This is a genomic window from Tolypothrix sp. PCC 7601 (genome assembly GCF_025677855.1).
In the GTDB taxonomy this organism is placed as follows: domain Bacteria; phylum Cyanobacteriota; class Cyanobacteriia; order Cyanobacteriales; family Nostocaceae; genus Aulosira; species Aulosira diplosiphon.
This window is the reverse complement of the sequence record NZ_CP064879.1, coordinates 1-115343: the sequence shown is the minus strand read 5'-3', so window position 1 is coordinate 115343 and position 115343 is coordinate 1. Positions and strand designations below refer to the sequence as shown.

Here is a 115343-nt window from a genome sequence, read left to right as displayed (position 1 = left end):
TTACAGCAGAAAAAACCTGTGATTCATGTTGCGATCGCATTTTTTCTCTCATCTGCTAACAAAGACAATTATCAGTATATTTACTAATTTTAATTTATTAATATTGTTATTTTTGCAATTTATATTATTGCTGTAACAAGGAGCGCGATCGCGTGATGCAGACAATCTGAGCGTCAGCAATATAATGTATAATCCCGGACAGTTGAACTCCGCTCACGGGGATAAGTATGGATAGAGCGCTCATAGATAGGCTGATAGAGACTGTTCACCAAGAGTTAATTCCTAAATTACAGATTGAAAGTATAGCTCCCCACGATCCAGTAAAAATCAGCTATCTTCCCTATCCTTGGGAAAAAGTGGGAGCAGGAAATTACGCTGCGGTAGTCTATCACCCAGATTACCCCAACTGGGTTGTCAAAATTTATGCACCTGGACGGCCTGGTTTTGAAGAAGAGGTAGAAGTTTACCACCGTTTAGGTTCTCATCCAGCTTACTCGGAATGTTTATATGCTAAAGATGGTCTTTTAATTTTGAAGCGGTTATATGGGGTGACTCTTTATGATGCTATTCAACGCGGATTGCGTATCCCTAAGCAAGTAATCCAAGATATCGATGAAGCTTTAGAGTATGCGCGGATGCGGGGATTATATCCCCATGATGTACATGGGCGAAACGTGATGATGTATGAAGGAAGAGGATTAGTTGTAGATATTTCCGACTTTCTTCATGAAGATAAATGTGCCAAATGGGATAACCTCAAAAGAGCATACTATTGGTTATATCGCCCCATCCTCGCCCCATTACGGCTGAAAATTCCCTATTTTTTACTAGATGCTGTTCGTAAGGTTTATCGCTTCTTCTCTAAATTAAAAAAATCTGCTGAGGGTATTTTGTCTAAAACTTCGAGAAAAAACAACAAAACAACATATCTATAAATCCCCCAGTCCCCAATCCCCATTACCCCTTATCCCCAGAGGGGGCCCCGAGTTCCCCAATCCCCAATCCCCAATTCAGTGATACCTTGAAACAAGAGGAGAACTGAGGCTTTTCCATGCCAATTTACGTTTACTGGGGTGAAGATGATTTTGCCATAGAAAAGGCGGTGGCTGCATTATGCGATCGCATCCTCGATCCCCTATGGACAAGTTTTAACTACAGTTCCTTGCTTCCAGATCAAGCTGATGCGGTGATTCAGGGATTAAATGAAGTGATGACACCCAGTTTTGGCGCTGGTGGAAGGTTAGTCTGGCTAGTAAATACTACTCTGTGTCAGCATTGTCCAGATAATGTGTTGGCTGAACTAACGCGCACCTTACCTGTGATTCCCGAAAATTCATTTTTATTGCTCACCAGTCGCAACAAACCCGATGAACGTTTAAAATCGACGAAATTTTTAAAACAACAAGCTACTGAGTTTCGAGAATTTCCCCTGATTCCCCCCTGGAAAACAGAGTTACTCGTACAAGCAGTACATCAAGCTGCTCATAGCACAGGTGTTAAACTCACAGCTAAGGCGATGGAAGTGATTGCAGAATCCGTAGGCAACGATACCCGCCTCCTCTACAATGAAATGGAGAAATTGCGGCTCTATGGTGCGGCTAGCAATCAGCCTCTAGATGTAGATAGTGTTACCAAGTTAGTCAGAAATACTACGCAAAATAGTTTACAATTAGCAGCAGCCATCAGAAATGGCGATACAGCTCAAGCCTTAGCCACCTTAAGCGATTTAATCAATGCTTCCGAGCCTGGTTTACGCATAGTAGCTACCTTGATTGGTCAATTTCGCACCTGGCTATGGGTAAAAATTATGATGGAAAGCGGTGAGCGCAATCCCCAAGAGATTGCGAAAGCTGCAGAAATCGGTAACCCCAAACGTATTTACTTTTTACAACAGGAAGTCAAATTCCTTTCTGTACAGCAACTCATCTCGATTTTACCTCTGCTCCTAGACTTAGAAGTTAGTCTCAAGCAAGGATATTCAGATATTACAACACTGCAGACAAAGGTGATAGAACTTTGTCAAGTGGCTAGAGGAAGTAGAGCATAAATATAAAAATTTAATGGATTAAGAACTTTCTGGAACTTCTTACTTCTAAAATAATTCACAGTCATTATCGTATTGCTACTCTAGTTCTGTGTCATACACCGTATGAAAAACATTGCTGATTTCTGTTTCCCAGTAAGCTGGCAAAAAATGCTTTCTCAAAGTCTGTCTTACAGTGCGATCGCCACTGCTAGTTTAGTCGCCAGCGTTTTAATAGTAAGTGGTAAAGTTAATGCTCAAAGTCCTCAACCAGTAAATAATGATGAGGTTAATAATTATGCTCAAGCCGTACTAGCAATGGAACCGGCTCGTCAACAAGCCTTTGACGAAATTAAAAAAATTATCGGTGGAAGTGAAATTCCTAAGATAATTTGTAATGACTCCAAAACTATCAGTGGTCTGCCAAAAAAAGCGCAAGATGTTGCAGTAAATTACTGTACTCGCTCTCAAAAAATAGTTGAAGATAATGGGTTGACTATTACACGTTTCAACCAAATTACTGTCAATATCCAAAGCGACGAAAACTTAAAACTGAAAATTTACAATCGATTATTAACTATCCAAAATTCTGCCAAACCTCGCTAAAGACAAATTCATTAATCCTCAACAATAGCAAATGCCAAATTCATAATTATGCAAAATATTAGTTAGGATTAATTATATGTTTAGCCTCCAAAAATATTGATATTTTGAATTACTGACTAACTGCTAATTCAGGGTTCAATATCCTAATTTATTAGTGGCATCAATGCAACATCCTCATTTCTAAATTGCTAAACAAGCGGATTGATCCTTAGGGTCAATCCAAAATTTCAACTTTTATAACTAATGTTGCATTTCCAAAAATGCCTGTCTTTTAGCATGGATATTCTTCATGTGCTTCTTGACAGTATTCACAGTGATATACAACTTCGTAGCAATATCTTTATAGCTATATTTTCCTCGATAAAGAGACCAAATTTCTGCTTCTCTCGGTGTCAAATCATATTTTTTCACTTCTGCGATCGCAATATTTTTAAGAGATTGATATTGATTCTCAATCGTAACTAAGAAATAAGGCATCTGCATACTATTTAAATTTAACCATCTCACCCGAATCCGAAAAACTGTAGTTTGATTAAATACAATTTCATCTGACAGTATCAGCCCTTGATTATCTGTAAAACTGCGACTGTCAATTAAAGATTGGCACAAATGCTGGATGACTGGATGAATAAATTTTTCGTGGCAATTTTCTAGATTCAACTGCAAACAAATTTGGTCGGCAGATGCGTTGGCGTGTAATAGTTCACCCGTCTCATTTAAAATTAAAATTCCATCTTCTAAGTTCTCAATTACTGCTTGAAAAAAATAAACTTGCATTAAGTCAGGATAATTCAGAATCTCTGAATTTTGTACTTTAATGTTTGGTGTAGTAGCAGTTTGAGTGAGAGTAGTCATATAGTAATGAATCTTAAAAGGATATTTTCTGTAATAAATTCCATGACATAGATGCATATTGCTAAAAGCCCTATGCATCTATAGCCAAATATGGAGTTTTATTGATAGCAGCAAAAGTAATAGTGCTACTGGCTAAAAAATGCTAATTGCTGAGTTTAGATTAAAAATACTATTTTCAGTAATTAGTTAGCAATACACTTATCTGCAATATAATTTACATACAACACTTTAATTATGTATTTCGGATGAAGTTGATATTGCGTCGAGTGTTGGGTGTTTGGTACTTGTGATTTCTCGGCTGACTCATCTATGTTTGTAGGATGCGTTAGCAGTGAGAGTACGGCATCCGCCAACGCTGCTGATCTACCATTGAACGTAAAATCATACCCATAGAATCACCCTAGGGATGATTAATAGCGATAGATAATACTACTAGACTGGCAAGGAAAAACTCATTTTTGATACATATTATCTATGGTAGACACTTATATTCTTGACCTATTGGTCATTGGTCTACTTTTGCTCATAGTTACATTAGGTTCTGGCTGGATTTCGCGTCTACCTCTTTCCTTTGCTCTCATCTATCTAGTGGTTGGTATTTTCTTAGGGCCTTATGGCTTTGGACTGATTCAATTGCGGCGAGATGATGTATTTAATGCGGAATTTCTAGAACGCATCACAGAACTTGTAGTGATTATTTCTGTATTTAGTTGCGGATTAAAAATAATCCGACCACTAAAATTAGGAATTTGGGATATTACAGCCCGCCTAATTGGATTTTTGATGCCAATTTCTATTTTTGCTTTGGCTGCTGTGAGCAAATTTTTTTTGGGGATGAATTGGGGAGAAGCGATTTTATTAGCAGCAATTCTCGCACCAACTGACCCAGTATTAGCCTCAGAAGTTCAGCTAACAGATGTCAATGACCAAGATGAGTTACGCTTTGGTTTAACTTCCGAAGGTGGGTTAAATGATGCTTTAGCCTTTCCCTTCGTTTATTTTGGCATTTATGCCATCAAAGATAGTAATTGGGATAACTGGTTAAAGAGTTGGTTATTAGTCGATGTCATTTGGGCGATCGCATCTGGTATATTCATGGGAATTATTGTTGCCAAAGCAGTAGTTTGGATTGATAAAAAAGTCCAAACCCGCCGCCGCGCCGATGAATTGATGGAAGACTTTATCGCTATTAGTATAATTTTTCTGACTTATTCTTTAACAGAAATTGTTAATGGCTATGGATTTTTAGCAGTATTTGTGGCTGGTTTAGTTGCTCAACGCAGTTACCAAGATCCAGAAAAACCTCTAGCCCAATTGGGATTTATAGAAAAATTAGAAAAGCTCTTAGAAGTAGGCACGATTTTAATATTGGGAACGATATTGCTGGTACAACCAATGCTCAATTATGCGTTCCAATCTTTAATGGTAATAGTGTTATTATTTTTCGTCATCCGACCCATAGGAGTTTGGATTAGTACCATAGGTAAACGTCCTTTAGATTCCCCTCGCCGCACTTTACATTCTGGAACTCGCTGGTTATTGGGTTGGTTTGGTATTCGTGGAGTTGGTTCTTTATATTATCTTGCCTATGCATTTGGTAATGGCGTAAAAGGTGAACCTGCTGAACAAATTTCTTGGATAACTTACACCACAATTGTTGTCTCTGTAATTTTGCATGGAATTACCTCCACTCCCTTAATGAAGTGGTATGAAAAACATATCGCTAGCCGACAAAAACCTCATATCCCTGCCACAATTGATGAATTTGAATAATTTTGGGTTTGGTGTTTGGTCATTTGGGTAATGGGTAATTGGTATTTGGTATTTGGTATTTGGTATTTGTTATTTTTCCCCCCTGCTTTTTCCCAGTCCCCAGTCCCCATTACCCCTTATCCCCAGAGGGGGCCCCGAGTTCCCCAATCCCCATTACCCCTTATCCCCAGAGGGGGCCCCGAGTTCCCCAATCCCCAATCCCCAATCCCCAATCCCCATTACCCAATTTCCAACATTACCTCATGCAAAGTATTCAATAAAACCTGCGCTGTAAAAGGTTTGGCTAAGAATTCTCGGATACCAAGGAGCTGTTTTTGCTCATGTGGCTCATAGGCCATTAGTCCACTCATAGCAATAATTTGCACATCTGGATTCATGCGCTGTAACATCTGTATCGTTTGTGAACCATCCATGACGGGCATCATCATATCTATTAACACCACGCTGATGTCATCTATATACTGGGCATAAAGTGCTAAAGCTCCAATGCCATCGCTAGCGGTTAAAACTCTGTAATTATGGGTTTCTAAGGTAGTTTTAGCAATCTCGCAAATGGAAACTTCGTCATCTACTACCAAAATTAATTCGTTATTTCCACTTGGTAGGTTTGTATTGGTGACTGTATTGGTTTCTGTGGCTTCTCTACTAGGTAAGTAAACTTTAAAACTGCTTCCCTGTCCTACTTCACTGTGTACACTGACAAAACCATTGTGGCTTTTAATAATGCTCATGACCGTAGAAAGCCCTAAACCTGTGCCTTTTCCGACTTCTTTGGTAGTAAAAAATGGCTCAAAGATGTGGTTAATAATTTCTGAGGGAATACCTGTTCCTGTATCAGCAATAGTGATGACAACATAAAAACCCGCTTCGGAATTCCCATACATTTGAGCATAATTTTCATCAATCCACAGGTTTTCGGCAGTAATGCTGAGAATACCACCATCGGGCATGGCATCACGGGCATTCACGCATAGATTCATCAGTACTTGATGCAGTTGTGTGGCATCGGCAAAAACTGTCCACAGATTAGGATTGATATCAGTTTTGGTTTCAATAGATTTGGGAAAGGTTCTGTGAGCAACCTGCGCGATATCTGAGAGCAAATGTCTGACTTGCACCAGTGTGCGGCTTCCTTCCACTCCGCGAGTAAAGGAGAGAATTTGCTGCACTAAATCAGCACCTCGCCTTGCACTACTTTCCAATATCTCTAGTAGTTGCTGACTATTTTCATCTAAATCGGGAAATTTTGCGGGTAATAGTTGAGCAGTTGCCAAGATGGGCGTGAGAATGTTGTTGAAATCATGAGCAATACCGCTAGCGAGGCTACCCAAGCTTTCAAGGCGTTGAGTGCGGAGAAATTGCGCCTCTAGTTGCTTTTTTTGGGTGATATCGGTACTGACTTTGAGAATAGACTTGGGGTTACCAGCTTCATCACGCATCAGCGTCCAGCGACTTTCTACGATGATGTCTTTGCCATCTTTGGTGACTTGCTGCAGTTCACCTTGCCATTTACCTTCTGTGGCTAAGATTGCCTGGATTTCTGAGAATGATAATGAAGGCTCAGGATTTTTCCTTAAAAGGAAAGTAGCATTTGTGCCGAGAATTTCTGCTGTCGTCCATCCGTAAAGCCTTTCTGCACCTTTATTCCAGAAGAGGATATGATTGTTCAGGTTACAAACTGCGATCGCATCTATGGATATATCCAATAAAGCTGCTTGTTCATAGATCTTTTGTGCTGATTGTTTGCGATCGGTAATATCTTCAAATGTACCGACATGGCCTAAGAATCGTCTTTCTGTAGAATACATTGGGCTAGCTAACGCCCGCACCCAGCGAATTTCATCTTGGGGGGTAAGTAGCCTATACTCGTCAACCCAAGTACTTTGTTCTAAGACTGTTCTTTGCCAATCCTGAGAAACTTCAGCTCTATCTTCTGGGTGAACGGCTTGAATCCAGCCATAGCCTACGCTCTGCTGTTCGCTGAAGCCGGAAATGTCATACCATAACGGATTGCTATATATCAGGTGCCCTTGGGCATCAGTTTGAAAGATAGCCAGAGGAGCCGAAGCACAAAGCGTGCGGAAGCGGTCTTCACTTTCTCGAAAAGCCTGTTCTGCACTATGCCTTTTATATCTTTCCTGTGCCTCTCGCAACTCTCGCTCTACCGCAGGCACTAGGCGGGCCATATTACCCTTGATTATATAGTCGTGCGCCCCAGCTTTCATGGCCGCAACCGCAATATCCTCGCCAATTGTGCCGGACACAATAATAAATGGTAAATCTAGCTTTTGGCTTTGTAGGAGTTCTAGGGCTGCTAAACCACTAAAGGCAGGTAGGCTGTAATCTGCAATGATGATATCCCATAATTTTTGATTAAGGGCGGCCAGCATAGAGGCTGCGGTATCAACACGCACATATTCAACATGGTATCCACCCCGACGCAACTCTCTTAAAACTAGGAGAGTATCATCTTCAGAATCTTCAACAATTAGAACACGCAGGTGGGGTTTCATTGTCACTGACTTCCTAAACAGGCGGTGTCTCGTTCATTAGGAGCCAGTACATTCCAAGTTGCCGGACTGCTTCTGTAAACTGGAGAAAATCTACAGGTTTGCGAATATAACTGTTGCAACCCAAACTATAACTTTTCACTAAATCTTGTTCTTCGCTAGAAGTGGTGAGAATTACTACAGGTAATAAGCTAGTGCGTTTGTCTTCTCGCAAGCGACGCAATACTTCCATACCATCAACGCGGGGTAGCTTGAGATCTAACAAAATCACAGTCGGTTTAATGTTAATATTTCGACCAGCATGAATTCCAGTCCCAAATAGATAATCTAGCGCTTCTACTCCATCACGAGCTACTACTATCTCATTGCTGATGTGATTGCGCCTGAGTGCCCGAATAGCTAAAGCTTCGTCATCAGGATTATCTTCCACCAACAGAATCATCTTATTGCTTATGCTCATCCACCCACCTCCTCTGCTACTAATGTAAAGTAAAAAGTAGCGCCCTGTTCGACAATTCCTTCTGCCCACACCCGGCCACCATGCCGATGTACAATGCGTTGCACTATGGCCAGCCCAATGCCTGTGCCAGGAAATTCATCTATTCTGTGTAGCCGTTGAAAGGGGCTAAATAATTTGTTGGCGTAAGCCATATCAAAGCCAGCACCATCATCGCGAATAAAGTAAACGGGAATGCCACTTGCTTGAGTGATAGCGCCAACCTCAATTTTGGCTTGAGTGTGCTTGCTAGTGAATTTCCATGCATTATCTAGTAAGTTTGTCAATAACATCTGCAACAGTCGGCTATCTCCTCGAGCCATCAGCCCCGGTTGAATGATGTACTCAACCTGTTGTCTTGGATGCCTTTCTTGCATTTCTGTGCAGATTTGCCTAGCTAATGCACTTAAATCCACAAATTCCAACTGCATCTCACTACGCATCAACCGGGATAAGTTCAGCAAATCATCAATTAATTGCCCCATGCGCTGAGTAGCTGACCGAATGCGCCGGAGGTAGTCTTGGGCTGTATCATCCAATTCTCCTTCGTAGTCTTCCAATAGGGCTTGGCTGAAGCCATCAATACTACGTAATGGGGCACGTAGGTCATGGGAAACTGAGTAACTAAAAGCCTCTAATTCCCTATTTACTGCTTGTAGTTCAATAATTGCTCGTTGCAATCCTTGGTTGAGGCTACGAACTGCTTGTTCAGCTTGCTGGCGTTCTTCGACTTCTGCTTGGACATCGGCTAATAGTTCGGCGTGCTGTAAAGCCACTGCTAGATGATTGGCAATTTGGGTAGCAAACTCAATTTCTGTATTGTGCCATGTTCGGGAAGTACGACATTGATGTACACACAGTAATCCCCAGAGGTTATTACCTTGTAACAGAGGTACTACTAAGTTAGCTTTGATGTGAAATTGCGCCAGTACCTGAATATGGCAATCACTTAGCCCACAATTGTAAATATCCGCAACTGCTTGCACCCTTCCCTGCTGATATTGAACTGCAAACTGCTCCCCAAAGCAATGGTCATGGATTCTTTGCGCCATCGCTGACGGAAAAGCTGGGTCTACATCCTCCGAAACAAATTCTCCATCATCCCAACCAGAATCGGGATAGAAACGAAACATCCCCACTCTATCTGCTAGCAACAGTTGACGCACCTCTGTGGCTGTAGCTTGAAAAATTGTTTCTAAGTCGATTGGTTCCCGCAGGCGAGTAATTACACGAAATAATGCTTTTTGCTGCTCAATCAGAAAATTGGCTTGATTAATTTCTTGGTGTAAGGATTGGACTTCTTCTGTGAAAATCTGCTGGATATTTTGAAATAAAGCTTCATCTCGGCATAAATCCTGCAGTCTTGCCAATCTCTCTGGGTTCATTCTTTTTTTTCGGGTGCTGGTAGTGGTTTGTGGAGAAAGGGAATAGGAAGAGTTAGTAGTAATGAGAGTATTGTAGGCGATCGCATAACACTCAGTGCTGAGTCCTGAATCAACCCATTACCCATTACCCAATCCCCATTACCCCTTATCCCCAGAGGGGGCCCCGAGTTCCCCAATCCCCAATCCCTACTTGGATACCGAATTAGCCGCCTGTGACGCTTTCACACTGGCTGGCGCACCACCCATGCGAATCTCAGATGAGAAGGAAGCCATACTAAAGCCGTCTTTGGCTTTGACAACACTTACCCGCATCCGTAAGTTAGGGCTAGCAAACCATAGGCGTTCTTCAGACCACATGGTTTCAGACTCAGTAGTTAAGGTTAGGGCTTCATCACTGCCTAGCTTATAACGTCCAGTGACTAAGGATTTGTCCCCATTACTCATTTTGTGGAGTAACTTACCTTCATTCGATTTATCTTCATCTGGTACTAAAACCAACACTGAAGAGCCACTATATTTTTCTCCCTTAATTTCCTTAGTACCGTTCCAAGTAACTTTAGCACCACAAGAAACTTTGCTAGAGTTAACTTCGTGCTGTTCGCACAGTTTTATTACCTCTGGATGGTCTGCGGGCAAAAACTCAAAGATAATATCTGATTTATTACCTTCAGATTTTTGCATACTTACAAAGTGACTAGTACGATGAGAAAACCATTTACCAGCACTCAACTCCAAAAACTCTTCTATATTCATCATTAAAACTGCCCTGCATCAAAATGCCGAAAATCCCACTTATTAAAAGGTAGCAGGAGGCGTTACTAAACAAGTCTGAAGTCTATCAATTTTGGATTTTGGATTTTGGATTTTGGATTTTGGATTTTTACAATCCTTCATCCTTCTCCTGCGGAGACGCTACGCGTAACTTGCTTCCCCGCAGGGGTAAACCTTTCACCTTTCACCCTTTACCTTTCACCCTTCACCCTTCATTGGCTTCAAGTCGTTTTAGGGAATAGCTTGCCGCCGCAGCAACGTTGGGATTGCTATCTTTTTCGAGGTATTTCAAGGCGGAAATACTCTTGGGAGTGGGAAGATTACCTAAAGCTTCTGCTAGACGTTGCCGCACTAACCAATCATCGGATTGAGCAAAGCGTAAGATGAGATCTACAGATTCAATATCTTTAATTTCTCCTAATGCCGCGATCGCAGCTTGATGTAATATCACTTCATCACTGTCTAAGGCTTTAATTAAGATCTCATGGGCGCGGGGGTCTTTAATATTACCCAAGGCAACAGCTACGCTAAAACGTACTAACCAATCTGTATCCTCATAAAAAGCTCGTGACAGCACCTCAAAGGCTCTCGCATCACCCAAATAGCCTAAAGCGCCTGCAGCATCAGCACGAATGCCATAATCTGGGTCATTTTCTAGAATTTTTACCAAAAGTGGGTAAGATTCTGGGGTTTGCTTAATTCCTAAAGCAAATATTGCCATTGAGCGCAATTGCAGCGATTGATCATCCAAGACCTTTTTAATTAAAGGTAAAGCATCCTCTGCTGGAACATCGCGCAGATTAGCCAAGGCTACCATGCGATCGCGCAGATTGGGGCTTTCTAACTGGTCAGAAATTTCTTTTAAGGTGAGAGCAACCATTTAGATTAAAAAAATTTGTTTACTTATCTTTACTTTACAAAATAAATTCTCATAAAGCCCATTTTCCCATTGGCGGTTATCCGAAGAGGATGGGGGATGGGGATTGGGGATTGGGGATTGGGGACTGGGGACTAGGGACTGGGGATTGGGGAACTCGGGGCCCCCTCTGGGGATAAGGGGTAATGGGGATTGGGGATTGGGGAACTCGGGGCCCCCTCTGGGGATAAGGGGTAATGGGGATTGGGGACTGGGATTTTTACTCAGAATTCAGAACTCAGCACTCAGAACTCAGCACTCATAACTTCACTCAAGGACTGGTTTTCTGGTTAATTTAATTAGTTTTCGCTTAGTTTTACTTTCCAGGCGTTTTTTTTGAGAACTGCGCGTTGGTTTAGTAGGTCGGCGTTTTTTCTTGATGACAACTACACTGTTAATCAGTTCTTGAAGTCGATTCAAAGCTTCTTCTCGGTTCTGCTCTTGGCTGCGGTGTTCTTGAGCTTTGATGACAACGACTCCCTCTTGGTTAATGCGTTTGTCGTTGAGTTTGAGTAGTTGCTCTTTATAGTAAGTCGGTAATGATGAAGCCTCAATATCAAAGCGTAAGTGAATAGCCGTTGCAACCTTGTTAACGTTTTGACCGCCTGCTCCTTGTGAGCGAATCGCGCTAATTTCGATTTCGCTATCGGGGATGATGATATTGTGAGAAATTTGTAGCATAAGTTAATATATAGCATCCAAATTGCGTAGGGGTAGCCTGTTGTGAGCATCGCCCTACACGAATTCATTGAAAGCGGCGGGAAACTCCATCCCCTTGTAGGTGGAGAGGGATAGCAGCCCCGCCGCTTGGGGCATAGGGCATAGGTAGTTTCTTCCCCATGCCCTATGCCTGATTTAAATATTTAAATCGCGCAAAGCTAGACGAATTTGCTCTACACGCCTGCGGTTGACACCCAAATCTGAATCGCCCAAACGGGACGCTGAACGCACATGAATTACTGGCTCATTGGGAGGTAGATAAAACTCTACATCATCAACAAATTTAAAAATGCGGCTTTTAGAAAGAGCATGGATGTAATTGTCTGTCTGTTCGACAATTTCTGTGCGGGGAACAACACCGAGAACCTTGATTAAGACTTCTCGCGCTTTATCCCGTTCTAAATGATAGGGAATTGGGTCAATGGCGTGTTTTGTATCAGCATTTTGGCTGACAACACAGTTAGGGGAAGCTGGACAAGAACTCAGAAGACCATTATTTACTCCCAAACCGGAAACAGCAGCCCAAGAAATGGTAGGAAGGATAAAACTCATCATCAGAGTTAAGAATATTGCCAAAGTAATACTCCGCAAGCGTTGCGGCGTGAAAGCTCTTAGCAGACGATGCATGATGAATTTATTCCTCAAGGATTGAATAGCACTCAATTATTGTCCCTCATTTAGTGCGATCGCCCCTTGACCGCGATTAATCGCGTCTCTACAAACACTGGGAAATTATCGCTTGCAAAATAGGTTCATTTCAGTTCTGAAATACCCTAATTATCATGTAGCTGATTCTGGTTTACCGAACATATAAATTCGAGTATACCGTACTTATTTAAGATGTTTTATTGAGTGTGGTAATCATCAAATATTGAGTGATAAAAACCGAATTTACAGTTATGGTCACTATTCATAATATGAATATGTAAGCGAAAAGCGAACCGCAAAATAAACCAATAAAGAGAAACTATTCAAGAGGAAAAGTTATGACAGTAGTTCGTTGGAATCCCTGGAGAGAAATTGACACCCTACAACGTCAACTCAATGAACTTTTTGAAGAAACTAGAGTTCCATCTGCTGGAGTTGAAAGAGGCGGAGTTAGAATTCCTGCGGCTGAATTACAAGAAACTGAAAATGCGATTCTGCTGAAGCTAGAACTTCCAGGCATGGAAGCTAAAGACCTGGATGTGCAAGTAACAGAAAAAGCTGTTTACATTAGCGGTGAACGCAAGCAAGAAACTAAAACTGAAGAAAAAGGCACTACCAGAAGTGAATTTTACTATGGTAAATTCCAACGTTTAATTCCTCTACCTGCAAGAGTGCAAAACACCAGCGTTACCGCAGATTATAAAAATGGAATTTTGCATTTAACACTGCCCAAAGTAGAAGCAGAAAAAACTAAAGTCGTCAAAATCAACTTAGACCAAGTATCTGCGTAAATCTAATTCCAACGAATGCACAGTTTTAATGTCTTTGCGCGGTTAGTGATGTAATTTAAATCTAAGCTCAGTTGTATTTAGACAACTGAGCTTTTTTTATAGGCGATGTTTAGTGTTTGGTGTTTGGTGTTTGTTCTCCATTCCCCATTACCCATTACCCATTCCCCAGTCCCCAGTCCCCAGTCCCCATTCCCCCTTATCCCCAGAGGGGGCCCCGAGTTCCCCATTCCCCATTCCCCCTTATCCCCAGAGGGGGCCCCGAGTTCCCCATTCCAATGTCTAACTTGTTGCGGATGACAAGCATGGCTGAAAATTGTTGCAATAAAGCTAGTTTTGCCCAGCAGTAATCATGACAAACCGCGTTTTAATTTTGGGAGGGAGGGGGAGAATTGGTAGCAGTGTTGCTCAAGATATCGCCACCCACACCCAAGCAAAAATTACAATTACCGGACGTTCGCCAGGAAATGAGGGGGATGTAGACGCGAGGTGGCTAACTACCAAACAGGACTGGAATCTGGGGACAGAGGTAGAGTTTTTGGTGTTGGACTTAGCGGAAGTTGATAGACTGCAAGAAGCGATCGCAAATTCCGATTTAGTTATCCATTGTGCTGGCCCCTTTCACTACCGAGATACTCAGGTTCTGGAAATTTGCATAGAAAAAGGTGTCAACTATTTAGATGTCAGCGACCATCGGTCTTATACTAGTAAAGCTTTAAATTTGGATAAACAGGCTGCGGCTGCTAATGTCACAGCGATTATTAATACGGGGATTTTTCCTGGTATTTCTAACAGCATGGTGCGTCAGTGTGTCGAGCAGTTGGATCAACCAGAAAAAATTCACTTAAGTTATTTAGTATCTGGTTCTGGTGGTGCTGGTATCACTGTAATGCGAACAACTTTTTTAGGGTTACAGCATCAGTTTGAAGCGTGGATTGATGGCAATTGGCAATTAGTTAAACCATACAGTGAAAGAGAAACTGTTAATTTTGCATCACCCTATGGACGTACTGGAGTTTACTGGTTTGATATGCCAGAAACTTTTACGATGCCCCATTCTTTCCCTTCTGTGAAAACTGTAATTACAAAATTTGGTTCAGTCCCCGATTTTTATAATCACATGACTTGGATAACGGCACATATTTTCCCGAAATGGTTGATGCAGCGTCGCGCCATGATTGAATTCCTATCTCATGTCAGTCATTTTATGACAGATGTGACTAATCCTTTTACTGGGATTGGGGTAGCAGTACGCGCTGAAGTTACAGGGCAAAAAGATGGGAAAACAGCCGTTTATTTTGCAGATTTAGTCCATGAAAATACTGCTTTAGCTTCTGGTTGTGGTACAGGTAGTATCGCGCAATTGCTACTAGAAGGTAAATTGAAAAAGCCAGGAGTTTCACCTGTAGAAGAGGCATTACCTACAGATTTGTTTTTGGAAATTATGAAAAGTCGGGGGATTGAAATTTATTGTAATTGGTAGGGGATTGGGGACTGGGGACTGGGTAATGGGTAATGGTTAATGGGTAATGGTTAATGGGTAATGGGTAATTGTTTATCAGAAAAAAAAACAAATGACAAATGACAAATGACAAATGACAAACACCCAAATCTGTTTTAAGTAAGTCAGTGGGAAAAAACAAAACTAAGTTAAGAAAGGTAAACAAAGCTATAATCCTCTTCCCTCCTGCCTCCTGCCTCCTGCCTTGTCATAGCGATAATTTTTAACCCTGAGCTACTTAGTCTTTTACTTCTAACAATTTTTGAATTCTGGTTGTTAGTTGATTGAGTTTGATGGGTTTGGGGATATAGTCGTTTGCGCCGGCGGCTAGACATTTTTCTCTATCGCCTGGCATGGCTAAAGCTGTGAGGGCAATGATGGGAATATTGACGAAGTTTTGCTCTAGTCGGATTTGCTTGATTGCATCTATGCCATCCATTCCTGGCATTTGAATATCCATCAAAATTAAGTCAGGAAGTCTGGTTTTAGTGAGAGCGATCGCATCTTGACCATTATTCGCCAAAATTATCTTGTATCCTTTTGCCTGTAAATAACTAGAAATTGTCAAAACATTAGCTTCGTTATCTTCTACTAATAAAATTAGGGGTGAATCTACTACAGTTTCTTCACAGGTGGAATTTAGCTCAGGTGATGAGTTTACTGGCTCAAAAGAAGATTCCCAGAGATTGCTACAGGGTAAATCAACAGTAAAGCAACTTCCTACACCTAGTTCACTACTCACCCCTACTTTACCGCTATGTAATTCTACAATCCGCTTGGCGAGCGCTAGTCCTAATCCTGTACCAGTGTATTGACGGTTTAAAGCACTATCAATTTGGATGAAGGGTTTAAATAATTTTTTGATATTTTCTGGGGCAATCCCAATACCTGTATCAATGATGGCAATGCGAATGAAACTTGTGAGGGATATATTTTCTACTTCTGGGATGAGTTGTTGACGACTCACTTCTAAGGTAATTCGCCCGCCTTCTGGTGTGAATTTTACAGCATTATTGAGGAGGTTAATCAAAACTTGGCGGATGCGTCGTTCATCGAGCAACAGTTTTGGTAGTTGTGGCGGAATTTTTACTTCTAACTGAATGCGTTTTTGTCCGGCTTGTTGTTTAATGAACGCTAAACTGGATTCGCAAAGTTTACGCATAGCTATGGGAGCATATTCTAATTGTAGCTGCCCTGCTTCAATTTTAGATAAGTCTAAGATGTCGTTAATTAATTCTAATAGATGTTCTCCACTGCGTTCAATGGTTTGCAAACTCTGCCTTTGCCTATCATTAATTGTGCCTAATATCTCGTCTTGCAACACTTCCGACATACCCAAAATGGCATTGAGGGGGGTGCGTAGCTCATGACTCATGTTGGCCAGAAATTCATCTTTGAGGCGGGTAGCACGGGCGAGTTCGGTATTGGAAGTAGCAAGTTGTTCGTTTGTGAGGTAGAGTTGAGCTTCTGCTAGTTTGCGTGCAGTGACATCGCGATCCATGCCGCGATAACCGCGAAATTCTTTGTTGGCATCAAAAATAGGAACTCCGCTCGTTTCTAAAGTCACTAAGCGTCCATCTTTATGGTAATTAGTGTTTTCTAAACATTGAAAAGGAACTTGTAGAGAGATAAATTTTATTAACTCCTGGGATACTCTTTGTGCTTCTGCTTGTGGCATTAAATCAAATGGAGTTTTGCCGATAAATTCCTCTGGAGAATATCCTAAAAGATTGATAATTTGCGGACTCACATAGGTGTAATAACCAAACTCATTTGTTTCCCATACACAATCACTAGATGTCTCTACAAGGTTCTGAAAGCGTTCTTTGCTGTGCTGAAGTTCCAATTCTAATTGTTTGATGGCAGTAATATTTCTGGCTGTACCTACCAGGGCATACACTTCTCCATTGTCACGTTTTAAGGGAACTTTAATAGTATCAAAAGTATTAATTCTACCTAAAAAATTCAGAGTTTCTTGGATGCGTAACAATTTTCCCGAGTTAAATACTTGCTGATTTTTCTGGACAAAATATTCTAATTTTTGGTCTGGAAACAGTTCAAATAAAGTTTTTCCTTCTATTTGCTCATGAGGTTGCTGAAATAATTCTTGAGCAAAACTATCGTTACAATAAATAATTCGCATGTCCTGACGATCTATGACAAATAAATAGTCGGGAATCGCATCAATAATAGCTCGTAATTCGGCGGTACGCTGGGTAACTTCTTCTTCTAAAGTTTGATTTTGTTGTTCTAAAATTTCTAGCAGGCGATCGCGCTCTTGTTCTGTTTGTTTACGCTCTGTAATATCTTCCCCAATGGCTCCAATACGATAAATATTCCCAGCCATATCTTTGATGGGAAAGCATCTGCCCCAAACCCACCGAATTGAGCCATCCGGGCGAATGATGCGGTACTCTTCACTAAAGAATCCCTTGCCTCTTGCGGTTTCATAGGCAGCAGCAATGCGCGGTACATCATCTGGGTGCATTGCAGCCATCCAGGAGTCAGGATTTGCATACAAGCTTTCTCTGGGTCGCCCCCAGACTTGCTCATAAGTCAGGTTGGCATAAAGTAACTCTCCCGAGTCAACCTGACGTAATAACATGACTTGGCGGCTGTTTTCGGCAAACTGACGGAATTTCTCTTCACTATCCCGCAGTGCATTCTCAGATTTTTTGCGTTCGGTGATGTTTTGCGTCATGACGATACCCGCAATGACATTACCCTGTTCATCTCGCACCGGAATATGATGTATGAGGTAAAATTTATCTTGATCGGGAACTTCTGCGATCGCAGATTCCCCAGCTAGTGCTTTTTGAAATAGCGGCACAAATGTTTCACATACTTCCGGAGGAAAGATTTCCCAAATTGTTTTTCCTTCCATTGTTGCTTTGCTCAAACCTGATCTAGCAAGTTCTAAGCCTCCTATTAGTAAGTAGCGCAGGTCATGATCAAATAGCGCCACTGTACCATTAGGAAAGTTATCTACTAGGGTGCGATAAAGTTGTTGGCTGCGGCGCAAAGCTACTTCTGCTTGTTTGCTGGGAGTGATATTAGTAATTGTGCCGAGATAACCAATCACCTTTCCCTCTGGATCTGTTTCGGGTACAGCTTGCCCAAATACCCAAGTTTCACTGCCATCAAGTTGCACAAACCGATATTCTAAACACAACCTTTCGCCTGTTTGAATCAGGCGATGCCATTGGGACTCAACTAATTCTCTATCTTCTGGGTGCAAAGCTACTAGCCATCCGCACCCTAAAGCTTCTTGGCGAGTTAAGCCTGTTTCCTGACACCAGCGTTCATTGACATACAAACAATTTCCTTGAGCATCTGCACGGTAAATGCCAACGGGGGCGGATGCGGCTAGGGTGGCGTAGCGTCGTTCGCTTTCTTGTAATGCTTGCTCAATTTCCTTGCGTTCTGTAATGTCTTCATAGCTGGCGACAACGCCAATAATTTCACCCTCAGCGTTGTGTAATGGTATTTTATTAGTGCGTAACCATCTGTGAAGATTACCAACTTTGGTTAATGGTTCTTCAATATTAAATTTAGGCTGACCAGATTCCATGACGAGGCGATCATCTGCTTGATAAAGTGCTGCTTGCTCTCGCCATACCATCTCAAAGTCTGTTTTGCCAATAATTTCTTGAATAGATGAATGTCCGCTATCTAAAAGTAATTGGCGGTTGCATCCCATGTAGCGGCAGTTTCTATCTTTCCAAAAGATAGCTATGGGTAGGCTATCCATGACGACTTGCAAGAGAATTTGGTTTTCTTGGAGTGCCTTTTGTGCTTTTTTGTGTTCGCTAATATCTCGTCCTTCAGGAATTAACATAATTACTTTTCCTGATTCATCTTTCACCGGACGAATAGAAAAGTCTATGGTGACTATTTGATTATCTGCATTCAAAATTTCTACTTCGTAGCGGATAAATTCACCTTGGGCGGCAAGTGCGATCGCTTGCTTTAAATTGTTCTCTTCTGTAGGAGCAACTGTCAACCAGTTGATTTCCCACAAGGGGCGATTGATCACATCTTCTAATTGCAATCCCCGAAAATCTAAAGCTGTTTGGTTGACCTCAAGTACAATTCCTGCAGTTGTTAATAGCCCTGCAAATTGAAAACTATGATTGAAAATAGCCCGAAATCTTTGTTCGCTCGCTTGCAATTGCTCTGTTCGCTCTTTTACCTTTTGTTCTAAAGATTTGTTGAGATTTTGCAGTTTTTCATACAGTTCTGCTTGTTGGATGCCTACAGCTAGCTGCACAGCCAGTTGCTGAAGTAAATCTAGTTCATTTGTTTGCCACTGGCGAGTATTACTACACTGATGAGCAATTAGTAACCCCCAAAGTTGATTTGTCGGATCTCCCTGGTTTTGTGCTTCTGTATTCAGCAAAATGGGTACAACCAGATTAGCTTTAACTGCTAATTGCTCTAATAATTCGATATGGCAAGCTGTGAATTCAGCATCATGAATATCAGAAATTGCTCTAATTTTGCCATCACCATAGGCTAGTATCTGACTTTCTCGAAAGCAAGGGTCGTTGATATGGTGGTTGAGAGCACTTTTCCACGGGGGTAGTACTGATTCAGCAGAGATTTTGCCATTGTTCTCACAGTCAAACTGGTAGACAATTACCCGATCTGCTCCCAGAAATTCTCGCACCTCTTGCACGGCTGTTGCTAAAATTTTCTCTAAGCGTAAAAACTGACGGATGCGGAGTAGCATTTGTGCTAACAACAGTTTTTGTTGCTCCTGCATCTGAATCTGCCGCTTGAGTTGAGTTTTCTCTAATACGGTATGAATGGCACGGCAGAATCCAGTTTGGGTAAGTTTTTCCTTGATTAAATAGTCACAAGCACCACTTTTGATGGCTTGGGCTGCGATCGCACTATCTAAGAGCCCTGTTAACATCATTGCTGGTAGTTGGAAAATATCAAATTTTAGCCGTAACTTGTTGAGCAATTCTAAGCCATCTATATCTGGCAATCGATAGTCTATTAGTATTAAATCTGGCTGGTTCTGCCCTAGGTAGCTCCATGCTTCTAATCCTGTCTCCACCTCAACTACATCATAGGTGGCAGTTGTATCCTGTTTTAAGTAACTACGGTATAAAGCCCTATCTTCTGGAGAATCTTCCAGAATCAAAATTGAGTAGTGGGAGATTAACATGGATAATTTTATTTATGTAATTACACTTAATTGGATTAGTTAAAAACGTGGAACACAATGTGTATGTCGGTAATCTTATCTGCAATTAGAGGTTATTTGATAGATAAAAAGCTAAGAATTTATTGAGTTAAATTTTTGTGCGAAATTTTACAATTATTCAATAAATATATTGCATATTGTTGAGAATAAAAACCACAGTAAATAAAAAACTCCACCCACAAGGGGATGGAGTTTTTGGGCATGGGGAATAGGGCATAGGGCATAGCAAAGAGTTACCAATGCCCAATGACGGCAGTTGCTTTAAGCCGGGAAACCCGTCCAACGCACTGCCTCCCCAATGCCCCAAGTCGGCGGGGCGCGCACCCTACGCACCCACAAAGGATGGAGTTTCCCGCCGACTTCTGATGAATTGAGCGATGGCTGCGCCAACGCCAAGGGCGAACGCATATCTCCTTTGTCATCTAAATTCTCTTGTTGAAAATAGATGTAAACATAGGGGTTTGCAATTATTCTCTACCGAAGGTAACAAAAGAAGAATTGCAGATGCGTGCCTCTCCAAAGAATTTATCGGTTGCAAATATGATTTGACTATAAGTGATATTTTTTATACAAAATGAGGGCAGGCAAGATGCATTGGTGTCAACTGAACGTGAAACCCGCTCTTGTGCAAGGTTTCGCCCTCACCCCCAGCCCCTCTCCCACAGGGAGAGGGGAGCAAGAGATTTAGTTCCCCTTCTCCTCGGGGAGAAGGGGTTAGGGGATGAGGGCGCGAGGTATTTGTACAACGCCCGCCCTTTTCCCCAAAACCGATTTTGAGTGCAAAACAGCTTAATTTTTCGCTGCTGGTGTTTTGCCATTGCCGTTGTTATTCACACTCGCAATCAATGACGTAGGCTGAGAATTAGTAGCTGAAGACTCACTTTTTGTTAGCCGGCGGCGCTGGTTTTTCGGTACTCCTCCAGCTTGGCCATACTCGACACTGCTTTTGCCAAATTTTGTGGCTACTCCCAATAGTATCAGCTCTGTCATGTCTCCTAATTCTTGCTCGATTTGTAGCATTTCCCGGTATAACCCATCCAAGTTAGAAAGGGCTGTGTTGTATGCATATTCTTGAGTTTGCATTCTCTCAATGAGACTGCGAAAGCCAGGTAAAGTCAGTCCATTGCCGACATCTAAATTTGGATCGATGGAGTTCATGCTAGCCGCACGACGCACAGCTCTTTCTAATACTTTCGAGCTTCTTTTTTGACGAGCCATATTCTACACTTTGTTTTTCAGTATGGTTACTAACCTTTACCTTAAAAAACTTATGTATCAATTAGCCTGAGAAAATTTCGGCAAATCTGCAATAATTTTTGCTACAATAAAATTTCTGTAATAAGTAAGTGAATTCCTAATATCAGATGGCAAATAAGTAAATTAAGAATGTAATTTGCCGATAACTTGCGGAAAACACCAAAATGAGTGCGCGATTTACCGAAATGAGCAGGCTTTAAGGCTTTTTGAGAACTTATTAAGGCTTTTTAGCTGCTTAAAACAATAAAACGAGTGCGCGATTTACTACAATGAGTAGGCGTTAAGGCTTTTTGAGAACTTGTTCAGGCTTAACGCTTGCGTAAAATACCAAAAGGAGCAGGCGTTAAGGCTTTTTAAGCACTCGTTAAGGCTTTTTGAGTAGGGAAAATGGCTTTTTGCCTACTAAAATCAGCTTGATGTATTTTTTAATTGAAGAATCGCCCTCAATACTTCTCCATTAAGGATTTTCAACTCTTAATTTGGTTTGGGGAAAGGGTTAAAGGGAAAGGGTTCAAGGGGAAGGGGAAAATACAAAACCTTTCCCCCTTCCCCCTTCCCCTTTCCCCCATTTTTTTCACCCCCTCCCCACCAAGCTAGCGACGACTGTGGCTAACTCTGCTGGTTCGATGGGTTTGGGTAAATGTAACTGATAACCTTCTTGAATGGCGCGCCTTCTATCCTCAGCCCTGGCGTAGGCGGTGAGGGCGGCGGCGGGGATATTTCCGCCTTGTTCTGGGGGGAGCGATCGCACTTTGCGGATGAAGGAGTAGCCGTCTTCCTTTGGCATCCCAATATCGCTGACAATCACATCGGGTTGCCATTGGCTAATTAGCTGCATTGCTTCTGGGGCGGATGCGGCGGTTTGGACTTCGGCTTGCACTTGTTGCAGTACGGTGGCAATAAATTCGCGGCTATCTTCTTCGTCGTCTACAATCAGGACGCGTATACCAGCTAGGGAGGCGTTGAGGAGTAAGCTGGAATCGGCTTCGCTGCTGGGAGGTAAACAAATATCTCCTTTAGCTGTTGACAAAAGTGGCAATTTAACAGTAAAAGTTGCCCCTTGCTGTTCCCCTGGGCTATCAACTTGGACTGTACCACCATGCAGCTCGACTAAATGACGGACGATGGCTAATCCTAGCCCTAATCCGCCATGCATTCTGGTACTGGAACTGTCAGCTTGGCGGAAGCGATCGAATACGTAGGGGAGAAATTCAGCACTAATGCCTATTCCGGTGTCAATTACCTGAATTTGGGCGTAACTAGTGAAATTACCTTGGAATTTCTCCTCAATTTTACCTAGCTTGATGTCTACCTGACCGCCAGGAGCGGTAAATTTGATGGCGTTGGAGAGCAAATTCCAGATAATTTGTTGTAAACGTTCCGCATCCCCAGATACTAAAAATTCTGCATCCAGCTTTGGCACTGCGCTCAATTCGCTGAGGCTATAGGTTTTGCTGCTATTTTCTTGGATGGTAAAGTGCAAATTGATGTCTTTGGCTTGGGCGGCGAGGCTGAGAGTTTCTAAGCCTGATTTAATGATGGTAATCAGATTGCAAGTCGCAACTGTGAGGCGCAATTTACCTCTAATCATGCGGGAAATATCCAGCAAGTCTTCAATTAGCTGGGTTTGCGCCTTGGCGTTGCGTTCGATGGTTTCTAAGGCTTTGGCTGTTTGCGTGGGGTTGAGGTTGCGGGAACGCAGCAATTGTGCCCAACCGAGGATAGCATTGAGGGGCGATCGCAATTCGTGGGACAATATCGCCAAGAATTCATCCTTCATGCGGTTGGCTTCTTGTAATTGCTCGGTTTGTTGCTGTAAGGAACTAATTAACCTGGCGCGTTCCATAGCGATCGCAATTTGATCGCATACTGCTTGCATCATGCCTTTTTGATTTTCTGTGAAGCGGGTGCGGGTACGGGAACCAAAGGATAGGGTTCCTAAAGGTTGTCCTTGAGCCATTAAGGGGTAACTAAAGTAAGCTTTAATCCCGAGGGCGCGAATTAATTCTGTTTTGGGATCGGTTGATGCTTGGACGTTCTCTAATGCTGTTTGACAACGGGTTTGGGCGGTAGTGCCGCATACGGCTGCACCTATGGCTAGATATTCTATTTCCTTGGTTAGTTCTGGGGAAATGCCTGTGGATGAAGCGAGACGCATGACCCCAGAGTTATCTTCAATTAAATAATTCAGGTATAAATCTAAGTTAATTTGCTCGGCAATTTTGCGGAATAAACTATCTACCAAAGCTACAGGGTTTTGGCTAGATAGCAATTCATTGGCGGTATGAAATAGTAACTTCAGCCGTTGATTATTAATCGATAAGGCTTTTTCTACATCCTTAATATTGGTAATATCTTGGAAAACTAATAAACAGGTGGCAGGATAACCATGCATTGCTGGCATAGTATCGGCATATACTAGTAGGGAACGCACACCTTGGCTGGTATGCCAGTCTACTTCCAAACCATGCAAACGTTCGCCCCTAGCAACGCGTACCCCTGGCATTTGCTCATTAGGAATGCGATCGCCATTGGCATCGGTAAAATGGTAATATTGATCGTATTCTGATACTGGGATACCCTTGGGAAATTCGCCCCCAGCTAGTTCATCAGCCGCACGATTGGCGAAGGTAACTTTTGCTGTCCCCGGTTCAATAAATAGCAATGGCCTGGGCATGAGGTTGAGTACATCTTCTAGCCATCTTTGCTGATTTCGCAGCACCTGGGCGTTTTGCTTGCGTTCTGTAATATCTAAAAATGCCCCAATGCAGCCTCTAGTATTACCATCTTCGTCAAATAGAGGTGCTACATACTCCACTAACGTCAAACTTGTACCATCTTCCTGGACAATATCAAATTCATAATCCAGTACTTCTACACCGTGAATTGTGCAGTACTGCATCGGCAGTTCTTCGATGGGAACTTCTTTACCTTCGCGGTAAATTTTAAAACCCGGTTTTTCGCCTATTGGGGCAATTAAGGAGGCGTTGTTATCTGGGGAAATTCCCAATTTTTTGGCGAAAGCTGGGTTAGCTTTGATGTTGCGGCACTCTGAATCTTCAGCAATGCCAATACCTATGGGAATGACATCAAGTAACGTCTGTAACTCAGTGACGCGGCGCTGAAGATTTTTATTGAGTTCTACTATTTGTTCCCTAGCTTGTTGGCGTTCGCTTAAATTAATAATAAATGCCACAGCTTCTTCACGGTTTTCTCCTGTGAGTACAAAACCGACAAATACCGGAATCAAACTCCCATCTTTGCGGATATATGCTTTTTCGTATGGCGTACAAGCACCGTTAGCATTGGCTTTGGCTTCGGCGATACTTTGCTCATCTAAATGCAGATATTCTGGGGGTGTGATCTGACTCCAACTAATTCTCCCAGCTAATAAATCTGCTCGCGTGTAACCAACCATCGCCAAAAATTCGTCGTTCGCCTGTTGGATACCGCCATAAATATCGCCAAACAAAATCCCAATGACATTTGCGTCGAAAAAGCTTTTGAGTTTTTCTTCGTAAAATTTGAGTTCACCTTGAACGCGATCGCGCTGACGACTGAGGCGTTCCACAACAATTGCACTTTGCCAGATTAAAATCACAAAAATTACCATAATAATTATGGCAAACAGCGATATAGCAAAGGCCGTATCATAACCGCCAGCTTTTTGTCCCTGAACAATTAACCACCCCAGTAAAAAAGGTACTGCGATCGCCGCCAATAATAACCGCCGGGACAATAAACCACTGTCGGTATTGCTTGTGATTACTCGCATTAATCCTTGGTTTGGATGTGTCCACATTATTCCCAGACACAGCACCAGAAATGTCAGTGCTGTGTGTATCGCCATTGAGGTTGTGTAACGGGTTCCATATAAAATGTTGACTTGATAGGCATAGCCAATTACCGCCTGGAGAGAAATTAAACCGGCTATGAGGGCGAGAATTTGGGCATACCAATAGCTACGATGGGTTTTTTGATGCACCAACAACTCTAATGCTCTCCCAATGAGCATAAAGTCGAGTGCAGTGTTAAACCCCATTCTCCCTGGATGCAATGTCAATACAGCATGGGGTGAATCACGGAATAAAAACTCGTCAATTCCCAGATTTCCCCCAAATACATATTCCAAAACTGTTAAGAAACCAATTAACGTGACTGCTACCGTACACAGCCGAAAACACCAGTGGTAGAAGGTGCGATGCTGAACACCTTGATTGAGATTTAATTTCTGGGCTAACCACAGCGACACACCAGATAGGATTAAACCTAAGGCTGTATTAGCCTTCATCGTGACTATATTGCCATGACAGCCACATTTGAGAAATTCAATGTCAAAACTCCAACCAACGAGTACAAATACACCTACCAAAATGGCGATCGCACTGCTTACTTGTACTATTAAAGAGTTAAGGGCATCTGGAGTGAGAACTTGCAAACGCAAGCGGTTTACTTGTAACACGTAATTCGTAATTCGTAATTCGTAATTCGGAGTTCGTAATTAAGAAACTATTTAGAGTTTTTACTCTATCCCTGTGTGGAATGCAATTACGAATTTTTCATGTTGTCTTGGGGTTAACATTACTAGTGATACATGCTATAGGTAGTTGACGCATTTTTTCATCTACCTATATGCATATTTTATTATTTCAGAGGTAGGACAAAAGAATTTTAAATTTTAAGAAATCTATACTGAGATAGATTTTAGGAAATAATTTGAAAATGGGCATGGGGCATTGGGGAGGCAGTGCGTTGAACGGGTTTCCCGGCTTAAAGCAACTGCCGTCATTGGGCATAGAGAGAGAAAGATAGTCTTAAGTAGGGTGTGTTACAGCTATGAAAGAATTTGGGACACAGCGACAATGAAATTTAGCCGTAACGCACGCCGCATTGATGGTGCGTTAGGCTTGCTTGATCAATCTTCTCTAAGCACCAATCTCTGAGAATTCCCAGCGATAACTTCCCCCATCATCAGTAAAGTATTTCTCGCCCACTCCCACTAGTTCCACAATCACTTCTCGCTGTGGTTGTGCCCAATTTCCTTCGCGTTGATTAATTTCGACAACTATTTGATTTGCTTGTGTAGATACAGTTATCCTTCTTAAGGAAAAATTCTGATTTTCCCCATCGTTTTTACCATCATCTTCAAACAAAATATATTCATTATTTCCAGGCCAAATACGTAAATGTAATTCGTTAATTGGCTGTTCATCTACATATTGCGTTACTGGTTGCATCGGAATAATTGCACCACCCCGGACAAACAGTGGCATTTTTTCCCAAGGTGCATGGGTAAGAATATGGGTAGGGCCTTGATAACGCTCATTACTCCACCAGTCATACCAAGTACCAGCAGGTAAATAAACAGCGCGATATTCCACACCCGGTCGATAAATTGGTGCCGCCATTAAAGAAGCACCCAGCAAAACCTGATCGTAAAGCTTGTAGGTTGTGCGATCGCACGCAAAATGATAAAGTAAGGGTCTTAGAATCGGAGCGCCTGTCTGTGCCGCTTCCCAAAAAAGATTGTAGATATAAGGCAATAGTTGATAACGCAGATTAATATATTCTCGACAAATATTTTCTGTGCGATCGCCAAATACCCAAGGCTCATGACGCGCCGTAGACATCGCCGAATGTCCCCGCATCAGGGGGTACAACATCCCCACCTGCATCCACCGCGCGAACAACTCCGCCGTCGCATTCCCCGCAAACCCCCCAATATCGCAACCCACAAACCCCACACCCGAAAGCCCCATATTACAGAGCATCGGTAGCGACATTTCCAAATGTTCCCACAACGATTGGTTATCCCCCATCCACACCGCAGACCAACGCTGCACACCCGCATAACCCGAACGCGTCAACACAAACGAACGCTCATTTTGCCGATGACGCTGCAACCCCTCAGCACAAGCCCTCGCCATCATCAACCCATACAAATTATGCACCTCTAAATGAGTTACATCAATTTTAGATTGTGGATTTTGGATTTTGGATTGAAAATTCTCCCTTTTATCCCCTTGTCCCCTTGTCCCCTCATCCCCCTCATCTCCCTCATCCCCCTCATCCCCCTCATCCCCAGTCCCCAATCCCCCCTGCGGCGCATCCAACGGAAACCAAATCTTCTCCCCCCCCATCCCCAAAGGGACGATTATCGATAGCAGGTTCATTCATATCATTCCAAATCCCTGCTATGCCGATATCAGTCAGACTTTTTTGTAAATCCCCCCACCACTGACGCACATCGGAACGTAAAAAATCGGGAAAAACTGCTTTCTCCGGCCAAACATAGCCGTGAAACAACCTACCATCAGCTTTACGGACAAAATAATCGTGATTTATCCCCTGATCGAAAACATGATAATTCGCTTCCGGTTCATACTTCACACCCGGATCGATAATTGTCACAGTTTTAAAACCATCTTGAGCCAAATCCCTAACTAACTTTGCGGGATTGGGGAAACGTTGGGGACTCCAGGTAAAGACACGATAACCCCGCATATAGTCGATATCTAAATGGATGACATCGCAAGGAATTTGACGCTGGCGAAATTCTCGCGCCAGTTCGCGCACCACAGTTTCCGATTCATAACTCCAGCGACATTGATGATAACCCAGCGCCCATTTTGGCGGTAATGGCATTCTCCCCGTTAGCTGCGTATATGTACGCAAAATATTAGCAGGTTCCGGGCCATAAATCATATAGTAATCTAGCTCCCCCCCGCGAGTTTCCATCTTCCAAACACCGGGTTTTTCTGCGCCAATATCAAACTGACTCCAAAAAGTTGTGTTAAAAAATATGCCATAGCCGACATCTGGACGCAAAGCCATAAAAAACGGAATGGCTTGGTACATTTCATCAGTCAGCGCATCGTAATCTAAAGCATCCGTCGTCCAATTAGTTTTAACTTCACTCAGTTTATCGAGAAACCCCGTGCGTTCGCCAAAGCCATAAAAATGCTCATCAGCAGCGATTTGCTTCCAAGCTGCAACCGCACCCAAACGCCAACCCATCCCCATATCTAAATTATCTTGAGCAAAGGGACGATTAGCTTTGTCAAAACAGACGATGCAACTCTCCTGCTTTTGTACGCAGACACGAATTTGCTCAGTGGTAATTTCTACTGCTGCTTCCGTATCTTGCACCTCAAAAGGAAATATCGGCCATTGCGAATCATCCAACACCACCGCCCAAGAACGGCGAGGTATAAATTCTCCTGTAGGTGCAAGCCGAACCCGCAATAAATTTGGTGCAAGTATACTGATTCTCAACCGTGAATTACCACAGTCAAAATCAATATTGCGATTGCTCCAATTTACACCTTGCACGTTACCAATAGCTGTCCAAGGTTGGTTAGTTGTGGGTAATTTTCCAAAATATTGTGGCATGAGGGTTGGGGATGAAGGAGACAAGGAGGACAAATGACAAATAACAAATCACTTGTGTACATCTCTCTAATGAAAGATTTCAGAAATATGTATTCAGTAAAAATTAACTATTGTAAAATTTTATATTTATTGCTAGAGTTTTTTCATAAAAACAATCCTCGATTTATTCAAAAAATCGGGGATGTAAGCCATTCAATGGTTGGATGAAAAAAGGTTTTTGATGATTGAATAATATTTTGTTAAAATAACCTATCAAATAATAATAGTTGACTAATGCTGATATACTCAGCGAAACAAATTTATAAATTTAATTTTATTTTATTTCTAGACTAAATTAATGCCAAATTTTGAAAAATTACTTACGTTATAATAATTGTTATTTTTGACAAATACATCCCCATAAAAGTAGATTTGCGCTTCTATCGCAGTGTAGATACATGATAAATAAATAAAAGTTTACACTCTTAATCAAGAATGTGCTGGAAGTAACTTTTCAAGTGAGTTCTGGTAAAGGTCGAAGATACACGAAGGCCTAGGAAGACAAGGAAAAATTACTAACTCGATTTTTCCTTGTACCTTTTCTTAGAATTCATTGTAAAAATACACTTCCCACAGCGATTAATTATTTTATTTGGAAGTCCCTACTCTTGTGTAGTGCTAATCGGCGTTCGGCGGGAGGTGCCAATATTGTATAGGCGGCATAAGAAGCGATCGCAAATATTGCCATCACACCAGACATAGCGATGACTTTGTCAACACCTTCGGTGAACGCACTGTGTCCATCATCAAGGAAAGCCACTAACCCACTCGCCAGGGAACCGCCTAGCATTTGCAGAAATCCCACCACGGTTTAGTACTATGCATGGCATTGGCTGAAATTATACCACGACAAATTGTAGGGGCAAGGCAATGCCCACCTGTGTCAACTTAACGTGAAACCCGCTTTGTAGCTAGGTTTTCGCCCTCACCCCCAACCCCTCTCCCGCCGGGATAGGGGAGCAAGAGATTTAATTCCCCTTCTCCTCGGGGAGAAGGGGTTAGGGGATGAGGGTGCGAGGTATTTGTACAACGCCCGCCCTATATCGCTTTTAGCTGAAGTTGACACCACTGGGCATTGCCTTGCCCTCTAAAATATATTAATGCGTCGTAGCGGCTACTCTACGAGTTCTCCGTTGGGCGTAGCCCTTCTCGCAGAGTAGGAGTACCCGCAGAATAGGACAAATGACAGCCTCAGCCAGTTATCTTTAATTTCGCCAACCTGAATTGAAAAAGCAGAGGAGCAGGGAGCAGGGAGCAAGGGGGATTAATGAATTTTTCATGTGTTCTGGTGTACGCAGTTCATAATGGCTAATTAATGCACCAAACCGCCACGCAAAGCCCTAACAGCCGCTTGCGTTCTATCAGAAACACAGAGTTTACTCAAAATTCCCCGCACATGAGTTTTTACAGTACCGATAGTCAAATACAATTTTTGAGCAATTTCTGCGTTATCACAGCCAGCAACAATCAACTCTAAAACTTCCATTTCACGTTGAGTTAAAGAAGAAGTTTCGATAGTTTTCTCAATTTCTGAGTCAAGACCATCAATTAATACTCTTTTGCCACTGCTGCTACCAGAAAGATCATCTTGGCGTACCTGCTTGAGTACAATATCTGCTATTGTCGGGTCAATCCACGGACTACCTGTATAAGTGGTTTTGACTGCATCTACTAGCCTATCTCTGTCAATATCCTTCATACAGTAAGAATCTGCCCCCGCCCCAAAAGCTGCTAACACAGCTTCCTCACTGTTTTGCATTGTGAGAATGAGAATTTTGGTAGTCAAGTCTGGATTCTGCTGTTGAAATTGCCTGTACTTGCGAGTTAATTCAATCCCATCCATATCAGGCAAACCGATATCGATAGTGGCAACATCTGGCTTCAGCGTCAACAAAAGTTGCAATCCATCCGTAGCGTTGGCAGCCTCACCAACAATTTTGATATCTGCCTCGGCTTGTAAAGCAGCCTGTAAGCCTATTCTGGTAAGGTTGTGGTCTTCAATCACAACGACCTTAATCTCACTCATGGCTGTTACCTCTACCCGGATCTATCTAAAGTACAGAATAAAATATCTTCGCTATTTTACTGTGAAGTTTATACCAAAAGGAAGATGATGACAAACCCATGAAGAAATACATCTACCATAAGGTATAAAAAATTATTTCTTTTCTAAGGCTGCAAAATGTTTATCTAAATCTTTTGGAAATCACACTTTGATGCACCTATCAATAGACTGATGCTTGAATTGAAAATAAATTAATTCTCAAATAAAGTCTGGAGATAGATGACAAAAAAAATTAATTAATTCACAAGAATTGTATCCCAAAAAGAGTTAATTTAATAAAACTAATTAGTTTATTGTCTAAACAGCCATGTCAATACCTCAATCTGTAAAAAAAGATAAAATTTTAGTTGTTGATGACGTTTATGACAATTTAGTACTACTAGAAACAGTTTTACAAGAAGATAGCTATGAAGTTATCTTGGCGCAAGATAGCACAAATGCTTTGGCGATAGTTGAGCAGTCACCACCAGACTTAATACTTCTGGATATTATGATGCCAGAACTCGATGGTTATGAATTTACGCGCCGCATTCGACACAATAAAAATTTGCCCTACATTCCCATATTATTGATTACCGCTCACATCTACTCTAGCGTTGTCGAAGGACTGGATGCAGGAGCCGATGATTTTATTCGTAAACCATTTGATCCCGATGAACTAAATGCGCGGGTTCGTTGTCTTTTACGTCTCAAACACACTATAGATGAACGCGATCACATGGCAAGTTTACGAGAAGATTTTGCCTCACGATTTACTCACGATTTACGCACACCTCTTGCGGCTGCGAATAGAGTCTTAAAATTAACCAGAGAAGGAATGTTTTGTACTGTCACATCAGATTTTGCCAAAATTATTGATACGATGATTGGGAGCAATGAAGATTTGCTAACAATGGTCAATAACTTACTAGAAGTTTATAGACATGAAGCAGGTTCTAAGACCTTGAGATTATCTGCCTTTGATATTCAACAATTAGTGAGTGAAGTGGCACAAGAATTGAAGCCACTAGCAGAAGAAAAAAACTTAGTTTTAAAAGCTGAAATTCCAGAAAATCTGAATGCAGAACCAGAAGCATTAATTACAGTAATAGCTGACCGGATAGAAATCAGAAGAGTATTAACTAATATTATTGGCAATGCGATTAAATTTACTGCGACAGGTTATATATATGTGCGGTTAAATGTAGAGAAAAATTATGTCATAGTCCAAATTCAAGATACAGGGCCCGGAATTTCGCAAAAGAACCAAACAATTTTATTCGAGCGATTTCGTCCAGGTAAACATTTAGGTTCAGGTAGTGGTTTAGGACTGTATCTCTCTCGCTGCATTATCGAATCTCATCAAGGCTCGCTAACTGTGGAATCTGAACCTGGTAATGGCAGTATATTTACTATTAGTTTGCCTCTTGGCCAAGCCAGTAAGTTAGAAGTAGAAGCATAAAAATATTTATCTTAATTGTATAAAGCAGAATTACTGGATGCTGAATAGTAACAATCAAGCCTGGCGGAGATATGGCATTTGAAGTTATTAGTGTTTTTGGCGCTAATTGTAAAGTCAATCACAATCAGAAATAAACTGCCAAATTATTGATTTTTATAGTATGTTGCCAAAACGGTGACCGAGCCACAAGTAATAAAACTAATTAAATTACCGTACATCAAAATCAAATCTTTTTGATAGTATCCGTAGATGATACCATCGAGCTGAATCAGATTAAAACCTGCGAAAGTAATTAAAGAAATATCCCTAGCACTTTTCTTTTTTAAAATCCGCAGAGCTTGTGGAATAAACAGACTAGCATTAAATATAAAACCTAAGCCAAAAAATAAAGTTACTAATTCTCTCATGTTGAGTATAGAAAAGGTAAATAGTATTATGAGGATTTAACTGCTCAATAAACCACAGCCGTTGTTGAGCAAAATAATGGCTGTTTTATATTTCATTCAGCCAATTTAAAATACTGGCTTTGCTATCTACCAATCCCTTGTAAAATAGTGACTCTGGTGACATAGACTCAATTGCAGCACATAGCTTAACTCGTAATAGGGAATCTTTTTTGATTAAACTGCAATCTCTGAAATAAGTCCGAATAGTAAATAATGCTGCTTCATACTCCGGTAGTCCCCAAATTACTTGTCGCTCAATTCGTAAGTAAAGCTGAGGATTTTGGGCATCAAAGTCTCTACCTTGCCATTGACTAACCGATAAATTAGGCGGTGGTTCGGGATGGTGATTAAGGCGGGTGTCAGTACTCAAACCCCAAGCAAAACGCACCATAGGTTTACAGCTAATCATAGTATTAGCGATCGCATCTGCCCGGCGATTAATTTTTTCCATACCTGCTACAGGCTGATGTATTTCTGCAAAGTTTTTACCGATTTTTTCCTCAGCTGACCAATGATTGGGATAGCACAAGTGAACTGCACTCAGCCAATTGCAACCATCCCTACCACGACAGATGACTGTCAAGTCTTCTTGCATTTGGGATGCTAGAGCATCAAGGGTAGAACTGTAAGTGGGAAACACTGAACTATTCTCGACTCGCTGTAATTGCCAGTCTGCATCTAGATAAAGTGTTTCTTGGGTGAGTTGGCTACGAAATATCAAGGTATTAGCTGTTGATTTTTGGTAATCAAAGTATTGTGGGTGATCTTGCGTGAGGCGCTCAACTATCAAACGAGCGATCGCACCTGCCACAGCCTTAGAATATTTATGAGTTTGGTAGTATTTACTTAACCGTTCGGCACGGGCTAAAAGTTTAGCCTGACGGTAATGTGCAAAATTTTCATCGATTTGAAACACTTGCCCATCAGCTTCAGCATTACCAAAACACGTGCCAAAGGCCATCATCCCTGGCTTGACTTCGTAGCGTCCATTCATCAACGGGAAGTAGCAAGCCGGACTATTGCAGGCTTTTAGTTTCTGCGTTTCCACAAGCCAGTGATGTAGAGGAGTGCCATGATAGATGGTTGCATAATAACTTGGGCATGAGTTGAGATTTTGTAGTGCGATCGCAAAACTTTAACTTTGTGCTTCTATCCCCAAAAATATATCAAGCAACTTTTCTAATTCTTGTAGAATTACCAATGTCTACATAATTTATAGGCTACATCTATTCAATAAGTAACCACGCAAAATTAATTACAGTCATTGCAAGCGCAGCGAAGCAATCTCAACCCTTGCGATTGCTTCATTTCGCTCCGCTCCATTCGCAATGACATTGTGTAATTAATTTTGTTTAACTACTTATCTACAAATCTTATACCAATTTGAGAAAAGAATGCGACAGATTTTAGGGGCAAGGCACTGCCCAGTGGTGTCAACTTAACGTGAAACCCTCTTGGTTGCAAGGTTTCGCCCACACGGAGAGGGGAGCAAGAGATTTATTTCCCCTTCTCCTGCGGGAGAAGGGGTTAGGGGATGAGGGCGCGAGGTATTTGTACAACGCCTGCCCTATATAGCTTTTAGCTTAAGTTGACACCAATGGGCACTGCTTTGTCCTCTAAAATATATTGATGTGTCGCCAACATTATTTGAATTGGTATTCTAGGGTAGAACGGCTCAACAAAAATTATATAATTTAAATATTTAATAGCTGATTTGGTTACTTATAGAAAATGACTTAAATTTTATTTATGCAAAAGGGAAAATGGTCAAAATATTACTTGATTCCATTTCCCTTTTACCCTTGTAAAAAAACTCTTATCTCATAAGACAACTTACAAACTGATAGTTTGTGCTACAAAATTTGCTTGACTATCCCAATAATCAACCTTATTAATCTGCACCTTCAGCAAAGCAATATCAGGTTCCTTTAATCCTTGCGGAAACCAAGCTTGAAGTTCTGGCTTCCATAATTCTTGCATCTTGTTGCGGTCTTGAACTAATTCTGCGCTACCCGATACTGAAACATATCGCTTTTGGTTAGGTGAAGAGAAACTGAGATTGACTTGCTGACGATGCTCAATTTCAAAGACTTTATGGGAACTAGCATTGGTAAAAAACCACAGTGTACCATCAGGCTGAATATCACTACTCTTTTCCATCGGACGACTGTGCAAGCTACCATCCTCATCGACTGTAGTTAACATACTACAACCAATATCTTTAATCAGTTCCCGCAGTTGATCAATATGTTGATTTTTGTCGGTAGAGGTTGTCATTTACCGTACTCTTGTTTTGAGGTTTTTCATTGACATGGGAATTAGAATTAAACCCATTGTCCTTGCTTGGAAAATTCCTCTTTTAGTATCAACATTTTTGATTTTTAATTACCTGTGTCTACAGATAGAATTACTATGACATTTGGAAAGAGCGTAACATTGTTGCGCCCTTTCCAAAGATGTGAGAGCCTTCATTGTGATTATTTACCTGAAGGTTGCCAACCCCGACGCTCTAGCATTTGCCGTACTTCTGGGCTGGGATTATAGTTATAGCCGTAAGACGAACGCTCTGAGTCATCCATAATTTGAGGTGTCAACAATACAACCACCTCTCTACGTTCATTGCTTCTGTTAGTACTTCTAAATAGAGAACCAATTAAGGGAATATCACCCAAGATAGGAATCTTAGAGACTGTTGTCCGGTCTTGGTCTTGAATAATACCTGAGAGAATCAACGTCTGACCATCTCGTAGACGAATCATACCAGAAGTCAGAGACCGTTCAGATACTAAAACAATTTGACCATTTCCTGTATTTTGTGATGCTGTAGGTGCGCTAACAGTGGGAGCAACCGATAGAGAAACAAAACCATTGTCATCAATCCGCTCAATTTTCACATTCAGGGTTAAGCCAACTTTTTGTTTATCAATTTTTCTCTCAGTTCTAGAACCACCGGAAGTATCTGTTGTTTGTAGAGTAATGTTCCCTACGACTTCCTGAGTCAGGTTAACAAGAGCCTGCTGACCTTCTTGCACAATCAAAGTCGGATCAGTCAAAATCTTGGCATTGCCATTTGTGACTTGAGCTTGCAAACTAGCGAGTAAACGTTTGGGGAATTGATATAAAGAGGGTAAAGATGCCGTAGCCGTACCCAGAGTACCTTGTGTAACGCTGCTGGTACCATCAGCATTTCTTGTAACTATGTTATCCGTTGCCGGAGTGATCTGAGAAAAACCTGGTTGTAAAGGATTAGTATTACTAGGAGAAATAGGTTGGTAAAAATTTCCACTGCCTGCACTTTGACTTCTAGTGGTTGTACCATCTGGATTGACTATGATCGTACCTGGGGTAGTTCCAGAAATACTGACAGTGCTATTTGGATCATAGAAAGGTGAGCCTGTAATAGGATTAGTAATAACTGGTGTATCGTTTACACTAGTTGCCGCTTCGGAAGCAGTAGCAGGCCTAGAGCCACCAAAATTGAGAGATGCTGCACCATTATCAACAGCAAAAAAGTTATTCCCCACACCAAACGAGAAACTAGTATTGTAATCCTGGGTTCCCGTGAGGTTAACATCAATAATTTTGACATTGACTACTACTTGACGACGACGAATATCAAGCTGAGTCAATTGGGCCATAGCCATATCAATTAATCTAGCTGGCCCAATCAACGTAACAGAATTTGTACGCTCATCTCCTAATGCCTGTAAACCTCTAAGTAATGGGTTAGAGTCCTTAAAATCAGCTCGTTGAGTTTCTAGTTTAGTTTCCGTAGTGGTTTGAGTTTGGGTAACTGCGGCGGTGGAATTACCTACAGGGACAGCACTCACACTAGTAACAAGTCGTTCGCGGCTAATGGCACTTTCTGCACCTAAACCAACTAAAAAGTTGAGGGCGACTCCCACTGTTACCTGATTGAGTCGCACGTTCCGCATCACATTATCACGGGTAGAGTTGGGTAGTTTCGGCCCCACAAAAATCGTGCGACCACTACGATTAGCCTCTAAACCACTCAAACGCAAGACATAGTTAAAGACATCTTGTACTGGTTCGTTTTCTATATCTAAGGAAATAGTTTGTCCTCCAGCAGCCGCACTTGTTTGACCACCAGAAGACGCTCCCCCACTTGCTGCTCCTCCTACATAAGCTAAATTCAGACCAGCTGCACGAGATAGTAGTGATAAAACCTCACGCACGGGAGCATCTCGCAGTACTAACCTAGGTACGCGCTCCTGAGTACCTAAGTCAATATTTACGGGAGAAGCATCAATATTGGAGATAGCAATATCGCCTACTGGTGGAGCAACGGCTCTGGGTAAGAAAGGAGGCCCCTGATTCGGAGGTTGACCTGGGCCTGCTGGTTGTGCAGGTTTACCGTCAATACTGATTTCCGGGTTGGGGACTAAAACATCCGGTTTTTTACCCGTTTGAGGTGCAGTAGGATTAGATGGTGGTGTGGGCGTTGTTGGTATTGGTGCTGGTGTTGTTGGATTGGGCTTTGATGCTGTAGTATCTCCAGAGGGACTAAAGCCTAAAGTAATACGATTATCTTTTCTGCCTACAGGTTGGCTACTAGGGGCGTTGTTGCTTCCAGTTACCACCACCCGGATGCTGTTAGCATCTAGCTGAACAATTTCAACTGAGGCAATTCCTGAAGCGGGGTTGTCTTGGCGGAAATTATTGCCTTGTGGTAAACGTAGTTGAGTATTAATAATATCTGTAACTAAGGCATTTCCTCTTTTAGTTGTGAAAACTTGCGGACGCGAGCCAGAGGAAGTTTTCAAAATAACATTAATTCCACCATCAACTTGACTTAGCTGTACGTCAGTAATTTGGGTAGTATCTGCCCAAACCGGTTGAGCTGCTAGAAAGATAAAAGCAGCAGTACCTAATAATAAACTATTACCGTGAAGCTGTTTCACAGTTCATTCCTCACCTGATAAAACCTTGTTGACAAATAATTTTTGATCGGAACTTAAGTACTGAAGCTGTTAGCTCAAGCCTACTCAGGTAGACTTAAAACTAAGTTTGACCAGAATTCAGATCTCTGGAGATAACTTTAACTATAGACCCCTATATTGCACATCTATAGTGGTTGTTGTCTTGATACCCCATTCCTATTTCCTAGTTCAGTACTATTCGCTATTTCTTCTTAGGAGCAGCTTTAGCAGCAATCATTGCCCTTTCCTCAGGGGTAAGTGGCATCAATGCTTGTAGCTGGAAAGAGGTAGTGATTGATGCAGGCCCGCGCTTGGGTATAGGCGCTCCTTTTTCTGATGTGGCTTTAGGCGGTGGAATCAATATCGATTGATAATCTTTGAATATTAACAAAGGCTGTAAACGCTCAATGTTACGCAGAATCGATTGCGTTTGTTCGTAAGTACCCTCAATTTCAACTTGGATAACACTGCGTTTCAGCTTGCCATCCGCCTGTATGCCCAAACTACCATCCGTAATTGGTTCTGGTTGCTGCGTTACTGGCACAAATTTTTTCAGTTGAGCCTTGGCTGGATTACCAGGAATTTGAGCGTTACCAGTTTCAATTAAGCGATTCATATCCAGTAACAATGTATCCAAGGTTTTTTCGTTAGAAAACAAACTTAAAACCTGAATTTGTTGCTGTTTGGCTTGCTCTAGCTCTTGTTTGATTTCGTCAATCTTGTTGACACTAGCTTTCTTTTGATTGACTTGTCCTTGTAATTCGTTAACTTTTGTTTGCTGCTGTTGATAGCTATCCCAAGCTGGCATTAACAAATTGAAGGCTACATACAATGCACCCAAAAGTCCTACAGAACCAACCAAAATCCCGATGATTTTAGGTGTAAAGCTAATTCCAAACAGAACGGGAGAGGCTGGGGATTCTAGAGCAAACTCTCCGTTTTGTTCTGCAAAATTCAAATCGTCACTCAGCGTCATTTTGTAATGACTCCTGTTTTTTGGATACTGCGAATTCGAGTTACTAGTCCCACTGTGCCTTTTTGTTCTAACTCCCGAATTAACTCAGAAGCTGGAACATCGCTCAGACTTGATTGAATAGTGTATTTGACTACTTGAGGTGGCGGAAGTTTGACACCATTACTATCAGTGGCATCTGATGAAGATGGTGCATTGACTAACTCAGCAGTCTTAATTTTGCTTTCTGAGGCCTTTAAAAAGTGAGACTGTTGCAGAGTTAACAAAAAGTCGTTGACATCGTTAAAAGAACGAGCTACGCCGTTAATTTCTATGCCTCCAGCGGGGTTTCCAGGAGTAGTCCCTGCTGCTTGCCCCTGCCCTTGTACTGGACGAATCGGTGGGGTTTGCTTGATGTCCTCTATTTGTACGTTTGCTGGTATACGTTCGCGCAAATCTTGTAACATGGCTGACCAAGGACGAATTTGGTCAAAAACTGTGACTAAACCTTGCGTTTCGCCTTTAATTTTGGTTGTCTCTTCTTTAATTTTGTTAATACTTGCTAGTTCTGTGTCTAACCTCTTGCTTTCTTGATCTAGTTGTGCTAAATTTTGCTCTAACTCAGCGTTCTTGGCTTGCAACCACCACCACGCGCCTCCTACAAGGGTGGGTAAGCAAATGCCTACAGCTACCCCTATATATAATGGTGTCATGTTGCCAACAGGCATCTGAATTTTGACTCTTGGCTTTTTAGTAGCCGTATTCTGGTAATTTGGACGGTCTTTAAGGAAGTTAATATCCAAACTGTACATTCTGTTATACCTCCCGCATTCCTAAACCCAGTACTGTCGCTAAACCAGCGCGTTGTACTGCAGGGTATTTTTCCTCACTAACTTCTATGGACAAAGATGTTATCGGATCGATTTGTGCAGTTGGTAAGCTTAATCTTTGGGTGAAAAACTCATCTAGCTGTTGCAAGCCACCGCCTGGGCCTGCTAGAAAAATTTGTGCTACCTCCAAATTTTCACTTTGATTGAGGTAAAAATCGATAGAACGACGCAGTTCATCGGTGAGTTCTCCCAAAACTCTTAATAAAGCTGCCATACCTGGATTAATATCGGTTAGCCCAGTTTTTCCGCCATCGGCGTTTGTTGTCATAATCGTCATGCCGTACAACATTTCCATATCTCGGCTTGCAGGTAGACTCATAGCCTTTGAGAGGGCATATTGCATTTGATAAGTACCGATAGGTACAGTACGCGAAAATTGCGGCACTCCGTTGACAATAATGGCAATTTCTGAACTATCAAATTCGATATCAACTAATACTGCTGCTTCTTGGGGGCTGAATTGCCGCAATTGCTCGCGGATTGTCCGAATCATGGCAAAACTGTTGATTTCTAAAATATCGATTTGCAATCCAGCCTGCTCAAATGTATTAATATATGCTTCCGTTACCTCCTTACGTGTAGCTACTAAAAGTACTTGTACTTTTTCAATACCATCTTCATCTACAAAGTACCCAAGTTTTTGATAATCGACATCAGCTTCTTCACGCGGATAGGGTAAATACAACGCTGCTTCATGGTTTAGCACCATTTCTCGCAGTTCTTTATCATCTAACTCTGCTGGTACAGGTATTAAACGGACAATTGAATCTCGTCCTGTGACCCCAGTGGCAACCCGAGAAGCTTTAATTTTGCTTTCAGCCAAACCCTGCTGAATTAACTGCGCCATCGCTGGCGCATCAGCGATTTGACCGTCCATCATTACACCTTCGGGAACTGGTATTGATGTTAAGGCTTCTACTTTTAAGCCTTGACGTTGTTTGCGTAATTGAACTATATTCACCCTTTCTGGTGCTAGTTCAATACCGACCCCTTTATTAGATTTGCTAAACAGACTATTGAAGCTTTTCACCACTTTGATGCCCGTTGCACTGCTAAATTGATAAGTTAAATGATGCTAAAAAACGTTCTTGGTACTAGGTAATTGATTTAGCCTATAATCTCGACAATTCTGCATAAGCTTTTCACTCAAAGCAAGCGTAAATATACTAGTAAAATGTTTAAAACTTCAAAATTCAGACGATTGACTGTGTTTGTACTGCTCGGTTTATTGACTAGCTGGATAGTCAGTTGTAGTACAGGAAATGTAGGCACGCAAACAAAACAGGCCTCTGGGGGAGCAACAACGATTGAGTTTTGGACAATGCAACTCCAACCTCAATTTAATGGTTACTTTCAGAACCTGATTGCATCTTTTGAATCACAAAACAAAGGTATAAAGATTAACTGGGTCGATATACCTTGGGCAGCAATGGAGAACAAAATCTTAACAGCTGTCTCAGCAAAAACGCCACCTGATGTTGTCAACCTCAATCCGGATTTCGCATCTCAACTTGCAGGACGAAATGCCTGGTTAGATTTAGATACAAAAGTCTCAAATGAAGTAATTTCCTCCTATCTGCCAAATATTTGGAAAGCTAGCACACTCAATGGTAAAAGTTTTGGTATTCCCTGGTACCTCACTACCCGGCTAACTATTTATAACACTGATTTATTAAAACAGGCAGGTATCAACAAAACACCGAATACTTACGCAGAATTAGGGCAAGCGGCACAACAAATTAAAGATAAAACAGGGAAATATGCCTTTTTTGTAACTTTTGTTCCGCAAGATTCCGGAGAAGTTTTGGAATCATTTGTGCAAATGGGAGTCACCTTAGTAGATTCCGAAGGTAAAGCAGCTTTTAACTCACCGCAAGGCAAAGCAGCTTTTCAGTATTGGGTAGATTTATATAAAAAAGGGCTACTTCCCAAAGAGGTTTTAACTCAAGGACATCGCCATGCAATAGATTTATACCAAGCTGGTGAAACAGCATTTTTAGCTTCAGGCCCTGAATTTCTGAAAACGATCGCCAATAATGCCCCCAAAATTGCTCAAGCCTCTGCGATCGCACCTCAAATTACAGGTGATACTGGTAAAAAGAATGTTGCTGTTATGAACTTAGTTATCCCCAAAGATAGCAAGTACGCAGATGCTGCTGTGAAATTTGCTCTGTTTGTCACTAACGATCAAAACCAATTAGCTTTTGCTAAAGCTGCTAATGTTTTGCCATCTACCGTAAAATCACTGGCTGATAGCTATTTTAAAAATGTTCCTGCTAGTGCGACAACAGTAGACAAAGCCAGAGTAATTAGCGCTCAACAACTACAACAGGCAGAAATATTAACGCCGACTATGAAAGATTTCAATAAATTGCAAAAGGCAATTTATGAGAACTTGCAAGCAGCAATGTTAGACCAAAAAACAGTAGAAAAAGCTGTAGAAGATGCAGCACAACAGTGGAACAATCGCACATAGAAATGTGCATTAAAAGGTAAATAGTTGGTGTTTAAGGGATAGTAAAATCCACCAACCAATACCAATGTCAAACATTTTCAAAACATATTAATGATTTTTAGGGGCACAGAAATTTGCCCCTATTTTCTTTATTTGTTGTATTTTTTAGGATTAATTAGTGCAACATTGAAAAATTTCAAATAGCTTAATTATGCTTTTATTAAATCACTATTACTATTTACACTCAGCATTTTGATTAGCGTAAGGGCATGGCACCAGTAAGATAATTTGATATGCCAAAAGATTGTGGATGCTGTGCCCCTACCTATTCATCTGTCGTGTTCTTGTTTCACAATGGTAAACTATCAGATTTCTGCCTCTTATTTCTTTCAAAGAGCGCTCTCATTTCAGGCTGACATTAATTGCTGAAGGCGTTTTGGTTCATCTCCCAGCCAATCGGGATTTTTGGCAGTACCGTCGAAAATGGATGAAGTCTTGAAAGGTTCAAACTCGCCGCGAGATCCAGCATCTGCGGTTTTGGCTAACAATGTTTGCACCTGCTCCTCTGTCATCGGTTTAAATGTGTCTACGGCTTTGAATGCTTGCTCGAGAATCTCCATACTGTCGATTCCCGTAATTACCACCGAAGTAGGTAGATTCAGCGCATAGTGGAGACATTCAATTGGCGTTACCGTCTTGGACTTGAGCAGAATCCCATTTGCCATACTTTTCATTCCCAAAATACCGATATTTCGTTTGACTAGTTCTGGTACAACCAGCTTGGCGAAACTCCGATAGTGTGCGTCCATCACATTTAACGGCATCTGAGCTGTAGCAAATTTAAAGCCGTAATTGTCTGCAACCTGGAGCATATGCAGATGAATTTCGGGGTCTTTGTGCCCCGTAAAGCCAATGTAGCGTAGCTTTCCAGCTGCTTTTGCTGCAACTAGCGCCGCATTTGCGCCCTCTTCATCAAAAACCCGATGCGGATCATCAAATCGCAGGATTTCGTGATGTTGTACTAGGTCAATGCAATCGACTTTTAGGCGTTTTAAGGATTCATCGAGCTGTTTAGTAGCTTCTTTTTTAGAGCGTCCATCAATTTTGGTCATCAGGAAGACTTTGTCTCGATAGCCATCACGGAGTGCTTTCCCCATGCGAATTTCACTTTCACCTCCGTTATAGTCCCAACTGTTATCCATGAAGGTGATGCCTCGATCAATCGCTGTGCGAACAAGCCGTATTGCCAACTGCTCATCTACGTGTTTCAAGCTGAGATGCCATCCGCCCAATCCAATTGCAGAAACTCTCTCTCCAGTATTACCAAGTTCTCGATATAGCATCTTTGTTCCCTCTATTTTTGTTTTTACAAATATTTCTGAAAATGACTGAATAGGTCGATAATTTGTAGGGCTTCATTTTTGGTGTGTTCATTAACATATCGCTGCTCAGTCATAAAAATCCTAGTTTTTGATTGTATTTGATATAGTTCCTGGAACTCGTGCCCATTCAAAATAAATAAAGCCAGATTAAAACAGCCCTTGCAGTTTTAGCTTTGTGCTTCATACTTACTTATAATTGGGAAATTATTGTTTATTTTCAGACGATTTCAGCCAATGATTAGCCTTCACCATATTAAAAAATCAATTATAGAAGTGCTTCCCTCTATTGAAGGATGACACCTATGCATTGAGAGCTATTAGTCAAATATTTACTCTACGAAATAAGAGTTTATTCACCCATAAGATAGGTGATTTTTTTGTCTATGTCATCGCTTGATTTTTGGCTGATAATCAACGATTTGTTGTGACTTGCAAATAATTCACTGCTTGCCAAATAGATTATATAAATATAATTAGTGGAACTAATCAATAAAAATTGCGATCAATTGTCATACAATACTGGGAGAAAAGTAACACAACATGAGATTATTTAGGCTGAATTATTTTAAGCGGTTAGCGAAAGTATTTATACTAAGTATTGCTATTTTACTTGTACTCTGGTTGAGTTCACCACTTCTCCCTATATTCGCAAAACCAGAGACTCAACTTTTCGAGCAAGTTTGGCAAACAGTAAACGATAATTTTTACGATCCTCAGTTTAATGGAGTAGATTGGCCAGCCATCAAAAAACAATATCAACCTCAGCTAATTAAAGCTGAATCAAGCAAAGATGTTGCTTTTTTGATTAATCAAATGCTTGCTCAACTTAAATCTTCTCATACAAGGTTTTATACTCAAGATGAGCCTGCTTACTATCAGCTTTTAGGAATTTTTTTGGCTCACAGTCCAGAGTTAAAAAAGCAATTAAAACAGTTTTTGCCAACAGGTAAAGTAGAATACACTGATATTGGTTTATTTACCAAAGATATTAATGGCAAAATATTTATTAGTTCTATTTTGGATGATAGCCCTGCTGTGAAAGCAGGCTTAAAGGTAGGTGACCAAATTTTAAGTGTTGATGGTCATTCATATCAGCCAATCAAGTCTTTTGCTGGTAAAGCAGGTCAAGCTGTCAAAATGTTGATACAGCGATCGCCTGAAGCCAGCAGTCAGCAAGAAATTGCTGTTGTACCCAAAATTTATGATGCTAGCACGATGTTTTTGCAAGCGCAGACAGCCAGTGTGGAACTAATTGAAGTTGCAGGGAAGAAGGTTGGTTATATTCATATATGGTCAAATGCAGCTGACCCTTACCAACAACAACTCCAAGATGAACTAATTTATGGTCGCTTAAAAAATGCCGATGCTTTAGTTTTAGATTTGCGAGATGGCTGGGGTGGAGGTGATATTAGTTATCTCAACATCTTTAGCGCTAAACACAATCTCAGCCTCACCAGTATTCCGCGTTCTGGACGTAGTTATACTTATAACTATCAATGGAAGAAACCTGTAGTGATGTTAGTAAATGAGAACAGTCGTAGTAGTAAAGAAATTATTGCGTTTGGGTTTCAACAAAATAAGATGGGGTTAGTTCTTGGGACTCAAACGGCAAAAGCTGTACTTGGCGGTCGTCCTTATTTAATGCGCGATGGTAGCCTACTTTATGTTGCAGTTACGAATGTATTGGTTAATGGTAATCAAAGGCTGGAAGGTAAAGGTGTAGTACCAGATATTAATATTTCATTTCCTCTAGAATATGCCCAAGGAGTAGACCCGCAAAAACAAAAAGCTATAGAAACTGTGTTAGATCAAGTGCGGTGAATTACTGATGATATGGTTGGGAATGGGGAATGGGGAATGGGGAATGGGGAATGGGGAATGGGGAATGGGGAATGGGGAATGGGTAAACTGTATTTTTATTTCCCATTACTGACATTCACAGATATGATAAGTGTTCAACCGGAGATGATATTACAAGCAAGATTTCCCGTAATAGATACAGCAGATTTGATGTTTATGAGGTACAGCAACTAATTGAAAAAAGTAATGAGTAATAAGTAGTGAGTAATAAGTAAATTTCCTACTCATTACTCATTACTCATGATTGGGACTATTCCACCTCAAGATTCTTCAAAAAGGCGATCGCCTCGATGTAATCTTTCTGCAATTTGGTAAGTTTGACCTTGAGAGCGCATAGTGGGCGAATGGGCGGCTAAATACCGAGATGCAGCAACTAATATATGAATCCCCGTCGGAGTTTTACCAAACAGCGAGTATTGGCGAAAAGCAGCTTCTATTTCTTGAATGACATGAAAATCACGATTTTCACGCAACATCATTTTCCCTAGGATAGCCATCAGTTTTTCAGGAGAACCGCCGCTATATAAATAATTAGCTACTAATTTACCTGTTTGATTGACTTGCTGCTGACGGTTTAATAAATCTGGTAGCTGTTGGAGTAATTCTTCAGGATTTTCTGTGGTGTCTTTTGGTTCTGGTAGCCTTGCTGGTGGTACATTCAAAAAGCGATTTAAATACACACTCATCGCAGCATCAAAAACTCCTTTAAGGAGTTCAATTGTTGGTACTCTTCGCAATGCTTGATGTACAGCATTAGCAAAGGTAAATGGATGATGGGCGGAATTCCAATCGCCAAAATCATTATTGGTGTGGAAACGAGCTACTCGTAATGCTGCTGCATAAGTGACGATGCTGGCTAATTGTTCTGCGCTACAACCTACTTGCAGTGCATCTAATAGCGAATCAGCGATTGCTTGTGGGTCTTCACCCAATAAAATTGGTAATAATTCCTCTTGGTTTGTCCAAGTTCCTTGCCGAGATTTACCTACACTTAATGCTGTAGGTAATTGCTCAAAAGCCGATTCCAAGATGGCGATTAAATCTACAGGGTAGCGCCAAGAATTAGATTCTTCCATCCTATCGGCATTAGCTAAACCAGGGACTAAGCTAGCCAAAGTTGAGTCGGCTGCTTGCCAACCCACGGCATCAAGTGCTTCTAAGGCTTTGTTGATAAAATCAAGGGTATGCCCAACGTCAAGATAACGATGATCGCAAGCTGCACAGAACAGCATATCTGCTATTTGTTGTGAATTAGCTCCCGAAGCGAGCGCAGATACTAAACATCTCTGCGCTGCTTCCGTATCTCTTACCTGAATAAATTGGCGGAACCAGCTTTTGAGAGTTGCAACATCAACTGTCGAGTTAGGTAATGGATGAACAACAAACTCTGGTGGCGAACCTGCGCTATCATTCGCTACTGCTGACAATCCATGAAATAAAGCCCGGGGTTTATCTTCTGCATCTAGATATGGTAGGAGATTCATCATACAAGTATGGATAGTCAACCCTGTACTCCAACCTGCTTTGTTATAGCGAGTACCAAATTCTAGCCCCATGAGAAAAGGTTCAGCCGGATTGACTCCCAGATCTAAAAGTGCGATCGCACTTTTAGCAATCACTAAAGAAATGTTTTGCTCTAAACCATCTTGTAAACGTTGGCGGTGGTGGGTATGAAGGTTAGCTGGTGGCGCTAAATTTACCCACACTTCACCATCACGAATTTCTACAGGGAAACAAGGAACATCATCTGCCCAAGAGTCAAAAGTGCCACCACTAGCAAGGTCAAAACGGGCATAATGCCAAGGACAGGTAACAATACCATCCTTACAGTTGCTGCCTTTGAGAGGAAAGCCCATGTGGGGACAACGGTTGTCAATTGCATATACTTGATCGTTGGCGTAAAACAAAGCAAGAGTCTGCTTTTGTTGATGCACTAGCAAACTACCTGCTGCTTGAACATCTTTAAGTTGAGCAACGAGGATATAATCATCTGTTGTGGTTGTATCTGCAAATATTTCTGTCATTGAATTGCACATTGGTAAATGTCAAAACCCTTACTTCTACTGTGTCGAAGTTTTTCTCCTTTGAGCATTTCTGCAATTCTAATTTTTGTTAACTATCGCCAAATGACTTGATCATCAAGGCATTGGGCTGCCGCTGCTTATAGAGTCTTCCCGGCAACATGGATAAAGTAAAAGGCGTTGCACCCATTAATTATCTCGAATTGGAATTTGAATGACAAATTCTGTACCTACACATGGTTGTGAATAGCATTCTAATTTACCACCGTGCAGTTCATTAACAATTTGGTAACTAATTGATAAACCTAAACCTGTACCTTTGCCTACTGCTTTGGTGGTAAAAAATGGATCAAATACTTTATTTCGCACTTTATCTTCCATTCCTATACCATTATCAGCAATTCTAATCTCTATATAGGAATTATCAATATTTTTAGTAGTAATATGTAGCTTTAGCTGCTTACTTACTTCCTGTTTTAATAAGGAATCTTCTAAAGCATCAATTGCATTTGTCATCAAGTTCATAAATACTTGATTCATGTGCCCAGCGTAGCACTTAATTAGTGGCAATTTTCCGTAGTTTTTAATAACTTCAATACCTAAATAATTATCGGCTGATGCTTTGAGACGACTGTTTAAAATCACTAAGGTGCTGTCAATCCCCTCATGAATATCTACTGCTTTAAATTCTGCTTCATCTAAACGAGAAAATGTCCGTAGTGACTTCACTATTTCACGAATGCGCTCTGCTCCCACATTCATAGAACGAAATAATTTCTCTACGTCTTGCTTAAGAAAATCAAATTCAATAACTTGAATTTCTTGTTGAATTTCCACCTCGGGTTCAGGGTAATATTTTTGATAAAGTGAAATTAAATTCAATAAATTTTGAAAATATTCATAGGCATAAGTTAAATTCCCGTAAATAAAACTCACTGGGTTATTAATTTCGTGAGCAATTCCAGCCACCAGAACTCCGAGAGCAGACATTTTCTCTGATTCTACGAGTTTCATTTGTAAAGCTTCGAGATTTTTGAAAGCATTTTCTAGCTCATCACCTCTGTGCTTCAAAGCAGTTTGTGATTCTTCTAACTCGCGAATCATATTTTTGAGAACACTTTCTCTAACTTCAGTATTGTTCTCTAGTTGTTGTCTATCGGCTTCTGAGCGTTCTAACTTTTTTTTCAGAATCCGAACAGTTTTTTCTAACTCTTTAAGTCTGCTCTCATTGTCTGTGGTTTCCATAAGCCGCTACTTTGTTCCTAGAAGCAAAGTCACAAAAGTTTCTTGGTGATAGTAAGAGGAACCATGAGGTTCTAAGGGGGCAAATTCACCGTAGGTGTAGAATCCACAAATAGGTACTTCTGCACACAGTGCATTTTTGACTAGTTGATATTCTTCTTTGGCTCTTGTTCCTAAAAGCCAACGACGACAGCAACAAGAAAATAGTAAAACTGCTTCTGGTTGCGTTCCAGGATAATTTGCTAAAGCATTTTTAAATGATGTTTCTGATGCTGCAATGACATCATCTCTACTAATATCTGTAACTTGAACTATGGCTTGTTCTGGCACATTACCAAGAAAATTGATGCTACCAGTTTCTACATCGTAAGTATTAGGTACTCGCATATAATAGCGATCGCTATCTCCTTCATACACAGCTAAGGGATGCTCCGCAGTCGGAGGGCGATCGCCTAAATAGCGCTCATAATATGCTAGTGCTGTCATCCCTTCAATCTCGTAGAGGATGGTTCCTTGAGATTTGGTAACAATGCTTTTGAGTCCAATGGGTTCCCAGCCACAACCAATTCCATAGGAAAATTTGATATCTCCAGAAAAGATTAAAACTGGTAGGGAATCTGTTAGTACTTCGTTGCAGAAAAATTGATAGGTTTTGGTAAACCTAAATTGATCGCCTGCTGTACCACCTAAAATTGGCATTTCTGAACCTAAGGCTAGTTTTAATCCTTGTAGAATTAACTCGCCATTAGTTGTGGAACCATCTTCTATATAACTTGCGGGAACAGTAATACATAATTTCGCACTATTAGTACTTTTTTGAGTTGCTTGTTGTACAGCTTGTTTAGCCGCCTCTAAAGGGTTATTTTTTGCACCATACCCCACACCCGCACGAATTTCTACATTGTCAGAGTAAAAAAGCATGAGTGTTAAAGAATCTTGTTGAAATCCTAAGCCAGAAGACACTTCACCATCGGTAGTGCAACCAATCAATTCAATTTTGGGAAAGGCTTGGTTAATTTCTTTAACGATTAAATCATGCTCGAAATCAATAGCAGCAAATAAGATACCTGCTTGAGGAATCACACCATCTAAATCCCTGACACAATGTTCTAAAACTTCTGTAATAGCATCTTGAGAATCTGGATCTTCACTATGTCCAACAACAACTTTTAGCATTTTTAGCTCCTAGTTAAAAATATAGTTAAATTAATCAATCATCATCAATCATTAGATAATGACTCTATTGGCAGACTCATAATAAACTCGGCTCCTTCCCCTGGTGAAGAATTTACATTGATTGTGCCTCCATGTTTTTCGACAATAATTTGACGAGCAATTGCTAATCCTAAACCTGTACCTTTGCCCACAGGTTTAGTAGTAAATAATTGCGTAAAAATCTTTTGTTTTACTGCTGCTGTCATCCCCTGCCCATTATCTTGAATACTAATAATTACCTGCTGCAAATTTTCACTTAAACTAGTAGTAATAGTGATATAATTAGGATGAGCTTGAATCTCCGCAAAACTGCTGCCGCTATTTGCTTCTTCTAAAGCATCAATGGCATTAACTAACAAATTCATAAATACTTGGTTGAGTTGTCCCGGATAACATTTAATTTGGGGAATTTCACCATAGTTTTTAATCACTTCAATAGCTGGGCGAGATTTTGAGGCTTTGAGGCGATGTTTGAGAATCAAGAGAGTACTGTTGATGCCGTCATGTATATTAAAAGTGATGGGGCGATCGCTATCTGCACGGGAAAAAGTTCTCAGGCTATTACTGATATCACAAATGCGATTCACCGCATCTTGCATAGAAGCCAGCATCTTCGGTAAGTCTTTGCGGATATAGTTGAGGTCGATAGCTTTAATTTGATGTTCAATCGCAGTACTAGGATTGCTAGATTCCTGCTGATATAAATCAATCAAGCCAAACAAATCCTTGATATAGTCCAATGCATAATCGATATTGCCACCGAGGAATCCGATCGGGTTATTAATTTCATGGGCGACTCCAGCGACAAGATTACCCAATGCAGACATTTTCTCGCTTTGCACCAGTTGGGTTTGAGCCTGTTGGAGTTCGTAAAGGGCTTTCTCTAAATCTTCAGCTTTTTGGCGTAGTTGAATTTCCGATTGGCGTAATGCGGCTTCAGCGAATTTGTTGGCGCTAATATCTATCAACACTCCATCCCAAACAATCGCACCATCAGCTTGCAGTTCTGGGCGGGAAGCGGCTTGTGTCCATTTTTCTTTACCAGCTACTAAAAATCTGCCTTCCCATTGCCAAGGTGTTAAATTAGCGGCTGAATCTATAATCGATTGTTTAATGCTCTGACGTTCCTCTGGATATAACATCGCAAACAGCACATCTGCGTCTGTGATTTCCTCTGGGTGTAAGCCAAACAGTTCATAGCAACCAGAACTTACATAAGAAAACGATGCTAAACCATCCACAGCGAGACGGAATTGATAAATCATTCCTGGGGCGTTTTCCGCCAATTTTTGCAATTGATTTTGAGTATTCTGTAAGGCTTGGGTGCTGTGTAGCAATTCTTGTTGGGCTTGTTGCAATTGTTGCAGCGATCGCTCTAACTGTTGGGCGTAATTTTGTGATTCTTGATAGAGACGAGCATTTTCTAGGGAAATAGCGACTTGGGCGCACAGGAGATTGAGAAGTTCGACGCGTTCGCCCTTGGCGTTGGCGGAGCCATCGCCTGTAAATGCCCCAACTGTTAAGTTATTTTCTAGGTATAAAATCCCAATCAATTTGCCTTGATGGAGAATCGGAGTACACAAAATACTTTGGGGGCGGTGGTGGAGAATGTAGGGGTCAACCGCAAATGTGGGATGATCGATAGCACGATCAATAACTGCCGATTTCCGAGTATTTTTTACCGTGTTGATCAGGGAAATCGGCACAGTTGCACTGTTCTCTAGAGGTAGAGATTGCAAAACAGTTGTGTTTTGTTGCAGTTGAGAAACACCTGCTATTAACCATTGATCACCTTGTGGTAGTAACAATACAGCTTTATCAGCGCCAGCATTTTCAATCAAAATTTCCAGTAGCGCCGTTAATAATTTCTCCAGTTCAATTTGACTAGAAAGGGTTTGAGAAGCTTTGAGAATAGTTCTTAAATCTAATAAAGTTGCAGAATTATATGCTGTGAATGTGGCAACTTGCTTTCTGAAATCTGTGAAACTTGTCGGTGTGGCTGACTGTTGGCGGATCGGTTGCAATAGTTGGGGGTAGCGCTTTTCTAAATCATCGACTTTAGCCACTGCACCCCAACGGGAATAAGCGTAGTAAGCATCAATCATATAGACTTGGGCGACTTTGGCTTTACCCCAATTGAGATAAAATTTAGCCGCCAATTCACAGGCGATCGCTTCTTCGTGGAGAAATTGGTTTTCTTTTGCTAGGGCGATCGCGCGATCGTACATCTCCATTGCAGCAGACATTTTTCCTAAGACTCGATGTTTCTCGGCTGTGACTAAACACCATTTATGTAAATAAGTGATGGGTGCATGATCAGCCCATTTCTTCAGCCGTTTAAGGTTCTTCGCCACCTGCCGCAAAATTTGGAACTGAGCCGATTTCGATGCTGTAGGATAAATACTGAGTTTCGCTAGGGATTGATAAAAGCAAAATAGGGATGTTAGCAAGGTTCCCCGCGATCCAGCAATCCATTTTTCGGCTAATCTCGCATTCTCCACCGCCTGCTGTTCTTGCCCAAATAATACTCCTAGCCAAGTTTTCAAGGTATAAAGACGAGAAAGGGAATTGGCTTCTTGGGCTGCTAAATATTTCTGTTGCATGGCGATTTCATCATACACTTCACCCACCAAACAACAAGGATCTGCGGATTTTCCCATCAAGTTCAACACTAATTGTTGCGCTATCAGATGGTATGTCAGGGCTTTGTCTTGGTGCAGTTGTTGCAGTGATTGAGTGTATTTAGCAAATTCTGCTAAAACTCTATCCAACTGTTCACCAGAATGCAGCAACGCCGCACAGTAACCAGCCGCGTTATAACTCGCATACTCTAGTTTGCCTGTCTCTAGCCCTGTTTGATAACCTTGCAATGAAGTCTCTAGGGTTGCAGCTAATGGATCTTTCCAAATCCGAATCATATTAGAGAAGATAAATAATACTTCTGTGCGAAATTGCTTACCTAAACCGGTTTCCGTCAGCCTTAAACCCAGTTCGCCAAATTGATACCCAGTTTCTATATCACCTATCATACAGAGAATAAACCCATAGGCGGCATAGCCTGGGGCGAGAAAAGCGGAATTGCCATAGCGCAGTGACAGTTCCAGCTGTTTCAAAATAATTAGTGGGTGTAAATTGGGTTCGCACATATAGCTAGCTGTGGCGATACTGCTTAACAAAGACATCTTTGCTAAGGCGGTAGGGTTTTGCATGGGAGGTGATGCTAGCAAATCCTGGGGAGATTTACGCCCTAAAGTTAGCTTAATTTGCAGCAAAGCTAAAATTATCGTTAATTTTGTTGGTTTTCGGGGAAAATTGACTCCTAAATGTTTCAGCGCCTCTAACCCCATTGCGACTGATTTTGTTGGTTGATGATTGGTAGTAAAGCTATTGAGTCTAATTTCGTAAGCTTTGATTGTATCTAGTAAAGATTCAGCATTTTGGAAAATCCCATCGATCAGCTGTTCCATTTGGGGAATATCGCCACTGAGATAAGCAACTTCAGCTGCAGCATGATAAATATCTAAACTTAGATGATATTGCCTTTGCCAATGGTTAGCAGGTAACAAACTTTTGGCGATCGCAAAATAGTTAACAGCCGCCCCATAAGCAGTTGCAGTTCTGGCTTTGTTCCCAGCCATGAAGTTAAGCAGAATGAGTTCTTGACGTTGTGCGGTGGTGCTAATTACCTCGATACCACGATTGAGGTGATTGACAATATCAAAAATCCTGGCTTCCTGCTCTGAGGTAGGTATATGCTGTAGTAGTAATTGCCCGATTCTCAGGTGAGTAGACTGTTTGCGATCGTCAGGTATTAAGGAATAGGCAGCTTCATGGACGCGATCGTGCAAAAATTTATAAGTCGGGTTAGCCGCTGATGGGGTAACGGATGTTGGTAAATCATCAGCGTCAGTAAAGAACTTATAGATTTCACTAGTGGGAAGCAACAATCCATCCTGTAGCGCTTCCCACAAATCACCAGCCGTAGCTGCAGGCGATCGCGCAGATGCGATCGCTAATGTGTTTAAATCAAATTGAGTGCCAATGCAAGCCGCCAATTTCAGCACATCTTGAGTTGCTGGTGGTAATTTCTGCAATTGCAGTGCCATAAATTCCACTACATTATCAATCATGGCAACTGCTTTTACCTGAGCAATATCACACTGCCAATATTTCCCATCTCTATCAAATGTAATTAGCTTTTCTTGGTATAAAAATTTCAGAAATTGCGTTGCAAAAAATGGATTACCTTGAGTTTTTTGATAAATTAATTCAGTCAGTGGTTGAGCCACAATTTCAGCACAATTCAATGTATCAGCCACTAAATGATTAATATCTGCTTGAGAGAGATTATTTAATGTAATTGTGTTAACTATTGACCCTAGTTTTTTTATTTCTTGCACCGTTAACAGTAACGGATGAGCAGGTGAAATTTCCTGAGCGCGATAAGAGCCAATCACCAATAAACTGCCAGCATCATTCATCAATATTTCTAGGAGTTTTAATGATGCTAAATCTGACCATTGTAAATCATCTAAAAATATTACCAAAGGATGTGCTTGAGTGGTGAATACTTGCGTAAAGTTTTGGAATAATAAATTAAACCGATTTTGAGCAGAGTTACCAGATAATTCCGTCGCAGGTGGTTGTTTACCAATAATGTTTTCTAATTCCGGAATCACATCAATAATCACTTGCCCATTATCACCTAGAGCCGAGAGAATCTTGCTGCGCCAAAGTTTGATTTGGGCATCGCTTTCACTGAGAATTTGGCTAATCAAATCTTGGAAAGCTTGTACAAATGCCAAAAAAGGAATATCCCGTTGAAATTGGTCGTATTTACCTTTAATAAAATATCCCCGTTGCCGCACAATTGGTTTATGGACTTCATTAATCACAGCAGTTTTACCAATTCCCGAACAACCTGCAACGAGTAGCATTTCTGTAGTACCAGTACTCACTCTGTCAAATGCTTGTAGTAGCGTCTCAACTTCGCTAGTACGTCCATATAATTTTTCGGGAATCAAGAAATGCTCGTAAATATCTCGACTACCTAAGGAAAATTTAACTATATTTTGGGTTTTCTGATACTGAGCTAAACAATTTTCTAAATCATATTTTAATCCTGCCCCACTCTGATATCTATCTTCAGCATTTTTTGCCATTAATTTAGCAACAATCTCAGAGATAACCAGAGGTATGGATGGATTTATTGTATGAACATCAGGGGCAATTTTAGCAATATGTGAATGTACCAACTCCATCGGTTCAACAGATGAAAATGGTAATATTCCTGTTAGCAGTTCGTAAAAAGTCACACCCAAAGCATAAAAATCGCTGCGGTAATCTATGCCCCGATTCATTCTGCCAGTTTGTTCGGGAGAAATATATGCCAGAGTTCCTTCTAAAATCTGGGGATTTTGTAGTTGGGGAGTTTCTTTTGGTAAGAGAGAAGCAACACTAAAATCAATTAGTTTTACCTGATGGGTTTGGGGATTAATGAGAATATTGCTAGGTTTAATATCTTTGTGGATGACTCTGTGACGATGAATTGCTTCTAAATGAGTGGCAATTTGCATAGCAACAATGAGGAAATCATGGATAATATCGCCTTGTTTTTGTATGATCCAGTCTTTGAGAGAAATGCCCCCCATATCTTCCATGATCAGGACATAACCATTGCGATATGCTTCCAGACTGTAAATTTTGATAATTCCAGGTAAGTCTAAGTTTTTGGTGATGGTGTACTGGTTACGGAATTGAACAATTTCGTTAAAGCTGGGGTATTCACTCCGTATCAGTTTGATGACAACTGGCATTTTGTCTATGTTGCGGTTACCTTGATATACCAGTGTCCGCGTACCCGCATAAATTGGTTTTGTAATTGAGTAACCAGCGATCGCTACAGTGCCATCAACCACCATGTTCATCCGCAAAACCTAACTCTTTGATAACTTCTCTGTTAAGTTTGCCCATCAAACCAGTACGAATCACAGCAAGTAACTAAATTTACAGAGAGATTTCTCTACTTAGCTGATTTTCACGGGTCTGAAGTGATGACAAAAGTGATTCCTAAATTTTTACATTCCTTAACAAAGGTTGATGTATTCCCACTAATTTATTAATAAAACAGTGTTCTATAACTTAAATTGTAGAATAATTGAATGAAATAATATCCTCTGGATTGATATCAACTTTGAACATTAAAACTTTGGGTACTGTACTAATTTAAATTTGAGGTCTACTGTGTCTGAAGCTTTATTATTAGATTTAATTATCAAAAATGTGTGGGTAGTTCGTCCTCATAATAATAATGTCGAACTCCTAGATTTAGGAATTAAAGATGGCAAATTTATCGAGATTGCGCCAAATATTAGTCCCGATAAAAGTCAACAAGTATTTGATGCCCAAAATTTGCTAGGATTTCCTGGTGTTGTAGATGCTCATATGCACATAGGTATCTATCAACCTCTAGATCAAGATGCTGTCACTGAAAGCAAAGCTGCGGCAATGGGAGGTGTAACTACTAGCCTAAATTACATTCGCACAGGACAGTATTATCTCAATAAAGGTGGCGCTTACAAAGATTTTTTCCCGGAAGTATTGGCGTTATCTGCAGGTAATTTTTTTGTTGATTACAGTTATCATATTGCACCAATAGCTAGTCAGCATATCGAAGAAATTCCGCTACTATATGAAGAATATGGAGTATCTTCGTTTAAAATTTTTATGTTTTATGGCGGTTATGGTTTGCATGGTTTATCAGATCAGCAAAATCTCTTTTTAATGATTAATAAAGAGGAACGCTATGACTTTGCCCATTTTGAATTCATTATGCGTGGTCTCACTCGCCTAATGGCAGCACATCCAGCAGCACGAGATACTATTAGTTTGAGTTTGCATTGTGAAGTTGCAGAAATTCTCAACGCCTACACCAAAATAGTAGAAAATGATTCTAGCTTGAGTGGATTAAAAGCTTATAGTGCAGCCCGTCCACCGCATTCCGAAGGTTTAGCAATTTGCATTGCTGCTTATTTGGCACATGAAACCAACTGTGCAAATATCAATTTATTACATCTCAGTTCCCGTAAAGCAATGGAAGCAGCTTTGACTATGCAAACTGCTTTTCCTCATATTAATTTTCGCCGCGAAGTTACTGTAGGACATTTGCTCTTAGATGTTGATAGTCCTAATGGGACTTGGGCAAAAGTTAACCCGCCAATTCGTCCCCGCGCTGATGTGGAATATTTATGGCAAGCAGTACTAAATCATCAAGTAGATTGGATAGTTAGCGATCATGCTTGCTGTTCTGCTGAACAAAAACGCAGTGCAAAATACCCCAATAATATTTGGTTAGCTAAATCTGGTTTTGGCGGTACAGAATATTTACTTTCTGGTGTTTTAAGTGAAGGAAGTAAGCGAGGAATGTCTTACAACCACATGGCTAAGTTGCTATCTTGGAACCCATCAAGGCGTTTTGGCTTGTTAGAAAAAGGAGATATTGCTATTGGTTATGATGCTGATTTAGTATTAGTAAATCCCAATGAAACTTTTGTGGTAAGTGCGGCTGAGTCGGAGTCACAACAAGGTTACACACCTTTTGAAGGTGCAGAATTAACTGGTAAGGTGAAGAGTACCTTTTTACGAGGAAATTTGATTTACAACAATGGTCAAGTTTTAGGTTCGCCTACTGGACGTTATTTAAAACGTTCCCATAGTGGCTTAAATGCTTAGTTATATCGTCCTTAATTGGTAATGTAGGGAGTATAAAAAATGAGCCAACGTATCAAAAGAGCTTTTTTAGATACAGAGGATGGACAAATTCTTTACCGTATCGGTGGCGAAGGTGAAGCGATACTTTTACTGCACATGACTCCCCGCAGTAGTGATGAATTTAAAGAATTGATGCCGAGTTTGGCAGCTACTAACTTAGTAATTGCAATGGATTTAATGGGGTTGGGTGATTCTGACAAACCGCCTAGAGTGTATGCAGTTGCAGACTATGCTAAAAATGCGATCGCACTTTTGGACGAGTTAGGCATCAAAAAAGCCAGCATTTTCGGTAGTCTAACAGGGGGTTATATCGCGGGAGAAGTTGCAGCCGCCTACCCAGAACGAGTCCAAAAACTCATTCTCTGCAATGTAATTGGATTTGATGCAGCAGAACAAAACAACATTCTCCAGCGATATTCTCAGGGATATCAAGTGCAAGAAGATGGCTCGCATTTGATGGGAAGATGGCTATCTCGTGTTAATTATGTTGGCACAGGAGATTTAAATCACCGTTGTGTTTTAGATGATTTAAAATCTTTCGGTTCTACTATATATCCTGGTGTTGCAGTAGCAAATTATTGTCTTTCGGCTCCAGAAAGATTTCGTTTAATTAACTGTCCGACTTTGATTATGTCGGGAGACAAGGCATTAGAACCATTAGAAAAAGCTGGTTTAGCCAAAGCAGAAAATCAATCTTGGCTCAAAGAAGCGATTCCTCATAGTCAAAGTGTCGAATTAGAAGGCGGAACTCTTTGGATGGTAAATCAAATGCCAGAAGACATATTAAAATTGGTAGTCAATTTTCTGTAAAATTAGTCATCAGCTAATCAAGATCCGCATTACCCCACCCCAGTATTGTCTAAAGCCAAAATATCCAACAAACATCCCCGCCCTGCTTGCGGGGCTACGGTGTACATACAAGTTGCTTCATCAGCATTGTTAATGTATTGGTTAACATTGCTAATGTAACGACTGACATTGCTAATGTATCGGTTGACATTGTTAATGTAACCACCGACATTGTTAATTTATGGGTTAACATTGCTAATGTAACGACTGACATTGTTAATGTATCGGTTAACATTGCTAATGCAGCCACTGACATTGTTAATGTAACGACCTAAAATTATTTGCGATCGTCTATCATGACATCAAAGTGTTTAACTGTAGTTTCAGGTTTTATGAGATATTCGTTATCTCTAGGAAGAGGTCTAACTTTTTCAATGTCGTTACCAGCAAACTTACGAATTGCATCTCGTGATTCCCAATAAGAAATCACCGTAAATTCTGTATTATTGCCATTATTGCGGCGCAGGACTTGCGTCCCCAAATTACCAGGAATTGACTCGATTTTTTTAATTCCCGCTTCTACTAAATAAGTATAGTATTCATCTGCTTTCGATGTCGGAGTAGTACCATGCCAAATACGTGCCACAACTTTCTTGGATTGGGTAGTAGCAGAATTATTTTGGTATGGGTTCTGCTGATACTGCGATGGTTTCAATCTGTGTAAAAACAGCAAGTGGTACAATAACTGAAATCGCCAATCTACAAAGAATACTCACAAAATTACTTGGTCTTGTCATTAGGCATCTCCAGGTGTATCTGAAAATACTGTATATCTCTATAATAAATTTCTAATCAACTCGGATAATAAACTAGCAGCCATCATCCAGAACTGGCAATCAAATTTCCGAAGAAGTATTAAAAGTAGTTGATTTTTGGGAAAATTATGCAGTAATCATGCAAAATTGATTAAATATTTTTGCGTAGAGGGAGCGCAGAGAACCAAAAATATAACTGTCAATTAAATATGTAAATAAATTTGCCTACCTACTGAAAGGAAGACGATGAACAACGAATTACCATTGATTATCGAGTGTCGTTGTAACGAAATCACCAAGCGCGAGGACAATCCAGCTTTACCTTACTCTCCAAAAGAAATCATCCGCGAAGCAGTTCGTGCTTGGGAAGCAGGGGCTTCAATTTTCCATTGGCACGGACGAGATCCAGAGAGTGGGACACCACGTAACGATGTGGAACTTTATCTCGAAGTGATACAGGGAATTCGCGAACAGACGGATCTCCTCATCCATCCGACGCTAGGCTACATTACACAGAATCAGGTAGAGGATCGCGTCCGGCATATCTTGGCAGTGAATGATGATCCAGTGCTGCGGGTTGACATGGCACCTGTGGATTTTGGATCGCTCAACGTAGACTTTTGGAATCCCCAGGCAAAACAGTTTACCACCTACGATCAGGTGTATGTTAATACTCGTGAAAACCTCAAGGCGGTGCTGGAAGTATTCAAAAAACACAATATCTATGTGAGTTCAGTTTGTTGGGACGTAGGGCAAATGCGAACAGCGCGTTGCTTTCAGGAAATGGGACTGCTGCCCAAAGAAACGCTTTGGGAGTTTGTCTTTACTGGGGAAATAATGCCGGCTGGCGCTGCGCCGACTTTACCGGGTTTGCAGGCGTTTATAGCTGAGGTGCCTGCGGGTAACCAGTGGTTGGTACTTTGCTGGAATGGAGATGTGATGAGGGTAGCATCCTGGGCAATTACCCTTGGGGGACATGTTGCAATTGGACTGGGAGATTATGCTTACACTCGCTTTGGCAAGCCGCACCACGGCGAATTAGTCGAGATGGTTGCCAAGATGGCGCATACACTCGGTCGGGAAGTGGCAACACCAGCACAGGCGCGTGAGATTCTGAAGATGCCGCCGCGAGCTGCTGTTACTGAAAAGTTACAGGCAACTGTTAACTAATAGCACTTTTTTTAATATACAAGGGTGGGCGATGCCCACCTAAAGATAAATCTAATTGCGATCGCTCAAAAATCATGACACAAAAGATTAAACGAGCTTTTCTAGACACAGAAGACGGACAGATTCTTTATCGCATTGGTGGAGAAGGTGAACCCATTCTGCTACTGCACATGAACCCCCGCAGTAGTGATGAATATCGCGAACTGATGCCACTCTTGGCTGAACACAGACGAGTCATCGCAATGGATTTGATGGGGTTTGGTGATTCAGATAAACCACCCAGAATGTATACAATCGCTGACTATGCAAAAACAGCGATCGCACTTTTAGATGAATTAGGTATAGAAAAAACCAGCATTATGGGAAACCATACTGGCGCTTTTGTTTCCGGAGAAATAGCTGCGAGTTATGGCGATCGCGTTGACAAATTAATTTTAGGTAACGTAGCTGGTTTTGGTGAAGGAGGTCAAGCAGAGCTATTTAGAAGAGTTGAGGAAGGTTTTAAAATCCAAGAAGATGGCTCTCATCTCATGGAAAGATGGTTAGCCCGTTCTCGATACGTCGGCTCTGCTGAATTAAATCACCGTTGGGTTTTAGACGATTTAAAATGTTTTGGTCATCCTTTATATGCAGTTTGGGCTGTAGGTAATTACTGTCTGGATGCACCAGAAAGATTTCGTGCCATCAAGTGTCCAACTCTGATTATTTGGGGAATGGATGATGTCAAAGAATTTGAAAAATTGAATTTAGCCAAAGCAGGCGATCGCTATTTTCTGTCTCAAGCAATTCCTCATGGCAAAGTTGTGGAATTTGAACAAGGCACAATTTGCATGATGAATCAGATAGCAGAAGAAGTAGCGCAGGTAGTAATCCCATTTCTCAACGATTGAGAATAGTTCAGCCGCTAATTTTCGAGGACTGCTGTACACTTAATTTCTACAATTAGTCCGGGTGTAGATAAAGCTGTGATGCCAAATCCCGTCCAAGTCGGAAAGTTATTAGTAAAATAGCGGTCTTTCACTTGCATAAACAGTGACAGGTGGGGAATGGTAAATCGCTGTTCTGAACCATTAGCAGACGGAACTTGCAAATTACCGAGATTCGTCCCTGTCACATGGTAAGTAATCATCTCTACCACATCATCAAAAGTCGCTCCTGCTGCTGTTAGTACCTTTTTCACATTTTCAAAAGTCTGGACAAATTGGGCTTCTACTCCTTCTACTACCTGTAAATTTTCATCCCGTCCCACTTGTCCTGAAATATATAATGTATTGCCTACCTTAATGCCTGGGCAGTAGTGATACTTTTCATATAAAATTTCCATGCCTTTGGGAATAATGACTTCACGATTAATGGCCATGTAAGCAGCTCCATACTGTTTCAACTACAAATCAACCTGATCCAACTTGAGAACAGCAGTTTTTAACCTCTCATCCCAGTGACAACCGAACGCGCCGCATCAGACAGCATCCAGCCATCAGCAGCAGGTGTCACGAAATCATAGCCCTTAGCAAACAGTGCGCGACCCCCAGCTGCATTGAGACTGATGCCCCCAAGCCAACAATCGGAAGTGGAGAGGACTATCGCTTCAGCTTCCGCCATCAGCCGATTAAGTTCTGAATTATCTCCAAGCTTGGTCAGTGCAGGAAAATCATCCCCGATGTCTGCTGTCAGATCGCCTGGCCCTAAAAATACCATATCGATCCCGTCAACTGCGGCAATTTCCTTAACATTCTCGAAACCCCGACGAGTTTCGATGATAACGGCTATAAGTAGGTTCTCTCGATAATTGGCAGGATAATCTAGCGCTGCCAAACCCCAGTTAGCTGCTCGGCTTTCGAGATAACCAATACCTCGATGTCCGCCATGAGGTCGATAGCGGGTAGCGGCGACAATGGCCCGCGCTTCATCTGCTGATTCTACGGTCGGTACAAGTATACCTTCCACACCCATGTCCAAGGCTCGCTTGATATAGACTGGATCGTGTGAAGGTACACGCAAAATACAGGTCACATCTGTTGCCTGAGCGGCGCGGAGTTGCTCTACTAAGACGCTCATATCCATAGCGCCATGTTCGTGGTCGATAATAAAGGCATCGAAACCACACATAGAAAGCAGTTCGATTGAGTCACTATCTGAGAAAAAAATCCAGCAACCGATGGGTTGGGAACTGGTTTGGAGCATTTTCTTCAGTCTATTAGGTCTGAACATAAATCCTAATTACTTCTCAAGCATCAATACTACCCAATCTCATTCTGCAATGGGAATTACACTTCGTGGTCAGTAATTCGTCGCTGGCTAAAAATTAGACAATTATGTAGATAGTCGCATTACCGAGTAACAATCCGAGGATGCGATCGCTTTTTTTATTTTTATGTAAGCAAAGTTAAAATTTGATAATTTAGTGTCAAATATTGACCCATCATTAAAGATAAAAAATCAACTTATCTTTAAAAAACTTATTAAATTAATTGTTGTGTATTGGGAAAAAGACTTTTTCTAATTTTCTTTTCCCAATCGATTACATCACTACTGAAGTCTGCGTTTCACTTCTGCAGCTAAATCTGCTAACATCACTTCTATTTGTTCGCCTGTTTGCAAATCTTTCAGCGATGATTTTTGCGCTGCTGCTTCGTCAGCGCCAATAATTACACAAAATCTAATTCCTTGCTTGTCTGCTGCTTGGAATTGTTTACCTAAAGGGCGTTTTTCAAAGTTTGTAACTACATTAATTCCTGCTTGGCGCAACTGTTGCGAAACTTGCAAATAAGTCGGCATTAAATCTTCTTGCATATTTACTACTACTACCTGGGCAGGTGTTGCAGGTAGAGTCTTTAAAATATCAGCCTTTAGCAAGCGACTAATTAAGCGAGTTAAGCCAATGGAAATGCCGACACCAGGCATTTTCTCACCGATAAACATCCCCACTAATTCTTCATATCTGCCACCAGAACAGATACTACCTAAAGCTTCATGTCCAATGAGAGTTGTTTCGTAAACTGTGCCAGTATAGTAATTTAAACCGCGAGCTATCGATAAATCAATACAGAAACGCTTTTCGGGAACGCCTAAATTCCTTACCCCGGCAATTACTGTTTCGATTTCATTAACACCTAGACTTAATTGCTCGGCATCGGGGAGATTTTGTGAAAGGTGCTTGAGTTTATCTAATACCTCATACACACTACCTTTAATATTAATAAATTCAATAATTTTTTGGGTTTGCTCTGGTGAAATGCCTTCTTTGCCTAATTGTTGTTTGACTTTGGCTTCACCAATTTTCTCTAAATCATCGATAATACTAATACAAGTTTTAATTTGATTTTCAGCTATGCCTAAAGATTGAAAAAATCCTGTGAGAATTTTGCGGTTATTTATCCGAATGAGAAAATCACCAATATTAATAGCTTCAAATATCTCGGTGATAATTGCAGGCATCTGAGCATCATAAAGCAAGCTGAGTTGACTGCGAGCCACCACATCAATATCACATTGGCGAAATTGGCGGAAACGTCCATCTTTGGCGCGTTCACCCCGAAACACAACATCCATTTGGTAGCGCGCAAAGGGAAAGGTTAATTCGTTGAGGTGACGGGCAATGTATGCTGCTAAGGGAACTGTTTGATCGAATTTTAAAGCCCTAGCTTCGGAACCAGTTTCCCCGGCTTTGTCTCTTTCTGCTTGGCGGTTTGGTGGCAGGATGGGGTCGATACCATAAATAATGTTATCACCCTGATTACCTTTTGCTTGTAGTACTTCTAAGCGTTCTACAGCCGGGGTTTCGATGGGCGTGAACCCGTAACTTTCAAAAACTCTGCGGATGATATCTAGTAAATATACTTCCAGGCGTTTTTCGCTAGGAAGAAACTCTGGGAACCCGCTAGGGGTAGAAAAATTAATTCTGTCACCTTTTGCCATAACCTTACACTGCCAGTTTTAGACTTGAGATTTTGCGAAAAGTTGAGCCAGTGCGTTGGACGGGTTCCCCGGCTTGTTCGCGTAGCGTCTCCCCTTGGGAGAAGCAACTGGCGTTGTGTGCGGGGGTTCCCCCCGTTGAGCAAACTTTTCAAGCTAGATTTTAGATGAGAATGAGGTATGCCGCATATAAACTGCGATCGCTCCTTTATCGATGACTTTCTATTTATGTACTACGACTAAAGTCCCAACTTTTGCCCAGTTGTACAGTTGACGCGCCTGCTTAACTCTCAAATTTACACAACCGTGACTAACTGGAGTCCCGAAATTGTTATGCCAGTAAGCACCATGAATAGCATAGCCTTCATAAAAATACATAGCATAAGGGACATCAGGAATGTCGTAGTCTTCGCCCCGCATTCGGTTAAAGCGATACTTAGAATTAATTGTAAATTTACCTTTAGGTGTAGGAGTTGCGCGTTTACCTGTAGAAATACGGAATGAATAAACTAAATTTTTACCTTCCCAAGCCAATAAACGTTGCTCGGATAAGTCAATTTCAATCTTACGGGTGGGGGATTTTGGTTGAGGTTGAGATACCTTTGGCTGATTATCTATTGCAGCAGCGCTGGCTTGAGCAAATTTGGAGTCAATATTAACTGGCGACGACCAAGAGAATAAAGTTGCCAATATCAACAATAAACTTGTACAGCAATTACCTGAACGATTAAACAAACTCCTGTAAATTTTGGTTTGCATAAAGTCTCACCTTCTCTTCGTCTGCTAAATTTTGCTTCTTTAACCTTGAATCTTTCCGCATTTCTGGCACAATGTCCTTTCGGCAGAGATATATCGATTTTATATAGACCGATCAGAAGATTAAATATAGGTTAAAATGACAATTCTCAGATGGTTAATTTGATTCATCCGTCGGGAATTTTATTTTTCTAGAAAGAATTAATCGGTGACATATCATATTTGAATTAATTCATATATAGATATATCATGCAGATAATTTCACTACGGATAGAAAAATAGTTATTAATTCTGTTCGCTAGCTACAAATACTAATCTTGTTTAGCAGCGTCATTAAGCGTGTATTAACGCATGGTATAGCTAAACTCCATTAAATATTAATTAAGGAAGTACGCAATATACGCCCAGGGTATTGCTACACAAAATAATTGTATTTGTGCAGTTTCTAATAACTCTGAATTATGAAATTAAAAAGTATATTTTGTCAGGTTGGAATAATAGGCTTTAAACACCAGCAATTTTAGGAGAATCGACACTACTATATATTGCATTTACACCCTGATGTTCAACAGTACCTACCTGAAGATGTCATACAGAATTTTTTTAGATTTACATCCGGCTTGAGGAAGGAGTTTATTAGCCTTATCCTCTATATTTTACTTCAATATCATGTGGTTATATTCCAGAGATTCCCAGGGAATTTTGATATGAGAATCTCTTCAGAAGATTGTTTGGGAATGGTGTTTAATTGCCAGAAAATTCGCTATTTATGAATAAATACGGGAGTTCCTACAGATGCCCAATTAAATAACCACTTAGCATGATTGGGCGCAACATTTATACAGCCGTGGCTAACTGGAGTGCCAAACTTATTATGCCAGTAAGCACCGTGAATTCCGTAGCTACCTTGATAATACATGGTATAAGGTACATCTGGAACATCGTAATTTCTACCACGCATCCGCGTAGATTTATGTTTGGATTGAATTTTAAACGAACCAATACGAGTAGGAGTAGACTTTTTACCCGTAGAAATCACGATCGCATAAACAGGTGTTTTACCTTCCCAAGCTATTAGCCGTTGTGTAGAAAGATTAATTTGAATCCAGCGTTGATCTGATTGTTTTAGTGTCTCGATTGTTTGCGTAACGGTATCATCTTTAGCTTTGGCGGTAACTTCACAAATTCCAGGATTTGCCACAATCAAACTGAGTGCTACACCAGTCATAAATATGGGTAATCGGTGTATCCATCGATGATGATTTTTATTTTTCATCGTAAATATACTTAACTATGGTGTTTAGGGAAAATTATCTGCTTCTACCCTAAAGTACCCTAATTGCTGTATCAAAATTTGCACTTGCTGATAAATTACTGCCCAATTGTTTTGTGTAACTAAATGCTGAGGAAATAATTGACTACTTAAACCAACAGCGATCGCACCTGCTTGCAAAAATTCCTTGGCGTTGTCTAAAGTCACTCCTCCAGTAGGAATGAGGGGAATTTCCCCTAGAGGCCCTTGCAGGCTTTTAATATAACTCGCGCCTCCTACCGCATCTACCGGGAAAACTTTTACACAACTAGCACCATGATTCCAAGCGGTAACAATTTCTGTAGGTGACAAAGCCCCGGGAATAATCGGTATATTTTGCTCTAAAGCAGCTTGAATCATTGCTGAGTCAACATGAGGCGCAAAAAGAAACTCTGCTCCACAGGCGATCGCTTGTTGTAACTCCTGGACGTTAAATAGCGTACCAGTACCAATTGTACAGTTTGGTAATTCGGCACGAAGCTGGCTAATTAATTGCCCAGCGCGATCGCTATTCCAAGTAATCTCAATCAGCTGCATTCCCCCAGATGCGGCTGTCAAAGCCATTTGCTTTGCTAATTCCATCTTTGACGCACGAATAACTGCGATCGCGCGGTGTTGTCGCAATTTTGATAACCAAGCTTTATTTGTCATTTGTTATTTGTCATTTGTTATTTGTCATTGGGGTAATTGCTTTTCTCCCCTGCTCCCTGCTCCCTGCCTCATATCCTCTGCAACTACAAACATCAATGGCTAATGCCTAGCTTGCGTCTTCAACCAAGCTATGGCATATTTTTATAAAATGCTTTATTCCTATCGACTTACCGTAGTTTTTAGAGATCTGATTGATTTTAGGGTCTAGAGGAGTTATCAAAATGGCAATGTTGAGCAACAAGCCCTTGGGCATCTTAGAACAGCAAAACACAGTAACGTCCGAGGAAATCATAATTCACGCTTCTCAGCATATCAATCAAGGTAGCTTGTGGAGTCTTGTGAGAATAGCTGGTACAGCAGTACAAAAATTGTGGTGGCATACTAAAGCATACGGAACGATTTTTAGTGTGATGCTGCTGACCTTGGTGAGTATGATTTTCTTGGGTTTTCATTGGTATTCCCGCAAGCTATTTTCAGGTTTCAACATTGCTCAAGATACAGTAGAATCCACCAGTAAATAAGTTGAAAAAATTACAAGCTATTTCTTATTTAGCTCCCAATTGGTTTGGTTTCTACGAAGCAGTATTGGCTTATTTAGATAGGATTTTGGGAGCAGAAACGCAATTAAAGCAGGGTGAATGCGACCCTTTATTAGATCCTCTGATTTTAAAAGACCAACTAGACCTAGCTTTTATTTGTGGATTACCCCTGATTCGTTATTCTCAGATAGTTTTGGATCAGTTGCAGCCTGTTGTTGCACCCGTGATGCAAGCGCCGCGTTATCGCAACCGTCCGGTTTACTTTTCAGATGTCATAGTCAATGCTGATAGTGATGTCATCAAGTTTGATGATTTAGCTGGTAAAACGGTGTGTTATAACGATCCAGGTTCTAACAGCGGCTATAATCTGTTGCGTCATCGCTTGTTACAGGGAAAATATCCCCAACAATTTTTTAGCAAAGCTATACAATCAGGTTCTCACCAAAATTCTATTCGCTGGGTAGCACTAGGAAAGGTAGATTGTGCGGCTATTGATAGTGTGGTATTAGAACAAGAATTACAGGATTTTCCCGAGTTATATCAGTACTTGCGCGTAGTTGAGGCACTCGGCCCCTGTCCTATGCCACCTTTGGTTGCAGCTCTGCATCTGGGGAAATCAATAATTCAGCAGATACAGTTAGCTTTGCTTGAGCCGGATGCTGAACTACAGACAGCAATGCAACGAGTGGGAGTCAAGCAATTTGCGGCAGTGGAGCTAGCAGATTATAACGCGATCGCTGATATCTACAATGCCGCTCTCAAAGCAGGTTATGAGTCTTTGTGAGATTTATGACACCACAATGGAATTTCTTAATGATTTTTTAGTGCGTATATAGTACAATTGTATTGTATATTGTTCTCAAATCGCGTTCCAGAGTAAATCCCTCAGCACTCCACTGGGGGATTTTATTTGAGAATAGTTGCTTGATAGTTGCAGTTAGGGACTTCCAAATAAAAAAATATCCCAGTATTTATTGTGGGGTGGACATCTTGTCCGCCCAGCTTATGTGGCGGGCAAGATGCCCTACGCTGCGAAATTAACAGTGGACTCAAGCCTATACCGCCTCAACCTTATCCTCATTATTGTGAATATGATTGGGGAGGTGGGTTTTTACTATCTGAGTCTGGCAAACCCGAAATTCTCTGTATTAGTGACACTTTTGAGGCTAATTACAAATTATCTTACGGCAGTAGCTGGAAACAAGCAGGATTCAATTGTTTATCGCAGCGAACTGGGCTGACTTGTACTAATGCTAGCGGTAATGGTTTCTTTCTCAGTCGTGAAGGCTGGAAAATCATCAGCGGTGATCAATGAATAATCTGAGTAATACATTTTGAAAAAAGAACGCGACAGATGGGTAGGGGCACGGCATCCAAAATCTTTTGGCATATCAAATATCTTATTGGTGCCCATTGGTGTCAACTTAACGTGAAACTCTCTTGGTTGCAAGGTTTCGCCCTCACCCCCAGCCCCTCTCCCACAGGGAGAAGGGAGCTAGAGATTTAGTTCCCCTTCTCCTGCGGGAGAAGGGGTTAGGGGATGAGGGCGCGAGGTATTTGTACAACGCCTATCCTATATCGCTTTTAGCTTATGTTGACACCAATGATTGGTGCCGTGCCCCTACAAAGAATTTATCTGTCGCCAACAGTATTTAAATTAGTATAAATAAATACTTATAGGCAGGGCTGATAATCGAACCACAGAGGACGCAGAGAACTCAGAGGAATAAGACTTTCATCGGTTTTTACGTAAATCTTAATAGGTGACGTTTAATGAGAAGTAAATCTTGAAAACTTATGGCATAAGAGGCGTTTCTAATTCACATTAGGCGTAGTTTGCGATCGGATATCCTGAATGTTTAAGTACTTATTTGAGAATTTACCTGACGGATAGGAATTTGAACTACAATTTCTGTTCCTTTACCAGGAGTGGAAAAACACTCTAATTTACCGCCATGTTTTTCTGTAATTATTTGATAGCTGATTGACATCCCCATACCTGTTCCCTTACCGACAGGTTTTGTCGTGAAGAAAGGGTCAAAAATATGCTGAATGACGGCTTCTGTCATTCCTAAGCCGTTATCAGCGATCGCAATTTTAATCCAATCAGCATCGATGACTGCGGTGGAGATGGTAATTTGGCTGGGATTGGCTTGAATTTCCCCAGATGTGCGGTGAGTGTTGGCTTCTTCTATTGCATCGATGGCGTTTGCCAGAATATTCATCAATACTTGGTTGAGTTGCCCAGGATAACACTCGACTAGCGGTAAGGTAGCATAATCGCGCATGACTGCGATCGCCACAGCACCAGGTTCAGGTTGTAAGCGATGATGCAAAATTAGCAATGTACTTTCAATACCTTCATGAATATCAACCTCTTTTATTTCCGCTTCGTCCAAGCGGGAGAAGTTTCGCAGAGATTTGACAATTTCGCGGATGCGTTCAGTCCCCAATTTCATGGAGGTGAGTAACTTGAGCAAATCTTCGCTGACAAATTCTAAATCTATATCGCTAATTTTTTCTGCGATCGCTGATGTGGGGTTGGGATATTCGCTTTGGTATAGTTGCACTAACTCCAAAAGACTCTCAGTATAATCATGGACAAAATCGACGTTACCATGAATAAAATTAACCGGATTATTGATTTCATGGGCAACGCCTGCAACCATTTGTCCTAAGCTGGACATTTTTTCGGATTGAATCATTCGCGCTTGGGTTTGTTGCAGTTCTTGGAGAGTATTTGTTAAGTCCGCAGTCCGTTCTTCTACACGATGTTCTAATTGTTCATTGGTTTGTGCTAAAGCCTGAAATGATTCTTGCAATTGCTGCGCCATGTAGTTGAAAGCACGAGCCAGAATATCTAATTCGCGGACATTTGAGGAAGCTACATTTTGATCCAATTTACCATTGGCGATCGCCTCTGCTGCTTGACTCAGCCGTAAAATTGGTTGAGCAATCCGCCTAGAAGTAGAAATTGCAATAATTGTGGCAATTACCAAAGCCCCCAAACACAACAGCATAGTTGTACGATTGTGAGCATGAATTTGTGCCATAAAATCGGATTCGGGTACAGCCACAACCACCAGCCAGTCTAAACCGTATTTGTCTCGCCACGGCTTGATTTGCACAAACTGTCTTTCTTGGTTGAAAACAATATTAAACTCTTGCTGATTCTGGATTGCTTGCAGGGTATGAAACCGCTTTTGCAAGCCTTGCGCGACAGTGCGAATGAGGCGATCGGGAATATCAAAGATGCTGTATCTTTCTACTTGGTTATTTACCTTGTACAAGATGGGAAAATTACCAGAACTCCCAACCAACCTACCATTACGCTCAATAATAAACACCTGACCGGCTGGGCTAACTTTGAGGTGACGCAGAAAATCACTAATACTAGTTAGCGCCAAATCGATACTTGTTACGCCCAGTAACTTGCGGTTGTTGTCATAGAATGGAGCCGCAGCCGAAACTGCAATGTAATAGTCCAGCCCATTATCTAAAGAATTATCCTGCCTTTGCAGTGCTTTTCCCGCCTCAGTAAATTGTGAATTACGAATTTCCGCCGCTTTAATTTTACTCCAAGTCAACTTGCCTGCGGTGACGGTATCTTTATACCAAGGCTCTGTTAACGGATTGAAATCATAGCTTTGTAAAAGTTTAGCCCGCTTACCTTGAGCATCAGCAACATAGTCGGAAGCTTTACCACTGCTCAAATTCTCATAGAGTACTAAGTCAACTCCTTTAATCCAACGTCCTGCGCCAGCTTCTCTTTTATCGATTAAACTATAGCCCACATAGCTGAGATGAGGAAAAGCTTTGGCTTGTCTCCAAAAATAATGTCCGCTAGCTATGGGATCGTTAAGATTTAATTCGCGATTAGCGATCGCATCTACATTTATTTGGGTTAATTGAATGGGTAACGCCAAATACATATCTAGGCGATCATCAACCTGCTGACCAGCTTTATCAATCAACTGTTCAGCCAGATTGTTCACAGCTTTTTGACTATTTTTAAATGAGAGATACCCAACTAATCCCACCGCCGCAAAAATTTGCAGTACAAAGGGCACAATGAGAATTAAGTTGAGTTGTATCCGGTTATTTGATTTGGGAAGGTGCTTGTTGGCAGAGTTCAAGGACATGATTTGAGCAAGAGTCTGGCATCATATTGCAGCAAAGGCTGGCCATATAATGCCCAAATACCTGCGGAAAACACCGACAATAGCAAAGTGCGATCGCTATCTCCACAAATCTAGTAGTTCAACACACAAATATTGACAGGTGTCGATTGGGTAAAGGGAAAAGGTCAAAGGTGAAGGGTTTAAAGCCTTTACCCATTTCCTCCTTAATTTTTGCATCTTCCTTGACCATTGTTTACTCTCCTACTAATGCCAGTGCTTGATTCATCACTTTGTCGGACAAATACATTCCACAGAGGCGTAGTTGTTCTAAAACCGGACGCGCTGCTGGAATTGCGCCTCGTTGTTTCGCAGTAAGAACTATACCTAGAGTTCCCCGTACTGGAATGCCCAAAGCTATTGCACAACGACGAGCGGCTAAATCATCTACTATTACCTCAGTTCCATTATTTACATAAGCCCAAGTTAAAACAGCAGATTCACCAGGGCCTAAATCCCAACTCTGAATAATTGGTGGAACAGGGGATGTAACAACTTCTACCAACCAAGAAGTAGCAGCCAGCGCCATTGCAGTTACATCTATCTCCCCGTATGCTTGAATTTCCGTAGCAACAGCTTGGGGGACAATAATTTCTGGACTGACTATCTGCAATAGATGGAGAAAGCCACCCTTAGTCAAAAAAATCAGAGGGGAGGTGTTAATTGCAGGATATTCAGCCACGGTTTAATTCTTGTTGCAAATCATCAAAGTCTACAGTAAACACATCTACTTGCTCACGAGCAAGGGCTGCAAGAAAGTCGCGGCGGTTTAAACCTGCAATTTGGGCAGCTTTTTCCTGGGAAATTTCACCTTTTTGATACCAGTAGATAGCCGCCGCTAGGCGCATATCACGTACAAAATCATTTGGAGTCAGACGACGGGCTGAGAATACTTCTTCGGGTAAGTCTAGATTTACTCTGGTCATAGTGTTTGTTTAAAGAGTGCGTTAATGAATTTTAGTTGCAGCCCATACTTGGAAACTAGTAACTGATGTCTCTGCGGTTTTCTTCTAAGATGCTTGTAGGGATGATTCATCTTAGACGATGTGCCATCAACCACTGATTTTGAGACTAACATAAGGAGAAAAAACTTATGGGACTTTTTGATCAAATTCTTGGTGCTGTTGCCAATTCCAATCAGCAAGGCAGTTTGGGACAATTGGGAAGTATTATTAGCACTGTAGATCAATTGAGTAATAGCACTGGTGCAGATGCTTCTACAATTCAATCGCTGTTGTCGGTTGTAGGTGGTCAAGTGCGATCGGCTTTACAAGAAAAGCAAGCTACAGAAGGTAGTGAAGCTGTGGAATCCGTAGTCAATGAATTTGCAGGGACTTCGCCTAATTCCGCAGCCGTTAATTCCATATTTTCGCCTGCGTTACAGCAACAAGTGGCGGAATTTGCTGCTCAACGCACGGGTTTGGATGCTAGTTTGATTCAACAATTACTACCCCAAATTGTGCCTGTGGTGCTGAACTTCTTGCAATCTGGTGCTAATACTCAAGGTTTCCAAGCTGGGGGAAATCCAGTACTCAGCAGTTTCCTAGATTCCGATAATGATGGCGATGTCGATATTTCTGACGCTATCCAAATGGCTAGTCGTTATATGGGCAGATAAATCAAAAATTAATTTTTGATTTTTAATGAAAATCTGTTTGTCACAACATCGGTGAATAAGGAAGACAAGGGAGAATTATGGCAGAATCTCCCTTGTCTCCCTGGATTCTCTTTGTTGTGGGGATAAGGGGTAATGGGGATTGGAGATGAGAAAGATGAGGAAAATAAACAATTCAAAATTTTTCCCTTTTACCAATTACCAATTACCAAATGACAAATGACAAATGACAAATGACAAATGACAAATGACAAATGACAAATGACAAATGACAAATTCAACCATTCTCATCCAAAATCGTCCCTTCCAAATTAGCTTGCTCTAAATTTGCGCCGTTTAAGTTGGCTTGGTTTAAGTCTGCTTGAGCAAGATTCGCCTGGGTGAGGTCGGCTACGGTTAAGTCTGCGCCACTTAAATCGGCTTTATCTAAATTTGCAGCTACCAAAGTTGCTTCGTGTAACTCCGCCTCACTCAAATTAGCTTCAATTAGCTTGGCAACAGTTAAATCAGCCTGAGTCAAATTAGCACCATCTAAAACAGCCCCATCTAAAATAGCACCATCTAAGATAGCTCCAGTGAGATTACTCCCAGTCAGGTCAGCATCACTCAAATTTGCACCGTTGAGATCAGCCTCAATCAGGCTAGTTTGGCTTAAATTTGCATGGCTGAGATTCGCACCATCTAAAATTGCTCTATCTAAAATGGCCCCACTGAGATTGGCTTCTCTCAAATTGGCTTCGCTGAGGTTGACAGCAGTAAAATCTCTTGCGCCTGCGGCATAGTTAGAAAGAAGTTCTTCTGCTTTCATCATGATCCTCCGCTAGTTACTACTGCTGTTTGAGCGATCGCAATCTATTACCCAGCATGGGTAACAGATAATTTCAAAATAATTTGTAATTCGTAATTATTTGTTCAGACGATGGTTAAACTATGTTATCTATTAATAATTTTTTTAGTTACCGCCTAAAGTTGTTATTTGATTTCACTCTTAGGATGGTTATGGCAGCTTGCGAATTAGGGCTTTGTGGTAGAAAAGACGTTAAGTGTAGCGATCGCGTCTTTTTCAGATAAGTTCATTAAAATTCAAGTTACATCATCAGGGCAGCAGGCTAGATACTGCCCCGCAAGAGATTGATAAAATTTAATATACAAATTAAATGTGTTTTCGCTGATAAAAACTTGAAAACCAGTTTTAATATGCATGAGTTGCTGTTGACCCAATACTACTCAGTTAAGCGTTGTGAACTCAAAATTGGTTTTGGGGAAAAGGTTAAAGGTTTTTTATTTCCCTTTTCCCATTCCCCTTTTTCCTCTTAACCGACAAGTATTGGCTGTTGACCCCCATAACAAACAGATCTGGGTCAGTTACATAAGCCATGATTGAGTTTGTTTCTCGAGTCTATACTAGAACAATTCATTCAGGATGCTGAAAAAATGAGCCAGTCCATTACAAGACTTCCCTGTGTTGTGACGGCTAGTGTACCACTGTCACAACGTGTTTACAGTTGTCCTAATTATGATTGATCAATTGACCGTGATGGCAAGACGGCAATTCAATTATCAAAATTTATGGAGCAGGCCATGAGTCAAAATTTACCAATAGATTCCCGTACTCAATCATCTAAAACACCTGGACTGAAGCCAGGACTAGCTTCGGCATTGGCAAGTTTAGAAGTCCAGTTAGATCAAGAATTAGCGCGGTATAGACGCACACGCGATACCTCGAGATTAGCCAATCCTCGTGTAGTTAGTTATATTGGCAGTACACCACAAGCGATCGCCCAAGCAATTCTCGAACAATCTCAGTCAACAGATATTAAATCACCCACGCCACCTGCACCTGTAACCCCAGATCCTCTGTTAGAAGCAGCTACGGATACAGTCAGGTTTGAGGAACTAGATCATCTTCAGTTATCCTCAACCCCAGAGGTGGCGACAACGCTCACTCCACCACCGCCACCGCCACCAGTCCCGCCAACTCCAGCTAGCAGCATAGTACGTACAGAACCACCTGATGAGGATGATACTGTTCTACAGTCAGATGATCCACCAAGCGAGCCTGATAACTATTTAGAATCTAGTGAAGCGCTGTTACGTAGTGTCACTGACGAAGAATCACCAGCGAAACGCCCCAGCACTGCCAATGACGGTATACTTTCACCTTTGGGCATAGGTTCAATGCTGCTGTTATTAGTAGCAAGTTTGACTTTAGGCTATGTGGTATTTAATCCCAAAAGCTTGACGCAGTTAAAGCTAAGTAACGTTTTTAATGGTAAATCTTCAGCACCTGCAGAAAATACAGCCAATGTAGAAACTAATATCCAAGCACCGCCGGAAACATTACTCACACCTATACCCAAGTATCCTAATCTAGCAGCCAAAGAGTTTCCGGAAGTTAAAGATCCTAATGATGTTATCGGCTTAACACCTAAAGGCAAAGCCAACCCCGCACCATTACCTAATCAGATCCCCGTACAACCAGTACAACCCCCCGCAGGCTTATCTGCGCCACAACCAGCAAATCCTACAGCAGCAGCGCCAGTACAAACGATAGAACCTGCGGCTCCTATCAATTCGCCTGCACCATCACCAAACGCCGCCCCCTTCCAGCTCAATCCACAGACCAAACCTTCAGCAGATGGGTTTTATCACGTAGTCACCGATAATCAAAATGAAAGGTCTTTTGCTGCCGCCAGACAGGTAATTCCTGATGCTTATTTATCAAAGGATAACAAGCTGATTTTTCTAGGTGCTTTTAAAACTCAAAAAGAAGTAAAAAAACATCTAGAACTATTACAAAAACGCGGAATTCCAGCCAGAGTGGAATAGCCATAAGTGGCGAAAATCTAGGCGATAATGAAGTAAATATCAATTAATTTAGCTTCTGCCCAGTACAGCATGATGGAAAGAAAAATACCATACCCTACCTGGCAAACAAGCTGGAGAGCAAACAGGGAACTCAGTTACAACATCCCAAAGCCTAAGCATAAAGTTTTTTGACTTTATAAATTCGCCAAAGGAGTTGGGCTGACTGGCACAAAATGAATGGAGAGCCGATATGGAAGTGATGAAGCGTATCCTGCGGGTGTTTCGCGCTAACCTTAATAGTTTAATCGGCAGTACGGAAGATCCAGAGAAGGTTCTGGAACAAACCGTCTTAGAGATGCAAGAAAACTTGATGCAACTACGGCGAGGAGTAGCACAAGCGATCGCCATCCAAAAACGTACCGAACGACAAGCTGCTGCGGCTGATTCTACAGCCGAAGAATGGTATCGTCGCGCGCAACTGGCTCTACAACAAGGTAACGAACCTCTCGCCAAAGAAGCTCTCACTAAACGCCGAGTTTACCAAGAAACTGCCAAAACTCTTTCTGAACAAAGGTTAGAGCAAAATACTTTGGTGGATAAACTCAAACAGGATATGCGGACGCTGGAATTAAAAATATCCGAAGCTAAAACCAAAAAGGATATGTTTATTGCCCGCGCCCGTTCTGCAGAAGCATCCGCCAAGCTGCAAGAAATGCTCAACGGAGTTTCCTCAACCAGCAGTCTCAATGCATTTGAGCGTATGGAAGACAAAGTTTTGCAAATAGAAGCCCAATCAGAAGCTATAGCGCAACTGGGTGGCGACGATCTGCAAAAGAAATTTGCTTCATTAGAATCTAGCAATGACATTGATGCTGAACTAGCAGCAATGAAAATGCAGGTTTTTGATGATGCAAATAACACACCATCACAACAACAGCTACCCAAAAATCAAGACTCTTGATCGTTGGGCAATTACTGAGGCGGGAGTATATCTTAACAATTAAGGGGTGTTGGGAGGTACTGTTCCAGACCGGAAAGATTACATTGGAATAAGTAGCTATTAAACAGTAAAAAGCTTAACTGTCCAACAAATTGCGTAAACAACACAAGGAAAAAACAAAGTTATGGGATTATTTGATCGAATTAAGCGAGTAGTCAGTGCCAATCTCAACGACCTGGTAAATAAAGCAGAAGATCCGGAAAAAATGCTGGAACAAGCCATCCTGGAAATGCAGGAAGACTTAGTACAGCTGCGTCAGGGTGTTGCCCAAGCGATCGCGGCACAAAAACGCACTGAGAAACAGTACAATGATGCCCAAAATGAAATTAATAAGTGGCAACGCAATGCCCAACTAGCCCTACAAAAAGGTGATGAAAATCTAGCACGGCAAGCCCTAGAACGTAAAAAAACTTACACTGAAACTGGCACTGCGCTGAAAACTAGCTTAGATCAACAAAGTGGGCAAGTTGAAACCCTCAAGCGCAACCTCATCCAGCTAGAAAGCAAGATTTCTGAGGCTAAAACCAAGAAAGAAATGCTCAAAGCCCGGATTACCACCGCCAAAGCCCAAGAACAACTGCAAGGTATGGTGCGGGGTATGAATACCAGCAGTGCAATGGCGGCTTTTGAGCGCATGGAAGAAAAAGTCCTGATGCAAGAAGCTAGGGCGCAGTCAGCAGGAGAATTAGCTGGTGCTGATTTAGAAAGTCAATTTGCACAGTTGGAAGCTGGTAGTGATGTTGACGATGAATTAGCAGCCCTAAAAGCCCAAATGACCTTAGGCCCTGCTAGTTCAGCCAATCAACCCGCACTACCACCTCAAACACCCCAACAACAAAGCACACAGCCGAAACCCAATGAAGTGGTGGATGCTGAGTTGGAGTCTTTACGCAAGCAATTGGATCAGATGTAATATCTTCACCAAACTGATGAAAGCTCATCCCACGCCCTTTGGTTGTGGGATTTTGTATCTGGGGGGACTGGGGATTGGGGATTGGGGATTGGGGATTGGGGGAAAGGGGAAAAGGGAAAAGGGAAAAGGAAAAAAAAGGGAAATTATTATTACCCATTACCCATTACCCATTACCCATTCCCAATGCCCAATGCCCCATGCCCCATTCCCAATATGTCCTCAGTTTGGGATAGAGTATTTTGTGTGCCCATTTTGATAGATGCCACCTCATGGAGACTGCAATGAGTAAGGGTGTAATCACCGTAACTGATGCTGAGTTTGAAACCGAAGTCTTAACAACCGATCTGCCAGTGTTGGTTTACTTTTGGGCTTCTTGGTGCGGGCCTTGTCGGCTCATGTCACCATTAATTAACTTAGCTGCTACTAAATACAGCGATCGCCTAAAAGTTGTCAAAATGGAAATTGACCCCAACCCACTTACTGTAAAGCAGTATCAGGTAGAAGGCGTACCAGCCTTAAGACTCATTAAAGACAACGCACTTTTGGCATCCTCTGAGGGTGTCATTGGTAAAGACAAATTACTCAGCTTTTTAGATGAACATTTAAATAGTAATTAGTGAAGGTAAGGCTGAAGCATGAAGGATAAAATTACCCTACTTATCAATAGTGTATTTTTTCGCCTACGGCGGCTGGTAATAATTCTCTCTTCATTCTTCATCCTTTATCCCTCCTACTGTCAACAGTCTCAAGTACAAATAAATGACAAGCCCTTTACGGCGGGTGTAAGGGTATTGGGTGCAAAGTATATGCCAGTCTGATGTAAGACTGCAACGGATAGATTTTCTACTCGAAATTGGGTTTAAAGAAAAAATCACAGGGTAAGAGTTAAAGATGTTTTCTTTACCTCTTTCCTCTTGTCATTTTCTCTTTTATCAACAATTATTGAGTCGGAAGTTAACAGCATCCTTGTTTGAGCCAATCAATTTTATTGAGCGGACTCATCTATACCAAGCCTGACATCAAGTTTCCAAAATTCAGTAACAGATTCAAACTCGGAAACCCATGAGAAATCTGGCTTTCTTAAATTTTGAATTGTGAATTTGGAATTGGTTTTACACCGCCATTGTTTGACCTTTATTTTCTTTGTTTTGAATTTTGAATTACCCTTAGGGGTTGATTATGATTGAATTTGCAAAGCGTTTACAACCCCTGCAATCTAATGTGTTTGCAGATATGGATAAAGCCAAGGCGATCGCTTTGGCTGCTGGGAGAGAGATTATTGACCTGTCGCTAGGTTCTTCGGATTTACCAACGGAAGCTCATGTAATTGAAGCGATCGCGCGATCGCTTCACGACCCGAGTACACATGGTTATTTGCTGTTCCATGCTACTCAAGGCTTTCGTCAAGCGGCTGCTAGTTGGTACGAAAAAAAATTTGGGATTAAGGTCGATCCGGAAACTGAGGTATTACCTTTAATCGGTTCTCAGGAAGGTACAGCACATTTACCTCTAGCATTGCTCAATCCTGGCGATTTTGCCTTGCTGCTTGACCCTGGTTACCCTTCCCACGCTGGAGGTGTATATTTAGCTAGCGGTCAAATCTATCCAATGCCATTACGGGCAGAAAATGGTTTTTTACCAGTATTGAGCGATATTCCGGCTGCTGTCTTAGCACAGTCGCGGATGATGGTTTTAAGTTATCCCCACAATCCCACAGCTGCGATCGCGCCGCTATCTTTCTTTAAAGAAGCAGTAGCTTTTTGTCAGCAACATAATATCGTCCTGGTTCACGATTTCCCCTATGTAGATTTGGTGTTTGAGGGGACAGGGGATCAGGGACTGGGAGCAAATTCGGCTTTAGTGCCCTCAATTTTGCAAGCAGACCCCGATAAAAGCATTTCCATTGAATTTTTCACCCTGTCTAAGTCTTACAATATGGGTGGCTTTAGAATTGGCTATGCAATTGGTAATGCTGAATTAATTCGCGCTTTACGCCAAGTTAAAGCAGCCGTCGATTTTAATCAATATCGTGGGATTTTGAATGGCGCGATCGCCGCTTTGACTGGCCCACAAGCGGGAGTGGAAAAAGCTGTTGAGACTTTCCGCAAACGTCGTGATGCTTTTATTAATGCCTTACATCGCATTGATTGGCACGTTCCTACCCCCAAGGCCACAATGTATATTTGGGCAAAGCTACCTCCTACTTGGAGCCAAAATTCTCGGGAATTTTGTACTCAACTAGTCGAAAAAACTGGTGTAGCAGCTTCTCCTGGTACTGGCTTTGGTAAATCTGGTGAAGGATATGTGCGCTTTGCTTTGGTGCATGAGCCACCTTTATTAGAAACTGCTGTTGAGAGAATTGCTGAGTTTCTGTAGGGTTGATTGTGAGCTTTGGCTGCTTTGACAAATATTTATAGCATATGAGGGTGCATTACATAGATTGAATGCACCCTCATATTTTTGACAAAATTGCTCAGTATTTTGTTGAGTTAAAGTTGTGTATTTGCTCTTATTTGAGCGCTTTTTTGGGCATAAAAATACAATCTATCTTGTCCAAACTCGTATATGGAGATAAATTGCCCATTCTTCATAACTAACGAAGATAATTTGATTCCAATTATTTAATACCACAATTATAACTATAAAGAGTTTAAAAAAATATTAACTTTTTGTGGAAGTGAGACTATTAAGATAATATTATGAAATACAGATAAACAAAAACTAAATTCGATTTATTAAAATTTTGACTGATTTACATTCAGCAAATTTATCATTTGACTGACATTTTCCCTAGACTTTGGCTAGATTCTGATTCCCTATCTTGTGCAATAATTGATGTCCGAATTTGAAATTTTTGATTTTCCCAAATAGGAAAATTAAAAATTTTCATAAATACATTTTCAACTCAAAAAGAGCTAAAAATGACAATAGGTTGCGGAAAATTATGAGCATGAGCAACTTCAGTTCTAATTCCGTGAACATCTGGGTTTCATTATTTAGTGATTTAGCTGTAAAGCGCGTAAATAGTCAAGGAGAGGCTCTCAGATTTCAATTGATCATGCCAATTTGATGGAAATTAATATCAGATTATAGCGAACAATGACGGCACAATTAATATCTCTTAATGAGCGATTAAAGTCTCAAGCAATCAAACGAATTCTATTAATTGAAGATAATGATGTTAATAGAATGTTGCTCAGTGACTATCTCAGCCACTTTGGCTACGATGTCCAAAGTCTTTCATTAGGCTCTGCTTTATTTACCACTGTCGAAAAATTTCAGCCAGAGTTAATATTACTGGATTTAAAATTACCAGATATTGATGGCTATTCATTGTTAGCCCAAATCAAGCAAAAACCAGAGTTTGCCAAAATCCCAATAATTGTAGTTTCAGCTTTTGCTTTTGAAATCGATCAGCAACGAGCCATAAATTTAGGAGCTTGGCGTTACTTTGTAAAACCCATCAATCTCAAAGCTTTAATGATGACAATCCAAGAAAAACTAGCTTGTTAAGCTATATCAGCTAAAGTGTGAGAGAAAAATCCTGCGGTCTAAATGGTAGTTGCGTGTGTAGTTAATCTTGGCGGGATAGCAGGTGAAGGAAACAACACAAAAAATTAATATTCTTTAAAATAGAAATAGGTGGATTTATGAAATTACCTAGATCTGTTTCGTGACAAAATCTTCTCCCACACTAGTTAAAGATCCAGAACGCCTAGAAAGTCGTCTAGCTGAAATTCCACCCGAACCAGGTGTTTATTTTATGCGGGACGAAAGCGATCGCATTATCTATATAGGCAAATCGCGGAAATTGCGATCGCGTGTCCGTTCTTATTTCCGCGATGGTTACAATAAAAGCGATCGCATTGCCACAATGGTTAAACAGGTGGCAGAAATTGAATTTATCGTTACCGATACCGAAGCAGAAGCTTTGGCGCTGGAAGCTAACTTGATTAAGCAGCACCAGCCATATTTTAATGTGCTGCTCAAGGATGATAAAAAATATCCTTATGTTTGCATCACTTGGTCAGAAGACTATCCCCGGATTTTTATTACTCGTAAGCGTCAACTAGGGAAAGAAAGAGATAAATTTTACGGGCCATATACAGATGCAGGTTTATTGCGCGAAATCTTACGCATTTCTAAGCGCATCTTTGCCTTGCGCCAACGACCTCAACCATTATTTAAAGACCGTCCTTGCTTGAATTATGATTTGGGACGCTGTCCTGGTGTGTGTCAGCAGCTGATTTCCCCAGAAGAATACCGGAAAACTGTACAAAAAGTAGCGATGGTATTTCAGGGAAGAACTCAGGAACTGATTGATATCCTGAAGCAGCAAATGGAGAAAGCCGCAGAAGCGTTGAACTTTGAAGCAGCAGCGCGGATTCGCGATCAAATAGCTGGGTTAAAGTCACTGACGGCGGATCAAAAAGTTTCTTTACCAGATGATACAGTTTCACGGGATGCGATCGCCTTGGCAGCGGATGACCAACATGCTTGTATTCAATTATTCCAAATTCGTGCAGGGCAATTAGTCGGACGCTTAGGATTTGTGGCGAATGCACAAGCGGAATTTGGTGCTATTTTACAACGCGTGTTAGAAGAACATTACCAAACTGCTGACTCGGTGGAAATTCCCGCAGAAATTTTAGTCCAGCATGAGTTACCAGATAGTGAGATATTGGCAGATATTTTAACTGGGAAAAAAGGGAGAAAAGTGACAATTCTTGCACCCCAGCGCCAAACCAAGGCAGAATTAATCGAAATGGTCGAGCGTAATGCCCAATATGAATTGCAAAGAATGCAAAAATTGGGCGATCGCAATCAGCAAGCAATGCAAGATTTAGCTGCAATTGTTGATTTACCAGACTTACCCCACCGCATCGAAGGTTATGATATCTCCCACATTCAAGGGTCGAATGCAGTAGCTTCCCAAGTAGTATTTATTGATGGGTTACCCGCCAAGCAGCATTATCGTCACTACAAAATTAAAAATCCCACAGTCACCGTCGGACATTCAGATGATTTCGCCAGTCTTGCAGAGGTCATCCAGCGTCGCTTTCGCAAGTATATTGAAGATCCACAATTAACCCGTGCGGGTAATCCTGACTGGCCAGATTTAGTGATGATTGATGGCGGTAAAGGTCAATTATCATCCGTTGTCGCCATTTTGCAAGAGATGAATTTATTAGAAGACTTGCGGGTTGTCAGTTTAGCGAAACGGCGAGAAGAGATTTTTCTCCCAGGAGAATCCCAACCTTTAGAAACCGATGCAGAACAACCAGGAGTACAATTATTGCGACGCTTAAGAGATGAAGCCCATCGCTTTGCTGTCAGTTTCCATCGCCAACAGCGTAGTGATAAATTAAAGCGATCGCGCCTAGATGAAATACCCGGTTTGGGACACCATCGCCAAAAGCTGCTATTGGGACATTTTCGTTCTGTTGACTATATTCGCCAAGCCACACCCGCACAACTAGCAGAAGTATCAGGTATTGGGCCGCGTTTAGCCCAAGAAATCTACGATTATTTTCATCCCTAAGATATAAGCACTTCTTAGTACCAATTCAAATAATGTTTGCGACACATCAATATATTCTAGAGGGCACGGCGTGCCCAGTGGTGTCAACTTAACGTGAAACCCACTCTTGTGCAAGGTTTTGCCCTCTCCCCCAGCCCCTCTCCCACGGGGAGAAGGGAGCCAGAGATTTAGTTCCCCTTCTCCTGCGGGAGAAGGGGTTAGGGGATGAGGGCGCGAGGTATTTGTACAACGCCCACCCTATATCGCTTTTAGCTTAAGTTGACACCAATGCGCCGTGCCTTGCCCCTACAATCTGTTGCATTCTTTGTTCAAATTGGTATTACTCAACAAAAAAAACCGAACAATAATTTTGGAGGGGGTTTGGGGGACGCAACCGTCACCCAATCGGGGGTTTGGGGGAGAATCCCCCAATTCTTCTGGCTTCTTTAATTAGTGATACCAAATCAAAAAATGTCTGCGACGCATCAATATATTCCAAAGGGCGCGGTACGCCGTGCACTCAGCGCTTCCGCAGACCGAAATTGACATACTCCCCAGCCTGAAGGCATGGGGATTCTAGCTTCAGACAGCGATTGCTGGCGTAGCCAGTCTGACATCACCTAAGCCAACAGTCGATGCCCCGACTGCACAAATATTGCGACTAGCGTTTTCGTCTCTTCCATTAACTGACTGACAGGAAGGACAACGCCACTCTCTAACTGACAAATCAAGACTTTCTAGAATATGTTTACAATTAGAGCATGTCTTGCTACTTGGATACCACTGGTCGATAAAGACAACCAGTTTATTCTTCTTCTTGGCAACCCATTCTAGGATTTGCAGAAACTCACCAAACGCTAAGTCTGATATTTGCCTGCCCCAAAGACGTTGCATTCCTTTGAGATTTAAAGTCTCAAAACAGAGAATATCGAACCTATCTGTTAGCTCATGAGCTAATTTCCAGAACCAATCACGCCGACGGTTGGAAATATCTTCATGCTTGCGTACTAAATTCTTTCTGGCTCGTTCTCTGTTAGATGAGCCTTTTAGCTTTTTGGAATGCCGCGAACTTGCTTTTTTTAATGGCGCTTAGGGATTGCTTGAAAAATTGGGGCGATTCAATTTTAGTGCCGTCTGAGCAAGTGAGGAATGTCTTTAACCCAAAATCAAAGCCAGCGATTTTACCCGTCTTAACTTCAACTTCTGAGCTACCCTCATCAACAACCAAAACCATAAATAACTCACCTAACGGGGTGCGTTTAATAGTTAGGGTTTTGACTGTTCCCTCAATTTCTCTGGACTTCCAAAACTGGTAAACTCGACTACCAATTTTTACCCTATTTCCACCCAAAAACTTATAACCTGCCTGCTTAAGGGTGAACGATTTGTATTTCTTGACCTTCTTAAATCCTGGTGGTCTTACTCCTTTGTTATTGTGTTTGAAAAACAATTGGTAAGCTTTCTCAATGCGTTGACAAATATCTTGTGCTGCTTGAGAACCTACTGATTGCCAAAAAGAATTACGCTTTCTTAATTTGGCGATATGAGCCTGAAGTTTTGCACAGTTTAAATGCTTGCCAAACATCCGGTAATACCTTTTATGTAGAGCAATGCAATGGTTATAAATCACTCCAGCAGCGTTGATTGTGCGCTTGAGGTGTCTATTCCTTTTGTGTTCGTACAATTTAAACTTCAGTGTTTTCATGCTAGTATTATACCATAAAACGACGGCAATATGACGGCATGAAGAAATTAACAGTTCGATGCTCTAATGAAGAGTATGAAACGCTTTTGAAATACTGCGAAGAAACAGATCGCACTCAAAATGACGTACTTAGAGAGATGATCCGGAAGTTGAAGAAAAGCCGTGCTAGAAGCACGGGGCTTTAGACCCAATTTTTTGGTAACTTTAATATTCCTTAATCAATGCTGTTAAAAATCTTCAGCAGGTCAATAAGAAAGTGATGGGTAATTGATAGTTGGGAAAACCCAATATCGATTACCCATTCCCCATTACCCATTACCAACAACTAGACTAACAGACATTAACCAGGCTTTGAACTATCAAGATTGGAAGTTTTAATTAAATTATTTCCCCGTCATTTCATTGCCATTTCAACAGCATAAATCTTAAGCAAAGCTTAAATAAAATTATTTTGTGACCAATTATACAGTATTTTCAATAGTTTAACTTTTTGCTATTAATATACTTACTATTTCTGGAGATCACTGTAAATAACGTGATATGAAGGTATTAGTGGCAGGGATCATTCCATCTCTAAATAGTGAGTAGGTCAAAAATAAACTTATATATCTAAAGTGAGATGATAACCAAGCACATAGACTAAGATAATAGTTATACAATAGCGTTAGTTTTTGCAATTTAAATTTCGTTTAAAGTAATTAGCCAAATATATAGGCTTTTTATTAAGTGGTGTGACGCAAATAAATGTATACGGGTAGAATTGGTAGTTTTTTTAAGTAGATTAGTTACAACTAAGGGTTTTTAAAATGCAGAGTATATACAAAATTTGTTGCCCCAACTGTGGCAGCGCGGCTGAACGTCACTATATTTTTGATAGTCAAATCACTCGCACACAATGCCCAACTTGCGACTACTTAATGATCAGTTGCACTCGTACTGGTAGAGTTATTGAGGCTTATGCCCCTGGTATTCACGCTAAAAGATAATATTTTTGATAATTCTACAGAACTCAGAAACTATGGATATCTAGCAAACCCACAATGATTCGTGAAATTATTTGTTATGCGGCGTAAGGGTTTCGTTAATTTAGAAAGAACTGCTTATTTACGCCGTGCTTTACTAAGATTATTGTTTTTTTGACTCTTGAGCGCTGCTAATTGCAATCTAGTGAAAAACTTGTGTAAAGCTTAGGGAGCAGAGTCAAACTCTCTTCTACCCATTATTGCTAAAAAGCTTTTTGCAAGTATGCCTTCCATTACCTACAATCGCACCAACAGTCAGCAGCCGGAAAGCATCATCCTGAAAGATTATGTTGTCCATCCGGGATTACACATTCTCAGCCACGAGCAGATAAGGTTGGTGCGTGAGCAAATACAGCAAGATAGCAAGCTGGAATCCCTGGTTAGTCAAGGTGTGATTAAATTGAGTGGCTGATACGCATCTGTATACACTTGATTAAGTTTGCATTATTGACACAGTGTTGATTCCTGCGTAAGCAAACGCGGAAATAGACAATACAAATTGTGGGGCGGTGATTCCAAATAATTACCGCCCTACAATTTCATCAATGTTTGATATTAGCTTTTATCAGCTTTTAATTTTGCATTATCTTGGACATCATGATTTACTAGCTCTCAATTGCCCACACGCAGCATCAGCATCTAAACCGCGAGAATAGCGCACACTAACCGCAATATTCTGTTGCTGAAGCACATTGAGGAAGGCTTGAATGCGATCGCTACTGGGGCGTTTATAATCTACTTCTTGAATAGGATTATAGGGAATTAAATTGACATGGCTTTGGAAACCCCGCAAGCATTTGGCTAATTGCAAAGCATGTTCTGGTAAGTCGTTGACACCAGCCAGCAGAATATATTCAAAAGTTACACGACGACCAGTAATTTCCACATATTCCCGACATTCTGCTAATAAATCTTCTAAAGGATAAGGGCGGGCGCTGGGTATCAGTTGTTCTCGCAGTGCTTGGTTAGGTGCGTGGAGACTGACAGCGAGAGTAATTTGGAGATGATGTTGGGCTAACTGACGAATGCGATCGCGAATACCCACTGTAGAAACAGTAAGCGATCGCTGTCCGATACCGACATCTTGATTGAGGGATTTCAGGGCTGCTAAGACATTCTCCGTATTTAACAACGGTTCGCCCAATCCCATGAATACTACATTACTTACCCGTTGCTGAAAATCTTCTTGTACAGTCAACACCTGATCGACAATTTCATGTCTGGCTAAGTTGCGCTTATAGCCGCCTTTCCCAGTAGCGCAGAAATCACAAGCCATCGGACAACCCACCTGAGTAGAGACACAGACTGTTAAGCGGGTTTTGGAAATTTCTCCCCCTTTACCAAAACTGGGAATCCCCACAGTTTCGATAATTTGTCCATCTGACAGTTGCAATAAATATTTAACTGTGCCGTCCCTTGCTTCCGAGCGGTAATGTATCTTGGAACGTCCAATGGGAATTTCTGCTAAATCCGCACGCCATTGCTTAGGAAAAACAGTGATATCAGCAAGCGATCGCACTCCTTTATGATAAATCCAATCATGCAGCTGCTTACCTCGATAACCAGGTTGTCCTTGCTGCTGTACCCAAGCAGTTAACTCGGTAACAGACGCACCTAGTAAAGGGGGAATATTTTCTAACTTTTCTGAGTTGGGTGAGTCAACCTGAGATACAAGCGGCGTAGCAGACATAAATTAATCAATCACAAATGGATGCTGAATCTCTATCCTACCGTTTATAGTTCAAATTGGTTATTGGTAATTGGTAATTGGTAATTGGTAATGGTTCATGATTGATAGGGTGAACGCTACCAAATCTTTCGTTACAACCCTAAGCTTTACTTCATCCTTCTTACACAATGGGAATTTGGATGCAAAATTCTGTTTCTTTGTTTGGCAAAGAGGTGCAGGTTAATTTACCTTGGTGCATTTCTATCACAATTTGATAACTTACAAATAAGCCAAGTCCAATTCCCTTACCCACAGTTTTGGTTGTAAAGAACGGATCGAAGATTTTTGCCATTACAGATTCAGGTATAGGCAAACCATTGTTTTTAATCCCAATATTCAGCCAAACTTCATCAATGATTTCTGTACTAATCCAAATTGTAGGCATTAAAAGTTGAGATTGGTTAATTGCCTCCAGTAAAGCATCAATAGCATTATTGATAATATTCATGAATACTTGATTCATCTGCGCCGGATAGCACTTGATCAGGGGAATTCTGCCATAATCCTTGATAATTTGAATTCCCATCATTCCCGAATTGTTTGTGAGGCGATGACGAAGTAATGTAATTGTGTGATCGATACCGACGTGAATATCAACATTTTTGATTTCTGCTTCATCCAACCGGGAAAAATTGCGTAACAATAATACAACTTCTCGAATGCGATCGCTACCTGCTTGCATCGATTGCAATAGCTTCGCTAAGTCTTGTTGAATAAATTCTAAATCAAAATATTTAATTGCTTCTTGAACATGTAGCGGCGTAACTGGATAAGCTTGCTGGTAAAGTTCTATTATTTGGAATAATGCTTCTGTATACTCTGATGCATAAGAGAGATTGGCATAAATAAAGTTAACTGGATTATTAATTTCGTGAGCAATCCCTGCTACTAATTGTCCCAGACTCGACATTTTTTCAGTTTGTACTAATTGAGCCTGAGTATATTTAAGTTTCTCTAGGGTTAATTTTAATTCATGGTTTGCTTGAATTAGCTCAGTATTGCGTTGTTCTACCCTAGCTTCCAGTTCTTCATTCGTTTGCTTCAGTAATACTTCTGCTTGCTTACGATCATTAATATGGATCAGTGAACCCGAGAATTCAGATTCATCACAAGGTTGAATTGACAGTTCTAGCCACACAATCACACCAGTTTGATGGTGAAAGCGGAGTTCTTGACAGACTTCTACTCCAGTTTGTAGCTTTTCTAAAGTTGCCTGCCATAAGTGCCGATCATTTGCGTCAATCAAATTGCTTAAAGGGCTACCAATGACATCTGCTACCTGATAGCCAAGGGTTTTAGTCCAAGCTTGGTTGAGGAATTTCACATTACCCAAGCGATCGCATTTAAACACAATTTCGCGCAGACTATTCACCAATTCTCGGTAACGCCGTTCCGATTCAGACAATTTCTCCATCAAACTGTACTGAATTTGGGTATGCAATTCATTGTTGAAATCTGACATTATGCTATGGTCAAACGCTGAAGTAATTTGGTGTGGTTGATGGTATCCGCGTACAAAGGGAAGACATGAGTATGATAAAATTCCTGCTCAAATACAGTGCGAGCAGAGGTGCAATCAGACAAAACTATTACCTGATAGCCTTTTTCATGAGCAGAACGACCTGTAGAATCGATACAAATTGAAGTCACAGCACCAGCCAAAACTACATGAGTAATCTCTTTTTCCTGAAGAATCTCTTCTAAATTTGTATTAATGAAAGCATTAAATCCTCGTTTTCCCGGAACTTCGAGAATGTTGCTACGAAATGGTAACAACTCATCAATCATCTGCGAACCCTTGAAACCAACTTGGAAAGCCCCAACATCTTTGATAGTTTTGAGAATTCCTACAGGTTCAATCAATTCCTGATAGTTTGGCGTAAAAAAAATTGGTGTTGCAATCAATAAAACTGGAGTCGCTAGCAAACATCGTACAAGCTCAACAGTGTTTTCTAGTACTTTGGTAGCTCTTGAAGATTCCTCAATTACATTATATAAAATCCCATCAGCCGCAAAGTAGTCATTTTGAAAACCAATCAAAAGTACAGCAGTACGTTGGGGTTGTATTGTATTTATCAGCATTTAGGATATACACACATTTCAGTAAATCGATGACTATAAATCACAACTATATTCAGAATAATAAAGCTTAGGGATAAAAATGAAAACCTATACCCTAATTCCTTTCTCAATTTGATACAGTTTGATTTAATCGCGCCTACTTACCTATATAGTCTTCCCATTTTCAGCGAGTTTATAACGATAAATTGATATACTTTACAGAGCATCAAAAAGCTGAAATTGCGTCTATGGAGTTAAAGCTACTGAAACCCAACAAATACAATAAAACTTTGCCTTGGGAAACTAAATCCCAGCGATAATTTTATATAGTCTTCCCCGTTTAAGTTAATTTCTAACAATAAGCAATGTAAGGCTAATCAAGTTGTAGGGTGCGTTAGCGGCGAGAGTACAGCACCTATAACAAAATACAGTTCAGTTAAGAAAATTAATTGATCACAAAACTAAAAACTAGTTACTCAAGAAAAAACAGAACAATAATTTTGGAGGGGGTTTGGGGGACGCAACCGTCACCCAATCGGGGGTTTGGGGGAGAATCCCCCAATTCTTCTGGCTTCTTGAATAACTGACAAATCAATCGCTAATGAGCTTAACCCAAGCGTATTGATCTATAATAATGCTTTCCGTGCGTGCGCTACGGCTTACACCTAAAGCACGCTACAAAAAATTTCAATTTAGTTTCTTACCAACCATTACCCATCAAAATAAATGGGGCCCAATAATATGGATGTGTAAAGTTAGTAAGATTTCTTTTTGGTGTTGTAGGTGCGCCTGGTACTGCTTCCACATTAATCGCCCCTCGTTCAACATTGCTATTTGCAGAATTATTACTACTCAACAAACTAAGTTGCGCTTGACGTAAAGCCTGGGCTTTTGTTGGGTGGCTATCTTTCGCTAAGTTTGCATAAAATTGTTGCATTAGTAAACTAGTGCTAGCATCATCCACCAGCCATAAAGAAGCCATAACAGCCTTCGCACGACGGTTGAGAAAATAAAAGCTGACACCAGGAATCTCTAACCCGTCTTTTGCTGTTTCACCTAATGCAGTTTCACAAGCAGAAAGCACTACCAAATGTACATCACTTAAATCTTCCAAATTATCAATTTTGGGAATTGGCAATTTTTCCCCAGTCCCTAAGACTAAATAAGAATCATCTTGTTTTCCTGGGACAAATACGCCATGTGTAGCGATGTGCAAAATATTATGCCCTTTCAGATTATCACGTAAAGTCCGATAATCAAATGCCTGATTGAGATATTCTTGACCAGGATAAATCCCATTTTTATCACTTGGTTTTTGGCGAATAATTGCGTCTAGTTCTGCGGGAACATTAGGTAAAGCATTAAATCCGGGGACAGCCTTAGATAAACCTAAGCCTAAAACTTTGGTATTAGCGGTTCCAGCCGGAAGGCGCGAATCTGTATCTGTTAAACCAGCCGAGAGGACTGTAGAAATATTATAGTTTTCTACTAGATATTGCTTACCATCAAATAACGCGCTGATGGGTATATAACGTGCCGCACGATCCAAAGAGAAGACCAGATTTTCAATTTTATTAGCTTTTAATTCTGGTTCTACTGGTTTAATTAACCAATCATAGAGTTGCTTCCCAGTTGCTTTCACTTCATTAATATCAGAACTAGGATTTTGCAGCAACTTGCGGAATTTATTCACCGTTTCTCTAATTTTTGGCTCACCTACAGAGACTTCTACACTTTTAACCACACCTCCTTTCGATACCCACAACAACCAAGTTTTATCTTCTACCACAAACACATTCATTAACACTGTTCCTGGTTGCGATTCGACAATTTTCTTGCCTATACTTCTGAGGTCTTGGGTATCAAGATTACCTCGGTCTTTCGAGAGGCGATCGCGCACATTTTTCTCTAAGTTTTGAATCTTTTGATTAAACTCTGAAATTAAGGCATCTCGTTCATCTGCTAATTTAGTTTTCTCTACGCAATTATTTTTTTGACATTCATCAAATTTTTGTCCAAAAGCAATCAAACTCCCATAATTTTTTATGAGCTTGGTTTCAGCAGGAGTTTGACCCATTGGCTTAGGAAGATTCGCGACTCTATTATTATTCGTAAATTCGCTTAATTCTTGTACCTTTAACAGTTCTAAAACTTGGCTAGCTTCTAAACTGCGATTTTGAGACAGTAATAAGTTAGCATATTCACGATAAATGTCAGCAATATTCGTCCGATCTGCATCTTGCACAGACTGCAGAAAAGATGTTTGTAAGTCTTTTGAAAGTCCCCGATTTTTCTCCCTAACTTTCTCAATATCATTAATTGCTTTTTGATAATAAGCAATCGCCGTTGTTTGTTGCTTTAAATCTCGGTAAATTCTCGCTAAACCTGCATATAATATAGCTCGATTGCCAGAATAATTTAATTTATCTGCAATAGTAGTAGCTTGGTTATAGGCATCAATTCCTTGCTGGTATTGTTTCGCCTTTCGATAAAAGCCGCCTAAATATATCAGCATTTGCGCTTCTGATTTTGCATCTTGAGCATTTCTGGCTATTTGTACACTTTTTTGAATGTAATCCAGGGCTTTTTGGTGATCATTCAATCCCCCATATCCAATTCCTAAAAATAGATTGTTCAACATCAAAAATTGTTGTTGATAATAGGGAATGTTGATACTAGGGACTAAATTTAAACCTTCTTGAGATGAAGCAATAGTCTTTTGATAGTCTCCCTGAATAAACTGGTTAAAAGTCCAATACAACAGAGATGTGGCTTCAATTATAGGAATTTGCTTAATCTTGCGGGCAATATTTAATGCTTCTTGAGATAATTCGCTAGATTTTTGGTAATTTCCTAAACTGATATAGGTGCTAGATAATGTTAATAAAGGTTTAACTGTTGCAGCCGGATTCTGGCTTTTTTTAGCAAGTTCTAAACTTTTAGCAGCAAACTCAATGGTTTTTTGATATTCATCTACATTACTGTAAATCTCCGCGATCGCATTCAAAGCATCTGACTCAATCTCTGGATTTTTGATGTTTTTAGCAATTGTCAAAGCTTGCTCGGCTAATTCCAAAACCTGGCGATGTTCTGCATCAGTTACAGCTAAAGATTTAGAAGCACTAGCTAGAATTAGCAATCCATTAGCCTCATACTCTGGATTTTTCAGTTCCCGCGATATTTGTATAGTTTGTTGTGCCAATGGAATCGCTTTATTGTATTCTCCAGAAATATCGTGTGATTTTGCTAGTAACCACAAAATACCCATTTCTGATAATTTCTTAAAATCTGCCAATGAATTACTTTGTTGCTGTCCAGAAATATTAGCTAGTATTGTCCACTCATCTTCATTGAGATTGCGTACAGACGACAGCAACTGTTCCCCAAGCTGGATAATTTTAGGATAGTCAGCTATCGCATCATAAGTTTGAATTAGTTGTACCATTACTGCTAACTGCAGCGTTTTTTGTAGTAATTCTGGTTTAATAGAGGAAGCATTAATACCAGATAAGCTGATTAATAACTGACTATCATCACTATTAAGTTTATTGCTTTGAAAAAACTCGAGTACCTGCTGCCCAAGTTCAATAGCTTTTTGGTATTGTTTTTGCTCGGTCAATACAGCTATTTGACTGTAAGCTTGAAAAGCTACTACATATTTAATTACATTGCCAAAATTAGTAGCTAATTGCTGCTGATATTCTTGTAATTTGGCAGTATTACCTTGAGCCTTATAAGCTTCCAATAACTGAATTAAAGACTGCAACTGCAACTCACGACTTTTAATATCTTGGGCGATTTGCCAACTCTGGGGTAAAAACTCCAGTGCTTTGTCATATTTCTTGAGGCTGTTATATACCACACCTAAATTCAGCAGACTTCTAGCTTCTAAATCTCGGTGATTAATTTGCCTTGCAATTACCAAACTTTGCTCGTAAGCAGCAATAGATTTGCTACTATCTTTTTTGGCAGCATAAACATCGCCTAATTTTTGTAGAGTTTGACCTTGTCCCGCCAAATCTTTAATTTGTTGATAGATATTTAATGCTTGTTGTAAAGACTGCAATGCAGCATCTAGCTGTTTAGTATTCGCTTGTTTAATACCTTGCTGTAACAGCAGATTAGCTTGGGCTTGGCGCTGGTTCGTGGTTGTGGATTGGGCTAAAGTATTTTTGAGCGATGGACGGTTATTAGCTGCTGCTGCGATCGGGCAAATTAAAGAAAGTATTAAAGTAAAGACGGTAAGAGATTTAACATGGTGTTTCATGGCAATTCCTTAAATAGCAGTAATATAAATTGCGCCCTCAATCATCTATATCTCACAGACGGGGAGAACATATGCAAAAATTTGAGCGTCGAGCCATACAGTGAGATCAGCGCTGAATTTAACTATTGGGGGATGTGAGGAATGTCAAATCTTGTGAAGCGAAAAGTCCGCGATCGCCAATTCAAACGCCGACCTTTAGGTTTACTCTTGGTAGTATTGGCCTGGAGTTTAGCTATGGGTTGGTTGTTAGCCTTAGCTAGCAACGTCCAAGGTGCTACCCCAACATCACAAGTCGGTACAGTTGACGTAGTACCTCAACAATACCAACTTGGGCAAGAATTATATGTAGAAAACTGCTCAACTTGTCACATCCCCATACCACCAGAAGTTTTACCCACTCAAACTTGGAAAAACCTCCTCCAAGACTCGCAACACTACGGCGCACAGCTACAGCCTTTAATCGATCCACCCCGCATTTTAGTCTGGCGGTATCTGCAAACTTTTTCCCGTCCGCAACGCAAAGACGAAGAAACACCCTATCGCGTCAACAATTCACGTTATTTTAAAGCTTTGCATCCTAAAGTCAAGTTACAACGTCCTGTGCAAATTAATAGCTGTGTTAGCTGTCACCCCAGCGCCGCAGATTTCAATTTCCGTCAGTTGAGTCCAGAAATGGAGAATTCGCCGTGAGGGATTGGGGATAGGGGAAATAATTGTTGAGTAAAGACGCGATGAATCGCGTCTCTACAAGGCTTGACTCTGGGCTGGATTTAGGCGTGTTAGGATCTGCAACAAAAATAAGGTGGCTTGGCAGATGAAAGCGATCGAAGTGACTGGTAAGATTGACGCTCAAGGCAACCTGATTCTAGATGAGCCAATTCACGGAACAACCTATCCTCATCAGGTGCGGGTAATTGTATTGGTTCCAGAACCAGCAGAAACAGAAGAACTTGACCCAGATGATACACCAGTTGAGGAAATTAAAGCTAGCTTGAGGAGAGCCTTAAAGCAAGCAAAAATGGGACAAACTCGACCAATTAGCGAGTTATGGGACAGAATTGATGCAGAGTGATAACACGGTTTCAATTCGATTTGCTGATGAGTTTGAGGAGAAACTCTACAGACTCTCAAAAAGATTTCGCAATATTCGCTCTGATGTTCAACCCATTATCGAGCAATTACAACAAGGAAATATTGTAGGAGACAGGATTAGCGGTCTGGGTGAGGAGTATATTGTTTACAAGGTGAGAGTTCGCAACAGTAATATTCAAAAAGGTAAAAGCGGTGGATACCGCCTCATCTATCAACTTGAGTCACCCACAAGTATTTTGCTATTAACGATTTATTCCAAATCCGACCAAGAAGACATTGCTGCAAATGAAATCCGCAATATTCTAGCTGATTTTGATAGTGAGGAAGGATGAGGAGATGAAGAAGACAAGGGGACAAGGAGACAAAGGGAGAAAAGTAATTACCAATTACCCAATCCCCAGTCCCCAGTCCCCAACCCCCAACATGGGTGAAATCGCTACTTGAGCATGGTGGGCGTTCTCTGCCCCAGTCAGGGGTGAAATGATACTATTAATAGAGTCCAAACAATAAGATATGAAATAAAACCAATCATTTAGTAAACTGATTGGCCAGCGTTTTTGCTGTTTGTGAGTTAACTCTCATTTCATACCCATCAACAACCAAAATCGCTGGGTTGGGTTAAATTTTTATAATCTATTGCCGAAACTTTAATTCCCATCCCCCTCTATTTAGTGCCATAACCTGCCATGCTAAAAACTTTGTTGGGCGATCCCAACGCTCGTAAACTTAAAAAATACCAACCTTACATTACGGAAATTAACCTCTTAGAGGAAGATATTAAAGCGCTTTCCGATGAGGATTTAAAAGGCAAAACAGGCGAGTTTAGACAGCGGCTTGCCAAAGGGGAAACCCTTGATGATATTCTGCCAGAAGCTTTTGCCGTGGTTCGGGAAGCAGGACGGCGAGTTTTAGGCCTGCGGCACTTTGATGTGCAAATGTTGGGTGGTATTATTTTACACAGTGGGCAAATCGCGGAAATGAAGACTGGGGAAGGTAAAACCCTGGTGGCGACTTTGCCAAGTTATTTAAATGCACTGACTGGTAAAGGTGTACATGTTATTACCGTGAACGATTACCTGGCGCGTCGGGACGCGGAATGGATGGGTCAGGTGCATCGCTTCCTGGGATTGAGTGTAGGTCTAATTCAGGCGAACATGATTCCCAGTGAGCGTCAGAAAAATTATGACTGTGATATTACTTATGTCACTAATAGTGAGATAGGTTTTGATTACCTCCGGGATAATATGGCCACGTCAATGGCAGATGTGGTGCAGCGCCCATTCAATTACTGCGTTATCGACGAAGTAGACTCGATTTTAGTAGATGAAGCGCGGACACCGCTAATTATTTCTGGACAGGTGGAAAGACCTACCGAGAAATATTTACGAGCAGCTGAAATCTCCTTTGCTCTCAAAAAAGATGAGCATTATGAGGTAGATGAAAAAGCGCGGAACGTACTGTTGACTGATGAGGGCTTTGCGGAAGCCGAAAACCTGTTGGGTGTAACCGATTTATTTGACCCAGAAGACCCTTGGGCGCACTTTGTATTTAATGCGATTAAAGCCAAAGAACTGTTCCTGAAGGATGTCAACTATATCGTCCGCAATGACGAAGTAGTGATTGTTGATGAATTTACCGGACGGGTGCTTCCGGGAAGACGTTGGAGTGACGGTCTGCACCAAGCTATTGAAGCTAAAGAACATGTAGAAATTCAGCCAGAAACTCAAACTTTGGCAACAATTACCTATCAAAACCTGTTCTTGCTGTATCCCAAGTTGGGAGGAATGACCGGAACAGCCAAGACAGAAGAAGCTGAGTTTGAAAAAATCTACAAGCTGGAAGTCACCATTATTCCTACCAACCGGATCAGAAGACGGCAAGATTTGTCTGACATGGTCTTTAAGACAGAACCAGGCAAATGGCAAGCGATCGCCCGCGAATGTGGAGAAATGCACGAACTGGGTAGGCCTGTATTAGTTGGCACCACCAGCGTCGAAAAATCTGAGTATCTCAGCCAACTGCTGAAGCAGATGGAAATCCCCCACGAGTTACTCAACGCACGCCCCGAAAACGTGGAACGGGAAGCGGAAATTGTGGCTCAGGCAGGACGCAGAGGTGCTGTAACTATCGCCACTAACATGGCTGGTAGAGGTACAGATATCATCCTGGGTGGTAACTCCGAATACATGGCCCGACTGAAGCTGCGGGAATATTTTATGCCCCGGATTGTGCAGCCAGAAGATGAAGACACCTTTGGCGTACAAAGAGCATCTGGTTTACCCACAGGAAGCGGTGGCGGACAAGGCTTTGTCCCTGGGAAAAAAGTCAAAACTTGGCGCGCTTCTCCAGAAATTTTCCCCACTCAGCTATCCAAAGAAGCTGAACAGCAATTAAAAGAAGCTGTCGATTTAGCGGTGCGGGAATATGGCGATCGCAGTTTACCCGAATTAGAAGCCGAAGAAAAAGTAGCTGTCGCCGCCGAAAAAGCCCCCATTGATGACCCTGTAATTCAAAAATTGCGGGCTGCTTACAACCTTGTGAAGCACGAATACGAACAATTCACTAACCGCGAACATGAAGAAGTGGTGGAATTAGGTGGATTGCACGTAATTGGTACAGAACGTCACGAATCCCGCCGCATCGACAACCAATTGCGCGGACGTGCAGGTAGACAAGGTGACCCTGGTTCCACCAGATTCTTCCTCAGTTTAGAAGATAACTTACTGCGGATTTTTGGTGGCGATCGCGTTGCGGGTTTAATGAATGCCTTCAACGTCGAAGAAGATATGCCCATTGAATCTGGGATGCTGACTCGCAGTTTGGAAGGCGCACAGAAAAAAGTCGAAACCTACTACTACGATATCCGGAAGCAGGTATTTGAGTACGACGAAGTGATGAACAACCAACGTCGCGCCATCTACGCCGAACGCCGCCGGGTGCTAGAAGGTCAAGACCTGAAAGAACAGGTGATCACCTACGCCGAAAAAACAATGAGCGAAATCGTTGACTATTACATCAACGTCGATTTGCCCTCAGAAGAGTGGGAATTAGAAAAGTTGGTGGATAAAGTCAAGGAATTTGTCTATTTGTTAGGAGATATGCAGCCAAATCAGTTAGAAGATATGGCGGTAAATGAAATTAAAGCCTTCCTCCACGAACAGGTAAGAATTGCCTACGACCTCAAAGAAGCACAAATTGACCAAATTCAGCCAGGATTAATGCGTCAAGCCGAACGCTTCTTTATTTTGCAACGCATTGATACCCTGTGGCGGGAACACCTGCAACAAATGGATGCGCTGCGCGAATCTGTAGGATTGCGTGGTTATGGGCAAAAAGACCCATTAATTGAGTACAAGAGCGAAGGTTATGAACTCTTCTTGGATATGATGGTCAACATCCGCCGAGATGTGGTTTACTCCTTGTTCATGTTCCAGCCGCAGCCGCAACCTGTAGTGCAAACATCATCGGAGATGGTGTAGTCGGTTAATAAAATATTTCACGCAAAGACGCAAAGGCGCTAAGATGGCTTTGCGTCTTTTGTTTTGGCGGACATCACCATCAGCTTACATTCAGTATTCAAAATGTTCGCTACTCATTAGTTGCTAAATTTTCTCTTACCCATTCTCGAAACAAACGAATCAGAGCATTTTCTTTAGTCGTTTTCTTCAAATTTAAAAATCTTTCAATCTCTGATGAAGTGAGTAATGGAAAAGCGATACTACGACTACAATTTTGATATTGCTGATTTTCTAAGTGATATATGATTAAATTTTGTCCATCATAGCGCCATACTTCAGGTACACCTAGATCTGCATAAATATCCAGTCGATTAATTGAACTACTAGTAATATCAACTTCAATCGCTAAATCTGGTGGTGGATCTTGACTCAAATCAATTTGTTCTTTGTCCCAGACAGCCTGTTCATTTTGAATATAGTAACATTGGTCTGGTTCTAATCCTCTTCCCAAATCTTCGCGATCGCAGGTTCTCGACCCCAAACTCCGAATTTCAATTTCTAACTCTTCGCTTAAGGCTTCAACTAAACGCCCTAGCAGTTTTCTGTAAGTTTCATGGGGGTCTAACGGCATTCTGATTTCTAATAAACCCCGGTCATAGGTTAACCGCATCGCTGGCTGTTGCTCAAAGTCTTTGACTAAAAACTGATAAGTCTGCCAGCTAATATTACGGAGTATCACCCGATCAGGACTCTGAATTAATGTTGCCGTCATGGGTAAAGTGGGGTAGCTAGTGAACAATGTCCTTTTATTGATTGTAGTGCTTCCACGCTGTACCAGACGGCAAATTTATGCCCTAAGCGATAATACTGACTTTGCCTGTATCTAAATCGTAACGACCTCCCACAATTTTGAGTTTGCCGGATTGTAAACTTGCAGTTAAAAGACGCGATCGCTTTAAGCGTTCAATTTGATATTGCACATTGGCGACGACAGCGTTCTCCACTGGATCACCTGGCTGATTTTTCACTCTGGCGACGGCTGGCTTAATGGCTTTGACAAAGGTACTAATATCACCTAGTAGTACTTCGTTTTGCACGGCGGCGGTGACGGCTCCGCAACGCTCATGGCCCAGTACCATCAGTAAGGGTGAGCCTAACAGGGTTACAGCATATTCAATACTGCCACGGGCTTCTGGTGTGGCAATATTCCCCGCAATCCGAATATCAAAGATATCTCCGACACCTTGATCGAACAGAATTTCTACTGGTACTCGTGAATCTGCACAAGTGAGGATGGTTGCAAAGGGATATTGTGCTTGCGCTACTTCCTGCAAGCGCGCTGCTGATTGATCGGGGTATTGGGGTTGATGTTCGACAAACCGTTGATTCCCCTCAAGTAGCTTTTGCAATGCTTCATCGGGGCTGAGGGGTTGAGGCTTTTCTGCAGCTTGAGCCTGTGGAACTCGCCACAGTAAATCACTGGTAGATACCATCATCCCTAATGCACCAGTGATTCCTAACCTCAATATGTCACGACGTTGTAGAGAATGTTTCATAACGATGCAACACATTTCATAGAGCGAATTTCCATGACATCGGAGATGTAACAAGTACCACCAAACTTGTTAAGCAGTGGTCTAATATTTTCCACCACAGGCTTGATTTGCTCTGGCATACAAAAGGCGATGATATAGACATTATCAAGCATCGTCATATCTAAATCTTCGGCTGTACCTCGTAATCCTTTACCCGCAACTCCTCGGATAACAATGTGTCCATGTACGCCTGATTTGTCCAAACTATCTAATATTTTGGCCAGTTCAAAGGAGTTAGCGATAATTTCTATTTTTTTAACTAGGTGCATATTATTACCTCCACAACAGGTTAATTCCGTAGAGATATAACGGAATACCCACAATAATGTTGAACGGGAATGTGACTGCTAAAGCGGTAGAAACGTACAGGCTAGGGTTGGCCTCTGGAACAGTCATCCGCATAGCTGCGGGAACAGCGATGTAAGAGGCACTGGCACACAAAACAGCAAACAATAAGGCATCTCCTCGAGGCATACCGATGAATTTGGAAATTGCCAATCCAATGCCTGCATTAACTATGGGAATTAGTATGGCAAATAAGATCAGGAAAAGTCCGGTTTTTTGCAAGTCTTTAATTCTTCTGGCGGCCACTAATCCCATATCTAATAAAAAGAAGGTGAGAACGCCATAAAACATTCCTTGGGTGAAAGGTTCTAGGACGTGCCAACCATGTTCTCCTGTCAAAACGCCAATCACCAGGCTACCTACCAACAGAAAAACGGAACTATTGAGAAATGCTTCTTGTAACACTTCTGGCCAAGAAAATTCCCGCTTTTCATCTACTGTGAATATATTCACCAGGATCAGACCCACAATGATGGCTGGAGATTCCATGAGAGCTAAAGCTGCTACCATGTAGCCATCAAAAGCAATACCAAGCTCGCTTAAAAAGGCACTAGCGGTGATGAAGGTGACAGCACTGATAGAACCATAAGTTGCAGCGATCGCAGCAGCATCGTAGGTATCCAGCTTGAGTTTTAAGATAAAAAAGGTGTAAATCGGAACAAAACAAGCCATCAACATGGCTGCCAAGAGCGTCAAAACGACTTCTTGAGTGATGCCACTTTTAATCAATTCTACTCCGCCTTTAAAACCAATCGCAAATAGCAGGTATAGCGAAAACAGTTTAGGTACAGGCGGCGGAATTTCTAAATCAGACTTGACAAAAACAGCTGTCATCCCTAAAAAGAAAAACAGGATGGGCGGATTTAGGATGTTGGATATGATCAAACTAGGATCCATATTCATCCCTCCTGATGCTGATAAAACCAACAATTAAAAAAACTTTGCATCTTTCAAAATTTAACGATTGACTCATGATGTATCGTGTATTGCTACCTCATGTCAATTGGGTGCGATCGCTCAATCTACTAAGCACACTTTTGTTTTTATAAATCTTAATTAATAATGCAAAAACTTTTATTTTTATGTAGTCAGAATCGCTTGCGAAGCCCTACCGCCGAAGTTATTTTTGCAGAATATGAAGAATTAGAAACCGACTCAGCAGGGCTGGATCATTATGCTGAAGTTCCAGTCTCCACAGAAGCGATCGCCTGGGCAGATATAATTTTTGTCATGGAAAAGTCACATAAACAAAAGCTAGCTAAGAATTTTCAGCCTTTTCTGAAGAACAAGCGAGTAATTTGTTTAGATATTCCCGATGAATATGAATATATGGAACCCGCTTTAATTGAGCTATTAAAAAAGAAAGTACTGCCTTTATTGGGTAAAAAGGATAATAGGTAAAAGGCAAAAGGGCAGGGAGATAAGAAGAAATTCCCATTACCCATTACCCATTACCATTCTTTCCAATTCCAAAGCTTCTCTTACCCTTTGATGCTCTATTTCAAGTTGCTCAACTAAATAAGCAGCATTATCCATACTTTCAGCTATACCAATCATTTCTAATTTTCGGCATAATTGAGCGAAAATGACAGCACCAATTGTCAAACTTGATGATATTAAAGAATGAGCAATTTGGCGAATTGCTAAAGTATTTTGTTGCTCAACTGCCTGAGAAATTGCTAATAGCTTTTGTGGTGTATCATCTAAATAACATTCAATTATCTCTACTAAAAGGTTAGTATCATCAATTGCTAACTCTTTTAAAGATTGAAAAGTTGTAGTATCGATAGCGGGTAACAGAGTTTCTGGAGAACTAATTTCTGGTTGGTTAAAAGTATTGATTTCTAAATTATTAATATCTTGATTAATCTTCGATGAATGTAAGGTTTTATAGTTGTCGAAAGCTTGGACAAGAGCCTCAGAACGAATTGGTTTAGTAATGTAGTCATTCATTCCGGCGCTGAGACATTCTTCTTTGTCGCCTTGCATAGCATGAGCTGTCATGGCAATAATCCAAGGTTGGCTTTGATCCACGCATTCTTGACGAATTTGGCGTGTTGTTTCTAATCCATCCATTTCTGGCATTTGTACATCCATAAAGACTAGATCGTAAGGTTGTCGGCGCAAAGCCGAGAGTGCTTCTAGCCCATTATTGGCGACATCAGCCTGATAACCTAAGCGCTCTAACATTTTTAAAGCTACCTTTTGGTTAAAAGTAATATCTTCGACCAATAAAATACTTAAGGGTAATTGTTGACTCAATTCAGAATCAAAGACTTGCGGTAGCGAAGATTGCACAGGTAAAACAGAAGTTTTTTGTCCTGTGAAGATGCAAATGCAGAGATCTAAAAAATGCGATCGCTTAATTGGTTTATTCAGAATACCGACAAAGTTGGATGTTGCTGGCTGTTCTGAGTTTGGTAATTCTCCCACAGAACTGAGCAACACTAGGGGTAAATCTTGACAGCCTGGTAAAGAGTGAATTTTTGCTGCCAGAGCTAAAGCATTCATTTGTAGCAGCTGCATATCTAAAATAGCTAAATCAAATTTTTCCCCGGAGGTAATATATTCCAATGCTTGCCAGGCTGAGGTTGCTGCACACACTTCCATACCCCAGCTTGAGGCTTGCAGGGTAATAATTTGGCGATTAGTTTCGTTGCAATCTACTATTAACAGTTTTTTGCCTGATAAATTTGGCTGCACAATATCAAGTTCAAATTTTTCAGAACTGGAAACTGCTTGTGCCACTATGGTGAAATAAAAGGTTGAACCGACTCCCACCTCGCTTTGTACCCACATGGTACCGCCCATAAATTCACTTAAGCGCTTGCTGATGGCTAAACCTAATCCTGTACCCCCATATTGGCGAGTCATGGATGCATCAACTTGGCTAAAAGGCTTAAAGAGTCGCTCCATTCTATCTTTAGGAATGCCAATACCTGTATCTTTAACAGCAAATTGAATTTGGTATTCTTGGGGACTGATTAACTGTTGGGCTGTGACATAAACTACAACTTCCCCTGCTTCTGTAAATTTGACTGCATTACCCAACAAATTGATTAAAGTTTGTCTGACTCTGGTGATATCCCCCATAATTGTGTTTGGGGTGTGGCTTTCCATCAAATAGGCTAAATTGATGCCTTTGGCATTAGCTTGCGGCGCAAGTAAATCTAAAGCTTCTTCGATACATTTATCTAACTTGAAAGCATGTCTCTCTAAGTCCAACTTGCCAGACTCAATCTTCGAGAAATCCAAAATATCATTGATGATGGCAAGTAAAGTATCGCTACTGCTACGAATAATTTCTAAAAATTCTCGTTGCTGGGGAGTAATTGTCATATCTAGCAGCAAGCCTGTTAAACCGATCACAGCATTCATCGGCGTGCGAATTTCATGGCTCATCATCGCTAAAAACTCGCTCTTGGCGCGGTTGGCAGCTTCTGCTTGCCGTTTGGCTTGCTCTAGGGCAAAGTTTTTTAACGTCAGTTCTTCTCGCTGGCGAGTTTCTTGTTCTAAAAGGTGAGCCTGCGCTAAGGCGATACCTAGTTGTGCAGCAACGGCTTCAAATAATTCAATTTCTTCCTGATTCCATTGCCGAACATGACTGTATTGATATAAGCTAATGCCGCCGTTCGGTTGTCCTTGATAGGAAGTGCGGACAGAAAGCAGGGATTTTAGTCCTGTGGCTTCGCATTTGAGGTTAGAGGCTTGGATTAATGGATCAGTGTAGACATTAGGAGAAGCGATCGCTCGATCCTGAGCAATGATCTGCTGAATATAGGGATTATTATCAATGGCAATCTCCATATCGAGCATGGATGTATAATCAGGTACGACATACTCTGCGACTACAGGAATTTGTGGTATAGGCTCACTAATGTAGGAGTGAATCAAACAACGATCAACAACAAATACTTTGCCAATTTGAGTAGCAGCTGTTTCAAATATTTCTTGGCTATCTAGACTATGGCGAATTTCTTGGGTGATTTTTTCTAATAGCAATGTGTGTTGTAATTGTTTTTGCAGAGCTTCTTCCGCAAGTTTACGTAAGCGCAGCTCGTTGTAAACATCGCTGATATCAACACAAGAACCGATATATCCAGCAAAGCTACCATCAGCATGAAAGCGTGGTATGCCTGTGTCTAAAATCCAACGGTATTCACCGTCAGCACGACGCAAACGGTACTCCATCTTAAAGGGTTGACGAGCATTAAATGCAGTCCAATAGGTATTGAAAGTGTTTTTTAAGTCATCAGGATGTATTCCTTTTGCCCAGCCATCCTTGAGTTCTTCTTCTAGAGTGCATCCGGTGAAATTTAACCAAGTTTGATTAAAAAAAGTACAATTTCCCTCAGTATCAACCACCCATAACAACACAGGCGCACTATCTGCCATAATGCGAAATCGCCCTTCGCTTTCTTTTAAAGCGGCTTCGATTTGTTTGCGATCGCTAATGTCGGTGTGAGAACCTACCATCCGCATGACATTTCCGACTTCATCCCAAAGCGCTTTTCCCCGATCCAGAATCCATTTATAACTCCCGTCCTTACATAGCATTCGATATTCGGTTATGTAAAAAGGAGTTGTTTTCGCAAAATGGTCATGAACAACCTGCGTTACATCTGGTAAATCCTCTGGATGCACTCGTTTTGACCATTCATCCAAATTATGAGAAATTTCGTGGTCTTGATACCCCAACATTTCTTTCCAGCGTACAGAGAAAAAGACTTCATTGGTTTTTAGGTTCCAGTCCCAAATACCATCATTATTTCCTTGTAGTGCTAATTGCCAACGTTCTTCTTTTTCTTTGAGTATTGCTTTTGCTTGATTTTGCTCCAGAATTTTCAGCGCTAGTTCTTGATTGATGATTGCAATCTGACGATTGCTCAACATGGCTACTTGAGCAAAATATACTAATAAGCTCATTGCACCAGCTAGCCATAAGCCAGCAAACAAAAGAATTTCTGGGATTGGGGAATGCAAGTTGGTTAATAAATCGGAAGTAGGATCAACCTTGATTCGCCAGTTCAACCCATAAAATTCTATCTTTTGTTCTGTTTGCCAGGAAAATAGCTCTGGTAGTTCTAAATCGTGGCTGTAAATCAACTCCTGACCATCAAATAACTTTAGTTTGTAACCTGATGGCAAATTTATAAATGATTCTAAAAAAGGTTGAATCTGCACAACGGCGACGATTAATCCCTCAAACTTATCTTCTTGAAAGATAGGTAGATATACGAAAAATCCTTTCTTACCAGGAGAGACATCGACTGTTTTAGTGAAAATAATTTGGCGGCGATCGCGAGCTGCTGTTAGCGCAGTTAGTTGTTGGGGTTGCTGACTAAGGTCGAGATTTTGTAGCGCTTCATTCCCCGCTAACGGCACAATTCGCTGTACCCGAAATGATGAGTCAACTAATGCGATCGCTTGATAGCCTGTAAAGTCATGCACATAGGCGGCTGCATCCACTTTCCATTCCTGTTGTGCAGCCACGCCACCAATTTGCCAGTGCTTTCTCATCCGCTGCAATGCTTGAATGCGACTTTGTAATTGGTTAGTCACTTGAGTTTGCACTGCGATCGCTTGCTGTTGAATCAGTTGCTCGACATTGTTTTTTTCTTGTGTTAATAATTTTTGCCAGAGTATAACAACCGCAACTGAGACCACAACACCAACTAACAATGAAAGCAATGCCTGTTTGCTGTAGCTTTTCACTGATTTTAACCAATGATATCCGTGCTGCCTCATTAATTAATCATCCTCTGGAACATCAATGCTTGTTCACTGCAAGAAATATAAGGAATAGGTGAAAAGTAATACTACTCGGTTGCAACTGATAATTTGATTTGGGGCAAAGGTGAAAGAATTATGGTTACAGGTATTTTATTTGCCTTTTTCCCATTAACCGATAAGTATTGAGCTAGGAGATGCTTCTGCTGATCAATTGGGTACTACCAACCTTTGGTGATTAAGAATGATACAAAATATTAGTTCTCATCAGTTTTAGTTTTAATTATGGAACTGGGTAATAGTAATCGTACAATTACGGAGTAAATACATATAGATGTAGTAAAGTTAAGGTTGTCTGACTATCTGAAGCAGAGGTGGCTGTGTTAATACTCATGACAGTTGGCAGTTTTAATAAAGTAGCGTTTTACCCAGATATTGGCTAAAAATGACTTTCCAATCACAAATAATTGCAGTGGTATTTCCTTTTCTGATAGCAAGTATCCTGTCACTATTGCTACGTACAAGCAAATATTAAGGCAACTTTTACAACAGATAAATTAGGAACTCAATATTTATATATAAATATTTATAAATTGATAAATATGTGGTTAGAAACTTTATTTTTAACAACTAGTTTGCTGTTACCAAATGAATCGTTAGCGACAACAAATCAGCAAAACTTATCATTAGTAGTACAAGCGCAGTTACCTAAACAGTCGATTATGCCAAAAGCTGCTTTAGAAAGACTTTTAACTACTGAGCCTGTAAAAGCTGAATGGTTTACTTCTGAGTTTGTAGCTCAAATACCGATAGCTCAAATTCAACAAGTTATAGCCAGCTTGAAACAGGGATTAGGCAATTATCAGAGAGTTGAAGAGCAAGGAAAAAACTACAAAGTTATATTTGCGCGTGGTTACGTACCTGCACAAATTGCCCTAGATGCCAATGGTAAAATTGCCATGCTCTTTTTTCAACCACCTGTACCTCAAGCCAAGAGTTTAGAGTCAGCGATCGCAGAATTTAAAACTTTCCCTGGAAAAGTCAGCTTTCTGGTTCTCGAAGGTAAATCAGAACGAGCAGCCTTAAATGCTACCACACCGCTAGGAGTGGGTTCCGCTTTTAAATTAGCAGTGTTGCAAACCCTCAAATCTCAAATTGCTACAGGTAAGCGATCGTGGCGGGATGTTGTGGAGTTACAACCAGCTTGGAAGAGTTTACCGTCAGGAATTTTGCAAACCTGGCCCGATCGCTCACTTTTAACTTTACAGACTTTAGCGGCGTTGATGATTTCTCAAAGTGACAATACCGCTACCGATAGCTTAATGAACATTTTGGGACGACAAGCTATTGAATCGCTCACACCCCACAATCGTCCTTTGTTGACTACTCGTGAGTTATTTTTGCTCAAAAGTGCGAGAAATCAAGATTTATTAAAACGTTATCGCAGTAGTAATGAAGCTCAAAAACGCGCAATTTTACAATCACTAGCGTCACAACCTATACCTACAGTCAGTGAATTTGAGGGAAATAAACCTATCCTTGACGTAGAGTGGTTTTTTACAGCTAAAGAACTGTGCGAACTGATGACACAAGTTACCGATTTACCTTTAATGAGTATTAATCCAGGAGTTGCTAAAGCCGAAGATTGGGAAAGGGTAGCATTTAAAGGTGGCTCAGAACCAGGGGTTTTAAATCTGACAACTTGGTTAAAAGCCAAAAACGGTAAGCAATATTGTGTGGCTGCTACCTGGAACAATAATGCACCCTTAGAAGAATCTCGGTTTTTTAATTTGTATAGTAGTGCGATCGCAGGACTAAAGTAAGACAATTTTAGATTTTGCGAAAAGTTGCAAGGAGGGTTTCCCTCCGTAGCAAACTTTTTAAGACGGATTTTGGATTGTCTAAGCATCAGATTTTATTTCTGAATGTAGTGGATTGACAAGACTAAAATAGTGCATAAAAAAACTCTTGTGAGATGGGTGTCTCACCCGTCCAGGGCGGACAAGATGTCCACCCCACAAGAAAAATTAGTGCAACATTTTAGCTATGTCAGTCCACTACGCAAGTAATACCAATTTGAAAAAAGAATGCCACAGATTGTAGGGGCACGGCGTTGCCCATTGGTGTCAACTTAAGCTAAAAGCGATATAGGGCAGGCGTTGTACAAATACCTCGCGCCCTCATCCCCTAACCCCTTCTCCCGCAGGAGAAGGGGAACTAAATCTCTTGCTCCCTTCTCCCTGTGGGAGAGGGGCTGGGGGTGAGGGCAAAAACCTTGCAACCAAGAGGGTTTTGCGTTAAGTTGACACTTATGAGCGTTGCCTTGCCCTCTAGAATATATTAATGTCTCGCCAGCATTATTTGAATTGGTATAATTTCAAAAATTAAATAATCAAATATGAATTTTATCTGAGTTTATCTAATTACATCACACCATAAAATGAGTAGAGAATTTAATTATTTATAATTGCAACCTCAGAAAGTAAAATCTAAAATTTAACCTTAATATTTCCCAACTCATTTTATGATGCAATATACTGATTATTGATCACTATCGTGATTTGCAGGTGTTTTAACTTGCAAATTATCACCCTGCTTTTTTACTGAAAAATCAGTCTCATTTTTGCTATTTTGAGCAAGACCCGCAGCACCAGCAATTGCTGTGCTTGCAAGTCCTAAACCAGCAGACTTATCGTTAGCATTAGATGAAACTAAAACAGTTACACCAATAACAGCGCCAACAGTAGCCATAAATATAGGGGTTATAGCCCGAATTAATTCTGGGGTAACATCTTTCATAGAGGTTTTATATGGGGTTAGTTGCTATCTAGATGTAGATACCCTCTATACAATTCAGATTCCAGAATTTATTTCATATTTTTTTAGCTAGCAAAATAACAACTATCCTACTAAATTTGACCAGATGCTAACTTTTGTAACCAATTTTGAGCTTCTGCGTATAACTTGAACTTGCTTTCATCAGCACGAAACTCTGAAGTATGAACCATCCTTCTACCATTCACCCATTTTGTGCCGTGGTGTTTGTGCAGTAACTCGTGAAATAACACAAATTCAATTACAAACTCAGGTATATTACCATCATCTAGAGTCAAACTCATCACTACTCTATCTCTAGCTGGCTCATAATGTCCGAACTTGCGGTAAGTATTAATTTTGCTCCATGCCAGACGTGGTTTCACAAGATTAGCAGCAAAATATTCTTGATTGATTTTGTCAAACAAATTATTTAAGTTATAAAAATTACCTTGGGGATTTTCTGCGATGACTTCAGCGATTAAATCTAGTGTGAGGATAACGCTACTATATTCTTCTGAGCTAGCAAAAGACCGAATTAGTTTTGTAGTTTCTTGATTTTTGCCAACAATTATAGATTTTACTACCGCTTCTAAAACTGCATCTGGTGCATTGATAAATCCTTCGCTAATTGTAATATGAGTAAATTTATGAGATTTTTTACCTTTATATAATCCTGCTAAATTAGTTAATTCTACCTTTAACTCTATAGATTCTTGTTTATCTAGTTTCAATACTTCTTGAGCTATTTGTCGCAGACGATAAGTACTATTAATGTGCAATTGTAAATTATATTCATCCGCTAAAAACTTGAGCCAAGAGTAAATCTGACGCGATGAACTAGCCAGATTAGCTGGTGTTGCTTGTTGAGCAATACAGATTTGTTCAATTCTGGTAACTGTTCTCGCAAAAATTTGAGTGAGTTTTTTTATTTCAGCAGAGTTTGGTGTATCAGTTGCAGCTAAATTAAAAATATTCTGTAAGATACTATTTTGTTGTGCTTTGATATTTTTGAGGCTAATAATTTTATTTGTCATTTGTCATTTGTTATTTGTCATTTTGTGACTGTAACCATAAGTTTGCCGGAGCGGCAGGTTTATGGTTTCAAACCCCGGAGCAGGTAAGGATGGAAAATTAGTTCTCATTTATGGGTGGCAGGAAATCAGAGGGCGTATTGGCAGCCAAATCATCGACATCATCAAACCACATACACTGCCAGACAAGCTTGTTGCTTTGATGAGAGTGCATAGGAGTAATCAAAAGCTGTCGCCAAAAATCAACGCTGTGAGTTTGTTCATTGGCTAGTTGGTTGAGTTTCTGGCTACCTAACCACAGATGACAGATTGAGCAATACCCTGGACGAGAATACCTGGATAATGGTGGAAATTTTTCGTGACAGTGAGGGCATTCCTCAATCAAGGGCTGATGGTCATGCTCAGGGCATTCCTCAATTGTGTTAACTAACCATAACAGTGGATTGTAGATGACTCGATTGTTGACAAACCAGTGGTCATAACATACGGGACACCAAGCTTGATGCAAACGCAAAATGCTAAACTCGAAAAAAATGCTGGCCCATTTTAATGGCCATAAACAAGATAAATCTTGACGCCAGGTCAATTCTTTTAGAGCTTGAATTAGAGTGGTAGCAATGTCAATTCTTTTTTCGTTGGTAGAGGTGAAAAAATCTTGATCTCTAAATAAATGATTAATGATGTTTATAGAACTAACACTGCTTCTTTTATGCCTCATCAATGGAATAACTTTTGATAAAACTAGTTCTCCGGTAGTTATCGTGTGACAGTCGGCAAGGCGAGCAATATATCCACTCAAGCTTTCGACATAGAGCGTACCGACACCGATTGGTTCGAGTGGGAATAATTGAGAGCGTTCTGGAATTGTTGGTTTTTTCTAGAGCCCAAAACTCATCTTCGGTATAATAATTAACTGACATCAAGATTAATTCCTACGGTATCTCTTTTAGCCTGACGTTTTCCCACACGACCTTTCGCTTGAGATGGTTGCTTCACATCTTCATTGGTCAAACTAAGTGCTACGGGAGCAACATCGTTGCGCCATCGCTTCTCTCCAGCTTGTGCTTCCTGTTCTATTTGCTGCCGCCGTGCTTTTGAGTATTCATTTTGTTGAATATACTTTATGTTGAGGGTTGTTGCATTCTCTGCCAAAGCATTTCGTAAAGCTTTTGTTAACCAAGTTTTAAGAAGACCAACACTACCAGATGAATAATCCAACAGATATTCATATTGTTCTACCAAGCAGGGCTCTTCAAGCAAAGGTAAATGCGCCTGAAATGTTCTGATAATCCGCATAAACTCAGCTATATCTTCTTTGTTATCTGTTGAGTAACGAGGTAAATGTATATCATCGCTGCGTCGGCTAACTTGACCACTGAGGTGACAACAGTTAAGTAAATCATAAGTACCAAATAAAATATGTACAACACCAGTGATGTTGGCAAGAGATTTTATCCAATTCATCTGATGTAACATTTGCTTTCCCCCAGCAACCATCAGCAAATGTTGGGCTTCGTCTATCATCAATGCTGTTAATTTATGGTGCCGCATAGATTTTTCTAAAGCACGACGCACCGTATCGGAACTTTTAGAAGCAAAGTATGTAGTAGAAAGAAACCCTGAATAATTTTGATAATTTAATGAACTATTTGTAGCAATTGAATCAAAAGAAATTTTTTTCTAAACATTCTAAAACGCGGAGGTAGTAATCTTTATAATTAAATTTTCCTCCTTCATTAGCAATTGCCTCAATACCTGCAACTGGAATTTGATAAATATGATTTTTCATAGATGCTAATGCACCTTCCATCAACAGTTTTTCAGCCCTTAGTCGTAAAGTGGTCTTACCTACTCCTGCTGGGCCAACAACAAAGAAAACACAAATATCTGTTGGTTGTTGAAGGTTGAGCAATAAAGTCTCTAAAGCTTGTTTTAATCGTAAGTGTCCAATTGTAATTCCTTGAAAATAGTTCAACCGTTCGGTTAATGATTGTTTCAGGAGTTCTTGTGGAAATGGACGGTTATGTTTTACTGCCATAACTCCTCTTGAGAGTAAGCTTGAATTTTTCCTAATTCTATTGCTGAAGTATTTAATTGATGTGTTTGTGATACTTCTTCTGTACTAATAGCTTCATCACTATCAACTGGACACTGAGTAAGAGTAGAGGATGTTTGTTTCCTACCATTTTTATATATTAAGTCTCGCAAATCAGTTGCAGCTAAATCATGAAGTCTTTGTGTCTGTAAAACTTCTTGAGCTTCTGCTGATTCTAAATACTGTGCAAGTTCTTTAGCTCTAATTGCTATTTTTTGATTATACTGATTTTTTTTGCTGTCGTAATTCAATACTTATCAGTCGAATTTCTTTTTTCAGAATGACCTTGTAAGGATGAATAATATTCAGATATACAGCGTACCCAATTACCTTTGACATACGCATAAGCAGTTCCTACATCAAATGGATCATATCTAACTTGTACTTGAGTACTTTCAACTTCAGGGTTAAGAAATGAATCATCAATTGACCAATAATAGATATAATTAATTTTTATCCCGAGTCTTGGTATTACTTTTGCACTTCCCTTTGCAGTTGAGGGCAAAGTAAAAATTTTAAAGTTTTCATCATCTAAAATTTTTTGTCCATAGCGCATCCCACTCTGATTCACACCTTTTGTAAATGCAGCATTGGGAGACATTCCCAGTGCCGGATGCTCTCTACTGTCATAAATTACATAAGCATATTTACAAAAATATTCATATAATTCTGGCAATGTCCAGACAGCTTGTACTTTTGGGTTATTTGTTTTATTTACCAAGCGTACTTGTTTAGTAATTTGAGTATTGCCTTTAAGGTTGTAAAAAAATTCTGTGTTACTTGTGCCGAAAAATCTTTCAATGAGTGAACCAAATCTAGGACTAGCAGATGGTCTTTGTTTTTTTGTGCAACTAAAGGCAGCTAGAAGTGTTTCAAAGTAAATACTGCCAAACTCTACACCATTATCCATTACTAATGTTTCTGGAAAGCGGCCAAATCTCTGCACACAAATTCGCAATACCATCATGCAGGAACGATACGATGGCGGGTCAAATGTTAAATAGATTGCGAAAATACGACGTGAGAAAGCATCAATGAGAATAGTTGCCCAAGGTCGGCCTAAAGGGCGCCCAGTGCGCGAACAAACTAACTCGATATCTAATTCTGTATGATCAATGTGGCAGATTTCAAATGGCCGACTCCCGTGAATAGGGGTGGAGAGCGTTAATTCGTGATAAAAAGGACTCTTTTGGTAAGCGGCTCTTGACCCTTGCCTATGGCGAGTTTGTCCTACTTTCTCTCGTTGATTAATGCGTTTACAGAAAGTGATCCGGCTAGGGCAAGGGTCTGTTTTTCCAGCTTTTTCCCATTCTCTAACCAGAATACCGTAAGTTGCTAGTTTTCCTCGCTGTTTGAGGTTCTCATAGTGCTGTTCAATAATTTGGTCAATAAACTCCCAAGTATCGGGTGAAAAGCGATCTACCCTGTTCCCTTTCTTGCCACGATTGGGTAGTAAGCCAATATAGCCCCAGCCATAATTATTCAGAGCCTGATGATATTTGGATTTCCAGCTACGAACTGTCCGCTCAGGTACAGAACTATTAATTGGCGGACTGCCATGTAAATATGGTTCAATAACTTTATAGCGGTAATTAGCTACTGCTAAATCCTCAGAACTAGCGCATTTGATCTGTTCCCAAATGTCTGTTGTTTTTGCAGATAATGGTTGAATATGAATGATTTCTTTTTGTGCAATTAGTGCATCAAAGTTTGCATGAGTTAACCCAATCAGTTCATTTTCGCTTTGAAGCGCAATCTTTGTGTCTCCGATTTGAATTACACACCAACTTTTACCATCCCAAACCAGCGTTGAACCAATTGCCACATCAATTCGTTGTCCACTGGCGATACGAGCAGAAGTCTTTTGAGCAATGATTAGATCATAAGTTGATGCCATTTCTTGGCTACTGAAAAGATGAACTTTTTCTGGCTCATTCAAAGCTACTGCTTTCAGGTCTACATATATTTGCTTTGTTCCAATCAAGGCATAGATATCATCTGCCCAATCGGTATTTGTTGATTCTAGTAGTTCTTTGAGGGTTACTCCAGGATTGGCATTAATACACTCAACAACTGTTTTTCTTACCTCTTTTTTAACTGTATTTTCTTGGTTGAAATAACCTTGAAGAAACTGATAGTTCTGGTAAGCAATCCAGTTGATTTCAAGATCTGTACGTAAATAATAGTACAGTCCCATTGCTTGAACTTTCATTTCTGCTGGTGGCGCGTGCCAACGACCTTCTTCGCTTTGCTGATAGCGTGTAGGTTGTTTTCTGGCTAGTATTTTGAGCCGCTCACTAGCTTTCCATTCTTCAAATCCCGCACTATTACGCCTCATTACCCAAAAATCCGGAGTATGAGATGTCACCACACAACGTCCGCTCAGGGAATGAAAAGATAAACTTAGACGAATTGGCTGGTCATAGTACTCTAATACATCTTCATCATTTTCGTACTCTACGATCGTTTAGCAGTTCTACTTTATGAGATTCAAACTGAATCGTTTTCCCCATTTTGCGACTTGGATAACTGCCGCAAACATTTTTCGCTCCGCCACCTACCTTCCTCACAGGTTCTGAATTCCGGATTTTTTTGCACTAGCTCTTTTGTCGTCTCTGGTAAACAAAGGCGGCGACACCAGTCTTCAAACTCTCGGTCGCTGAGCATAGGAAATACCGTAACTTTCGGCAGGTTTATGCTTGATTTTTATACTTTCGGCAAGCTTATCATTTCAAAACTCAACTTTTTCTATTTGGCTACTAAACGTAATAATCTACTTTTGGGCTATGTCTGCGGCAAGGTTATGGTTTCAAAAACGGCAAACTTTTGCTTACAGTGAC

Annotated in this window: 90 protein-coding genes and 2 pseudogenes (1 of these 92 running past the window's edge); 35 read left to right on the top strand and 57 right to left on the bottom strand. The window is 40.9% G+C overall.

What is annotated here, in order from left to right:
- Positions 1–40, bottom strand: partial view of a hypothetical protein gene (locus tag HG267_RS00460; protein WP_045867489.1) — the 5' portion only. It extends 464 nt beyond the left edge of the window; only the first 40 of its 504 coding nucleotides appear in the window; its start codon is at positions 38–40; its stop codon lies off the left edge, out of view.
- A gap of 187 nt (positions 41–227) precedes the next feature.
- Here HG267_RS00460 and HG267_RS00455 point away from each other — a divergent pair, with 187 nt between their 5' ends.
- The 3 genes from HG267_RS00455 to HG267_RS00445 all read left to right on the top strand — a co-directional run bounded on the left by HG267_RS00455 (position 228) and on the right by HG267_RS00445 (position 2629).
- Positions 228–935, top strand: coding sequence for a hypothetical protein (locus HG267_RS00455; protein WP_045867490.1), 708 nt, complete (start codon positions 228–230; stop codon positions 933–935).
- Between the two features lie 116 nt (positions 936–1051).
- Positions 1052–2047, top strand: a complete 996-nt coding sequence (holA, locus tag HG267_RS00450) for a DNA polymerase III subunit delta (RefSeq protein ID WP_045867491.1) — start codon at positions 1052–1054, stop codon at positions 2045–2047.
- Positions 2048–2149: 102 nt separating this feature from the next.
- Positions 2150–2629 (top strand): DUF4168 domain-containing protein, encoded by a 480-nt coding sequence (locus tag HG267_RS00445; RefSeq protein WP_045867492.1) that lies wholly within the window; start codon positions 2150–2152, stop codon positions 2627–2629.
- Between the two features lie 240 nt (positions 2630–2869).
- Here the strand turns inward: HG267_RS00445 and HG267_RS00440 are convergent, their stop codons facing one another.
- Positions 2870–3484 (bottom strand): helix-turn-helix transcriptional regulator, encoded by a 615-nt coding sequence (locus tag HG267_RS00440; protein WP_096621640.1) that lies wholly within the window; start codon positions 3482–3484, stop codon positions 2870–2872.
- A gap of 474 nt (positions 3485–3958) precedes the next feature.
- On the opposite strand from HG267_RS00440, the gene HG267_RS00435 reads away from it, so the two are divergent.
- Positions 3959–5257, top strand: coding sequence for a cation:proton antiporter (locus tag HG267_RS00435; RefSeq protein ID WP_045867493.1), 1299 nt, complete (start codon positions 3959–3961; stop codon positions 5255–5257).
- 218 nt (positions 5258–5475) lie between these two features.
- On the opposite strand, the gene HG267_RS00430 is transcribed toward HG267_RS00435, so the two are convergent.
- The 8 genes from HG267_RS00430 to HG267_RS00395 form a co-directional block, all read right to left on the bottom strand.
- Positions 5476–7770, bottom strand: a complete 2295-nt coding sequence (locus tag HG267_RS00430; RefSeq protein ID WP_045867494.1) for a PAS domain S-box protein — start codon at positions 7768–7770, stop codon at positions 5476–5478.
- A 13-nt stretch (positions 7771–7783) separates the two neighbouring features.
- Positions 7784–8227: a response regulator gene (locus tag HG267_RS00425; RefSeq protein WP_045867495.1), complete on the bottom strand. Its 444-nt coding sequence runs from the start codon at positions 8225–8227 to the stop codon at positions 7784–7786.
- Complete coding sequence (locus HG267_RS00420) at positions 8224–9648, bottom strand: GAF domain-containing protein (protein WP_045867496.1); 1425 nt, start codon at positions 9646–9648, stop codon at positions 8224–8226. Before HG267_RS00420 ends, HG267_RS00425 begins: the two co-directional genes overlap by 4 nt.
- Positions 9645–9773: a hypothetical protein gene (locus HG267_RS00415; RefSeq protein WP_255325125.1), complete on the bottom strand. Its 129-nt coding sequence runs from the start codon at positions 9771–9773 to the stop codon at positions 9645–9647. Before HG267_RS00415 ends, HG267_RS00420 begins: the two co-directional genes overlap by 4 nt.
- 61 nt (positions 9774–9834) lie before the next feature.
- Positions 9835–10401, bottom strand: a complete 567-nt coding sequence (locus HG267_RS00410; protein WP_045867497.1) for a phycobiliprotein lyase — start codon at positions 10399–10401, stop codon at positions 9835–9837.
- Positions 10402–10624: 223 nt separating this feature from the next.
- Entirely contained in the window at positions 10625–11299 is a 675-nt protein-coding gene (locus tag HG267_RS00405; protein ID WP_045867498.1) for a HEAT repeat domain-containing protein, read from the bottom strand.
- A gap of 303 nt (positions 11300–11602) precedes the next feature.
- Complete coding sequence (gene arfB / locus HG267_RS00400; protein ID WP_045867499.1) at positions 11603–12016, bottom strand: alternative ribosome rescue aminoacyl-tRNA hydrolase ArfB; 414 nt, start codon at positions 12014–12016, stop codon at positions 11603–11605.
- A 174-nt stretch (positions 12017–12190) separates the two neighbouring features.
- Positions 12191–12682, bottom strand: a complete 492-nt coding sequence (locus HG267_RS00395; RefSeq protein WP_045867500.1) for a DUF1499 domain-containing protein — start codon at positions 12680–12682, stop codon at positions 12191–12193.
- A 359-nt stretch (positions 12683–13041) separates the two neighbouring features.
- Between HG267_RS00395 and HG267_RS00390 the strand changes: the two genes are divergently transcribed.
- Together HG267_RS00390 and HG267_RS00385 are read left to right on the top strand one after the other, a co-directional pair.
- Positions 13042–13494, top strand: a complete 453-nt coding sequence (locus HG267_RS00390) for an Hsp20/alpha crystallin family protein (protein WP_045867501.1) — start codon at positions 13042–13044, stop codon at positions 13492–13494.
- Between the two features lie 349 nt (positions 13495–13843).
- Positions 13844–14974 (top strand): saccharopine dehydrogenase family protein, encoded by a 1131-nt coding sequence (locus HG267_RS00385; protein WP_045867502.1) that lies wholly within the window; start codon positions 13844–13846, stop codon positions 14972–14974.
- A gap of 256 nt (positions 14975–15230) precedes the next feature.
- On the opposite strand, the gene HG267_RS00380 is transcribed toward HG267_RS00385, so the two are convergent.
- The 7 genes and pseudogenes from HG267_RS00380 to HG267_RS00350 form a co-directional block, all read right to left on the bottom strand.
- Entirely contained in the window at positions 15231–20168 is a 4938-nt protein-coding gene (locus HG267_RS00380; RefSeq protein WP_052335024.1) for a PAS domain S-box protein, read from the bottom strand.
- 300 nt (positions 20169–20468) lie between these two features.
- On the bottom strand, positions 20469–20615 hold the full coding sequence (locus HG267_RS00375; RefSeq protein ID WP_155538897.1) for a hypothetical protein: 147 nt from the start codon (positions 20613–20615) through the stop codon (positions 20469–20471).
- A 381-nt stretch (positions 20616–20996) separates the two neighbouring features.
- Positions 20997–21425 carry a hypothetical protein gene (locus HG267_RS00370; RefSeq protein ID WP_045867503.1) on the bottom strand — a complete coding sequence of 143 codons (429 nt, stop codon included), beginning with the start codon at positions 21423–21425 and terminating at the stop codon, positions 20997–20999.
- Between the two features lie 613 nt (positions 21426–22038).
- On the bottom strand, positions 22039–25926 hold the full coding sequence (locus HG267_RS00365; protein WP_045867504.1) for an ATP-binding protein: 3888 nt from the start codon (positions 25924–25926) through the stop codon (positions 22039–22041).
- Positions 25927–26389: 463 nt separating this feature from the next.
- Positions 26390–28856 (bottom strand): annotated as a pseudogene (locus HG267_RS00360) (glycoside hydrolase family 31 protein).
- Positions 28857–29478: 622 nt separating this feature from the next.
- A complete protein-coding gene (locus HG267_RS00355) occupies positions 29479–29685 on the bottom strand; it encodes a hypothetical protein (protein ID WP_263420016.1) in 207 nt (68 codons plus the stop codon).
- A 522-nt stretch (positions 29686–30207) separates the two neighbouring features.
- A complete protein-coding gene (locus tag HG267_RS00350; RefSeq protein WP_045867507.1) occupies positions 30208–30921 on the bottom strand; it encodes a response regulator in 714 nt (237 codons plus the stop codon).
- 346 nt (positions 30922–31267) lie between these two features.
- Here HG267_RS00350 and HG267_RS00345 point away from each other — a divergent pair, with 346 nt between their 5' ends.
- Positions 31268–32401, top strand: a complete 1134-nt coding sequence (locus HG267_RS00345) for a hybrid sensor histidine kinase/response regulator (protein WP_045867508.1) — start codon at positions 31268–31270, stop codon at positions 32399–32401.
- A gap of 143 nt (positions 32402–32544) precedes the next feature.
- On the opposite strand, the gene HG267_RS00340 is transcribed toward HG267_RS00345, so the two are convergent.
- From HG267_RS00340 to pilM, 7 genes are all read right to left on the bottom strand, one after another.
- Positions 32545–32808: a PQ-loop domain-containing transporter gene (locus HG267_RS00340; RefSeq protein ID WP_045867509.1), complete on the bottom strand. Its 264-nt coding sequence runs from the start codon at positions 32806–32808 to the stop codon at positions 32545–32547.
- Between the two features lie 85 nt (positions 32809–32893).
- Positions 32894–33841, bottom strand: a complete 948-nt coding sequence (locus HG267_RS00335) for a heme-dependent oxidative N-demethylase family protein (RefSeq protein ID WP_052335025.1) — start codon at positions 33839–33841, stop codon at positions 32894–32896.
- Between the two features lie 839 nt (positions 33842–34680).
- Positions 34681–35124: a pyridoxamine 5'-phosphate oxidase family protein gene (locus HG267_RS00330; protein ID WP_045874650.1), complete on the bottom strand. Its 444-nt coding sequence runs from the start codon at positions 35122–35124 to the stop codon at positions 34681–34683.
- Between the two features lie 200 nt (positions 35125–35324).
- Positions 35325–37769: a type IV pilus secretin family protein gene (locus HG267_RS00325; RefSeq protein WP_045874649.1), complete on the bottom strand. Its 2445-nt coding sequence runs from the start codon at positions 37767–37769 to the stop codon at positions 35325–35327.
- A 220-nt stretch (positions 37770–37989) separates the two neighbouring features.
- A complete protein-coding gene (locus HG267_RS00320) occupies positions 37990–38763 on the bottom strand; it encodes a pilus assembly protein PilO (protein WP_045874648.1) in 774 nt (257 codons plus the stop codon).
- Complete coding sequence (locus HG267_RS00315) at positions 38760–39551, bottom strand: PilN domain-containing protein (RefSeq protein WP_045874647.1); 792 nt, start codon at positions 39549–39551, stop codon at positions 38760–38762. Before HG267_RS00315 ends, HG267_RS00320 begins: the two co-directional genes overlap by 4 nt.
- 4 nt (positions 39552–39555) lie before the next feature.
- Complete coding sequence (gene pilM / locus HG267_RS00310; RefSeq protein WP_045874646.1) at positions 39556–40662, bottom strand: type IV pilus assembly protein PilM; 1107 nt, start codon at positions 40660–40662, stop codon at positions 39556–39558.
- Between the two features lie 141 nt (positions 40663–40803).
- On the opposite strand from pilM, the gene HG267_RS00305 reads away from it, so the two are divergent.
- Entirely contained in the window at positions 40804–42105 is a 1302-nt protein-coding gene (locus HG267_RS00305; protein ID WP_045874645.1) for an ABC transporter substrate-binding protein, read from the top strand.
- A gap of 386 nt (positions 42106–42491) precedes the next feature.
- Here the strand turns inward: HG267_RS00305 and HG267_RS00300 are convergent, their stop codons facing one another.
- A complete protein-coding gene (locus HG267_RS00300; RefSeq protein WP_045874644.1) occupies positions 42492–43427 on the bottom strand; it encodes an aldo/keto reductase in 936 nt (311 codons plus the stop codon).
- A 579-nt stretch (positions 43428–44006) separates the two neighbouring features.
- Between HG267_RS00300 and HG267_RS00295 the strand changes: the two genes are divergently transcribed.
- Together HG267_RS00295 and HG267_RS00290 are read left to right on the top strand one after the other, a co-directional pair.
- Positions 44007–45287 carry a S41 family peptidase gene (locus HG267_RS00295; RefSeq protein ID WP_045874643.1) on the top strand — a complete coding sequence of 427 codons (1281 nt, stop codon included), beginning with the start codon at positions 44007–44009 and terminating at the stop codon, positions 45285–45287.
- 36 nt (positions 45288–45323) lie between these two features.
- Positions 45324–45500 carry a hypothetical protein gene (locus HG267_RS00290; RefSeq protein WP_168161054.1) on the top strand — a complete coding sequence of 59 codons (177 nt, stop codon included), beginning with the start codon at positions 45324–45326 and terminating at the stop codon, positions 45498–45500.
- Between the two features lie 86 nt (positions 45501–45586).
- On the opposite strand, the gene HG267_RS00285 is transcribed toward HG267_RS00290, so the two are convergent.
- The 4 genes from HG267_RS00285 to HG267_RS00270 all read right to left on the bottom strand — a co-directional run bounded on the left by HG267_RS00285 (position 45587) and on the right by HG267_RS00270 (position 55731).
- The gene (locus tag HG267_RS00285) at positions 45587–47350 is read right to left on the bottom strand and encodes a Rieske (2Fe-2S) protein (RefSeq protein ID WP_045874641.1); all 1764 of its coding nucleotides are present in this window, start codon (positions 47348–47350) and stop codon (positions 45587–45589) included.
- A gap of 186 nt (positions 47351–47536) precedes the next feature.
- Positions 47537–48592 carry an ATP-binding protein gene (locus tag HG267_RS00280; protein ID WP_045874640.1) on the bottom strand — a complete coding sequence of 352 codons (1056 nt, stop codon included), beginning with the start codon at positions 48590–48592 and terminating at the stop codon, positions 47537–47539.
- Between the two features lie 6 nt (positions 48593–48598).
- Complete coding sequence (locus HG267_RS00275) at positions 48599–49765, bottom strand: FIST signal transduction protein (protein WP_045874639.1); 1167 nt, start codon at positions 49763–49765, stop codon at positions 48599–48601.
- Between the two features lie 44 nt (positions 49766–49809).
- Complete coding sequence (locus tag HG267_RS00270; protein ID WP_045874638.1) at positions 49810–55731, bottom strand: ATP-binding sensor histidine kinase; 5922 nt, start codon at positions 55729–55731, stop codon at positions 49810–49812.
- 316 nt (positions 55732–56047) lie between these two features.
- Here HG267_RS00270 and HG267_RS00265 point away from each other — a divergent pair, with 316 nt between their 5' ends.
- Together HG267_RS00265 and HG267_RS00260 are read left to right on the top strand one after the other, a co-directional pair.
- Positions 56048–57535, top strand: a complete 1488-nt coding sequence (locus HG267_RS00265; RefSeq protein ID WP_045874637.1) for an amidohydrolase family protein — start codon at positions 56048–56050, stop codon at positions 57533–57535.
- Between the two features lie 39 nt (positions 57536–57574).
- Positions 57575–58384: an alpha/beta fold hydrolase gene (locus HG267_RS00260; protein WP_045874636.1), complete on the top strand. Its 810-nt coding sequence runs from the start codon at positions 57575–57577 to the stop codon at positions 58382–58384.
- 316 nt (positions 58385–58700) lie between these two features.
- Here the strand turns inward: HG267_RS00260 and HG267_RS00255 are convergent, their stop codons facing one another.
- Positions 58701–59009: an antibiotic biosynthesis monooxygenase family protein gene (locus tag HG267_RS00255; protein WP_235623142.1), complete on the bottom strand. Its 309-nt coding sequence runs from the start codon at positions 59007–59009 to the stop codon at positions 58701–58703.
- 415 nt (positions 59010–59424) lie between these two features.
- Here HG267_RS00255 and HG267_RS00250 point away from each other — a divergent pair, with 415 nt between their 5' ends.
- The gene (locus HG267_RS00250; RefSeq protein ID WP_045874634.1) at positions 59425–60348 is read left to right on the top strand and encodes a 3-keto-5-aminohexanoate cleavage protein; all 924 of its coding nucleotides are present in this window, start codon (positions 59425–59427) and stop codon (positions 60346–60348) included.
- Between the two features lie 74 nt (positions 60349–60422).
- Positions 60423–61238: an alpha/beta fold hydrolase gene (locus HG267_RS00245; protein ID WP_045874633.1), complete on the top strand. Its 816-nt coding sequence runs from the start codon at positions 60423–60425 to the stop codon at positions 61236–61238.
- A 14-nt stretch (positions 61239–61252) separates the two neighbouring features.
- Here the strand turns inward: HG267_RS00245 and HG267_RS00240 are convergent, their stop codons facing one another.
- The 6 genes from HG267_RS00240 to HG267_RS00215 all read right to left on the bottom strand — a co-directional run bounded on the left by HG267_RS00240 (position 61253) and on the right by HG267_RS00215 (position 66982).
- On the bottom strand, positions 61253–61708 hold the full coding sequence (locus HG267_RS00240) for a RidA family protein (protein WP_045874632.1): 456 nt from the start codon (positions 61706–61708) through the stop codon (positions 61253–61255).
- Positions 61709–61770: 62 nt separating this feature from the next.
- Positions 61771–62559, bottom strand: a complete 789-nt coding sequence (locus HG267_RS00235) for an HpcH/HpaI aldolase family protein (protein ID WP_045874631.1) — start codon at positions 62557–62559, stop codon at positions 61771–61773.
- 318 nt (positions 62560–62877) lie between these two features.
- Positions 62878–64266 (bottom strand): histidine--tRNA ligase, encoded by a 1389-nt coding sequence (hisS, locus tag HG267_RS00230; RefSeq protein WP_045874630.1) that lies wholly within the window; start codon positions 64264–64266, stop codon positions 62878–62880.
- A 219-nt stretch (positions 64267–64485) separates the two neighbouring features.
- A complete protein-coding gene (locus HG267_RS00225; protein WP_045874629.1) occupies positions 64486–65022 on the bottom strand; it encodes a L,D-transpeptidase in 537 nt (178 codons plus the stop codon).
- A gap of 760 nt (positions 65023–65782) precedes the next feature.
- Entirely contained in the window at positions 65783–66295 is a 513-nt protein-coding gene (locus HG267_RS00220) for a L,D-transpeptidase (RefSeq protein WP_045874628.1), read from the bottom strand.
- 24 nt (positions 66296–66319) lie between these two features.
- On the bottom strand, positions 66320–66982 hold the full coding sequence (locus HG267_RS00215; protein ID WP_045874627.1) for a bifunctional 4-hydroxy-2-oxoglutarate aldolase/2-dehydro-3-deoxy-phosphogluconate aldolase: 663 nt from the start codon (positions 66980–66982) through the stop codon (positions 66320–66322).
- Positions 66983–67209: 227 nt separating this feature from the next.
- Here HG267_RS00215 and HG267_RS00210 point away from each other — a divergent pair, with 227 nt between their 5' ends.
- From HG267_RS00210 to HG267_RS00200, 3 genes are all read left to right on the top strand, one after another.
- Positions 67210–67503 (top strand): hypothetical protein, encoded by a 294-nt coding sequence (locus tag HG267_RS00210; protein ID WP_045874656.1) that lies wholly within the window; start codon positions 67210–67212, stop codon positions 67501–67503.
- A gap of 1 nt (position 67504) precedes the next feature.
- On the top strand, positions 67505–68305 hold the full coding sequence (locus HG267_RS00205; RefSeq protein ID WP_045874626.1) for a PhnD/SsuA/transferrin family substrate-binding protein: 801 nt from the start codon (positions 67505–67507) through the stop codon (positions 68303–68305).
- Positions 68306–68497: 192 nt separating this feature from the next.
- Positions 68498–68836, top strand: coding sequence for a DUF6636 domain-containing protein (locus HG267_RS00200; RefSeq protein ID WP_052335460.1), 339 nt, complete (start codon positions 68498–68500; stop codon positions 68834–68836).
- Between the two features lie 544 nt (positions 68837–69380).
- On the opposite strand, the gene HG267_RS00195 is transcribed toward HG267_RS00200, so the two are convergent.
- The 3 genes from HG267_RS00195 to HG267_RS00185 form a co-directional block, all read right to left on the bottom strand.
- Complete coding sequence (locus HG267_RS00195; RefSeq protein ID WP_045874625.1) at positions 69381–71663, bottom strand: ATP-binding protein; 2283 nt, start codon at positions 71661–71663, stop codon at positions 69381–69383.
- Between the two features lie 232 nt (positions 71664–71895).
- Positions 71896–72381 carry a DUF3368 domain-containing protein gene (locus HG267_RS00190; protein WP_045874624.1) on the bottom strand — a complete coding sequence of 162 codons (486 nt, stop codon included), beginning with the start codon at positions 72379–72381 and terminating at the stop codon, positions 71896–71898.
- The gene (locus HG267_RS00185; protein WP_045874623.1) at positions 72374–72625 is read right to left on the bottom strand and encodes a UPF0175 family protein; all 252 of its coding nucleotides are present in this window, start codon (positions 72623–72625) and stop codon (positions 72374–72376) included. Before HG267_RS00185 ends, HG267_RS00190 begins: the two co-directional genes overlap by 8 nt.
- A 167-nt stretch (positions 72626–72792) precedes the next feature.
- Between HG267_RS00185 and HG267_RS00180 the strand changes: the two genes are divergently transcribed.
- Positions 72793–73317 (top strand): DUF937 domain-containing protein, encoded by a 525-nt coding sequence (locus HG267_RS00180; RefSeq protein WP_045874622.1) that lies wholly within the window; start codon positions 72793–72795, stop codon positions 73315–73317.
- A gap of 274 nt (positions 73318–73591) precedes the next feature.
- Here the strand turns inward: HG267_RS00180 and HG267_RS00175 are convergent, their stop codons facing one another.
- Entirely contained in the window at positions 73592–74122 is a 531-nt protein-coding gene (locus tag HG267_RS00175) for a pentapeptide repeat-containing protein (protein WP_045874621.1), read from the bottom strand.
- A gap of 773 nt (positions 74123–74895) precedes the next feature.
- Here HG267_RS00175 and HG267_RS00170 point away from each other — a divergent pair.
- From HG267_RS00170 to uvrC, 8 genes are all read left to right on the top strand, one after another.
- On the top strand, positions 74896–76143 hold the full coding sequence (locus tag HG267_RS00170) for a hypothetical protein (RefSeq protein WP_045874654.1): 1248 nt from the start codon (positions 74896–74898) through the stop codon (positions 76141–76143).
- Between the two features lie 229 nt (positions 76144–76372).
- Positions 76373–77083, top strand: a complete 711-nt coding sequence (locus tag HG267_RS00165; protein WP_045874620.1) for a PspA/IM30 family protein — start codon at positions 76373–76375, stop codon at positions 77081–77083.
- Positions 77084–77246: 163 nt separating this feature from the next.
- Complete coding sequence (locus HG267_RS00160) at positions 77247–78035, top strand: PspA/IM30 family protein (RefSeq protein ID WP_045874619.1); 789 nt, start codon at positions 77247–77249, stop codon at positions 78033–78035.
- Between the two features lie 74 nt (positions 78036–78109).
- Positions 78110–78268, top strand: a complete 159-nt coding sequence (locus HG267_RS00155) for a hypothetical protein (RefSeq protein ID WP_155539666.1) — start codon at positions 78110–78112, stop codon at positions 78266–78268.
- A gap of 48 nt (positions 78269–78316) precedes the next feature.
- Positions 78317–78652 (top strand): thioredoxin family protein, encoded by a 336-nt coding sequence (locus HG267_RS00150; RefSeq protein ID WP_045874617.1) that lies wholly within the window; start codon positions 78317–78319, stop codon positions 78650–78652.
- A 562-nt stretch (positions 78653–79214) separates the two neighbouring features.
- A complete protein-coding gene (locus HG267_RS00145) occupies positions 79215–80411 on the top strand; it encodes an LL-diaminopimelate aminotransferase (RefSeq protein WP_194007940.1) in 1197 nt (398 codons plus the stop codon).
- A gap of 723 nt (positions 80412–81134) precedes the next feature.
- Positions 81135–81548, top strand: a complete 414-nt coding sequence (locus HG267_RS00140) for a response regulator (protein WP_045874616.1) — start codon at positions 81135–81137, stop codon at positions 81546–81548.
- Positions 81549–81708: 160 nt separating this feature from the next.
- On the top strand, positions 81709–83577 hold the full coding sequence (gene uvrC, locus HG267_RS00135; protein ID WP_045874615.1) for an excinuclease ABC subunit UvrC: 1869 nt from the start codon (positions 81709–81711) through the stop codon (positions 83575–83577).
- A 561-nt stretch (positions 83578–84138) separates the two neighbouring features.
- Here uvrC and HG267_RS00130 read toward each other — a convergent pair.
- Positions 84139–85261: pseudogene (locus HG267_RS00130) on the bottom strand (RNA-guided endonuclease InsQ/TnpB family protein).
- 38 nt (positions 85262–85299) lie between these two features.
- Here HG267_RS00130 and HG267_RS00125 point away from each other — a divergent pair.
- The 3 genes from HG267_RS00125 (at position 85300) to HG267_RS00115 (ending at position 86695) form a co-directional block, all read left to right on the top strand.
- Positions 85300–85446, top strand: coding sequence for a ribbon-helix-helix protein, CopG family (locus HG267_RS00125; protein WP_045868487.1), 147 nt, complete (start codon positions 85300–85302; stop codon positions 85444–85446).
- Positions 85447–86067: 621 nt separating this feature from the next.
- On the top strand, positions 86068–86247 hold the full coding sequence (locus HG267_RS00120) for a replication restart DNA helicase PriA (protein ID WP_071989495.1): 180 nt from the start codon (positions 86068–86070) through the stop codon (positions 86245–86247).
- A 259-nt stretch (positions 86248–86506) separates the two neighbouring features.
- Positions 86507–86695, top strand: coding sequence for a hypothetical protein (locus HG267_RS00115; protein WP_045874614.1), 189 nt, complete (start codon positions 86507–86509; stop codon positions 86693–86695).
- Between the two features lie 183 nt (positions 86696–86878).
- Here the strand turns inward: HG267_RS00115 and rlmN are convergent, their stop codons facing one another.
- The 4 genes from rlmN to HG267_RS00095 form a co-directional block, all read right to left on the bottom strand.
- Complete coding sequence (gene rlmN / locus HG267_RS00110) at positions 86879–87973, bottom strand: 23S rRNA (adenine(2503)-C(2))-methyltransferase RlmN (protein ID WP_045874613.1); 1095 nt, start codon at positions 87971–87973, stop codon at positions 86879–86881.
- Positions 87974–88133: 160 nt separating this feature from the next.
- On the bottom strand, positions 88134–89474 hold the full coding sequence (locus tag HG267_RS00105; RefSeq protein WP_052335459.1) for an ATP-binding protein: 1341 nt from the start codon (positions 89472–89474) through the stop codon (positions 88134–88136).
- On the bottom strand, positions 89474–90094 hold the full coding sequence (locus HG267_RS00100; RefSeq protein WP_045874612.1) for a cysteine hydrolase family protein: 621 nt from the start codon (positions 90092–90094) through the stop codon (positions 89474–89476). Before HG267_RS00100 ends, HG267_RS00105 begins: the two co-directional genes overlap by 1 nt.
- Positions 90095–90773: 679 nt before the next feature.
- Positions 90774–94340 carry a CHAT domain-containing protein gene (locus HG267_RS00095; RefSeq protein ID WP_096621646.1) on the bottom strand — a complete coding sequence of 1189 codons (3567 nt, stop codon included), beginning with the start codon at positions 94338–94340 and terminating at the stop codon, positions 90774–90776.
- 141 nt (positions 94341–94481) lie between these two features.
- Here HG267_RS00095 and HG267_RS00090 point away from each other — a divergent pair, with 141 nt between their 5' ends.
- The 4 genes from HG267_RS00090 to secA all read left to right on the top strand — a co-directional run bounded on the left by HG267_RS00090 (position 94482) and on the right by secA (position 98911).
- A complete protein-coding gene (locus tag HG267_RS00090) occupies positions 94482–95030 on the top strand; it encodes a diheme cytochrome c (protein WP_096621648.1) in 549 nt (182 codons plus the stop codon).
- A gap of 124 nt (positions 95031–95154) precedes the next feature.
- Positions 95155–95412 carry a hypothetical protein gene (locus HG267_RS00085; protein ID WP_045874651.1) on the top strand — a complete coding sequence of 86 codons (258 nt, stop codon included), beginning with the start codon at positions 95155–95157 and terminating at the stop codon, positions 95410–95412.
- A complete protein-coding gene (locus HG267_RS00080; RefSeq protein WP_045874609.1) occupies positions 95402–95764 on the top strand; it encodes a type II toxin-antitoxin system RelE family toxin in 363 nt (120 codons plus the stop codon). Before HG267_RS00085 ends, HG267_RS00080 begins: the two co-directional genes overlap by 11 nt.
- A gap of 354 nt (positions 95765–96118) precedes the next feature.
- Positions 96119–98911: a preprotein translocase subunit SecA gene (gene secA / locus HG267_RS00075; RefSeq protein WP_045874608.1), complete on the top strand. Its 2793-nt coding sequence runs from the start codon at positions 96119–96121 to the stop codon at positions 98909–98911.
- Between the two features lie 109 nt (positions 98912–99020).
- Here the strand turns inward: secA and HG267_RS00070 are convergent, their stop codons facing one another.
- The 4 genes from HG267_RS00070 to HG267_RS00055 form a co-directional block, all read right to left on the bottom strand.
- The gene (locus HG267_RS00070; RefSeq protein WP_045874607.1) at positions 99021–99662 is read right to left on the bottom strand and encodes a Uma2 family endonuclease; all 642 of its coding nucleotides are present in this window, start codon (positions 99660–99662) and stop codon (positions 99021–99023) included.
- Between the two features lie 82 nt (positions 99663–99744).
- The gene (locus HG267_RS00065) at positions 99745–100446 is read right to left on the bottom strand and encodes a carbonic anhydrase (RefSeq protein ID WP_045874606.1); all 702 of its coding nucleotides are present in this window, start codon (positions 100444–100446) and stop codon (positions 99745–99747) included.
- Positions 100443–100754: a P-II family nitrogen regulator gene (locus tag HG267_RS00060; RefSeq protein WP_045874605.1), complete on the bottom strand. Its 312-nt coding sequence runs from the start codon at positions 100752–100754 to the stop codon at positions 100443–100445. The genes HG267_RS00065 and HG267_RS00060 overlap by 4 nt, the downstream gene beginning before the upstream one ends.
- 4 nt (positions 100755–100758) lie before the next feature.
- Entirely contained in the window at positions 100759–101727 is a 969-nt protein-coding gene (locus HG267_RS00055; protein WP_045874604.1) for a sodium-dependent bicarbonate transport family permease, read from the bottom strand.
- A gap of 165 nt (positions 101728–101892) precedes the next feature.
- On the opposite strand from HG267_RS00055, the gene HG267_RS00050 reads away from it, so the two are divergent.
- Complete coding sequence (locus HG267_RS00050) at positions 101893–102231, top strand: low molecular weight protein tyrosine phosphatase family protein (RefSeq protein WP_045874603.1); 339 nt, start codon at positions 101893–101895, stop codon at positions 102229–102231.
- Positions 102232–102267: 36 nt separating this feature from the next.
- Here HG267_RS00050 and HG267_RS00045 read toward each other — a convergent pair whose 3' ends face one another.
- Complete coding sequence (locus tag HG267_RS00045; RefSeq protein WP_096621651.1) at positions 102268–106578, bottom strand: PAS domain-containing protein; 4311 nt, start codon at positions 106576–106578, stop codon at positions 102268–102270.
- Between the two features lie 584 nt (positions 106579–107162).
- Here HG267_RS00045 and HG267_RS00040 point away from each other — a divergent pair.
- Complete coding sequence (locus tag HG267_RS00040; RefSeq protein ID WP_081584168.1) at positions 107163–108383, top strand: serine hydrolase; 1221 nt, start codon at positions 107163–107165, stop codon at positions 108381–108383.
- Positions 108384–109101: 718 nt separating this feature from the next.
- On the opposite strand, the gene HG267_RS00035 is transcribed toward HG267_RS00040, so the two are convergent.
- The 7 genes from HG267_RS00035 to HG267_RS00005 form a co-directional block, all read right to left on the bottom strand.
- Positions 109102–109359: a hypothetical protein gene (locus HG267_RS00035; RefSeq protein WP_045874600.1), complete on the bottom strand. Its 258-nt coding sequence runs from the start codon at positions 109357–109359 to the stop codon at positions 109102–109104.
- 110 nt (positions 109360–109469) lie between these two features.
- Entirely contained in the window at positions 109470–110411 is a 942-nt protein-coding gene (locus tag HG267_RS00030) for a SprT-like family protein (RefSeq protein WP_045874599.1), read from the bottom strand.
- A gap of 97 nt (positions 110412–110508) precedes the next feature.
- Positions 110509–111237, bottom strand: coding sequence for a TniQ family protein (locus tag HG267_RS00025; protein WP_263420084.1), 729 nt, complete (start codon positions 111235–111237; stop codon positions 110509–110511).
- 80 nt (positions 111238–111317) lie between these two features.
- Entirely contained in the window at positions 111318–111983 is a 666-nt protein-coding gene (locus HG267_RS00020; RefSeq protein ID WP_411863266.1) for an AAA family ATPase, read from the bottom strand.
- Positions 111984–112071: 88 nt separating this feature from the next.
- Positions 112072–112446, bottom strand: coding sequence for a hypothetical protein (locus HG267_RS00015; protein WP_263420014.1), 375 nt, complete (start codon positions 112444–112446; stop codon positions 112072–112074).
- A complete protein-coding gene (locus HG267_RS00010; protein WP_263420013.1) occupies positions 112437–112754 on the bottom strand; it encodes a hypothetical protein in 318 nt (105 codons plus the stop codon). The genes HG267_RS00015 and HG267_RS00010 overlap by 10 nt, the downstream gene beginning before the upstream one ends.
- On the bottom strand, positions 112751–114889 hold the full coding sequence (locus tag HG267_RS00005) for a TnsA endonuclease C-terminal domain-containing protein (RefSeq protein WP_411863275.1): 2139 nt from the start codon (positions 114887–114889) through the stop codon (positions 112751–112753). The genes HG267_RS00010 and HG267_RS00005 overlap by 4 nt, the downstream gene beginning before the upstream one ends.
- Positions 114890–115343 lie beyond the last annotated feature (454 nt).

What these genes read in the sequence shown, in the direction of transcription:
- HG267_RS00335 (WP_052335025.1), bottom strand. Translation starts at nt 33,841, where the DNA reads ATGAATGGACGCTACGAAGTCAAGCCAGGGATGATGGCCTTTGGCACG.
- HG267_RS00145 (WP_194007940.1), top strand. Translation starts at nt 79,215, where the DNA reads ATGATTGAATTTGCAAAGCGTTTACAACCCCTGCAATCTAATGTGTTT.
- HG267_RS00045 (WP_096621651.1), bottom strand. Translation starts at nt 106,578, where the DNA reads ATGAGGCAGCACGGATATCATTGGTTAAAATCAGTGAAAAGCTACAGC.
- HG267_RS00410 (WP_045867497.1), bottom strand. Translation starts at nt 10,401, where the DNA reads ATGAATATAGAAGAGTTTTTGGAGTTGAGTGCTGGTAAATGGTTTTCT.
- rlmN (WP_045874613.1), bottom strand. Translation starts at nt 87,973, where the DNA reads ATGTCTGCTACGCCGCTTGTATCTCAGGTTGACTCACCCAACTCAGAA.
- HG267_RS00315 (WP_045874647.1), bottom strand. Translation starts at nt 39,551, where the DNA reads ATGTACAGTTTGGATATTAACTTCCTTAAAGACCGTCCAAATTACCAG.
- HG267_RS00330 (WP_045874650.1), bottom strand. Translation starts at nt 35,124, where the DNA reads ATGACAACCTCTACCGACAAAAATCAACATATTGATCAACTGCGGGAA.
- HG267_RS00280 (WP_045874640.1), bottom strand. Translation starts at nt 48,592, where the DNA reads ATGGAAACCACAGACAATGAGAGCAGACTTAAAGAGTTAGAAAAAACT.
- HG267_RS00300 (WP_045874644.1), bottom strand. Translation starts at nt 43,427, where the DNA reads ATGCTATATCGAGAACTTGGTAATACTGGAGAGAGAGTTTCTGCAATT.
- HG267_RS00320 (WP_045874648.1), bottom strand. Translation starts at nt 38,763, where the DNA reads ATGACGCTGAGTGACGATTTGAATTTTGCAGAACAAAACGGAGAGTTT.
- HG267_RS00120 (WP_071989495.1), top strand. Translation starts at nt 86,068, where the DNA reads ATGCAGAGTATATACAAAATTTGTTGCCCCAACTGTGGCAGCGCGGCT.
- HG267_RS00060 (WP_045874605.1), bottom strand. Translation starts at nt 100,754, where the DNA reads ATGCACCTAGTTAAAAAAATAGAAATTATCGCTAACTCCTTTGAACTG.
- HG267_RS00355 (WP_263420016.1), bottom strand. Translation starts at nt 29,685, where the DNA reads ATGCTAGGCGGTTCCCTGGCGAGTGGGTTAGTGGCTTTCCTTGATGAT.
- HG267_RS00455 (WP_045867490.1), top strand. Translation starts at nt 228, where the DNA reads ATGGATAGAGCGCTCATAGATAGGCTGATAGAGACTGTTCACCAAGAG.
- HG267_RS00035 (WP_045874600.1), bottom strand. Translation starts at nt 109,359, where the DNA reads ATGAAAGATGTTACCCCAGAATTAATTCGGGCTATAACCCCTATATTT.
- HG267_RS00340 (WP_045867509.1), bottom strand. Translation starts at nt 32,808, where the DNA reads ATGAGAGAATTAGTAACTTTATTTTTTGGCTTAGGTTTTATATTTAAT.
- HG267_RS00030 (WP_045874599.1), bottom strand. Translation starts at nt 110,411, where the DNA reads ATGACAAATAAAATTATTAGCCTCAAAAATATCAAAGCACAACAAAAT.
- HG267_RS00215 (WP_045874627.1), bottom strand. Translation starts at nt 66,982, where the DNA reads ATGACAAATAAAGCTTGGTTATCAAAATTGCGACAACACCGCGCGATC.
- HG267_RS00415 (WP_255325125.1), bottom strand. Translation starts at nt 9,773, where the DNA reads ATGGGTAATGGGTTGATTCAGGACTCAGCACTGAGTGTTATGCGATCG.
- HG267_RS00240 (WP_045874632.1), bottom strand. Translation starts at nt 61,708, where the DNA reads ATGGCCATTAATCGTGAAGTCATTATTCCCAAAGGCATGGAAATTTTA.
- HG267_RS00285 (WP_045874641.1), bottom strand. Translation starts at nt 47,350, where the DNA reads ATGACAGAAATATTTGCAGATACAACCACAACAGATGATTATATCCTC.
- HG267_RS00440 (WP_096621640.1), bottom strand. Translation starts at nt 3,484, where the DNA reads ATGACTACTCTCACTCAAACTGCTACTACACCAAACATTAAAGTACAA.
- HG267_RS00425 (WP_045867495.1), bottom strand. Translation starts at nt 8,227, where the DNA reads ATGAGCATAAGCAATAAGATGATTCTGTTGGTGGAAGATAATCCTGAT.
- HG267_RS00165 (WP_045874620.1), top strand. Translation starts at nt 76,373, where the DNA reads ATGGAAGTGATGAAGCGTATCCTGCGGGTGTTTCGCGCTAACCTTAAT.
- HG267_RS00050 (WP_045874603.1), top strand. Translation starts at nt 101,893, where the DNA reads ATGCAAAAACTTTTATTTTTATGTAGTCAGAATCGCTTGCGAAGCCCT.
- HG267_RS00180 (WP_045874622.1), top strand. Translation starts at nt 72,793, where the DNA reads ATGGGACTTTTTGATCAAATTCTTGGTGCTGTTGCCAATTCCAATCAG.
- HG267_RS00140 (WP_045874616.1), top strand. Translation starts at nt 81,135, where the DNA reads ATGACGGCACAATTAATATCTCTTAATGAGCGATTAAAGTCTCAAGCA.
- HG267_RS00350 (WP_045867507.1), bottom strand. Translation starts at nt 30,921, where the DNA reads ATGAGTGAGATTAAGGTCGTTGTGATTGAAGACCACAACCTTACCAGA.
- HG267_RS00065 (WP_045874606.1), bottom strand. Translation starts at nt 100,446, where the DNA reads ATGAAACATTCTCTACAACGTCGTGACATATTGAGGTTAGGAATCACT.
- HG267_RS00220 (WP_045874628.1), bottom strand. Translation starts at nt 66,295, where the DNA reads ATGAAAAATAAAAATCATCATCGATGGATACACCGATTACCCATATTT.
- HG267_RS00260 (WP_045874636.1), top strand. Translation starts at nt 57,575, where the DNA reads ATGAGCCAACGTATCAAAAGAGCTTTTTTAGATACAGAGGATGGACAA.
- HG267_RS00430 (WP_045867494.1), bottom strand. Translation starts at nt 7,770, where the DNA reads ATGAAACCCCACCTGCGTGTTCTAATTGTTGAAGATTCTGAAGATGAT.
- HG267_RS00290 (WP_168161054.1), top strand. Translation starts at nt 45,324, where the DNA reads ATGGGGAATGGGGAATGGGGAATGGGGAATGGGGAATGGGGAATGGGT.
- HG267_RS00085 (WP_045874651.1), top strand. Translation starts at nt 95,155, where the DNA reads ATGAAAGCGATCGAAGTGACTGGTAAGATTGACGCTCAAGGCAACCTG.
- HG267_RS00405 (WP_045867498.1), bottom strand. Translation starts at nt 11,299, where the DNA reads ATGGTTGCTCTCACCTTAAAAGAAATTTCTGACCAGTTAGAAAGCCCC.
- HG267_RS00105 (WP_052335459.1), bottom strand. Translation starts at nt 89,474, where the DNA reads ATGTCAGATTTCAACAATGAATTGCATACCCAAATTCAGTACAGTTTG.
- HG267_RS00080 (WP_045874609.1), top strand. Translation starts at nt 95,402, where the DNA reads ATGCAGAGTGATAACACGGTTTCAATTCGATTTGCTGATGAGTTTGAG.
- HG267_RS00380 (WP_052335024.1), bottom strand. Translation starts at nt 20,168, where the DNA reads ATGTTAATCTCCCACTACTCAATTTTGATTCTGGAAGATTCTCCAGAA.
- HG267_RS00160 (WP_045874619.1), top strand. Translation starts at nt 77,247, where the DNA reads ATGGGATTATTTGATCGAATTAAGCGAGTAGTCAGTGCCAATCTCAAC.
- HG267_RS00070 (WP_045874607.1), bottom strand. Translation starts at nt 99,662, where the DNA reads ATGACGGCAACATTAATTCAGAGTCCTGATCGGGTGATACTCCGTAAT.
- HG267_RS00100 (WP_045874612.1), bottom strand. Translation starts at nt 90,094, where the DNA reads ATGCTGATAAATACAATACAACCCCAACGTACTGCTGTACTTTTGATT.
- HG267_RS00345 (WP_045867508.1), top strand. Translation starts at nt 31,268, where the DNA reads ATGTCAATACCTCAATCTGTAAAAAAAGATAAAATTTTAGTTGTTGAT.
- HG267_RS00115 (WP_045874614.1), top strand. Translation starts at nt 86,507, where the DNA reads ATGCCTTCCATTACCTACAATCGCACCAACAGTCAGCAGCCGGAAAGC.
- HG267_RS00305 (WP_045874645.1), top strand. Translation starts at nt 40,804, where the DNA reads ATGTTTAAAACTTCAAAATTCAGACGATTGACTGTGTTTGTACTGCTC.
- arfB (WP_045867499.1), bottom strand. Translation starts at nt 12,016, where the DNA reads ATGCTACAAATTTCTCACAATATCATCATCCCCGATAGCGAAATCGAA.
- HG267_RS00375 (WP_155538897.1), bottom strand. Translation starts at nt 20,615, where the DNA reads ATGCGTTCGCCCTTGGCGTTGGCGCAGCCATCGCTCAATTCATCAGAA.
- hisS (WP_045874630.1), bottom strand. Translation starts at nt 64,266, where the DNA reads ATGGCAAAAGGTGACAGAATTAATTTTTCTACCCCTAGCGGGTTCCCA.
- HG267_RS00370 (WP_045867503.1), bottom strand. Translation starts at nt 21,425, where the DNA reads ATGGCTCGTCAAAAAAGAAGCTCGAAAGTATTAGAAAGAGCTGTGCGT.
- HG267_RS00175 (WP_045874621.1), bottom strand. Translation starts at nt 74,122, where the DNA reads ATGAAAGCAGAAGAACTTCTTTCTAACTATGCCGCAGGCGCAAGAGAT.
- HG267_RS00295 (WP_045874643.1), top strand. Translation starts at nt 44,007, where the DNA reads ATGAGATTATTTAGGCTGAATTATTTTAAGCGGTTAGCGAAAGTATTT.
- HG267_RS00015 (WP_263420014.1), bottom strand. Translation starts at nt 112,446, where the DNA reads ATGGCAGTAAAACATAACCGTCCATTTCCACAAGAACTCCTGAAACAA.
- holA (WP_045867491.1), top strand. Translation starts at nt 1,052, where the DNA reads ATGCCAATTTACGTTTACTGGGGTGAAGATGATTTTGCCATAGAAAAG.
- HG267_RS00390 (WP_045867501.1), top strand. Translation starts at nt 13,042, where the DNA reads ATGACAGTAGTTCGTTGGAATCCCTGGAGAGAAATTGACACCCTACAA.
- HG267_RS00125 (WP_045868487.1), top strand. Translation starts at nt 85,300, where the DNA reads ATGAAGAAATTAACAGTTCGATGCTCTAATGAAGAGTATGAAACGCTT.
- HG267_RS00385 (WP_045867502.1), top strand. Translation starts at nt 13,844, where the DNA reads ATGACAAACCGCGTTTTAATTTTGGGAGGGAGGGGGAGAATTGGTAGC.
- HG267_RS00040 (WP_081584168.1), top strand. Translation starts at nt 107,163, where the DNA reads ATGTGGTTAGAAACTTTATTTTTAACAACTAGTTTGCTGTTACCAAAT.
- HG267_RS00275 (WP_045874639.1), bottom strand. Translation starts at nt 49,765, where the DNA reads ATGCTAAAAGTTGTTGTTGGACATAGTGAAGATCCAGATTCTCAAGAT.
- HG267_RS00185 (WP_045874623.1), bottom strand. Translation starts at nt 72,625, where the DNA reads ATGACCAGAGTAAATCTAGACTTACCCGAAGAAGTATTCTCAGCCCGT.
- HG267_RS00210 (WP_045874656.1), top strand. Translation starts at nt 67,210, where the DNA reads ATGTTGAGCAACAAGCCCTTGGGCATCTTAGAACAGCAAAACACAGTA.
- HG267_RS00245 (WP_045874633.1), top strand. Translation starts at nt 60,423, where the DNA reads ATGACACAAAAGATTAAACGAGCTTTTCTAGACACAGAAGACGGACAG.
- HG267_RS00235 (WP_045874631.1), bottom strand. Translation starts at nt 62,559, where the DNA reads ATGTTCAGACCTAATAGACTGAAGAAAATGCTCCAAACCAGTTCCCAA.
- HG267_RS00395 (WP_045867500.1), bottom strand. Translation starts at nt 12,682, where the DNA reads ATGCATCGTCTGCTAAGAGCTTTCACGCCGCAACGCTTGCGGAGTATT.
- HG267_RS00150 (WP_045874617.1), top strand. Translation starts at nt 78,317, where the DNA reads ATGAGTAAGGGTGTAATCACCGTAACTGATGCTGAGTTTGAAACCGAA.
- HG267_RS00445 (WP_045867492.1), top strand. Translation starts at nt 2,150, where the DNA reads ATGAAAAACATTGCTGATTTCTGTTTCCCAGTAAGCTGGCAAAAAATG.
- HG267_RS00195 (WP_045874625.1), bottom strand. Translation starts at nt 71,663, where the DNA reads ATGTCCTTGAACTCTGCCAACAAGCACCTTCCCAAATCAAATAACCGG.
- HG267_RS00225 (WP_045874629.1), bottom strand. Translation starts at nt 65,022, where the DNA reads ATGCAAACCAAAATTTACAGGAGTTTGTTTAATCGTTCAGGTAATTGC.
- HG267_RS00055 (WP_045874604.1), bottom strand. Translation starts at nt 101,727, where the DNA reads ATGGATCCTAGTTTGATCATATCCAACATCCTAAATCCGCCCATCCTG.
- HG267_RS00250 (WP_045874634.1), top strand. Translation starts at nt 59,425, where the DNA reads ATGAACAACGAATTACCATTGATTATCGAGTGTCGTTGTAACGAAATC.
- HG267_RS00090 (WP_096621648.1), top strand. Translation starts at nt 94,482, where the DNA reads ATGTCAAATCTTGTGAAGCGAAAAGTCCGCGATCGCCAATTCAAACGC.
- HG267_RS00170 (WP_045874654.1), top strand. Translation starts at nt 74,896, where the DNA reads ATGAGTCAAAATTTACCAATAGATTCCCGTACTCAATCATCTAAAACA.
- secA (WP_045874608.1), top strand. Translation starts at nt 96,119, where the DNA reads ATGCTAAAAACTTTGTTGGGCGATCCCAACGCTCGTAAACTTAAAAAA.
- HG267_RS00270 (WP_045874638.1), bottom strand. Translation starts at nt 55,731, where the DNA reads ATGAACATGGTGGTTGATGGCACTGTAGCGATCGCTGGTTACTCAATT.
- HG267_RS00095 (WP_096621646.1), bottom strand. Translation starts at nt 94,340, where the DNA reads ATGAAACACCATGTTAAATCTCTTACCGTCTTTACTTTAATACTTTCT.
- HG267_RS00435 (WP_045867493.1), top strand. Translation starts at nt 3,959, where the DNA reads ATGGTAGACACTTATATTCTTGACCTATTGGTCATTGGTCTACTTTTG.
- HG267_RS00420 (WP_045867496.1), bottom strand. Translation starts at nt 9,648, where the DNA reads ATGAACCCAGAGAGATTGGCAAGACTGCAGGATTTATGCCGAGATGAA.